Source organism: Halorussus halobius (assembly GCF_004765805.1).
GTDB lineage: Archaea > Halobacteriota > Halobacteria > Halobacteriales > Haladaptataceae > Halorussus > Halorussus halobius.
On the sequence record NZ_ML219773.1, the window covers coordinates 722,379 to 830,188 of the forward strand.

Consider the following 107,810-nt stretch of genomic DNA (forward strand, 5'->3'; position numbering starts at 1 on the left):
CGCGAGAGGTCGGGCGGACCGACGAGTTCGGTGTCGACCAGAAAGCCCTCCCACCCCGAGCCGAAGAACACCGCCTCGGTCCGCGAGAGCAGCGCGAGCAGGATGACCGCGAGCCAGAAGTTGGGCATCGCCCGCCAGACGATGCCCGCCATCGACGCGGCGTAGTCGCGGTTCGTGTTGGGGTGGAGGCCGGCGTACATCCCGAGCGGGACGCCCACGAACAGCGGAATCAGGACGGCCCACAGCCCGAGCCACACCGTCCTCGGGCCGTAGGCCGCCAGCAGCGCGGTCGTCTCCTGTCCCTGGTGGACCACCCACGACTGGCCGAGGTCGAGCGTGAGCAGGTCGACCATGTAATCGAGGTACTGCTCGTGGATGGGGTCGGTCAGTCCGAGCTGGGCCTCGATGCGTTCGAGCTGCTGGCGGGCCTGCGGGTCGTTGGTCGGGCCGACGATGGCAGCGGCCGGGTTGAGCGGGCCGAGCCGGATTATCAGGAACGTCGCGGTCGTCCCGAGCCACACGACCGGAATCGAGAGCACCAGCCGTCGAAGCAGGTATCGGATGCGGTTCACGGCGCGTGTCCCTCAGGTCGATGCGGAGTGCGGTGGCACTTAACGTATCCTGTCTTCGGCTCGAGCTGTCGGGCGGTCGATACCCGACCGGGCCGCTCCGGGTCGGCGAGCGCGTCGAGCGAGACGCCGTCGCCGGTCACAGCGACACGTCGTCGTACTTCAGGGTGTGGAACCCCGAGGGCTTGACCGGGACGTCGACGTCGTCGTACCAGTAGCGCTGGCCGCGCGGGTGGTAGTTCAGCAGGACGGGGACGTCCTCCCAGGCGGCCTCCTCCATCTCGACGTACGCCTCGTTGCGGGCCTGCTGGGCCTCCTCGGAGGGGCCGAGGTTGTCCTGGATGCGGTTCCACGCGTCGAGCGCGCGCTGGGCCGCCTCGGTGCCCTCCCACTGGCTGAAGTTGCCCGAACTGGGGTAGGCGTACTGGAGCACGTCCGCCGGCGCGGGGTACTCCAGCCCGTTCCCGAGGCTGAACATGTCGAGGCTGCCGTTGATGGCCTGGTCGATTATCGTCCCGAACGGAGCGCTCTCGACCGAGAGCTCGATGTGGACCGACGCGAACTTCGTCCGCAGGAGCTCGGCTATCTGGGAGTAGGCGTCGGGGTTGCGGTCGTTGTACACGGTCAGCGTGACCGAGGCGGGGTTCGAGTCGTCGTAGCCCGCCTCCTCCATCACCGACCGGGCCTCGTCGACGCGCGCCTCGTTGTACCCGTACGGGTAGTTCTCCTCGGCGTGGGCGTCGTAGGCCTCCTGTCCGCCGGGGTACACCGACGGCGGCGTGTAGTGGTACGCGGGCTCGCCCACGCCCTTGAACGCCTGCTCGACGAAGTTCTGCTGGTTGATGGCGTAGGCCATCGCGCGCCGGACGGGGCGGTCGACGCGCTGGCAGTTGAGGATGAAGTAGGCGATGTAGGCGTCGTCCCACGTCGAGTAGTTGACCGTCTCGCCGTTCGAGAGTTCGCCGTAGGTGCCGGCCTTCTGGCCCAGCGACCCCTCCTCCTCGATGGTGACCTTGTTCGGGTCGAACCGGGAGTTCGGCAGGGTGAACAGGTCGACGTTCCGATTTATCGCGCGCTGGTAGAGCGTGTCGGAGTTCTCGACGACCTGCATGTCGATGGCGTCGGGGCCCGGCTCGTCGCCGTGGTACTCGTCGAACGCGGTCAGCCGGACGCTCGACCCCGTGTTGACGTTGTCGATCTCGTAGGAGCCGGTGCCGACCGGCCGTTCGGCCGCGAACGTGGTGTACTCCATCTCGCCGTCGTACTCCTCGACGTCGCCGACGATTCCTTCCGGGATGGGCGACAGCGACCCGTAGGCGAACCAGAACAGCGCGTCGAAGAAGGGCTGTTCGAGCGTCACTTCGAGCGTGTAGTCGTCGACCGCCTCGACGCCGAGCGTACCGGGCTCGTACACCTCCTGGTCCTCGCCGTCGACCGTCTCGGTGGTGGTCTCGTGGGCGACGACGAACGGCTCGTCGAGGATGGAACCGCCCTCCTGGCTGTTCTCCGAGGCGGCCAGCCGCTCCCACGAGTAGACGACGTCGCCGGCGGTGAGCTCGGACCCGTCGTGGAACGTCACGCCCTGCTTCAGTTCGAGCGTGTAGGTCAGCCCGTCGTCGGAGACCTCGTAGCTGTCGACCAGATTCCCCTGCGGGTCGAGCCCGTCGTCCGGAAGCGTGAACAGCCGGTCGAACAGGTGGTTGGAGACGACCTGTGAGCCGTCGCCCTTGATCTGGACCGGGTCGAAGTTCGACGCTTCGGGAATCGACAGCGACAGCGTCCCGGACGCGTCGCCCCCCTCGTCGGTTCCCTCGGTTTCGGTTTCGCTGGCTTCGGTCTCGCCGGTCTCGGTCTCGCCGGCCTCGGTAGTGTCGGTTTCGCCGTCGTCGTCCTGGCCGCCGGTACAGCCCGCGACGAGCGCGGTGGCTACGGTGCCAGTTGCAGTCAGAAATTCGCGACGCGACCCCGCCGAATCAGCAGCCCTGTTGGGCATGTAGGGACGTATTTGCTTTCGTGTCTTAATAGGTCCGGATTGAGCAATACGCCATGGTACCACCGACTTTAACAGCCGTAGTCTGAGATTTATGGACGGATATAGAGTGCTATAGCGAACGGGGGAGCCGCCGGACGGCGGCCCGGTCGGGAGCGGTTCGGGGCTACCGGCCACCCGAGGACCCGGGCCGCGAGTCGTCTGGTACTGCCCGCCTGGACGGGATTCGCCAATCGTTAAGAGTCGCGCGCTCCTCGCCTCCGATAATGTTCGACGCCGACGACCTCGACGAGATACGTTCGGCCCGCGAGGAGTGGGACGAAGAGACGGTCGGCCCCACGGTCGAGCGGTTCGGCGAGCGCAAGGAGGAGTTCCGGACCGACACGGGCGGCCAGACGGTCGACCGGCTGTACACGCCCGAGGACGTCGCCGACCTCGACTACGACGAGGACCTCGGCTTTCCCGGCGAGGAGCCGTACACCCGAGGGCCGTACTCCACGATGCATCGCGGGCGGCTCTGGACCATGCGCCAGTACGCCGGGTTCGGCACGCCCGAGGAGACCAACGAGCGGTTCCACTACCTCATCGACAACGGCTCGTCGGGCCTCTCGATGGCGTTCGACCTGCCGACCCAGATGGGCTACGACTCGGACGCCGACATGGCGGCCGGCGAGGTCGGCAAGTCCGGGGTCGCCATCGACTCGCTGGCCGACATGGAGACCGTCTTCGACGGGATTCCGCTCGACGAGGTGAGCACGTCGATGACCATCAACGCGCCCGCGTCGGTGCTGCTGGCGATGTACATCGCGGTGGGCGACAAGCAGGGCGTCGACCGCGAGGAGTTGCGGGGCACCATCCAGAACGACCTCCTGAAGGAGTACGTCGCGCGCAACACCTACATCTACCCGCCCGAGCCCTCGATGCGCATCATCACCGACATCTTCGAGTTCTGCGCCGACCAGACCCCGAAGTTCAACACCATCTCCATCTCGGGCTACCACGTCCGGGAGGCCGGCGCGACCGCGGCCCAGGAACTCGCCTTCACCCTCGGCAACGGCATCGAGTACGTCGAGGCCGCGACCGACGCGGGACTGGACGTCGACGAGTTCGCGCCCCAGCTCTCGTTTTTCTTCAACGCGCACAACAACATCCTCGAAGAGGTCGCGAAGTTCCGCGCGGCCCGCCGGATGTGGGCGACGATCATGGACGAGCGGTTCGACGCCGAGAATCCCAAGTCCAAGCAGCTCAAGTTCCACACCCAGACCGCCGGGTCGACCCTGACCGCCCAGCAGGTCGACAACAACATCGTCCGCGTGGCGTACCAGGCGCTCGCGGCGGTGCTGGGCGGCACCCAGAGCCTCCACACCAACGGGAAAGACGAGGCGCTGGCGCTGCCGACCGAGGAGAGCGTCCGGACCGCCCTGCGGACCCAGCAGATTCTGGCCCACGAGTCGGGCGCGGCCGACACCATCGACCCGCTGGCCGGGAGCTACTACGTCGAGAGCCTGACCGACGACGTCGAGGACGAAGCGTTCGACATCCTCGACACCGTCGACGAGAAGGGCGGGATGCTCCGGGCCATCGAGGACCAGTGGGTCCAGCGCCAGATTCAGGACGTCGCCTACGAGCGCCAGCGCGAGGTCGAGGAGGGCGAGCGCGTCATCGTCGGCGTCAACGAGTTCGAGGTCGACGAGGAGCCCGAGGTCGACATCCAGGAGGTCACCGAGGAGGACGAGCGCCGCCAGATAGACCGGCTCGACTCGGTGAAAGACGACCGCGACGACGAGGCAGTCGAGGCCGCGCTCGCCGCACTCCGCGAGGCCGCCGAGGGCGAGGAGAACGTGATGCCGTACATCGTCGACGCCGTGAAGGCCTACGCGACCGTGGGCGAAATCTGTGGCGTGCTGCGCGAGACGTTCGGCGAGTACCAGCCCGGCGCGGCGGTGTAGACCGGCGAATCGTCGGACATTTTCCCGCTCGGGCACTCCGGGAGAAGCTTTATTTTACTCCCTTCAAATCATGGAATTGGAGGTGAGAAAATGTTCACGATCATCCCGCTGCACTACTGCGACGCGGACCCGCGCTGTTAGACCGTCGAGCGGTCGACGCTCCGGACCGAGAAGCGTAGTTCGTTCACCTGCGAACCCATATTATACTGCTCACTTCCCAGAAATTATTCTCCCGTTCGTTATCCCACGGATATTCCGGGGATGACAAAGATGAGCCGACTCCCGTTCGATTACATGTGTCCACCCCACTACGTGACCTGTCGAGGTCGCTTCGACGCCGCATCGCTCGCGAATCGCCCGACGGCCTTCGGCGGAACGACCGCATCGGCCGCGCTTTACACGAGGCCGCAGGTTCGATTCCCACCGTTTCCTGTGCGCCGAACGGACGACCTTACAGCCGCGCGACCAACTCGTCCACGTCGGCTTCGGTGTTGAAGACGTGGACCGACGCGCGGACCGCGTTCTCCGGGAACGGGAGCGACCGGATGCGGATGCCGTCCTCGGCCAGTTCCTCGACGAACGCCTCCGGGTCGGGGTCCTCGACCGCGAACGTGACGAGCCCGGACTCGTACTCGCGGGGGCTCAGCAGGCGGGCGGTCTCGGCGTCCGCGATGCCCGCCTTGAGTCGGTCGGTCAGCGCCTCGACGCGCGACTGAATGGCGTCGTAGCCCACGTCCTCGACGGTCCGGATGGCTTCGGCGAGGCCGGCGTACGGCGCGGGCGAGACGGTGCCGACTTCGAGCCGGTGTGCGCCGGGGTGGAAGGCGTACTCCTCGGCGTTGGGGTCCTCGACGCTCCGGTAGCCGACGTGGGCCGGGTCGAGGTGGGTCTCCGCGCCCGGCGCGACGTGGACGAAGCCGGCACCGAAGGGGCCCAGCAGCCACTTGTGGCCCGCCGCCGCCACGAAGTCCGCGCCCCACTCGCGCACGTCGACCGGCATCTGGCCCGGCGACTGCACGGCGTCGACCAGCACGAGCGCGCCGGCGTCGTGGGCCATCTCCACGACCGCTTCGACCGGCAGGCGAGTGCCGTGACTCCACGTCAGCGAACTCAGACAGACCAGCTTCGCGTCCCGGACCGCGTCGGCCATCGCGTCGCGGTCGATGCGGCCGTCCTCGCTGTCGATTACCTCGACCTCGACGCCGCGGCGACGCAGGTGCTTCCACGGCAGGATGCCCGCCGAGTGTTCGAGGTCGGTCCGGACCACGGTGTCGCCCGCCTCCCAGTCGAGCGCGGCCGCGACGCGGTTGATGCCGTCGGTCGTGCTCTGGGTCAGCGCGACCGCCGACTCGTCCGCGCCGAGGTGGTCGGCGACGACCGCGCGCGTCTCGTCGAACACGTCGAACGCGCAGGGATACATCCCCTCCTCGGCGGGCGACTCGTACTCGTGGCGCTCGACGCACGACTCGATGGCGTCGACGACGCGGGTGGGACTCGGCCCCGACGCGCCGGTGTTGAGATACGTCGTGTCGTCGAGCGCCGGCATGTCGGCTCGGAGGTCGGTCGGGTTCACGTCGGGAGATACGGTTATAAGCGTGATAAAGTCTGTCGAAGCGGCAGCGGTGCCGTCCGTCGCGCGCCCGGCGCGCACCGCCGAAATTATACTCGCCGGCCGACACCCTCACGTATGCACATCGACCACGTCGGAGTTGCGACCGAGGACGCGACCGCCCTCGCGGACCTGTACGCCGACCTGTTCGGCGCGCCCGTGGCCCACGAGGAGGCGTTCGACGGCCTGAACGTCGTCTTCCTCGACTTCGGCGGCAGCTACTTCGAGTTGCTCGAACCCATCGAAGACGGCACCGTCTCGCGCTACCTCGACCGAAACGGGCCGGGCATCCACCACGTCGCGCTCGCGACCGACGACGTCGAGGCGGCGCTCGACGACGCCCGCGACCGCGGCGTCGAACGCATCGACGACGAGCCACGGCCGGGCGCGTGGGGCCACGACGTCGCCTTCCTCCACCCGAAGTCGACCGGCGGCGTGCTGATAGAGTTCGTGGAACACTGACCGCGGTCCGCCGGGCTACTCGCGGGACCCGGCCCCGGCGTCCGGAGTCCACGTCTCGGCCCGGCGCTCGGCCGCGGGCAACAGTCGCTCTGGCGGGTCGGCGAACCACGCCGCGCCGTGGAGTTCGCCGGGCTGAATCGCGATGGAGCCACCCTCGTAGGTCGCGTCGAAGAAGGCGTACAGCAGGTGGACGGCGTCGGCCGACGCGTCCCCGACCCCCTCGTCCGGGACGGCCGTGACCCGCCGGAGCAAGAACGGTTCGCCAACCGAACAGTCGACGCCGGTCTCCTCGCGGACCTCCCGACGGGCGGCCGCCGCGAAGGTCTCGTCGTCCTCGCGCCCCCCGCCGGGAAGACTCCACCCCTCGTCCGCACGATTCCGTATCATGAGCGCGCGTCGCGCGTCCGGGTTCGCCTCCGCGGGCATCGTCTCGGTCAGCGGCGGGGCGTCCGCCGGTTCCCGAACTACCCACGCGTACGCGCCGCCGAGGTAGCCGTCGCGGGCCGAGTCGGCGAACCCCTCGAACTCCTCGTCCGACCCTACCCACGTCTGTTCCTCGACCGGGACGTCGCCGTGCTCGGCGAGCAGGCGGTCCAGCCGGCGCTCGACCTCCCGCTCGTTGATGTCCGGGGCCACGAGCGCAGACGTGACACTCGGTTGGGATAAGATTGTCGAACGAGGTCGCCGCACGCGAAGCCGATTACTCCGGCGCGGGACCGAAGCTCTCGGTCTTGGCGTCGCCGGCGTCGACCCCCGCCGCGTCGAGCGCCGCGGTCGCCCGGTCGAGGAAGTCCGCGAACCCGTAGACGAACAGTTGCCCCTGCGCGTCCGCGAGGACCTCCAGCACGTTCTCGTCGCTCACGTCGTCGGTGATCGCGACCGTCGCGCCGGCGTCCGCGAGCGCGGTCAACCGTTCCTCGTGGATGGGCGCGTCGTCCTCGTAGACGACCGTGGCCGATGCGTTCTCGTCTAGGGCGCGCTCGCCGATGCCGACCGCGGGGCCGACGCCCGGTCCGCCCGCGAGCACGACGACGCCGTCCTCGCCCTCGTAGTAGGCGTCGCCGAAGGGGCCGGCGACCGCGACGGTGTCGCCCGATTCGAGGTCGGCGAGGTAGGGACTGAGCGACCCCTCGGGGTCGACCTCGACCGTGACCTCGAACGTCTCCTCTGCATCGGGCGACGAGAGTGTGTAGTGGCGCGTGACCTGCTCGCCCCCGACCGTCGCGCCGACCTGCACGAACTGTCCGGGCCGGGCCTCGAAGGTCGCCGGGGCCTCCAGCACGAGCGCGACCGCGTCCGGGCCGACCGACTCGACCGCTCGAACCGCGACTTCGGTTCCGTCCATGCCCGTCAGTTGGCCCGGAGCGACCAAAGACTCTGCGACTGCGACACCGCGCGGTCGGACTCGCCCGGCCCATCTCGTCGCCCGACCTCCGGTTCCGGAACGGCTCGCCGCGAAGGCCGCTTCAGAAGGCTTTTGATTTGGCACGGGCTACCTCCCGCCTAGGAATGCCAGACGACCTGAACTGGGCCATCGGCGGCGAGGCCGGCGATGGCATCGACTCGACGGGAAAGATATTCGCGCAGGCGCTTTCCCGGGCCGGACGACACGTCTTCACCTCCAAGGACTTCGCGTCCCGAATCCGAGGTGGATACACGGCGTACAAGATACGGAGTTCGGTCGACCGCGTCGAGAGCGTGGTCGACCGCCTCGACATCCTCGTGGCGCTGACCGAGCGCACCATCCACGAGAACGAGGACGAACTCCACGACGGAAGCGTCATCATCTACGACGGCGAGCGGACCGAGATGGAGGACGTCGAGATTCCCGAGGGAATGATCGGGCTGTCGGTGCCGCTCCAGCGCCTCGCCGAGGAGGCCGGCGGTGCCATCATGCAGAACATCGTCGCGCTGGGCGCGGCCTGCGAGGTGACGAACTTCCCCATCGAGAACCTCGACTCGGCCCTGGAGAAGAAGTTCGGCGACAAGGGCGAGTCCATCGTCGAGAACAACAAGACGGCCGCCCGGAAGGGCCAGGAGTTCGTGGCCGAGGAGTACGACCACGAATTCGAGTACGACATCGCCACCACCGACAACGACTACGTCCTGCTCAACGGCGACCAGGCCATCGGCATGGGCGCAATCGCGGCCGGCTGTCGGTTCTACGCCGGCTACCCCATCACCCCGGCGACCGACGTGATGGAGTACCTCACCGGCCGCATCGAGCAGTACGGCGGCGAGGTCGTCCAGGCCGAGGACGAGCTGTCGGCCATCAACATGGCGCTGGGCGCGGCCCGCGCGGGAGCCCGGGCGATGACCGCGACCTCCGGTCCGGGCATCGACCTGATGACCGAGACGTTCGGGCTGGTCGCGACCAGCGAGACGCCGCTGGTCATCGCCGACGTGATGCGGTCGGGGCCCTCGACCGGGATGCCGACCAAGCAAGAACAGGGCGACCTCAACATGACCCTCTACGGCGGGCACGGCGAGGTGCCCCGGTTCGTGGTCGCCCCGACCAACGTCGCGGAGTGTTTCCACAAGACCGTCGAAGCGTTCAACCTGGCCGAGAAGTACCAGATTCCGGTGTTCCTGCTCGCTGACCTCGCGATGGCGGTGACCGAGCAGACGTTCGAGCCCGACGAGTTCGACATGGACGCCGTCGAGATCGACCGGGGCAAGATAGTCGACGACGACGAGGTCGAGGCCTGGACCGACGAGAAAGACCGGTTCCAGCCCCACTTCCCGACCGCCGACGGCGTGAGCCCCCGGGCGCTGCCCGGCACGACGAACGCCGCGCACATGTCGACCGGCCTCGAACACAACTCGCTGGGTCGCCGGACCGAGGACACCGACGTCCGGGTCGAGCAGGTCGACAAGCGCAACCGCAAGGTCGAGACCGCCCGCGAGAACGAGGGCTTCGACGTCCGGGAGTTCGGCGACCCCGACGCGGACAACCTCGTCATCTCGTGGGGGTCGAACGAGGGCGCGATGCGCGAGGCGCTCGACTACCTCGACGAGGAGGGCGTCGACGTGCGATTCCTCTCGGTGCCGTACATCTTCCCGCGACCCGACCTCACCGAGGACATCGAGGCGGCCGACGAGGTCGTGGTCGTCGAGTGCAACGAGACCGGGCAGTTCGCCGACCTGCTCGAACACGACGCGCTCGAACGGCTCAAGCGCGTGAACAAGTACAACGGCGTGCGGTTCAAGGCCGACGAACTGGCGGCCGACATCCAGGAGAAACTCGCCGCCGAGGAGGTTACAGCATGAGTTCCGACGTTCGATTCACCGACTTCAAGTCCGACAAGCAGCCGACGTGGTGCCCCGGATGCGGGGACTTCGGCACGATGAACGGCATGATGAAGGCGCTGGCCAACACCGGCAACGACCCCGACGACACCTTCGTCGTGGCGGGCATCGGCTGTTCGGGCAAGATAGGCACCTACATGCACAGCTACGCGCTCCACGGCGTCCACGGACGGGCGCTCCCCGTGGGCACGGGCGTCAAACTCGCCAACCCCGACCTCGAAGTGATGGTCGCGGGCGGCGACGGCGACGGCTACTCCATCGGCGCGGGTCACTTCGTCCACGCGGTCCGGCGGAACGTCGACATGACCTACGTCGTCATGGACAACCGCATCTACGGGCTGACCAAGGGCCAGGCCTCGCCGACCTCTCGGGAGGACTTCGAGACCTCGACGACGCCCGAGGGTCCGAAGCAGCCCCCGGTCAACCCCCTCGCGCTGGCGCTGTCGGCGGGCGGGAGCTTCATCGCCCAGTCGTTCTCGACGGACGCCCAGCGTCACGCCGAGATCGTCCAGGAGGCCATCGAGCACGACGGCTTCGGCTTCGTGAACGTCTTCAGCCCGTGCGTGACGTTCAACGACGTCGACACCTACGACTACTTCCGGGACGCCATCGTCGACCTCGACGACGAAGACCACGACGCGACCGACCGCGACGCGGCCAAGGAGAAGATACTCGACGCCGACAAGGAGTATCAGGGCATCCTCTACCAGAACGAGGAGAGCGTTCCCTACTCGGACCTCCACGGCCTCGACTCGAACATGGCCGAGATTCCCGACGGCGCGCCCGAGGACGCGACCGACCTCGTGCGCGAGTTCTACTGACCGCCGCGGTCCGTCGTCCGAATGTCTTTTTGCTGCCATAACGTCCAGTCGCGGGACTGTTCGTCGTTCGGTTACCACGCCGTAGACCGCCGAGTCCCGCCCGAACGCCGTCGGCCGACGACGTTCGACCGCGAACCGTCGACCGAGGCCGGTTCGCCGCCGACCTATATATTATTTATTGGATTAGAACATAAAATAATAAATCCACAGAAGGAATATTGTGGGGTGCATGTCGGACGACGACGCGACTGACACCGGTTCGAATCGACGTACCGTCCTCCAACTGGCCGCGCTGGCCGGTCTCCCGGTCGCCATGTCCGGGACGGCGTCGGCGTCGAGCGACCACGACCACATGGGCGAGACCTGGGGGTCGACCTCGGTGGGCCAGTCCGGTCTCAACATCGAGACGCTGTCGGGGATTCCGCTGGACGTCCACTCGGAGAAGAACTCGGCGCTGTCGGCGACCACCGACACCGGAGCCGCGGGCGTGCAGGCGATATCGCAGGCCGACAACGAAACCGCCTACGGCCTCTACGCGTACGCCGACAGCTCGAACTCGGACTCGTACGCCGTCTATTCGAACGGCGACCTGAAGGTGAACGGCGACCTGCAGGCCTCGGGCACCAAGAACTTCGTCCAGACGGTCGACACCGACGACGGGCCGAAGGAAGTGGCCTACACTGCAGTCGAGGGCGACCGCGCCCGGACCGAGACGGCCGGCGTGGCCGAACTCGACGACGGGCGGGCCGTAATCGACCTCCCCGAACACTTCGGGCTGGTCACGTCCGACCGGGAGGACCTCGTGGTCCAGCTCACGCCCTACGCGGTCGACGTCCCGGGACTGGCGGTCACCGAGCGCTCGACCGACCGCGTCGTGGTCGAGTCCATCGAGGGGTCGGGCGACTTCGAGTTCTCGTACACCGTCCGGGGCGTGCGCGACGGGTACGCGGACAGGGAGGTCGTGACTGACGGCGAGGAGACCCGGCCCGAAGGGCTGGCCGGGAGTAACAGCTGACTAACACTCGTCGCCTTTTGCCCGCTCGCCCCCGACAGAATACCCGACTGAGCGCGTTTGCGCCCATTTTTTAAGGAGTGGGTGATTACTCGCAGTAGAGATGACTGCGGACGAATACGACGCTCTCGGGGGTCCCTCGGGGACGCCCGTCGCCGCTCTCCACTCGCCTCGACGAGGGGGCGATAGCCCATGACCGACCGCTTCGACGCCGTCGTCGCCGGTGCCGGGCCCGCTGGCGCACAGTGTGCCCGCGACCTCGCGCGACGGGGCCACGACGTCGTCGTCTTCGAGACCGAACCCGAAGAGGAGTTCCCGCGCCAGAGCAACAAGTCGACGGCCGGTACCTTCCCGTCGATGCTGTCCTCGTTCGGCATCCCGGACGACGTGGTGATGAACTACACCGACGACGTGGTGCTCGAGTCCCCGAACGGCCACTTCGTCCGCGACCAGCCCGGCGCGGTGCTGGAGTTCGCCGACTTCAAGCGCTACCTCGTCCGGGACGGCCGCGAGCAGGGTGCCGAGTACCGGTTCGACTCGCGTGTCTCGAAACCCATCACCGAGAACGGCGAGGTGGTCGGGGTCAGGTACGACGGCGACCGCGAGGCGTACGCCGACGTCGTGGTCGACGCGACCGGCCCGGCCGCGCCGCTGGCGAAGGCGCTCGACGTGGTCGACCTCGAGCGCGAGAACCAGGCCATCGGCGTCGAGTACGAGATGGAGGGCGTCGACGTCGAGGCCGACGGCTACGCCGACCTCACCGACGCGATGATGCTCCGGCTCGACCACGAGTACGCCCCCGGCGGCTACTCGTGGATATTCCACACCGGCGGCGACACCGCGAAGGTCGGCCTCTGCTACCTCCAGAACGAGGCCCACCGCGAGTACGCCCGCGACGGGATGGGCATCGACGACTACCTCCAGCACTGGCTCGACACCGACCCCCGATTCGCCGACGCCGAGCGCATCGAGGGGGAGGTCCACCGGGGTTCGGCCCACGTCCAGTTGCCCGGCGAGATGAGCACGGACGGCTTCATGGCGGTCGGCGACACGGTGCCGACCGTCGACCCGCTCTGGGGCGAGGGCATCCACACCTGCATGAAGTCCGGGCGGGCGGCGGCCGCGACCGCCGACCGGTGCCTGATGCTCGAGGAGGTCGACACCTCGGCCGAGCGGCTGTCGGTGTACGACGACCTCTGGCACAGGGACGTCGCGCCCAGCGTGCGGACCCGACTGTTGATGACCAGGCTGCTGTACCTGGCGTCGAACGAGCGCTACGACGAACTGATGGCCGACCTGAGTCGACTCGACGGCGACACGCTGAGCGAGGCCAACGACGGGAACCCGCGCGCGATACTCCGACTGCTCCACCTCGGGGACCTGCCGCTGCTCGCGCGGTTCGCCCGCGAGCAGTTGGCTCGGTAACCCCCACAAGAGATACCCGTCGCTCGGGCGTACGGTGGCGCGTGAAGTCCGTCCCGACCGAAGAGAGCGGAGTCGCTGGTTTCGGGAGGTGGTAACGTGGCCGAACCGGAGTCCGACGGCCAAACCGACGCGCATCCCGACGGCGGGGTCGGCGCGGGCGGCTCGGAGTCGGCCGGCGCGCTGACGGGCGAACGGACGCCGACGACCGACGTCCTCGACAACCTCATCGAGACCGGGGTCCACGAGATCGAGCGCGAGCGACTGGGGCTGGTCCTGTCGGGGTTCTCGGCCGGGCTGGACATCGGGTTCGGGCCGCTGTTGATGGCGGTCCTGCTGACGCTCAGCGAGGGCGGCTTCGGCGACGTGGGGACCGAGCTGTTGATCGCGAGCGCCTACTCCGTGGGGTTCATCTTCGTCATCCTCGGGCGGTCGGAGCTGTTCACCGAGCACACCACCCTCGCGGTGATGCCGGTGCTCGACGGACAGGCGTCGCTCCGGGGACTGGGCAGGCTCTGGGCGCTGGTGTACGTCAGCAACATTCTCGGCGGACTGGTGTTCACGGCGTTCGTCGTCACGCTGATGCCCAACCTCGGGGTCGCCTCGCCCGAGGCGTTCGGCACCATCGCGCACAAGCTCGTCGACCACGACCTGACGTGGCTGTTCGTGGCGGGCATCCTCGCGGGGTGGCTGATGGGGCTGCTGGCGTGGCTCATCACCGCCGCCCAGGAGACTATCAGCCGGGTGGCGATAATCTGGCTGGTGACCGCCTCCATCGGCCTGCTCCACCTGCCACACTCCATCGCGGGCAACGTCGAGGTGCTGTTCGGCGTGTTCGTCTCGCCGGCGGTGTCCGTGCTGGACTACGCGAAGTTCCTCGCGCTGGCGACGGCCGGCAACGCGGTCGGCGGAGGCGTGTTCGTCGGCGTCCTGAAGTACGGTCACGTCGTCCGTGGCGGCGGCTGAGCGCCGACGGGGCCGGCGCGGCCCGACGCAAGTCCCGACCGGAGCCGTCCCCCGAGATCGCGACGGGCCGGCGTTCCCCGACTCGTCTCCACGCCGGAAAGTTGAATAGCCGTCAATTCAACCCACTGCGCATGAAAGTCGTGCTGGTAGGCGTCGGACAGGCCGGGGGCAAACTCGCCCAGCGACTGGCTCAGTACGACCAACGAATGGATTTCGGTGCGGTCCAGGGAGCGCTCGCGGTCAACTCGGCGAAAGCGGACCTCCGGGAGTTGGACCTGGACACGGTGCTGGTCGGACAGGACCGGGTGAAGGGCCACGGGGTCGGGGGCGACAACGAACTCGGGGCCGAGGTCATGCAGAGCGACGCGACCCAGGTGATGGACTCGCTCGACGGACGCATCACCGCCGACGCGGAGGCCATCTTCGTCGTCGCGGGGCTCGGCGGCGGCACCGGCTCGGGCGGCGCGCCGGTGCTCGCACACGAACTGAATCAGGTCTACGAGATGCCGGTGTACGGGCTCGGAATCCTGCCCGGCCGGGGCGAGGGCGCGATGTATCAGGCCAACGCCGGGCGCTCGCTCAAGACCCTCGTCCGGGAGGCCGACGCCACGCTGCTCATCGACAACGACGCGTGGCACACCTCCGGCGAGAGCGTCGGCGAAGCGTTCGAGACCATAAACCAGAACATCGCCCAGCGCGTCGGGCTGCTGTTCGCGTCGGGCGAGGCGGTCGAGGGGGTCGGCGAGAGCGTCGTCGACTCCAGCGAGGTCATCAACACCCTCCGGTCGGGCGGCATCGCCGCGCTCGGGTTCGCCAGCGCGGAGGCCGGCGAGGACGCCGAAGCGAACGTCAACACCGTGACCTCTATCACCCGCCGGGCGCTGTTGAGCAAGCTCAGCCTGCCCAACGCCATCGACGCCGACTCCGGGCTGCTGGTGGTGGCCGGACAGCCCGACTCCATCCCCCGGAAGGGCGTCGAGCGCGCCCGCAAGTGGCTCGAGGACGAGACCGGCAGCCTCCAGATTCGGGGCGGGGACTTCCCGCTGGACAGCGGTCGGCTCGCGGCGCTCGTCCTGCTCGGGGGCGTCGAGCGCTCCGAGCGCATCGAGGAGTTCATGCAGCGCGCCAAGGAGGCCGCCGAGCAGGCCGACCAGCCCGACGTCGACCCCGCCGAGCAGTTCCAGACCGACGAACTGGACGACCTGATTTAAATCGAGCCGTCGCCGGGAAGCCAGTTTTAACTCGCCGTCGTCCGTCGAGTGACGCATGCGCGTCGTCTCGTTGCTCCCGTCCGCGACCGAAATCGGGTACGCTCTCGGAATCGAACCGGTCGGGGTCTCCCATGAGTGTGACTATCCGCCCCGGGCGGCCGAACTGCCCGCGGCGAACCGGAGCCTCGTCGACCCGACCGCGAGCACCGCCGAGATAAACGAGCAGGTCGAGGCCGCGATGGACGACCACGACGGCGTCTACGACGTGCGCCGCGACGTCCTCCGGGAGCTCGACCCGGACCTGATACTCACGCAGGGCATCTGTGACGTCTGTGCCGTCGATAGCGTCCTGGTCGAGGACGCGCTCGCGGAGCTGGACCTCGACGCACGCGTCCTGACGACCGACCCTCACAGCCTCGAGGACGTGTTCGAGGACGTCCGGCTCATCGGCGAGGCGACCGGTCGAACCGAGCGCGCCGAGTCGCTGGTCGCGGACCTCCGCGAGCGGGTCCGCGCGGTCGAGCGGGCGGTCCCGTCCCGCGCGGCGACCCCGCGAGTCGCGGTCCTCGACTGGATGCAACCGCCGATGACCTCCGGCCACTGGATTCCGGGGATGGTCGAGCGAGCCGGCGGCGCCTACGGACTGGCCGAGCCCCGCGTCCCCTCGCGACCGATAGCGTGGGAAGACGTCCTCGAGTACGACCCGGAGGTCCTCGTCGTCGCGCCCTGCGGGTTCGACCTGGACACGACGCACGACCGCCTCGACGAACTCACCGGCCGCGACGGGTGGCAGGACCTCTCGGCGGTCCAGTCCGGGCGCGTGTACGCCATCGACGGCAACCACTACGTCAACCGACCGGGGCCGCGGCTGGTCGACACGCTGGAGTACTTCGCGGCGATACTTCACCCCGAGACGTTCGAGTCGCCCCCGTCCGACGCCGTCGAGCGGCTGGCCACGAAACCGGCGTCGCCGTCCGGCCGGTAGGTGGGGTCCCAGACGCCCGACACCGTTCGGAGGCGCGCGAACGACGCCAGTTGCGCCCGCTGAACCACTCCGCATCCTCGGCGGACTGAACGGGCGAGCGGGGTCGCGTTTATCGTGGTCGTCTCAGCGCGGCCACTATCTCGCGGGCGCAGAACTGCGCCCGCGAGATATCCCGTTGAGCGACCGTCGCGTGAGCGAAGCGAACGAAAGCCTCGAAAATCGCCGATTTCGGGCCGTAGCGAATCGTCGATTCGCAACACCTCGTCGGTCACAGCCCGCGTGGTTCGAAACTCGAAGAGTTTCGTCATCACGAGCGCGACGCGCTCGGACGACAGCCGGAAGCGAGCAGGACCGTCCGACGGCGGCGAGCGGGCCGAGGGCTCTCGAGGACGTGTTTGCGGTTCGAGTGCCCTCACAATGCGGGCCGAGGGCGTTCGACGACGTTGCGGTTCGAGATCGGAGTCGCCGGGTCGGCCCCGATTTTCAGACCAGGCTCCGACCGTCGAGTTCCGCTGCGTCGTAGTCCAGTTCCAGCAGGTCCAGAATCGTGGGCGCGATGTCGTAGAGGTTCACGTCCTCGACCGTCGCGTCGGGGTCGTCGACGAACAGCGAGGCGTTGTCGAAGCTGTGCATCCCGTTACGGGGACCGTGACCGAACACGTCGTCGTGACCCTTGAACCCGGCCTTGAGGTCGAAGCCGTAGTTGGGGACGGCCACGAGGTCGGGCGCGATGTCGTCGTGGTCGCCCTCGAACGCCGCCTCTTTCTCGACCACGCGGTCGACCACCTTCCGGCCGTCGGGGCCTTCGAGACCCTCAATCGCGGCCTTGAGCTGGTCGCGTTTCTCCTCGTACTCGCTCTCGGGGACGCTCCCACGTGGCTCGCGGCCCTCCAGATTGACGTAGAACCGACCGGGGATGAGCGAGTAGGCCTCGGTGTCGTCGCTGATGTCGCCCAGCTCCTCGTGGTCGTCGTCCTCGTAGGAGAGCCAGCCCTCCTGGCGGAGCCACTCGTTGAAGTGGACCTCGTAGTCGAGGCTGGTGAACCCGTGGTCGCTGGCGACGACCATCGTCACGTCCTCGGGGAGGTTCTGGCGGAGTTCGCCCAGATACGTGTCGAGGGTCCGGTAGAATTCGAGGAACTCCTCCTCGTACTCGCCGCCCTCCTCGTAGTGCTTGTAGAGGAAGTGGTTCACGCGGTCGGTGGTCATGAACACGCCGAACAGCAGGTCCCAGTCGTCCTGCTGGACGTAGTGCTTGAACGCCTCGAACCGGGATTCGAGCGTCTCGTGGGCGTTCTCGATGAACTCGGACTTGTCGTCTTTGTGCCCGAGCTTGGCGTTCGAGTCCATCTTCCAGTCCAGTCCGGAGAGGTACTCCCGGAGTTCGTCGGGGTACGCGCCCTTGTCGACGCCCGGCGAGAGGAAGCCCGAGACCATCCGCTGGACGTTGCGCTGGGGCGGGAAGGTGACGGGGACGTTGAGCACGGTCGCGTCCCGGCCCGCGTCGGCGACCCGGTCCCAGAGCCGGGTGGCCTGCACGTCCCGGCCCATCGGGACGTAGGTGTCGTAGCTCCCGACTTCGCGGTCCTGAAAGCCGTAGACACCCGTCTCGCCGGGATTGACGCCGGTGGTGAGGGAGGGCCAGCACGCCGACGACTCCGGGGGCACGATGCTGTCTATCGGTCCGGACGCGCCTTCGTCGGCGAGGGCGGCGAGATTCTCGAACTCGTCGAAGTGGTCTTCGAGGAAGCTGTACGGCACGCCGTCGATCCCGAAGAACGCGACGCGGGGGTCGTCGTCACCGCGAATCCTATCGAAGAGACCCATGCCCCCGGATAGGAGGACCGGATACAAGAAATTTCTTTTCGGCGGACGCGGAGCCGGCGCGAGCGAGGCCCCAGGGACAGACCCAGCGGGTCGCGAGCCGGGTCAGGAGGTCTCGAACGCCTCGAACAGCGACTTCCGGGTGCTGGCGTCGATGAGCATGTCGAGGGTCTGCTCGTGTTCGCCCCCGACCTGCGCGAACAGGCCCAGCGGCACGCGCGCCGTGGCCGAGTCGGTGTTCCCGCCGGTGGTCTCGCTGGCGTCGAACGCGGATTCGAGGACGTCGAGCGCGTTCGTCCGGACGTCCTCGGCCCGACACGAGACCACGATGGTCTCCTCGTGGATGCCGAACACGGCGGCGGTCGAGACGCCCTCCAGTCGGAGCATGGTGTCGGCGGCCTCGTCGAGCGCCGAGGCCGAGGGGACGCTGCCGACGTTGGTCACGGCGAAGCTGGCCTGTCGCTCGCGGTTGGCGATGGCGTCGCTGATGACGTCGAACGTGTCGCCGCTCATGCCGGGCGACCGGAGGTCCTCGATGCGGCCGAGGTCGGCGTAGGCGTGGAGGAACCCCGCCGCCTCGTAGTCGTGCCGGCCGTTGGCGCGCCGGAAGTCCCGGGTACCGGCCCGGATGCCGTGGAGCAACGCGGTAGCGACCCGCTGGTCGGGGACGACGCCCTCCTCGTCCAGCAGTCGCGTCACCGTGGTCGAGGTCGCGCCGTCGTCGGTCGGGGTCACGGTGAGGATGTTCTCCTCGGCGGTGGGTCGGTGGCGGACCAGCGCGACCACCGGCGGGTTGTTCGAGAGCCGCGGGACGCCACCGCCCCCGCCGACGGCGACCGCGGCCTCCGAGTCCGAGAGACCGTCGGCGTCCTCGCCGACGACCGACAGTTCCAGGTCGAAGATGTTCGAGAACGTCTTGCTGTCCTCGCCCGTGACCGGTCCCTCGGCGAACAGGCGGGCGGTGACGCCCCACTCGCTACAGAGCGCCTGCAGGCCGACTGCGGCCGCCAGCGCGTCGATGCTCGGCCCTTCCGGTACCACGAGCGCGACGCGGTCCTGTCCGGTGATCGCGTTCCTGAGGGCGTCGACCGGCTCCTCGCCGCCGCCGTCACGCCAGTCGTGGACCGACCGTGCGGCGTAGACGGCGAGCCCGCCCGCCACGAGAAGCGTCGCTGCGGCGGCCGCGTACTCGACGCCGCCGAACGGAGTCCCGAGAGCCATCGATTCGGCGTGTTCAGGCCAGCGTCAAATAGTTTCGGGGACGGGCGGCGCTCGGACCCGAGGAGAGGCGGGGCCGACGCGCGGCGGAGAGGCCGGAATTTCGAGGTCCGGTACGGGTGAGAACGGGGCGGAGGGGTCTGCCGGCGGGAACAGGTGGCTGCCCTCTCGTAGCGGATTAGGCGAACTCCTGCTCGTAGAGGTCCATCGCGTGTTCGATGGCGTCTTTCGCAGCCTGCTTGTCCTCCCAGCCCAGCGTCTCGACCTCCTTGCCCGGTTCGAGGTTCTTGTAGGTCTCGAAGAACTCCTCGATCTCGGCGGTCTGCTGGTCCGAGAGGTCCTCGATGTCCTGCACCTCGTCGTAGCGGGGGTCCTCGCTCGGGACCGCGATGACCTTGTCGTCTTGCTCGCCGTCGTCGTCCATCTTCATCAGCGCGACGGGCCGAGCCTCGATGACGCAGCCGGGGAAGGTCTTGTCCTCGACGAGGACGAGCACGTCGAAGGGGTCCTCGTCGTCGTAGTAGCTCTGCGGGATGAAGCCGTAGTCGCTGGGGTAGTGGACGTTCGAGTGGAGCACGCGGTCGAGGACGACGCCGGGAACGTCCTTGTCGTACTCGTACTTGTTGCGCTCGCCTTTGAGACATTCCACGACAGCGTATATCTCCTCGGGCGGGTTCGGTCCGGTCTCGAGGTCTTCCCAGAGGTTCGTCATGGTGCAGTCCGGAACTCGGTCCGAGGTCCGGAAAGTCCTTTCGGCATTCCGTGGGGAGGTGACTGCCCCGCCGGACGGTCGGCAGTCCGCTCGGGGTCCGGCGACGACCCCGGCAATTCGTGCCCCGAGCCGAACCAATTTTTTTACGAGTCCCGTTACGTACCGACCGTCTGGTGGGTCGACTCCCCGATACGGTCGAAAGCGTCAGCGGAGTTGGGAAAGATTAAATACCACCGTGACAAATCATCGGATGTCAGAGTCTATGTCAGAGGCACAGACACTCACAGAGACTAGTACCGCTCGCAACCTCACCGCGTTCCAGACGAACATCCTGACCATCCTCTCCGAGGAGCCGATGTACGGGCTCGCCATCAAGCGCGAGCTCGAGGATTACTACGGCGAGGAGGTCAACCACGGACGCCTCTACCCCAACCTCGACACGCTGGTCGAGAAGGGCTACGTCGAGAAGAGCGAACTCGACAAGCGCACCAACCAGTACGAGCTCACCGACGAGGGGCTGGCCGTCGTGGTCGACGGGCTCGAATGGACTCTCTCGAAGTTCGTGACCGACGACGAGCGCGCCGACCAGGTCCGCGACCTCGTCGCCAGCAGCGAGTAGACGCCGCCCCACGAATTCCGATCGGAGCGTCTCCGTTCCGCGGCTCCGGAGACCGGCCGGGACGGACGATTTCGCTACTTCTCGCTCGCGATCTCGAACACGTAGTCGAGCGACTCCTCGACGATTGCGCGCTGGTCGTCGCTCGGCCACGCGTTCCGGGGGAAGTACTCCGCGAGGAACTCCTCGACTTCGTCGTCGGTCGCGGACTCGACGGGGCGGGCGTAGTGGTTGCCCATGAAGTCCGCGAACGCCGCCGCGTTGTCGCCGTGGACGTCGCCGTGGTCCTCGCGGACCCGAGCCACGACCCGGCGGTTGTGTTCCTCGACCGCCACCCACTCTTCGGGTTCGCCCGGCCCGGACAGCGACACCTCGACCGCACGGGAGGTGTCCTCGACGCGCTCGGGGCGTATCATGTCGCCGTCCACCCAGTCGTCGGGATGGACGACGAGGGTCTCGCCGGCGTCGTCCGCTCGAACCCGCGCCGTGAAGTCGTGGTCGGCCAACAGGTCGGCCCGCTCCTCGCGGTAGGCCTCGGCTTCGGCGTCGTCGACCGCCTCGCGTGCGAGTCGGGTGAGCCGTTCGGCGCGCTCCACGACCGCTTCCGGGAGGTCGCCGTCCTCGGCGGACGCCTCCTCGTCGGACGCCTCGCGGGACGGGTCGGCGTCAGGCATCGTCGAGCGCCTCGTTGGCTAGCTCGTCGGCGCGCTCGTTTATCTCTCGCGGGACGTGCGCGAGGTCCCAGTCGTCGAAGTCGTCGAGCAGTTCCCGGACGGTCACCCGATACTCGCGCAGTTCGGGGTCGTTGGTGTTCCACGCGCCGGTGACCTGCTTGACTATCAACTCGGAGTCGCCCTTGAGTTCGACCGAGTCGAAGCCGTAGTCGCTGGCCGCCCGGAGTGCGCGGAGCAACGCTTCGTACTCGGCCTGATTGTTGGTCGCGCGCCCGACGGTTTCGCCGCCCTCGGCGGCGATGCCGTCGCTGGTGACGAGGACCCACCCGGCCGCTGCGGGGCCGGGATTGCCTCGGCTCGCGCCGTCGAAGTAGACGTAGGCGTGGCCGCCGCCGTCGCGCAGCACGGCTTCGACGTCCTGCGGATTCGCGCCCTGGACCACGACCTTGTCGTCGTAGGCGACCGCGACCGCGTCGCCGTAGGTCGCGCGCCAGCGCTCGTGGTCGTCGTTGCCCGCCGACACGTCCGCGCCCGCCTCGACCAATTTCTCGCGGGCGGCGGCCACGTCGCACTCGATGACCGGCATGGGCGTTGCTCGGCGGCACCGACGTAAACGATTTCCGGTGGCGGGTCGAACCGGTGATTCGCGTCGTGGGCCGAGTACGTCCGGGAACGCGCTCGAACCTCGACTTCCGTCCTCTCGGCAAGGACACGTTTCGGCCAAGGGTTTAAGTACTTCGGCGATACTACTATAAAAGTGCGATGACACGGTCCACTCGCCAGCGGGAGCGCCAAGCCGAGGCGGAGGAAACGGCGGAGGAGTCAGAGGGTGTACGGGAATGCCCGGAGTGTGGTTCTGACAACCTCGTCAAGAGTTCCGACAGGGCGGAGCTCGTGTGTGATGACTGCGGTCTGGTCGTGGAGGAAGAACAGATAGACCCCGGCCCCGAGTGGCGGGCGTTCAACCACCAGGAGCGCCAGGAGAAGTCCCGCGTGGGTGCCCCGACCACGCAGACGATGCACGACAAGGGGCTGACGACCACCATCGACTGGAAGGACAAGGACGCGTACGGCCGTTCGATTTCCTCGAAGAAGCGCTCGCAGATGCATCGGTTGCGCAAGTGGCAAGAGCGCATCCGGACGAAGGACGCGGGCGAGCGCAACCTCCAGTTCGCGCTGAGCGAGATCGACCGCATGGCGTCGGCGCTGGGCGTGCCCCGGTCGGTCCGCGAGGTGGCGTCGGTCATCTACCGGCGGGCGTTGAAGGAGGACCTCATCCGGGGCCGGTCCATCGAGGGGGTCGCCACCAGCGCGCTGTACGCCGCCTGCCGCAAGGAGGGCATCCCGCGAAGCCTCGAAGAGATCTCGGAGGTCTCGCGGGTCGAGCGTAAGGAAATCGGACGAACCTATCGGTACATCTCCCAGGAACTCGGCCTGGAGATGAAGCCCGTCGACCCGAAGAAGTACGTGCCCCGCTTTTGCTCGGAGCTCGAACTCAGCGAGGAGGTCCAGACCAAGGCCAACGAGATTATCGAGACCACCGCCGAGGAGGGCCTGCTGTCGGGCAAGTCGCCGACGGGGTACGCGGCCGCCGCCATCTACGCCGCCTCGCTCCTGTGCAACGAGAAAAAGACCCAGCGCGAGGTCGCCGACGTCGCCCAGGTCACCGAAGTCACCATCCGCAACCGCTACCAGGAACAGATCGAGGCGATGGGCATCCACAGCTGACGCCGGGGCGAATTTCGACGATTCCTCGCGGTTCGACACGTCCGCGCCGACCGGTCTCGACCGCTGCGTAGTTTCAAGGACGAGGACGGGACGAACAGTCCCCGTGACCTGAGACCTGACGCGGGGCGGCCGAGCGAAACCGGCGGTGCGACCGCTCCGCGACCGGACAGCACCACCTGCACGCTCCACTAACCTGCACGCCCCACTAACCTGCATGCCCCACTGATTCGTGCGGTCCCCGAGTAAGGTTCAAATCGTTCGGGACCCAAGCGGGGGCGAATGCGTCTCGACGAGTACATCGAGGACCTGGAGCCGGACGACGAGGACCGCAAGCGCCGGCTCGCCGAGGAGAAGTCCTACGAGATTCTCGACTACGTCGAGCAGGTCGAGGACCGCTTCTCCGAGGTGACGCAGGGCGACGCGATGGTCGGGAGCACGTCGCCTTCGGTGTTCGTCGGGCACTCGAACTACCCCAGCGTCTCGACGGGTATCCTCTCGCCGGTCGGCGCGGAGGAGCGCGCCGCGGAGTTCGCCACCAGCAGCGAGTGGTACCAGCGCGGTCTCGACATCGACAACGTGCTCCAGTACCGGACCGGCCTGCTCAACTCCAACCACTCGGCCGACGTGGGCAACGTCTCGGACGCGTGGGACGGCTTCCTCGGCACACAGCGCGAGGTCGCCATCGCCGACCGGCCCGTCGACGTCGAGATCGGCCTCTCGAACTCGCTGGACCTCGACCTCGACCTCGACGACGTGACCACGCCCACGGGTCCCTCGGCGCGTGCGACATCGGCCGACCTCACCGAGAACCCCCACGTTCCCCGGCCGGTGAAGAAGACCCTCGAAGACGACGACTGGCAGGCCCAGGGCGCGATGACCTACCTCTACCGACGGGGGTTCGACGTCTACGACATCAACGACGTCCTCTCGGCGGGCGCGCTCGGTCGGGGCGAGAACCGGCGGCTCGTGCCGACGCGATGGTCGATTACGGCGGTCGACGACACCATCGGGCAGTACCTCCGAGGCGGGATTCGAACCAATCCGAGCGTCGACGAGACGCAGGTCTGGGTCAACGAGTACGTTGGCAACCGCTACTGGGTCGTCCTGACGCCCGGCCAGTGGGAGTTCGAACTGGTCGAGATGAAGGCCCCCGGCAGCATCTGGAACCAGGACCCCACGGGCGAGACGTGGATGAGCAGCGCCCACGAGGGGTACGAGGGCCGGACCAGTTACGTCGACGAGACGGCGGGTGCGTACTACGCCTCCCGACTGGGCGTCCTCGAACACCTCGACTCGGTCGGTCGACAGGCGAAGTGTCTCGTCCTGCGGGAGGTCTCGGACGAGTACTGGGCACCGGTCGGCGTCTGGCAGATTCGCGAGAGCGTCCGGAACGCCTTCGACGGCGAGTACGGCGAGGCCGAGACGTTCCACGGCGCGGTCCGAGCACTGTCCGACCAGCTCCCCGTTTCGCTGCCCGCGCTCCGGCGGAAGTCAGAACTGCTGTCGGGCCTGCAGGCCAATCTGGCGGACTTCTCGTGACAAGGCTTATGTCCGGCGTCGAACCACGTCAGGTATGGTTCCCCTGTTCGGCCCGGTCCCCGGCGGAATGGAGATCGTCGTCATCCTCCTCATCGCAGTCGTGGTGTTCGGCCTCCCGCTGGTGTTGCTCGGCGGCGGATTCTTCCTCTACCGTGGCTCGAAGTCCGAGGACGAAGAACTCGCCGCGCTCCGCCGGGAAGTCGAGGCGCTCCGCGAGGAAATCGAGCAGTTGGACGACGAGGAGTAGCTACGCTGCGTCGAGGTTCGACCACGCTTCGTCGACCAGTTCACCGGTCTCGGCCACGATGTCGGCCCACTCGTCGTCGTCGGGAGCCAGCCCGACGAGTCGGGCGATTCGCATGATGCTGACGTGGTAGACCACCTGCCGGCCGGGTTCGTCCTGCCAGACGACCACGTTGCACGGGAACAGCCCGCCGATGCGATTGTCGCTGGCGTCGAGCGCGCGGTCGGCCATGCTCGGGTTGCACGCGCCGAGCACGTAGTAGGAGTCGTGGTCCGCGCCCTCGACCTTCTCGTTCAGGAGTTCGGAGGGCGAAAACTCCTCGGGAACGCCGAAGCCGGCCGCCACGAACGCTTCCCTGACGTGCTCGATGGCTTCCTCGTGGTCCATCTCCAGTACTGCTCGCTTCTCGCCGACGTCGCTGGCGTCGAGTGCCGTGGGGTCGATGGGGAGTGGCATGCGAGCCACTTCGCGCCCCGGAGATAAAAAGTGGCGCTCTTCGGGAACTCAGACCGGAATCGGAAGCCACGACAGCCAGCGAACCACCCGCTCGGTCGGGACGAGCGGTGGATGGAGCACCAGCCAGTCCAGCACCGCGAGCCCCGCCCCGTGGGCGACCACTGACGGCAGGATGGACTCGCTCTCGTAGTCGACCGCGCCGAACAGCACGTCGGTCGGCCCCGACAGCGCCAGTTCGATGGGCGGCTTGTACATGTGGTGGAAGGCGTACACAACCGGGCTGATGAACACGCTCTTGAACCCGAGTTCTCGCACGCCGACGCACAGCAACCCCCGGTAGTACGTCTCGGCGGCCAGCGCGATGACGAACTGCGCGACCGCGTGCGGGAGGAACTCCCGGAGCGCGGCGCTGGTCTCCCACATCGGATAGTAGGCGCGGACGGTCGGGAGCGAGGACCCGACCACGTAGAACGGGAGGACGAACAGCACGAGCAACACGGTGTTGCGGACCGCGGTCCGGTCGACGCGGAAGCCGATGTGGCGACCGTGCCGCGCCGCGAGCGCGAGCGGTGCGAGGACGTAGACGACGACGTCTCTGAGGAGTCGGTCGGTCAGTCCCGTCACGTCCCACGTCATCCAGACGGCGGTCAACACCGCTCCGGCGAGGAGTGCGCGCTGGACCCAGCTCAGCCGGGCGACGCGCCGGCGGACCGACCGAGCGACGGACACGCTACTCGCTCGCGGTCGGGACCGGACCGGTCCCCGCGACGGCTCGGACCGCCTCGAGGAACTCCTGACGGCTCTCGAAGTAGGTCGCGTCGACCTCGTCCAGCAGCGCCGCGACCTCGCGGGGCCCGTCGGGCGTCCGGACGGTCACGTCGCCCTCCTTCCGGCGGACCTCGCTGTGCTCGATGGGCCAGTGGAGTCGCGACGCCACGCGCGCCAGCGGCGCGCCCTCGACCGGTTCACCCTCGCCGAGTTCGACGGCAGGTTCCGCGTCCTCGTCGTTGTCGTCAGCCATGTCTCCGACTTCGGAAGCCCCAAGATTAGGGTTTTCGATACGACCCAATCGGTCGCCGCGCTCGCGGCCGCCCGGTCGGGACGCGCGGCGGCGTCCGGGACCAGCCGGGCGGCCGATTACGCCCGGACGACGACGTGGCCGTCGCTGTACACCGTGATATCGTAGTCGAGCAGCGAGAAGACCACGTGACCGCTCCCCCGGGGCATCCCGTTGTGTCGGTCGTCGAATAGGTTGTCGAGCGCGTCGGGGTCGATGCGGTCGTACAGCCGAGCCCCGAGTTCGGCGGGGTCGGCGTCGGCCGCGTCGGCGACCGCCTCTATGACTGCGGCGCTGAGCGGTTCGTTTCTGTCGTAGGTCGTGGTCTCGACGACGCCAGCGTCCTCGCTGAGGTCCTCGGTCATGTTCTCACTCATCCTCGTATCCCACCGTTCGGTCAGTGATATCGGAGTGTGGTCCACCTACGCATAAAAAATCACCGTATGACATTTGAAACGGTTGGGGGAGTGTCAATACAAACGGGTCGTGTTCGGTCCGGCTCAGGGCTCGTTCTCCGCGATTTCCCGGATTGCCCCCGCGAGCACGTCGATACCGATGGGGATGGTGTCCTCGTCCACGTCGAAGGTCGCGGTGTGGTGGCCGCCCGGGTGGTCGGTGCCGACGCCGACGTACGCCGCGAGTCCGCCGTTCTGCTGGACCGCTCGCATCAGGTAGGTCGCGTCCTCGCTCCCGCCGAGTTCGTCGCGCTCGAGAACGCTGTCGACGTCGTCGAGGCCGGTGGCGACGTCGCCGACGACGTCCACGAGTTCGCCGTCGCTCTCGGCGCTCGGTGCCTCGCCGTTGGTCTCGTACGCGACCGCGCAGCCGTGCATCTCGGCCGCCGCGTTCACGACGCGCTCGGCGCGCTCGGCCGTGTAGTCCTTGAGTTCGGTGGTCTCGCCTCGGACCTCCCCTTCGAGGGCCGCGCGCTCGGCGATGATGTTGGTCGCGGTGCCGCCCTCGACCGTGCCCGCGTTGACGCGGGTGGGGCCGTCCTCGTGGCGCGGGATGGCGTAGAGGTTCTGGATGGCGGTCGCGAGCGCCTGGATCGCGTTCTCGCCCTCGTTGGGCTGGCCGCCGGCGTGAGCCGGCTCGCCCTCGAACTCGGCCGCGAACTGGCTGACCGCGAGGAAGCCGTCCATGCCCGCGATTACCTCGCCGGTCGGGTGGTCGAGGCCGACGTGGACCGCGAGCAGGTAGTCGACGTCCGCGAGGTGGTCGCTCTCGGCCATCGCCTTCCCGCCGGCGATCATCTCCTCGCCAGGCTGGAAGAAGACCTTCAGCGTGCCGGGGAACTCGCCGTCCTTCACGGCCTCGACGACGCCCAGCCCGATGGTCGCGTGGGCGTCGTGACCGCAGGCGTGCATCGCGCCCTCGTGCTCCGAACGGAACCCCTCGGCGGCGGGAACGTGGTCGTCGTCGGTCGACTCTCCCCGAAGGAGGCCGTCGATGTCGACCCGGAGGCCCACGGTCGGTCCCTCGCGCTCGCCCTCGACGACCGCGACCGCGCCGGTGTAGCCGCCCTCAAGGCGTTCGAGGATTGCCTCGTCCGCGCCCGCCTCGCGGGCCTGCTCGTACCACTCGGCGAGTTCCTCGTCGTCGGGGACCGCCATGCGCTCGTCCTCGGCGATGGCGTCCGGGCCGACGTAGAGGTCGTCGACGCCGATGCGTTCGAGTTCCTCGACGATTCGTGCGGTGGTGTAGAACTCGCGCCACGCGGGCTCGGGGTGGCGGTGGAGGTCGCGGCGAATCTCGACCAGTCGGTCTCGCTCGACTCGTTGGCTCATGGGCGTTCGGAGGAACGTGGAGGCCTTAAGTGCTTGAGGCCCGGCAAACCGTGCTGGCGACGGGTTGGCCGACAACTCGACGGTTCCGCGTCGCGCGCCGGCCCGACGGGCAAATCGGCGCATGTTGGTCCTACAGACGAATCGGCGCATGCTGGTCCTACAGACGAATCGGCGCGTGCTGGCGGACCCTCGTGGTCCGCCAAGCCGCGCGAGGGCTGAGGACCGCAGCAACGCGAGGACCGCAAGCGGTTGGGGAGGCGTGAGGCTCGCAGTCGCGGTGCGGATGCGGTGCGGATGCGGTGCGGTCGCGGTGACTCATTGGCTCAAGCAGTAGCTCGTTCGCTTCGAACTCCACGAAAAACCACTCTCAACACCAGCAACCACTCTCAACACCAGCAACCACTCTCAACACTAGCAACCACTCCCAGCACCAGCAACCACTCCCGAACACCAACACGCGACGCCCACCAGCCATCGAGTACGAGCCACGAAAGCGGCGAAAAACAGCCCCGAACAGGAAGTAACCCCCGAACAGGGAACAAGCCTCGAACGAGAGAATCAGAGCCGAAATCGGAACGTCAGGCCATCTGCTCTATCTGTTCGAGTTCGACCTCGACGTGGACGCCGTCGGGGAAGTCGAACTCGGCGACCTGTCGGGCCAAGTCGTTGTGGCCCACGATCTCCATCTGGCGGCTGTACACCGTGTACTCCCACGACCGGAACTGGCGGGACTGGTCGCCGGACGTGGACTTGTACTGGGGGACCGTGATGCGGTCCGGCGGGGCCGAGTGGGGGCCGCGTAGCTCCGCGCCCTTTCGTTGTGCTGTCGAGCGAATCTCGTCGACGACGTGCTCCAGCGCGGGCCGATTCCCGCTCTGGAGTTGGATGCGAGTGACGAAGGTCATGGCTGGGAGTTCGGTGTCGCTGTGTTTCTGCACGGAGCTACGTAAATCGTCTGCTCTCGGTCGGAGTGTGGCGGTCGAAAAATCGACCCCGGGTCAGTCGTCGCGCTCGACGACCTCTATCTCGTGGCCGTCCGCGTCCTTCGTGAACGCGTACCGGTCGTCGCAGGACGCGGGGTCGCGGTAGTCCTCGGCGTCGCGGGCCAACAGCGTCTCCCAGTCGTCGTGCAGGTCGTCGGCCCGAATCGCGAGGTGGCCCCACGCGTCGCCCAGTTCGTACGAGCGACCGTCGTAGTTGTACGTCAGCTCGACCGCCATCGCCTCGTCGGCCGCGCCCTCGGGCTTCACGAAGTAGTTGGCGAAGGTGTCGGACTCCCAGCGGCCGGTGTGTTCGTACTCCAGCTTGCGGGTGTACCAGCCCAGCGACTCGTCGGCGTCCTCGACACGGATCATGGTGTGGTCGAGGCTCCACCGCGCGCCGTGGTCGCGCTCGACGATTTCGACCTCGTGACCGTCGGGGTCTTTGACGAACGCGTACGAGCCACCGCACGAGTCGGGGTCCCGATAGTCCTCGACGCCCTCGTCCATCAGTTGCTCGTAGGCGTCGTACACGTCCTCGACCCGCACCGCGATGTGGCCCCACGCGTCGCCCAGTTCGTAGGTGCGGTCGTCGTGGTTGTAGGTGATCTCCAGCAGCGCACCCTCCTCGTGGACGTCCTCGGGGCCGAGGTAGACGTTCGTGAAGGTGTCGGCCTCCCAGCGGCCCTTCTCCTCGTAATCGAGGTGGTCGCCGTACCAGTCGAGCGTCGCGTCGAGGTCCTCGACGCGCATCATCACGTGGTCGAGCGTCGCGTTCATGACGGTCGGACGTTGGCGTGCCGGAGCGAAAAGGCTACGGTTCGCGGAAGCGACGCGGGACGTCGCGACGGTATCGAAAACCGCTGGCGGACGAACAGCGCGGGCCCGAAGTCACCGAAACAAAGTCCCGAGACCGGACCCTTCGGTCCCGGCCCGCACGCTTAACCGAGACTCACACGAATCCCGACCCATGAGCGACCACGACCGCGACCTCGCCGAGCGACTCGGCGACCTCGACGTGGACGACCGCGTCCGAGTCACGACGACCGGCGACGCCGGCTTCGAGGGTCCCGCGAGCCCGATCGAGTACGTGCCCGAAGCGTCCCTTCGGGTCGAGGTTCGCCCGGAGAACAGCGACGAGCGCTACGAGATGCGGGCCGACTACGACGACGGGTGGAGCGACGTCACGGCTCGATCGGCCGACATGGCCGGCGAAGACACCGAGTGGCGGGACCTCGGCACGGTCGAGCGCGTGGAGGTCGGAAGCGAGGGCGACGCCGACGACTGGGAGTGGGGCGTCTCGTGACCCGCGGGGCGTCGGTCCGGAAACCCGAGTCACCGCGTACTCCGTAGAATCGCGGCAGGACGGCGCGACGGCGGGCGACGCGGCCACGTACGATTCGTTGCGTTTATATGGAGCGGCCGAATACGTAAGCGTGCATAGAAGCCTGTAGGGGCGTCGGGTCCCGAGTCCGAGAGGGCGACAGTGAGTGCAAGCGTGTCGAGGTAGCCTAGTCTGGCCCACGGCGCAGGGTTGCTAACTCTGTGGCGTCAAGCCTCGAGGGTTCGAATCCCTCCCTCGACGCTCTCAGTACCCAACCATGAGTACGGAAGAACAACAGGAGGAAGACGAGGACCTTCGCTACTTCGTCCGCGTCGGGCAGACGGACCTCGACGGGACGAAGTCGGTCGAACGGTCCTTGACCGAACTGAACGGAATCGGTCGACGAGCGGCGCGCATCGTCGCCGACGAGACCGACGTGGACCGGACGGCGACGTTCGGCCGGCTCGACGACGACCAGATCGACGAGGTCGTCGACGCGGTCCAGAGCTTCGCCGACACGGTCCCCGAATGGCTCGCTAACCACCGCAACGACTACTTCTCCGGCGAGACGACCCACGAGACGGGCAACGACCTCGACATGACCCGTCGACAGGACATCAACCGGATGAAGATGATAGACTCCTACAAGGGCGTGCGTCACAAGCGCGGCCAGAAGGTGCGCGGTCAGCGGACCCGGTCGACGGGCCGCACCGAGGGCACCATCGGCGTCAACGTCGAGGAGATCAAAGAGGAGCAGGCGGCCGAGGAGGCCGCCGAAGAGGAGGGCGGTGAGGAATAATGGCGCTCGGCGACAACACCAAAGGTTACGAGACGCCGAACCACCCCTTCCAGGGCGAACGCATCTCCGAGGAGTCGAGCCTCGTCGACCGCTACGGCCTCCAGAACAAGGAGGAGCTGTGGCGCGCCCAGAGCGAACTGCGGGGCTACCGCCGCGAGGCGCGTGACATCCTCGCCGAGCAGGCCCAGGGCACGGCCGCCGACGACGCGGTCGAGTCCGCGGAGTTCGTCGCCCACCTCCAGCGCATCGGCGTGCTGGACGAGGGCGACGAACTCGGCGACGTGCTGTTGCTCGACGTGACCGACGTGCTCGAGCGCCGTCTCCAGACGGTCGCCTACCGCAAGGGTCTGGCCAACACGCCCGACCAGGCGCGGCAGTTCGTCACCCACGGCCACGTCGTCGTGGACGGTCGCCGCGTGCAGGCGCCCTCGTACAAGGTCGAGGTGGCCGAGCAGAGCACGGTCCAGTTCGACGAGCACAGTCCCCTCGCGGACGAACTGCACCCCGAACGAGCGGAGGCTAACGAATGAGCGCAACCGACGACGACAAGTGGGGCGTCGCCCACGTACACGCATCGTTCAACAACACCATCATCACGGTCACCGACCTGACCGGTGCCGAAACCATCGCCAAGTCCTCGGGCGGGACCGTCGTCAAGCAGAACCGCGACGAGTCCTCGCCGTACGCCGCGATGCAGATGGCCGAGACGGTGGCCGAGGAGGTCAAGGCCGCCGGCATCGAGGGCGTCCACGTCAACGTTCGCGGTCCCGGCGGGAACCTCCAGCAGAACCCCGGTCCGGGCGCGCAGGCGACCATCCGGGCGCTGGCTCGCGCGGGACTCGAAATCGGTCGCATCGAGGACGTGACCCCGATTCCGCACGACGGCACCCGAGCCCCCAAGGGCAAGAGTGGATTCTAACCCATGACAGAACAGTACGAGGTCGAGTTCGTCGAGCGCGGTGACCGGGAGGCCCGGTTCCTCGTTCGCGGCGCGACGCCGGCGTTCGCCAACGGCATCCGTCGAGCCATCGTCGCCGACGTGCCGACGCTGTCCATCGACACGGTCCGGTTCGTGGAGAACTCGTCGGTGATGTTCGACGAGCAGCTCGCGCTGCGGCTCGGTCTCGTGCCGCTGTCGACGCCGCTCGGGGAGTTCGAGGAGGGCGACACCGTGACGCTCAGCCTCGACGTGTCGGGGCCGGCCACCGCCTACTCGGGCGACCTCGTGAGCGCCGACGAGATGGTCGAGCCCGCCGACGACAACGTCCCGATAATCGAACTCAAGGACGACCAGCGGCTCGAACTCGAAGCCGACGCCGTCCTCTCGACCGGGAAGGACCACGCCAAACATCAGGGCGGCGTGGCCGTCGGCTACCGGCACCTCCAGCGCGTGGAGGTCGTCGGCGACCGCGACGAGTACGGCGACGCCGAGGAGACCAACATCCTTCGTGGCGTGATCGAAGAAGACGGCGAGTTGGTCCCCACCGAGACGTTCGACCACGACCTCACCCAGCGCTACCCCGGCAAGGAGGTCGAGGTTCACGACGTGCCCAACGCCTTCGTGTTCCACGTCGAGACCGACGGGTCGCTGACCATCGACGAGATCGTGACGGCGGCGGCCGACACCATCGGCTCGCGGGCCGACGAACTCGAACAGGCAGTACAGTTGTAAACCATGCAGGGTCCCTCGAACCACACCTCGGTCGCGACGTCCGCCCCTCCCGTCGGGTCGCCCGACCCGACCGGGGCCGGCAGTTATACCGAAAGTGGTTTGAAGGGCCACCCGCTACACACTGTTGCCCGCGACGGGCTGCACGTGTGTTCTACGTGCAGGGATAGCCAAGTCAGGCCAACGGCGCAGCGTTCAGGGCGCTGTCTCGTAGGAGTCCGCAGGTTCAAATCCTGCTCCCTGCACTGCAATTCTCGTTCCAATCAGGAGGAAGTAGTATGAGCAAGACGAATCCGAGGCTCACCAGTCTCATCGCCGATCTCAAGTCGGTGTCCCGCGATTCGGACGCCGACGTGTGGAGTACTGTCGCGGACCGCCTCGAGAAGCCTCGCAGCACGCACGCGGAGGTCAACCTCGGCCGCATCGAGCGGTACGCCGAGGAGGACGAGACCGTCATCGTGCCGGGCAAGGTTCTCGGAAGCGGTGCCATACAGAAGACCGTCACGGTCGCCGCCGTGGACTTCTCGTCCACCGCGGAGACCAAGATCGAGCAGGCAGACGGTGAGGCTCTCGAACTCGAACAGGCACTCGAACGCAACCGAACCGGCTCGAACGTGCGGGTGATTCGATGAGTCTCGCCGAGTTCGACGCCGACGTCGTCGTCGACGCCCGCGACTGCATCCTCGGTCGCGTGGCGAGTCAGGTCGCCGAGCGCGCGCTCGACGGCGAGCGCGTCGCGGTGGTCAACGCCGAGCGGTCGGTCATCACCGGCGACGAAGACGACGTGATGGAGACCTACCGTAAGCGGGCCGACCTCGGTTCGGACCGGGGACCGTACTACCCCAAGCGCCCGGACATGATATTCAAGCGCTCGATTCGCGGCATGCTCCCGTACAAGCAGGACCGGGGCCGCGAGGCGTTCGAGAACGTCCGCGTGTACGTGGGCGACCCGTACGACGACGCCGAGGCGGAGGTCCTCGACGGCACGTCGCTGGACAGGCTCTCGAACATCCGCTTCGTCCAGCTGGGCGAAGTCAGCGAAAATCTGGGTGCTAACGTCACATGGTAACCAACACGAGCGGCAAGAAGAAGACGGCCATCGCCCGCGCCACCGTCACCGACGGCGAGGGCCGGGTCCGAATCAACTCCCAGCCGGTCGAGCTGGTCGAACCCGAGACGGCCCAGCTGAAGATGCTGGAGCCGTTCCGCATCGCGGGCGACGAGTACCGCGACGACGTCGACGTCGACATCGCGGTCGAGGGCGGCGGCATCAGCGGGCAGGCCGACGCGGTCCGCACCGCCATCGCTCGCGGGCTGGTCGAGTACACCAACGACGCCGAACTCCGCGACGCGTTCGTGGAGTTCGACCGCTCGCTGCTGGTCAACGACTCGCGGCGCTCCGAGCCCAAGAAGTGGGGCGGCCCCGGCGCTCGGGCGCGCTACCAGAAGTCCTATCGGTGATACAGATGACAGGAAACCCGCGGTCCCGAACGGAGGCCCGATAACCCATGATGGTACCAGTCAGGTGTTTCACCTGTGGCAAGGTCGTCGGGGAGTACTGGGAGGAGTACAAGGCGCGAGCCGCCAACGAGGAGGGCGACGAGGACCCCGAGAAGGTGCTCGACGAACTCGGCGTCGAGCGACAGTGCTGTCGCCGCATGCTCGTCTCGCACAAGGACCTCGTCGATGTCGTGGCACCCTACCAGTGATGTCCCAGAAACAGACCTACTCGCGGTACGAGAAGGCCCGCATCATCGGCGCGCGAGCGCTGCAGGTGTCGTACGGCGCGCCCGTGCTGACCGACACCGACGAGATAGAGCCCATCCTCATCGCGGCCGAGGAGTACGACGCCGGCGTGTTGCCGTTCACCGTGCGCCGGGGTGACCAGTAGGCATGACGCTCGTCAGCGAGGTCCGACTCCGGCAGGTGCTCGACTCCCGCGGCAACCGGACCGTCGAAGCGGACGTGCGGACCGAGAGCGGCGGGTTCGGCCGTGCGGCCGCGCCGAGCGGTGCCTCGACTGGCGAGTACGAGGCGGTCGAGCGCGACCCCAGCGAGGCCATCGCCGCCGCCCGCGAGCACGCCGTCCCCCGACTCGAAGGTCGGGTGTTCGTCGGCGACCAGCGGGACGTCGACCGGACGCTCCGGGCCGCCGACGGCACGGAGAACTTCTCGGAAATCGGCGCGAACAGCGCCGTCGCAATCAGCATGGCCGCCGCGAAGGCCGCCGCCGACGTCACCGGCGCGCCACTCTACCAGCATCTGGGGGGCGCGTTCCGGGGCGAACAGTTCCCGACGCCGCTGGGCAACGTGGTCGGCGGCGGCGAGCACGCCGCCGACGCGACCGCGATACAGGAGTTCCTCGCCGCGCCCGTGGGCGCGCCCGGCGTCCAGGACGCGGTGTTCGCCAACGCGGCGGTCCACCGCGAGGTGCGGGACCTGCTTGACGAGCGCGGAATCGCCGCCGGCAAGGGCGACGAGGGCGCGTGGGCACCGTCGATAGACGACGAGACGGCCTTCGAGGTCGTCGACGAGGCCACCGACGCGGTGGCCGACGAACTCGGCTTCGAGATACGGTTCGGCCTCGACGTCGCGGCCGCCGAACTGTACGACGAGGAGGCCGAGGCGTACGTCTACCGGGACGCGACCCGCGACACCGACGAGCAGATAGAGTACATCGCCGACCTGGTCGAGGAATACGACCTCGCGTACGTCGAGGACCCGCTCGACGAGGACGACTACGAGGGCTTCGCCGAACTCACCGAGCGGGTCGGCGACCGGACGCTGGTCTGTGGCGACGACCTGTTCGTCACCAACGTCGAGCGACTGGAGGCGGGCATCGAGCAGGGTGCCGCCAACAGCATCCTGGTCAAGCCCAACCAGATCGGCACGCTCTCGGACGCCGTCGACGCCGTGGAACTCGCGGTCGAGAACGGATACGACCCGGTCATCTCCCACCGAAGCGGGGAGACCGAGGACACCACTATCGCACACCTCGCCGTGGCGACCGCCGCCCCGTACATCAAGACGGGCGCGGTCGGCGGCGAGCGAACCGCGAAGCTGAACGAACTCATTCGCATCGAGCAGAACGTTTCCACACCATGAGCGAGAACGACAGCGAACAGGTAGAAGACGAAGGCCTCGAAGCCGCCGAATCGGAGACCGACCTCGACCCCGAGGACGAATCCGGTGCGGAGCCGTCGGTCGACACCGGCGACGACGTGGCGGCGCAGGCCGACGACGACGAAACGACCGCCGACGCGGCCGCCGCCGCCGAGGCAGCCGAAAACGCCGGACCGAGCCTCGACGAGGACGTGATGGACGACCAGGAGGAGGCCGACCTCCTCATCCCGGTCGAGGACTACCTCGGCGCTGGCGTCCACATCGGGACCCAGCAGAAGACCCAGGACATGGACCGGTTCATCCACCGCGTCCGGACCGACGGGCTGTACGTCCTCGACGTCTCGAAGACCGACGGACGCATCCGGACCGCCGCCGACTTCCTGTCGAACTACGCGCCCGAGCAGATACTCGTCACCTCCTCGCGCCAGTACGGCCGGTTCCCGGCCGAGAAGTTCGCGGACGCCGTGGGCGCGCGCGCCCGGACCGGCCGGTTCATCCCCGGAACGCTGACCAACCCCAAGTACGACGGCTACATCGAGCCGGACGTCCTCGTGGTGACCGACCCCATCGGCGACGCCCAGGCCGTCAAGGAGGCCATCACGGTGGGCATTCCGGTCATCGCGATGTGCGACTCCAACAACAACACCAGCAACGTCGACCTCGTGGTCCCGACGAACAACAAGGGCCGCAAGGCGCTGTCGGTCGTCTACTGGCTGCTGGCCAACGAGACGCTCGACCGGCGGGGTGCCGAACCCGCCTACGCGCTCGACGACTTCGAGAGCGACATCTGAACGGCGTTCGAGTTTTCGATTCGCGTTTCGAGTCCGGACAGCGGTTCGCTCGCACACATCGGCCGCGAGTCCGACGAGCAGCGACGTGGGGGAGTGACGACCGGGGCTCGCGGGCGGTTGGACGGGTGTGGAGTCGCCGTCGCAGGTGCGGACGCTGTGCGGTCGTGGTGTGGCGGGTATAGTGCGATGTGATGGTAGCGGCCGCGGTGCCGTGCGGTCTCTCGGTGGCCTCGGCAGTAGTTCGGTTCGACCGACCATCACCGCCGGTGTCGGACTCGGAGCACAGCTATCTCCGGGCCGAACGGCACCAGTCACTCCCGACAGCCCCGGCGCTCGCACGACCGGTCCGGCGAACCCGGAGTCACCCCGAGACGAGCATCTGCAATCCCACGCACGAGACGAGGAATCCGACGCCGACGACCGACAGGGCGATGCCGATGGCCCGCGTGAGCGCGACGTTCCAGCCCGCCGGCTCGACCCGGCCGCTGGGCTTTCGACCGATTGCGTCCCACATCTCCTGCCACCGCGCCAGCTTGTACGGCCACTTGGCCATCGGCGGTCCGAAGACCAGACCGAGGACGCCCCACGCGACGACTTCTCCGGAACACATTACTTCTCAGGAATAATTACTTCTTTTGCATAAATTTCCCCCTTCCGCACTCCCGAATCGCGGCGGGCTCACTCCTCCAGACACTCCGCCAGCGGTTCGATGACCTCGTCGGCCACCGAATAGGGGTCGGTCTCGCGCGCGACCACGTCCCCGACCAGTTCCTCCATCCCGCCGCGGCGCTCTATCTCGTCCTCCAGCAGCCGACCCACGTCGTCCCGGAGCAAATTGCGGATCTCCTCGGCGTAGCGCATCCGGGCCTTCTCGGCGAGTCGGCCCGTCGCCTCCAGGTGGGCCCGGTGGTTCGCGAGCGTCTCGACCAGTTCCGCGACACCGGTGCCGTCCTTGGCGACGGTCTCGACGATTTCGGGGTCCCAGTCGCCCGCGTCGTCGTTCCCGCCGGTCGCGTCGTCGCTCCCCTCGGACTCGGTCGCGACCGCGCTCGCGCCGTGGTGGCCCGTCGCCAGCGTCGCGGTGTTGTCCTCCTGCATGTGGACCATCTCGCGGAGCTCCTGGACGGTGCGGTCCGCGCCGTCGAGGTCGGCCTTGTTGACCACGAACACGTCGGCGATTTCGAGGATGCCCGCCTTGAGCATCTGGACGTCGTCGCCGCTGCCCGGCGGCACCAGCACCGCGACAGTGTCGGCCGACTTCACGACGTCGATCTCGTTCTGGCCCGCACCCACGGTCTCGATGAGTATCTTGTCCTTGCCGAACGCGTCGAGGGCCTTGACCGCGTCCGTGGTCGCAGTCGAGAGGCCGCCGAGGGTCCCGCGCGCCGACATCGACCGGAAGAACACGTCCATGTCGCCGACGTTGCTCGCCATCCGGATGCGGTCGCCCAGGACCGCGCCGCCGGTGAACGGCGAGGAGGGGTCGACCGCGATGACCCCGACCGTCTCGCCCTGCTCGCGGTAGTAGTTCGCGAGTTTGTCGACCAGCGTGGACTTGCCCGCGCCGGGGCTGCCCGTGATGCCGACCACTTCGGCGTCGCCGGTGTGACGGTGGAGGCGGGAGACGAGGTCCCGATAGCCCGGCGCGCGATTCTCGATGCGGGTGATGACCCGGGCGAGCGCGCGGTGCTTGCCCGCGAGTAGCTGCTCGACCAGTTCGGTCCCGTCGGTCTCGGCGTTCATCGCTGGGGCGCGTTCTCGCGGACGAATTCGATGGTCTCCTCTAACGGCGTGCCGGGTCCGAACACCTCAGCGACCCCCATCTCCTTGAGTTCGGCCTCGTCCTCGTCGGGCACCACGCCGCCCACGAGTATCAGCGTGTCCTCGAACGCGTCGTACTCTTTCAGTCCGTCGATAATCTTGGGGACGAGCGTGTTGTGCGCGCCCGAGAGGATGGAGATGCCGAGGACGTTCACGTCCTCCTGGACCGCCGCCTGCACGATTTCGTCGGGCGCGTTGTGCAGTCCGGAGTAGATGACCTCGAAGCCGGCGTCCCGGAACGCCCGCGCGATGACGTGTGCGCCTCGGTCGTGGCCGTCCAGCCCGACCTTGGCGACCAGACAGCGGATGGATTCGGACTCCTGTTCTGCGCTCATACGTACGTCTTCCGTCCATTCGGGTTTCACGTTTACGGAAATGCTGCTTAAAGTTCATTTGGTTTCGTGAAAGCGTGGTTGGTGTGGGTGCGGGCGAGCCGAGCGTTGGGCTCCGGTCCGCGGTGCGCGGTTCCCGGTCTCGGAACGGGCGGGGCCAGTCGGACGGTCGCTGTGGCGGTGAATCCGCCGGAACACGGGCGAGCGTGCGACAGCTACCGCTCGCCTCTCGAACGGGAGCAGCCGACGACCCATCGTGGGACCCGTTTCCGTGAGTGTGCGTGTCATCCCCGGAGAAGCTTCACACCAACTGCACGCATAGCGTGGATTCCCGATGTACGTCGCATCCCAGATTCGAACCGGTCGCACAGCCACGGACGTCAAGAACGGCCGCGTCAAGCGCAGGGACACGCAGTTCGCGTTCCTGTGAGCCGGCCAGCCCGCCTGCTTTTCGACGGCTTTCGCGTTCGGCCTGACGCCGCGGTGCTCGCTTCGACGACCGACGCTCGCACGCAGTTCTGACCGCCCGGGCCCCGGACAGGAACACACTTGGGCCGATAGTCCCAACGCCCGACCATGGCCACGACGACACCGAAGCGCCGAATCAAGGACAATCCACGCGCCGCGACGGCGGTCCTCTCGGTGCTGGGCTACGTGCTCGTGCTCGGGACGTTCGCCGGACTGTTTCCCTACCCCGAAATCGAACGCGCGACCGTGGACCTGCTGAGTCACGCCATCGCGGTCGTCAACACGGTCGCGCTCGCGGCGCTGTTGCTCGGGTGGCGCTGGATTCGCCGGGGCGAGGTCCGCAAGCACCGCGCGGCCATGCTGACCGCGTTCGCGCTCATCCTCGCTTTCCTCGCGCTCTACCTCGTGAAGGTCGGCGGCGGCGGCGAGAAGGCCATCGCAGCGTCCGGGGCGGTGTACTACGCCTACCTCGCGATGCTGGCGGTCCACATCGTCCTCTCGGTGGTCGCCGTCCCCGTGGTCCTCCACGCGGTCGTGCTCGGCCTCTCTCACACCCCGGCCGAACTCCGCGACACCGTCCACGCCCGCGTCGGACGCTGGGCGGCGGGCGCGTGGGCGCTCAGCCTCGCGCTCGGCATCGTGACCTACCTCATGCTCAATCACGTCTACGGCGTCGAGGAGTACATGGCGGCGTCGGCGGTGCTGCTGGTCGGCCGGCGGTAGGTGGGGGAGAACCGGCCCGGTTTCCCGGTGCAAGCAGTCGCTAGCCGGCGGTTGTTCGCGAGGGCCGGGACTGTATTCGGGCACGGAGCGGCTGTACCGAAGCTAACTATCGCCGAGACCCGTGAGAACCGCGTCCGCACGCCACCGCACAGCGACCGCACCGCGACGGCGGGTCTCGTCCCGCCCAGCCTCGCGGGACACGAGCGCGCCGGTTCGGGAGCGCGAAATCGGTCGAACTAAACCGAAAGATACGGACATTGAAACGATGGACGACTCGTGGTCGTTCCGGACCGAGCGCGGCCGGGCGTGGGTCGCCGACGGCTCCCTCCGGACCCGAGGGTCGGTCGTCGGCTTCGTTCGGTCGGTGTACCACGAGCGGTGGAAGCGCGCCGACGGCGCGCGGAAGGTGCTCTACCTGTTCTCGTTCGTGGGCACCGCGACGTGGCTCGGTAACGTGGTGCCCGCGCTCGAAGCGCTGGTCGGCCCGAGCGCCGCGGACGGGATACAGTGGTTCAAGGTCGCCGTGACCGCGCTCGCCGTCCTCGTCGTCGCGTGGCGGCTCGGACGGACCAACCGACTCTCGCTGGAGCGCGTCGAGACCGCCCGGCGCGAGGGCCGCACCCTCACCGTCGAATACGACGACTCCGACGGCGGGCGTTCGCGCTTCGACCTCGGCGCGCTCGTCGGGAGCGAGGACCACACCCTCAAAATCGAGGCGCTCACCGAGGAGGACGCCGACCGAGCCGTCGAGGCGCTTCGGCTGAAAGGCGTCGACGTCGAGGACCGGGGCAGGGAGCCGGACGACGAGGGCAGCGACAGCATCCGCGACGAGGAGGTCACCTACGACATCCTCGGCAGACGGGACTGAGTTCTCGCCGCCGAAGGACGCCGCCGCCCGACTCGCTCAGTCGGTCCGGGGAATCGTGACCGTCCCGGCCGCGAAGAAGGCGACCGCGAGCGCCGCCAACACGAGCAGGTCGTCGCCGAAGGGCGCGCCGGCGTAGGTCAGGTCCCGGACGCCGCGCGCGAAGTAGGTCAGCGGCGAGAGGTTCACGGCGGGCCGGAACCACGCCGGCAGCAGGTCGGGGGTCACGAACGTCTCCGAGAGGAACAGCAGCGGGAGCGCGATGGTGTTGCTCGCGGCGATGACGCCGTCCCGCGAGCCCGCGAGCCCGCCCAGCACCGCGCCGAACCCGCAAAACAGCGAGACCGCGACCGCGACGAAGGCGGCCGCCAACAGGAGATTCGTGGGGCCGAGCGCGAGGCTCGCGGTGCCGGTCACCAGCGCCATCAGCCCGAGGATGAGCAGGCTCGCGATGCCGATGATGGCGACGTTGACCAGCGTGTGGGCCAGCAGCCACTCGGCCCGCGTGAGCGGCGTGGTCGCCAGCTTCTCGAACCGGTTGCCCTCGCGGTACCGGGCGACCGTCGACCCGACCCGCGACAGCGGCGTGAACAGCACGACCACCGCCAGATAGCCGGGCAGGTAGTAGCCCGGCGGCTCGGCGAACAGCCCGCCGCCGGCCGGGTTGGTCCCGACCAGCACCGCGAAGATGAGGATGAGGATGACCGGGAAGAAGAACGTGAAGAACACCGCGGTCCGCCGTCGGACGAACGCGTGCCACGCCGCCGTCGCCTCCGCGCGGACGCGGCCGACGCTCGCGACGCTCATGGCTCGCCCTCCGCGACGGCGGCCCCGTCGCGGCCCCCGGCGGTCCCGGTCGCGACGCCCTCCCCGGCCGACTCCGACCGGCCGGCCACCGCGCGGCCGGTCACGCGGAGGAAGACGTCTTCGAGGTCGGGCTCGGCCCACGTCAGCGCGTCGTACTCGACGCCCCGGTCGTCGAGCGCGCCGACCACGCGCCCGATGTCCTCCGGAGCGACGTCGCGGACCACGAGTCCCTCGTCGGTCGTCTCGACCTCGAAGCCGACGTCCGCGAGCGCGTCCACGCCTGCGGACGCGCTCGCGGCGACTTCCGTCCCTTCGGCGGTCCCGACCACCAGTCGGGTCGGGCCGCCGTACTCGGCCACGAGGTCGGCGGGCGAGCCCACTGCCGCGAGCTCGCCGTCCGCGAGCAGCCCCACCCGGTCGGCGAGCCGCTCGGCCTCGGCCATGTAGTGGGTGGTCAGCACGACCGTCGTGCCCCGGTCGGCCAGACTTTCGACGAGCCGCCAAAGCGCGCGCCGGCCCGCCGGGTCGACGCCCGTGGTCGGCTCGTCCAGAAACAGGAGGTCGGGGTCGTTGACCAGCGCGGTCCCCACGCAGGTCCGACGCTGCTGGCCGCCCGAGAGGTTCTCGTAGTGCGTTCGGTCGTCGGGCGCGAGGCCCACCTCCGACAGAATCCCGTCGGGGTCCCGCGATTCGGCGTACAGCCCGGCGTAGTAGGCCACCAGTTCCCGGGGCGTCAGCCGGGCCGGCGGGGAAAACGACTGGGGGAGCAGGCCGAGCCGCTGTCGGTCGGCCGACTCGGGGTCGGTGCCGAACACCGACACCGACCCCGAGTCCGGTTCGGTCGTCCCCGTGAGCGCGCGGACCAGCGTGGTCTTGCCCGCGCCGTTCGGTCCCACGAGCGCGAACACCTCGCCGGCGTCGACCGACAGCGAGACGCCCGACAGCGCGGCGGTGTCGCCGTAGGTCTTCCGGAGGTTCTCGGCCACCAGCACGTCGGTCATGCTCGGGGGTTGTGGCGGTTCGGCCGTAAGGGGTTCGGTTCGGGTCTGGCGCGGTCGAACGGGGAACCGCACTCGACCGAGCAGCCCGAGAAACTGCCGCTCGTCGACGGGGAGACGGCCCGCGAGCGAGTGGGAACGCCTCTCCGGGCGGTAGCTATTTCCGTCGCAGGACCCACCCGCCGGGTATGGGTCAGGAGACCGACGACTTCCGTGCGGCGGTCGAGGCGGGGCTACAGGCCGAACTCGGCTGTTCGGAGCCCGAGGCCGAGCGCGTGGCCGAGACGGTCGCGAGCGCCCGCGCGGCCGGCGACGCCCCGGACTGGAGCCCGTCGTTTCTGGTCGCCAAGCTCGCCGACGCGCCCGACGAGTACAGCGTCCCCCAGAAGTGGAACTGGCTGCTGGACTACGTCGGCGGGGCGGCCGACCGCAGCGACTACCGGTTCGACGGGTAACCGGCTGCAGTTCACTCCTCGGAGTGCTCGTCGAGCAACGCCTCCTTCCGACGCTGGAACTCCTCCCCGTCGATGAGCCCCCGCGACTTCGCGTCGCCGAGCCGCTCCAGTCGCTCGCGCACGGTCTGGGGGCCGTCCGCGTCGGTATCGTCTTCGGGGCTCGCCTCGGGGGCGTCGCCGTCCGGACCGCCGGCGCGCCGGTCGGGACTCGCGCGCTTGCGCTGGAACGTCGCGTGTTCGACCGCGCGGGCCACGTCCTCGCGGCCGAACTCGCCGGGAATCCAGAGGTGGTAGGTCGCCGCGTCGACCCGGAGCTCGACCCGGTGGCGGTCCCCGCCGGGGTCGAACGTCGCCGCGTCGAGCGCGCCGTAGGGGACCGACCGCGTCTCGTCGCCGCTCGCGAGCCCCAACTGGACCAACACCCGGCGGTCGGTGAACACGAACGCGCCGCCGCGCTCGGGCGCGACCGGGGCGTCGGGGTCGCCGACCGAGACCCCGTCGTCGTGGCACGCGAAGCAGAACGCCGGTCGCTCGCCGTCCGCCAGGTGGGCGACGGGCGGGCGGTCGAGGTCGGCCACGCCCTCGGCGGTGCCCGCGAGCCGGTCGGTCGTCACCGTGTGGTGGTCGGCCCGCGAGGCCAGCATCGCCGCCAGTCGCCGCGCCGAGTCGTCGGCGGGGGGCATAGACGGTCGATTCGGGCCTCGCGTCCCGGGGAGTTATAGTTGTTCTCGATTATCGTCGAAAATAACGCACGAGGGCGGAACGGTCCTCGACGCCGTCCGGCGGTCCATCCGCCCACGGCGCGCTAATCGGCCGCGGGTCGGCCGCCGGCCGGCGATTCGTCGGCCGCCGCGGCTCACCGCCCGACGGTCGGCCGCCAGACGAGGAGCCCGACCGTGAGGACGAACACCGCGGTCGAGAGGGCGTAGGTCCACTCGGTCGCGGCGGTGGCGACGGCGGTGCCCGCGCCCGCAAAGCCCGTGAGCAGCGAGGCCAGCACGGGCCAGCTACAGCTCACGCACGAGAGCAGTCCCACGATTCCCGACAGCGCCGACCCGGCGGCGTCGAGGACGGTCGCGTACACGAGGTACGCCAGCGTGAGGTAGCCCACGACGTTGTACGGCAGCAGCGACAGCCGGAACAGGTCGCCGGCGTACACCAGTCCGGGTCCCCAGCCCGGCGGGAGCCACGAGACCCGCCACCCCGTCGCGTGGTGGCCGGCGGGCATGAGGAGACCGCCCGCGTACGCGAGCACGAGGAAGTAGCCGACCGCGACGCCAAGACCGAGGTAGCGGTCCCGGCCGCTCCGGGGCGTCGGGTCGGTGCGGGCCAGCGCCCAGACCGAGACGTTGAGCCAGACGAACGGGTAGACGAGGAACCGCCACTCCTGGACTCGCACGTCCGCGAGCAGGAGGTAGGCGAACGTCAGGAGTATCTCGGTGTTGACCAGCAGCCCGGCCCACAACAGCACGTCGCGGCTCGGGCGGAGTCGGGTCGGGTCGAAGTCGATGGTCCGTGGCATGGTCAGAGCGCGAGCGCGTCGACGACGACGGCGACCAACAGCGCGCCGAGGTAGGCGTTCGAGGCGTGGAACGCCCGGAACGCCGCCTGCTCGGTGCGCTCGCGGTGGAGTCGGACGACCGTCCAGAGGAACGCCGCGCCGAACGCCACGCTCGTCCCGGCGTAGAGCCACCCGAGCGTGGTGACCGCCGACAGCAGGGCGGCCGCCAGCAGGGTCGCCCCGAGATACAGCAGGACGTGCTTGCGCGTGACCGCCTCGCCCCGGACCACGGGCAGCATCGGGAAGCCGCCCCGGGCGTAGTCGTCCTTGTACGCCAGCGCGAGGTTGTAGAAGTGCGCGGGCGTCCACAGGAAGATGACGCCCGCCAGCACCACCGCCGGCAGGCCGATTTTCCCGGTCACGGCCGCCCCGCCGATGAGCGCGGGGAGCGCGCCGGCGAACCCGCCGACGACCGTGTTCTGGACCGTGTTGGGCTTGAGCAGCAGGGTGTAGACCACGCTGTAGAACACGATGGCGAACAGCCCCAGCACGGCGGCCAGGACGTTGACCGCGAGGAACGCAGCCAGCGAGAGCGCGACCAGCAGGAGGCCGAACGCGACCGCGTTGCGCACCGGAATCCGGTCGGTGGCGGCCGGGCGGTCGGCGGTCCGGGACATCTTCCGGTCGACGTCGCGCTCGAAGACGTGGTTGAAGGTGCCGGCCGCGCCGATGGAGAGGACGCCGCCGGTCAGGGTCAACACGACCGTTTCGATCCGGAGGGCGTCGGGGCCGGCCGCCAGCGCCATCGCGGCCGAGGCCACCAGACAGAGCAGCCACATCAGCCGGGGCTTCATCAGCCGGAAGTAGGCGAACCCCGTGCGCTTGGCGCGGGCCAGCAGGCCGTCGGGGGCGTCGAGTTCGGGCACGGGGCCGGCGGCGTCGGGCATCTCCTCGGGGTCGCGGGTCCCGGTCGGTTCGTCGAACGTCTCGGGTTCGAGCGTCCACGTCAGCGCGAGCACGACGCCGGCGAAGATGCCCATGCCCGCGAGGAGGTGGACCGACGACAGGAGCGCGGGCGTGCCGGTCGTCGCCGCGAACGCGCCGAGACCGACCTGCACGGGGTAGAGCATCGTCGCGCCCGCGAGCGCGGCCCGGACGCGCGGCCGGGCGTCCACGCGCCAGCCGAGTGCGGTCGTGACCACGAGCAGCGTACCGACCCCGAGCGCGGCGACCCGATGGCCCCACGCGACCGCGAGTCGCGGGTCGTCGAGGGGCACGAGCCACCGGCCGTCGCAGGCGGGCCACGTCTGACACGCCGCCGCCGCGTCGGTGAGCGCGGTGGTCGCGCCCACGATGACCAGCAGGTAGACGCCCATCGCGGTCGCCGCGAGCAGGGAGGTGAACCGTCGCGCTCGCGCGCGACGGATGGTGTGTTCGGTCACGCGAGTTTCCGTCCTGACACTCGGGACTCGCCGTATTTAGAAGGTGCGGAATCGCGGGACCCGAACACCGAAGACAGCAGGTATTTATGGGTGTCGGACCAAATCCGGGACAGCATGAAGCTCAAGCGGACGGCGGTCGTGACGCTGCTGGGGGTCGCGGGTCTCGCCCTGTTCGCGGACCCCGTACTCGCACAGGGGTACGACTCCACCACGGAGGAGCTGATACGCTCGCTCAACACCCAACTCCTCTACATGGCGATTCCCATCACCCTGCTGGTCGAGGGAATTCTCATCTACACCGTGTGGAAGTTCCGCAACAACGACGACCCCAAGCCGACCAAGGAGAACCGCCGGCTCGAGATCTCGTGGACCATCGCCACCGCGGTCGTCTTGCTGGTCGTCGGCTACGCCTCCTACGGCGTGATGGCCAACGAGTACGTCACCGGTTCCGAGAGCCAGGTCGACGACGCCGTGAACGACGACGCGGTCCACGTCGAGGTCGTCGGCGTGAAGTACCTCTGGGAGTTCAACTACGAGGGCGAGAACGTCTCGACCACGGGCACGCTCGTCCTGCCGAGCGACACGGACGTCTTCCTCAACGTGACCTCCGACGACTGGATTCACGCGCTCCACGTCCCGGAACTCGGGCTCAAACAGGACGCCATGCCCGGTCAGCACAACGTCATCAAGACCCAGATAACCGAGGAGGACACCTACCAGCTCTACTGCGCCGAGTACTGTGGCGTCGGCCACTCACAGATGCTCGGCGAGGTCGAAGTGGTCTCCCAGCAGGAGTATCAGGACTGGCTCGACGACCAGCGCAACAGCAGTTCGGCCTGACTCTCGATTTCTCTTCCTCTCGCGTTCACGCCTCGTCGTACGGCCAGTCGCCGACCAGCTTCATCCCCTCGGCCTCGTTCTGGGCCTCGAGGGCGTCGGCGATCGCGGCGGGCGGCCGGTGGGCCACCTCGAACTCGTCGCTGGCGAGCCGGACGGTCAGCTCGGTCAGCAGGACCGCCTGCTCGCGGAGGTCCCGGACCTCCAGTTTGTCGAGCGTGTCCGCGCGGGTGTGGCCCCACCCGCGGCCCTCGTCGCCGGTCTCGCTCATGACGTGGTAGCCCGGGACGCCCCACCGGACGTACGGCCAGTGGTCGCTGTGCGGGGCCACCTCCGGAATCGTCGTCACCGGATGGCCGAAGTCGCCCGCGACGTCCTCGGCGAGGTCGCCCAGCGCGTCGAACCCGTTGGTGTAGAAAGAGAGGGTGCGCCCCCGGGCCACGCCGTCGTTGTTCACGACGCCCTTTATCGAGTCGAACGTCGGCGAACGAGCCTCGCCGGCGTCGGTCCCGCGCACCTCGGCGTCGTAGCTCGACCCCACGAGACCGACCTCCTCGGCCCCGTAGGCCACGAACTCGACTCTCGTGTCGAGGTCGTCCTCGCGGGCCGCCAGCGCCCGGGCCAGCTCGATTACCGCGGCCGTCCCGGCCCCGTTGTCCATCGCGCCCTCGGCGACGTCGTGGGCGTCGACGTGGCTCGTGACCAGCACCGCCTCGTCGGTGTCGGGCCCGAGTTCGGCGTGGACGTTCTGGCTGGTGGCGTCGCCGATTTCGGCGTCGACCGACACCTCGACCGACTCGCCCTCGAACCGGCGGGCGAGTCGCGCTCCGACCTCCTTGCTGACGCCGACCGCCGGCACGCCGCCGATGGGGTCGGCGTCGGTCCCCACGCTCCCGGTGGGCGGCAGGCGGCCCTCGACGTGGTTGCGGAACACGAACGCGGCCGCGCCGGCCTCGACCGCGCGGTAGTACTTCTCCCGCCGGTGGACGAACCGGTCGTAGTAGTCGGGGACGTTCGTGGCGACCATCACCACCTTCCCGTCGAGGTCGGCGTCCTCGAAGTCCTCGGGCAGCCCGTAGCCGAGGTCCACGAGGTCGCCCGTGACCGACTCGTCGGGACTGCGGGGCAGCGCGATGCAGTCCTGTTCGGTCCCGCCCGCCCGAATCCGGCTGTCGCCCCGCGTCCAGCCCTGGAGTTCGAACGCCTCGACGCGGGCGTTCCGCGCGCCGACGCGGTCGAGCGCGTCGCGAGTCAGTTCGGCACCTCGCCGTTCGCCCTCGCTCCCGGCCATCCGGTTACCGAGGTCGACCAGGTCCTCGAGGTGTTTCCAGCCAGCGTCGCTCGTGAACGTCTCGCCGATCCACCGTGTCATACCACCGCATGAATCGAGAGGCGGCGTAAGCGTTTCGGAAGAAACGTCGATGATTCTTCGATTCGCCCCGGTCTCGCCCCGTCCATAATCAACCATCCTTACCTACCTTTTTAAGCCTAGCATCTATCTTCCACTAATTGAGCCACCCAGCGATGTTTTATTACGATGGGGTTCGTCTGACCGATAGACAGTCGGTGATCGACGATATGGCAATACAGGCTCCCGACGTGAACCGGGTCGTCTCCCCGGACGGAACCGTCGACGAACGCGCCGTCCCGAACCTCTCCCGAACGGAGGTCGAGGAACTGTACCGGCTCCAGGTGCTCGCACGGACGTTCGACGAGAAGGCGGTACGACTCCACCGACAGGGCCGCATCGGCACCTACGCGCCGCTTGCGGGCCAGGAGGCAGCGCAGGTCGGCGCGGCCTACGCGCTCGAGGCCGGCGACTACTGCTTCCCGACCTACCGCGACCACGGTATCTATCTCGCCCGCGGACTCGACCTGGAGGACGTGCTGTTGCACCTCCACGGCGAGGGCAACTACGTGGACCGCGAAGACCCGGCCACGCTCCGGACGTTCCCGCCGACCATCCCAATCGCGACCCAGCTTCCCCACGCGGTCGGCGTCGGCATGGCGTCCGACTACCGGGGCGACGACTGCGCGTCGCTGGTGAGCTTCGGGGACGGCGCGACCAGCGAGGGCGACTTCCACGAGGGCATGAACTTCGCCGGCGTGTTCGACGCCCCGACCGTCTTCTTCTGCCAGAACAACCACTGGGCGATCTCGGTGCCCCGCGAGCGCCAGACCGCCAGCGCCACCATCGCCCAGAAGGCCGACGCCTACGGCTTCGAGGGCGTCCGGGTCGACGGCAACGACGTGCTGGCGGTGTACGCGGCGGTCCGGGACGCCCTCGACGCCGCGAAGGCCGGCGAGGGGCCGCGACTCATCGAGGCGGTCACCTACCGGCAGGGCGCTCACACCACCACCGACGACCCCTCGAAGTACCGCGACGACGCCGAGGTTGAGGCGTGGCGCGAGCGCGACCCCGTCGAGCGCACCCGGGAGTACCTCGAAGACGCCCACGACTGGACCGACGACGAGGAGAACGAACTCCGCGAGTGGGCCGAACAACGTGTGGCCGAAGCCGTCGTCGGCGTCGAGGAGCGGACCGGCATGGACGTCGACGACATCTTCGAGCACGTCTACGCCGAGGCGACGCCGCGGCTCGGGCGACAGCGCGGCCGGGTCGTCGACGACCCCGAGGTCGACCGATAGCGTCCCGCCGGGTTACCGGTCTCGTTCGTCGGTCTCGACGGCGTCCGGGCGTTCGGATTGCCGAACGGCTTCGGCGGCCGGACGCCCGCAGACGGTCGCGTCCCGGCCCGGGTACGTACAGGTGGCTTTTTACTGTTCGACCCGCAAATCCCCCGTATGACAGTAGCGGACGATTCGGCGGAAGAGCACGGCCACCACCTCCCGGCCGTCGAGGACTGGCCACGGGGGTTCGGCGAGGCGAGCTGGTGGCCCTTCGTCACTGCACTGGGCGCGTCGGGCATCTACGTGGGGGCCGCCCTGTTCGTACTGGCGCAGGGCGAACAGGCACTGGTCGACGCCATCTACGGCCCCGTCGTGTTCGTGGGTGCGGTCGGGCTCTTCCTCGCCGGGCTGTACGGCTGGGTGTACCACGCCTTCGTGAAGGCGTTCTGGTCGGGCGGCGGCCACGGCGACGGCGTCGGACTCCGGTGGGGAATGGTGCTGTTCCTCGGTACGGAGATCGCCACCTTCGGCGCGGGGTTCGTGTACTACTTCTTCATCAGGGTCGGGTCGTGGTCGACCGAGGCGTTCCCCGACCTGGTGAGCTCGCTGGTACTCATCAACACCGCGATACTGGTGCTGTCGAGTTTCACCCTCCACTGGGGCCACGTCAAGCTCCGGCAGGGCGACCGCCGGAACTTCCTGGTGGGGATGGGTACTACGCTCCTGCTGGGGCTCGTGTTCATCGGCGGGCAGGTGTACGAGTACTACGAGTTCATCGTCCACGGCGGCTTCGATTTCACCACGGGCATCTTCGGCAGCGCGTTCTACGGGCTGACGGGCCTCCACGGCCTCCACGTCTCGATGGGCGCGGTCCTGCTGGGCATCGTGTTCGTCCGCGCGCTGTACGGCCAGTACACCGCCGACCGGCACGTCTCGGTCACCACGGTATCGATGTACTGGCACTTCGTGGACGCGGTGTGGCTGTTCCTCGTGGTCGTGCTGTACGTGGGTGCCGAGACGGCGCTCGTCTGAGCGCCCGACTCGCGACGGGGCGAGCCGGTTCGGATTCGACGGCTCGGTCGACTCCGTACCCTTTTCACGGATGGCGGTCCAAGGGACGACCGATGGATAGCGCGTTCGAGGAGGTCGGAGCCGCGTGACGGTCGGCGTCGTCGGCGACCGACCGCTCGCGGACCGGCTTCGAGACGTCGCCTCGAGTCGCGACGCCGAGTGCGTGGCCGGGTCGGCCGACGAGGTGGTCGCCGGCGACCCGGACGCGGTCGTCGCGGTCGGCGAGCCGTCCCTGCTCGCGGTAGTCCGCGCGGGCGTCTCCGCGCCGGTCCTCCCGATAGCGGCCGGCCCCGGCTACGGCAGCGTCGACGAGTCCGACGCGACGGCGGCGGTCGATGCGCTGTTCGCGGGCGAGTACGCCACCGAAGCCCGCGCAGTGCTCGCCGTCGCGGTCGGGGGCGAGCGCGTCGGCCGGGCGCTGGCGGACGTCATGCTCGTGACGGCCGAGCCCGCCCGCATCTCCGAGTACGCGGTCCGGTCGAGCGGCGAGCAGGTCGCCCGGGTCCGGGCCGACGGCGTGGTCGTCTCGACGCCCACGGGGAGCCACGGCTACGGCCGGAGCGTCGGGGGGCCGCTGCTCGAACCCGGCTCGGGCGTCGTGAGCGCGGTCGCGGTCGCGCCGTTCGCGGTGAACGTCGACCACTGGGTGCTGTCGTCGGCCGACCCGGTCGAACTGGCGGTCGAGCGCGACGAGGGCGAGGTGTCGCTGTTGCTCGACGACCGCACCAGCCGGTCGGTCCCGCCGGAGACGCCGGTCGAGGTGGTCGCCGACGGGGCGCTGGAACTGGCTCGCCCGTTCGAAGCCCGATTCTTCGAGCGGTAAGGGTGTGGTCGAAGCGGTCGCTGCGGCCGGGCGTTCTCCGCTGGCGCGGCGATTGGGAAGGATATAATACGTCGGCTTCCCGAATATCGGGTATGCAACCGCTGTCGATGTTCGGACCGGTCGACACCTACATCGGGCCCTACGTCGAGCACGTGGTGCTGGCGCTCGTGCTCGTCAACTTGGGGACGCGCTGGTGGGCGTACCGCGGCTACCGGCGGCAGGCCCGAAACGACGACCACGAGGACTCGCTCGACCGCAACTGGCTTCACGAGGCGTCGAACGTTGTGTTGGTGCTGGGGTCGTTCTACCTGATGACCCTCCACCATCACGCCGGGATGGTGCTGTCGATACTGGTGTTGGGGCTGTTCGTCACCGACTTCTTCGAGTTCGAGGCCAGGGAGGTCGAACTCCGCAGCGACGAGACGCTGTCGAGTCCAAAGGGCGCGCTGACGGCCTCGCTCTTCGTCACGCTCTACGCGGGCTACCTCAGCCTGTTCTTCGTCATCGAACCGTACTGGACCAGCATCGTCTGAGCGGTCCCGGCCTCGTCCGCCCGGCGTGAGGTCGGTGCCTCATCCCGGGCGGACGTTCCGCCCCGAACCGTTCCGCTTTTTCGTCCCGCTCTCCTCGGCGTCCGAGTCTGGACTACGTCCGTAGGCGGAACGTCCGACGCGGTTCGCTGGAACGCCGGGGCGACGAGGCTCTTGCCCCGGCGTCGACCCAGCCTCCCCGGCCGAACTGGTTTTCCGCGGTCGCGGACTCGACGACCACATCCCCAGTCGCCGACCATCCGTGGGTTGGAACTGCGGGTCGCCAGCGACGAGACGACCCGCGTCACAGCGAGAGTCGGGGCTGTCGCTGTCGGGAGTCGAGCCACCGGAAGGAATCGGCGTCTGTCGCCGGGTTACGACGCTTGGCGGAGCTGCTGGAACGCCGGAATGACCACCCAGAACGCCACCACGCCGAGGACGACGAACCAGAACAGCGCCTCCCGAAGCACGATGGCGGCCTGCCCGTACGTCCCGAGCTCCGTCGGGACCTCCGCGAGGAGCTGGGTGGACTCGAAGCCAGCCGTGGTGTACCAGCCCGACAACACCATCCATAGGAGCCCGCCACCGGTGAGGACGCCGAGGCCCTTGATGAATTCGTCAGCCATTGTCGGATTGTTCGTCGGAGTCGTCTTTAGGTTTTCCCATTCCTTCGGCCCGGAACCGGGTCGAGAAGGCGTACACGACAGCGCCAGCGGCGATCATCCCGACGCCGAGTATCGCCAGCGGCAGGTTCATCTCCGACAGCGACAGCTGTGCGCGCTGGGTCGCGCTGTCGAGCACGACGAAGCCGCCGACCACGAACGCCACGGCGAACATCGTCGAGAACACGGTCACGACCTTGTAGAGGTGTAGCGGTACCTCGATCTCCCGACCGCCGGGCCGGTCGTCGTCGGTTCGGTCGGTCGTCGCGCCGGGTGTGTCCCCAACAGACTCGGTCCGCTCGCTCGTGGCGTCGGTCCGGTCGTCGGACGGTGAATCCATGAGAAGAGGCTCCGTTAGGGCGTCACTTGGGCGGCCGGAGCCGGTAGTAGCGCCGATTGAGGTCGAACATGTATCCCTCGCGCATCGACTTCAGCACCGCGTAAGTGATGGTCCCGACCACGATTGGCAGGAGGAACGTCAGGTCGAACAGCAGGTGGGAGCCGATGGGAACGAGGTTCTTCGCGGAGTAGATGCTGATGGTCCACGCGAACGCGAACCCGCCCATCCCGACCGCCGCCCAGAACGGCTGTTCGACCGGCCGGCGCGCGCTCCCCTTGTTGAGGAACGGCACGATGGCGATGATGCCCACGACGACGATGTTCGCGACCACGCCGTACGTCCGGTCGGCCATCAGCTTCTCGCCGCCGAGGATGGCGAGTTCGGGGTTGAGCGGGCCGAGCTTCAGCAGGCCGAACGACCAGTAGAGGTACCAGTCGGGTAGGATGACCGTGGGCGTCGAACTCGGGTCGGCGGACGCGCCGAGGTGAGGCGGGAGCGTCGCCGACAGGAACAGTATCATCCCGACGAAGAAGCTCGCCAGCGAGAGGTTCCGTATCATCTCGTGGGGCCACGTCGGGAACGCCAGCACGTCGCGCTCGACGTAGCTCGACTCCTCCCGGAGGTCCTGGTCCTCGCGGCGGGACCGCTCGAAGTACTCGTAGGTCAGCCGCGAAAGCCCCTGTTTGCGCTGCTTGCGCTCGCTCCACGTCGGGGTCTCGTCGTCGGGCGGGACGATGCCGGTACCGCCGCCGTCGGCGCGCACCTCCCGACCGGCGTCGGCGTCACCGGGCTCCGAACCGCCGTCTGGCTGTACTCGTTCGCTGTCGTCGGTGTTCGGTTGGTCGTCTGTCATTGTCTTAGTGGGGTTCCGCGATGCCCTGAATCCACACGATGGCGATGTGGACGCCGATGAGGGTGGTCACGACGAACGGGAGCAAGAACACGTGGAAGATGTACATCCGCTGGAGCGTGGCCTGCCCGAGGCTGAATCCGCCGAACACCAGCTGGGCGACCCACTCGCCGGCCAGCGGAATCGACAGCGCCATCTCCACGCCGATCTGTCCGGCCCAGTAGGCCAGCTGGTCCCACGGGAGCAGGTAGCCGGTGTACCCGAACACCATCGTAAGGCTGATGAGGACGATGCCGAGTATCCAGTTGAGCTCGCGGGGCTCCTTGTACGCGCCGGTGAAGTACACCCGGAGCATGTGGAGGAACACGGCCGCGACCATCACCTGCGCCGACCACCGGTGGAGCGACCGGAGCATGAACCCGAAGTTGAGGTCGGTCATGATGAACGCCAGCTGGTTGTACGCCGACGACGGGTCGCCGGTCGTGGCCGGCGCGTAGTAGAATCCGAGCAGCGCGCCGCTGACCGCCGCGACGCCGTACGCGAGCGTCGAGAAGCTCCCGAGCGCGTACAGCGGATACCAGTACCAGAACTTGTTGTCGAGGTTGTACTGCTCGGTGTGGCTCTTGGGCATCTGGAGGTTGACCCGGTAGTAGAGGGTCTCCAGTATCTCGAGGTAGTCGACGATGCGGAAGCGCTTGTCGAACCAGATGAGCGTCGTCAGGAACGTGGTCTCGACCGGCGTCAGCTCCTTCTCTCGCATCCACTCGTCGTGGTCGTACTCGTCCTTGCGTTCGATGCTCATCAGTTGTCCTCCGGGCGCGGGAGCGCCGTGAACGACCGCTGGACGATGCTGAACGGGTCGTAGGCCGACTGGTGGCACTGGCAGTATATCTGGTCGGCCGCGCCGAAGCTCTCGGAGCCCTCCAGTCCCTTGAACGTCGGCACGCAACAGTAGTGCGTGCACTTGTTCAGGTTGGCGATGAAGCCCTCGTCGGTGCTGGCGGCGAGCCACTCGTCGTTCTCGGCCATCCGTTCGACGCGCTCGCTCCGGATTATCTGGACCGGCAGCGTCCCGCTCGGCGGGACGTCCTGCGAGCGCCACGTCGCCTGTGCGGGCTTGCCGAGGCCGTCCTGACCGATGCCGTTACCCCACGAGCCGTAGTCCTCGAAGTCGTCGACGTGGACCTGCTGGCCCTCGTCCGTCTCCTCGTTCTGCCAGTCGTACTTCGAGTTGGAGCTGTACCGGAAGTAGTTGTCCTGGTCGGCGTCTGGCGCGACGCCGGGGTAGGTCTGGACGCCACAGTACTGGAACCACTCGCTGGCGTAGGTGATGCCCCCGAGTTCGGTCCGGGCGACGGTTAACTCTTGACCCTGCTCCTCGACGGTCTGGACCTCGGGCCAGATGCCCTTGAGGTACCCCTCGGAGTCGACCTTGACGGGAATCTGGGGCATCCCGCGCGGGGCTGGACCGTCGGTGTTCTCGACCGCCATGTACTGGGTGATACCGCCGCCTTGCCCCGCCGCGGCGGTGGTCGACTCGATGCCCGCTGCGGCGGCGGTGCCGACTCCCGCGAGCGACGCGCTGCCGACGACGCCCTTGACGAAACGGCGGCGACCTGTGCTTGCCGGATACTTGTCGTCTTCTACTGGCATGGTTATCTCTTGTAGAACGGGTACACTGCGCGCTTGAACTGGTCCCACGCGTTGCCGAGCGAATCGACGCCGTGTTGCTGGCCTTCGCGGACGTAGAGGTCCTCCCACTTGCGCCGGCGTTTCTTGACTATCATCACGTCCGGGAGGAACTCCTTGCGGTACAACAGCAGGATGAAGGCGAGGTCGATGAAGATGACCGCGAGGACGCCCCCGAGGTACATGTTACCGATGGCGGTGTATCCCCAGCCGGTCACCAGTCCGTAGGTGAACAGGCCGACGAACGCGACCTCGACTATCGTCAGCAGGACGATGGCGATGGCCGCGGCCGTACTCTCGCGGGCCGGTTCGTAGCGGTGGATGTCGCCGTAGGTTGAGCCTGTCGATGACATGGTTATCGGTTACTCCCGCTGGTGTGTGGCGACTCGCCGTACTTCAGGACGAAGAAGGTGTAGACGACCGAGACGACTATCATCAGGATAGTCGCCAGCCCGACGAAGTGGGCCTGGAACGGGACGCCCATGTGCTCGGGGTCCTGCTCGGCGGTGCCGCCGCCGCCGCCACCGGCGTCGGCCGAAACGGTGATGGTGCCGGTCATGCCGGCCTGTCGGTGGGGCGTGCAGTAGTACTCGTAGTCGCCCTCGACCTCGAACGTGTGTTCGTACTCGTGGCCGGTGTTGTACGTCTCGCTGTCCCCGCCCTCCGTGCCGCTCCAGTCGGCGTCGTCGGGCTGGGCGCTCGGCACCACGTTGTGGTTGTCCGAGTCCCACGTCCACACTACCGTCGTTCCCGGCTGGATGGTCAGCGAATCCGGCTCGTACGCCAGACTACCACCCGGGCCGACTGTCACCTCCTCGGTCGGACCGCCGCCACCGCCCTCTGCGCCGCCGCTCGACGCGGTCGTCGCGGTTTCGTTGGCGGCAGTCGTGGTCTCGTCTCCGGAGGCAGTGGTACCGTTGGACGACGTGGTCGTCGTCTCCTGTGCCGCAGCGGCCGACGCTCCGGCCCCAGCGCCGCCAGCGACACCCGAAGCTGCCATCAGGAAGTCCCGCCTCTTCATACAGACGAATCTCAGGGCAGGAATTGCTTAAAGCCACCGATGCCGCCGTAAGGGAGTTTCGTCCGGCGACCGCTGGCGAACCGAACGCTCGGCGTCGACTGCTATCGCCGGAACTACTCGTTCCGGTCCCGCGGCGAGGGGACTCCTTCGTCAACCGACCCCTCGCCGGACGTCCCGACGCCGTCCTCGGCCGTGACGTCGTCTCCGGACGACTCCGCGCCGGGCTCGCCCTCACTGGGGAGGAACTCGGGGCGCTCGTCGCCGTCGAGGCCGACGGCCCGGAGCCGGTTGCGGTACTCCTCGGAGCGAAAGCGGTCCGAGAGCCGGGCGTTGGCCACCAGCAGGAAGACGAACCCGCCGAACAGCAGAAAGCCCAGCCCCGCCACGATGGCGATGACGACCGTCTGTCCGCTGATGTCGAAGAGGAACCACGACAGCAACAACACCACGCCCGCGAGGACGTGGACCGCTCCGATGACCTGTAACAGTCGATTGCCGAGTTCCCCCGACCCCTCGGGCACCTCGGCCGGGTCGGGGAGCACGTCGCCCTCGGGCGGGTCGGGCACCTCGTAGCTCTCCATCGACGCCAGCGCCACCGAGGGCTTCACGTCCCGGAGGACCGTCCCGCTCCCCTCGACGGTGCCGTCGGGCGACACCACGGCGTACCCCTCGTCGGAGTACGCCAGCAGGCGGCCCTCGCCGTCCCGTTCGACCCGTTCGAGGACGGCGAACACGTCCCGGTCGGCCACCCGATTCGCGAGGTCGGCCTCCACCCGGTCGAGGAGCCGGTCGCCGGTTATCCACGCGTCGTGGTCGAACGCGGCCTCCCACTCCTCGTAGCTCATCTCCGCCATGTCTCCGGGGCCGAAGTCCTCGAAGTCGTAGCGCTCTTCGACCTCCTCGGGGGTCGGTCGGTCGCGGTCCTCGCCGCCCGCGTCGGGGGCCTCCCCGCCGGCGTCGCGGTCCGCCGCGGGGGTCCGGGCGTTCGTCGCGACCGGCTCGTCCTCTCGGTCGGAGTCGTCCATCGCGCCGGAGTCGTCCGCAGAGCCGCCGGGTGATTCGCCCGTGCGGTCGTCCGAGGCGTCGGTCATCGTCCGGAACTCACGTCCGGAGCCGCATAAGCGCCCCGACACTCCGCCGGGACCGCGACCGGGCCCCAGTCGGCGCCGACGCGACGAGCGGCGCGGGCTTCGTCAGAACCCGACCCACTCCCGCGGGTGGTCGTCCAGCCCCCGGACGCGAAGCTCGGTCGTCCCGTCCTCGTCGCGGACGTCGACGCGGGCGTCGCAGAACTGCGCGATGGTGCTCACCACGCGCTCGTCCTGCGTCGCCGGGTCGATGAGGAACACGCCCAGCCCGTCGGCGGCGTCGATGCGGCCGCCGATGGTGTGGACGAACCGCGAGACGGTCCGGAACTCCGAGTACATCAGTAGAGTCGACAGCGAGTACAGCCCCGCGCGGACCCGCTCGCCACCGTTGCGGTGGACCGAGCCGTACAGCCCCGAGAACTCGATGCCGATGCCGGTCAGGTCGCTCGGACTCGACACGGTGGCGATGTTCTCGTCGTCCCCGTCGCGTCCGTGCTGGTTGCCCACGCAGTCGACGATGCCGAATCGGGAGCGGGACATGCCGCCGCACAGGTGGTCGCACTGGGCCAGCAGCTTCTCGCCGGTCTTGTTGGTCGTGACGAACATCATCCCCTCGCCCAGGTCGTTGCCGTCGGTGACGAGTCGGAGCGCGACCTCCCGCGCGCCACTCATCGCGGGGCCGGCGACCAGCAGATTCGTGCCGGGGTCCACGCCGTGCAGCGGCAGGTCGTCGCCGAACCGATACGGCTTCCTGGCGCGCTGGCTCACGACCCGTCGCCCCCCGTCCCGTGGTCGTCGGGTCCGGACGGCCGGCTCGACAGCCGGTGGCGGAGCTCTATCACGCTCATCGCGAGCTCCGCGAGCGTGTCGAGATACTCCCGGTCGTCGGTCGAGAAGGTCCGGGGCTCCTCGTCGTAGACGCACAGCGTACCGATACAGAGTCCGCCGTCGGTGACGAGGGTAGCGCCCGCGTACGAACGGATGCCGAGCTCGTCGAGGCTCTCGTTGTCCGCGAACCGGGGGTCGGCCTTCACGTCGCCGATGACCGTGATCTCGCCCGCGTCGAGTATCGTGTACGTGCAGATCGAGTCCTCGCGGGCTGTCGGGGTCCAATCGGCCCCGTGACACGCCAGGAACTCCTGGCTGTGCTCCTTGATGAGGTTCACCGACGCTTTCGGCGCGTCGAAGTACCGGGCCGCGAGGTCGGTTATCCGCTTGACGTCGGACCGCAGGGACTCCGAGTCGAGTTCGTAGGCGTCGAGGGCGTCGAGGCGGTCGGCCTCGTTCTGCGGGAGCGGGTACGCGCTCTGGGTCCGTGAGCCGAGAGTGAACTCCACCACCCGGCACAGTTCCTCGACCGCACCGGGGCCGCCCTTCGGGACGAACTCGGTGACGACGTCGGCGGCCCCGTCGGTGTCGATCGCCGCGCGGTCGGTCCCGGTGTAGAGGACGCAACCGGCGTCCGGAGCGACCGTCCGGACGTGTTCGGCGAGGTCCAGCCCGGTCCCGTCGGGGAGGTCGTACGCGGTCACCACGCAGTCGACCGGACGGTCCTGCAGGACCTCCTTCGCGTCGGCGAGCGACGTCGCGGCGACGAACGTCCCGTCCCGCGCCTGCCCGCGCAGGCGCTCCAGCGCGGTCGCGCTCGACGACTCCTCGCCGTCCACGTACAGCACGGTGTCGTTCGGCATCTGGGTCACTTACCACCACGTAGCGCCCGCCGGGGATTAAATTTGGCATGTCCCGACGGTCGACCGCGGCCGGTCGTGGGCCCGCCCACTCGGGGGATTTTCGCACACCTTAACCCGGCTCGCTCCCAACCGCCGCACATGGTCAGCGACGCCCTCGTCGCCACGGCGGTCGCGGTCGTCGTCACCGCGAGCCTCCCGTTCTACCTCTACGGCGCGTGGTACATCCTCGAACAGGCGGTGGTGACGTGGGACGTGCTGGTCCACCACCTCAAGTTCATCGCCGTGGGACTGGCCCTGACCACGATTCCGGTCGTGACCTGGATGGCCCCGCGCTTTCTCGACCAGATCGGCGGGCTCTCGGCCGTCCACGTCTTCCTCGGGCTGCAGGCGTACGCGATGCTGGCGGTCGCGCTCACCGGTATCGTCCGCATCTTCCAGGTCAAGCGCAGCCACGACCTCTACGAGAGGGGACCGGACGAGCGCGACGAGGACGTCGACATCGGCGACCTCCACGAGAACATGAGCGCGTGGCGGGCTCGGCTTCGGATGGGCGTCGCGGGCTACGTGCTGTTCTGGCTGCTGGCCTGGCTGGTCGGACTGCTCCGGTACGTCAACCGCTACCTGCTGTTCGGGTGACGCCCCGGGGGTCAGAGCGACCGCGACGCGGTGCTGGCGTCGGCGCGCACGACGGTCCCGCGCTCGACGTCGTCGGCGACCGTCGTTCCGGCCCCGACGACAGCGTTCTCCCCGACGGTGACGCCGGGTAAAACGACCGCCCCGGCACCGACGAACGCGCCGTCCTCGATTACCACCTCGCCGAAGGTGTCGTTCCTGAACTCCATCCCCGTCTCCGAGCGGTCGTGAGTGACGCCGACGACGGACGCGTTCGGGCCGACCTGTACGCGCTCGCCGAGCCGAGCGTTCTCGACGTAGCAGTTGGCGTTGACGTCGGCGGGTCCCGCCACGACCGACTTCTTTATCGACGTTCGTTCGTACACGCGGGAACCGGACCCGATTCTGGAGTCGTGGACGGTGACGTACTCGCGTATCTCCACGTCGCCGAGCGTCGAGTCGACGACCGATGCGGTCTCGTCGATGGCCATGCACTATCGGCGAGCCCACCGCCAATCAGTGTTCCGGAGCCGACAGGTCGGAGACGACGGTCCGGTTCGGCGCGGGTCAGCCCCACGCCTCGCCGCTGGCGAGGTCGACGTCGTGGTCGAGCTTCGAGGAGGGACAGCGGTCTTCGAGTACGCAGTCGGCACAATCGGGGTTGCGCGCGGTGCAGGTCGCCCGGCCGTGGCTTATCATGAGGTGGGTGTACTGCTGCCAGTCCTCCTCGGGCACCACGCCGAAGAGGTCCTGTTCGATGGCCTCGGGGCGTTTCTCCTCGGTGATTCCGAGCCGGCGCGAGAGCCGCTGGACGTGGGTGTCGACCACGATGCCCTCCACGACGTCGTGGCCGTGCTGGAGGACGACGTTGGCGGTCTTGCGCCCGACGCCCTTGAGTTCGGTCAGCTCGTCCATCGTGTCGGGGACCTCGCCGTCGTACTCGTCGAGCATGAGCTGTGCGGAGGTCTTGAGGTAGTCGGCCTTGCTGTTGTGGTAGGTGATGGAGTCGATGTCCTCGGACAGTTCGTCGACGTCGGCCTCGGCGTAGTCCTCGACCGACTGATACTTTTCGAACAGGTGTTCGGTCTCCTGGTTCACGCGCTCGTCGGTACACTGGGCCGAGAGGACGACCGCGACGAGGAGTTCGAGCCGGTTCGAGAAGTCGAGCGAGATGGTGGTGTCGGGGTACTCCTCGTAGAGGCGGTCGATGACTTCCTCGGCTTGCGCTTTGCGGGTGTCGCGGGGTTCTCCCATGTGTCGGTGGTCGGGTGGGCGCGCTTTGAATCTTGTTCGTCGTCGGGGGCGCGAGATTCGGTTGCGACGAGATGCGTCCGCGTGGAAAGGGGTCGGCGTCGAGTGGGTCCGCGTCGAGTGGGTCCGCGTCGAAACCGATGCAGGAGCGGCTCAACGGAAGCGAACGACGCCGACGAACCGAAGCTCGCTACTGCCGGGACCTATGAGTGACCGCACCCGTACCGCCACTGCACCGCACCCGCACCGCCACTGCACCGCACCCGCACAGCCCCGCCCCGCACCGCGACTGCACTCCAATCGCCACTGCACAGCACGGGCCTCACGCCTCCCCAGCCGATTGCGGTCCTCGGCCTCCGGCCCTGCGGTCCTCATCCCTCGCGCGCTATCGTCGGCCCACGAGGGGCCGACAGCGCACGCCAAAATCCAGTTTCGGCGTCGTGCAAGTCTCGCGTCGGACCCGGCGCGCGCTGGCGCGGTCCTCGTGACCGCGCCAACGCGTGCGAGGGAGGGGCGCTCTCGTGCGCCCCGAGGCTGGGGAGGGGTGAGGCTCGCTGTCGCGGTGCGGTGCGGGTGCGGTCACTCACTTGTCTCGGCAGTAGCTAGCTTCGTCGTCACAGAATCCTCCAACCAGCATCCACCAATCAGCAGCCACCAATCAGCATCCTCCGACCAACATCCTCCAACCAGCATCCTCCGACCAACATCCACCACTCAGAACCCGCCAACCAGCATCTCATCACGCAAAACCCGCCAACCGGAACCCCACCACGCAGCATCCACCGCGCCCGAACACACCAGACGCGCTCCCGAGTCCACGACCGAATCCCGTCCCCGAGCAACCCGCTCCGCGTTTCGAGAGTTTTAACCCCGCTACCCACGCGCGTCCATCCATGAAGGCGACCGCGACGGCCCACCCGATACAGGGGCTGGTCAAGTATCACGGGATGCGCGACGAGCAACTGCGACTCCCGTACCACGACTCCATCAGCGTCTGCACCGCGCCGAGCCACACCACGACCACCGTCGAGTTCGACCCCGACCTCGATTCGGACACCTTCGTCGTCGGCGGCGAGCAACTCGACGCCCACGAGGCCGACCGCGTGGCGAACGTCGTGGCGCGGGTTCGGGACCTCGCGGACGCCGACCACGCCGAGTACCCGGTCCGACTGGAGAGCGAGAACTCGTTCCCCTCGAACGTCGGTCTGGGCTCGTCGTCGTCGGGGTTCGCGGCGGCCGCGATGGCGCTCTCGGAGGCGGCCGACCTCGACCTCACTCGCCCCGAAATATCGACCATCGCGCGCCGCGGGTCGTCGTCGGCGGCCCGCGCGGTCACGGGCGGCTTCTCGGACCTCCACGCCGGACTCGACGACGAGGACTGTCGCTCCGAACGGCTCGACTCGCCGCTCGAAGACGACCTGCGAATCGTGGCGGGGCTCGTGCCGGCGTACAAGGAGACCGAACACGCCCACCGCGAGGCCGCCGACAGCCACATGTTCGAGGCGCGGCTCGCCCACATTCACGACCAGCTCGCGGAGGTGCGAAACGCGCTCCGCGAGGGCGACTTCCGCCGGGTGTTCGAGACCGCCGAACACGACTCGCTGTCGCTCGCGGCCACCACGATGACCGGTCCCGCCGGGTGGGTGTACTGGAAGCCCGACACCATCGAAATCTTCGACGCGGTCCGCGACCTCCGCGAGGCGGAGGACGTGCCCGTCTACTTCTCGACCGACACGGGCGCGAGCGTCTACGTCAACACCACCGCCGAGCACGTCGACCGCGTCGAGGAAGTCGTCGCCGACTGCGGCGTCGAGACGATGGTCTGGGAGGTCGGCGGCCCCGCAGAGGTCCGCCCGGAGAGCGACGCGCTGTTCTGAGCCCGCTCGCGCGGTCCGGTCCGTACTTCTAAGCCGCTCCGCTCCCAACACCCGACCGAATGCGAATAGCCGTCCTCGGCGCGGGCTACGCCGGACTCGCCCTCGCGCGAAAGCTGGAGCGCACCGTCCCCGACGACGTGGAGATACTGGTCGTCGAGCGGACCGGAACCCACCTCGTCCAGCACGAACTCCACCGGGTCGTCCGCCGGCCCTCGCTGGCCGACGACGTCGTGGTCGACCTCGACGACGTGTTAGCGCGCGCGACCGTCCGCGAGGCGGAAGTGGTCGACGTGGACCCCGACGCGGGAAGCCTCACGCTCTCTGGCGGCGAGACCATCGACTACGACTACGGCGCGGTGTGTCTCGGGGCCGAGACCGCCTTCTACGACCTGCCGGGGGTCGAAGACCACGCCACGCCGCTCAAGACCCTCGACCACGCCGCGGAGATTCGCGAGGAGTTCCTCGACGCGCTCGACGCCGCGAGCGGTGACGACTCGCCCGCCCGCGTCGTCGTCGGCGGCGCGGGGCTGTCGGGCGTGCAGGTCGCGGGCGAGTTGACCGCGCTGGCCGACGAGCGCGACGCCGGCGACGCGGTGACGGTCACGCTGCTCGAACGACTCGACAGCGTCGCGCCCGCCTTTCCAGAGAACTTCCAGCAGGCCGTCCGCGAGGAGTTGGCGGCCAGAGACGTCGCGGTCCGGACCGGCGCGGCCGTGGCGAGCGCGACCGACGAGGCGGTCGAACTCGACGGGGGCGAGCGACTCGACTACGACCAGTTCGTCTGGACCGGCGGCATCCGGGGGCCGGACGCGCTCGGCGGCGAGCGCCCGGCGGTCGAGAACACCTTACGGCTCGGCGACGGGACGTTCGTCGTCGGCGACGCGGCCCGCGTGGTGGACGCCGACGGCGAACCGGTGCCCGCGAGCGCACAGGCCGCCGTCCGGGAGGCGCGGGTCGTCGCCGAGAACGTCGCGAAACTGGTCGCCCACGACCGAGAGGGCGACGGGGTGTTCGAGCCGCGACTCGACCCCTTCGCCTTCGACTCGCCGGGGTGGCTGGTGTCGGTCGGCGACGGCGCGGTCGCGCAGGTCGGCCCGACCGTCCTCCGGGGCCGGGCCGCGAAGGCGCTGAAGACGACGGTCGGTGCGGGCTACCTCTCGTCGGTCGGCGCGGTGGGCAACGCGGTGGACCTCGTGAGCGAGGAACTGGGACGCGGGCGACCGTCGGACGACGCCACGGAACCGTCGGACGGGGCGGGATAACCGGGAGAACTCGTCCCTCAGAGTCCGGGGATGCCGATAGCGCTCGCCTCGATGAGCTCGAACGATTCGAGCACGACCAGGACCACCCAGACCGCGAGCCACGCCACCACGCCGATGCCGATGGCCTTGCCCCAGCCGCCGGGGTACCGAGCGTTGATGACGTACACCCACGCGAGGAGCGCGAGCAGCGACGCGAGTACCGACGCGAGGTCGCCGAGGAGGGGAATCCACGTCACCAGTCCGAACACCCCGGTTATCACCCACCAGACGAACGCGCCGACCAGCGCGGTCAGGACCGCGTACTCGTAGTCGTCGCGGTCGACGATGACGCGAGCGCCGACGTAGATGCCGAACGCGCCGATGAGGAGGCTCACGACGAATCCGATGAGCAGGTCGAGCAGTGCCATGTACTCGTAAATGAGCCGACCGGACTATTATATGTGCCGGGTGCGGTCCCGGAATCGCGCGGGCGAAGCGGGGAGCGCACGCCCGACGCGCACGACTACCGCTCGGTCGCGGGGTCCCGGTCGCGCGTCGCGTCGCGGTCGCCGGTCGGCGGCGCGTCGTCGTTGTCCCGAGGGTCGGTCCCGCCGGCGACGTGGTCGCGCGCGCCCTCCAGCGTCTCGGTTTCGAGCAGGCGCTCGACCTTGCGCTCGAACTCCTCGTCGCTCAACTCGCCGCTCGCGTACCGACTCCGGAGTTCGTCGAGCGCGTCGCGTTTCGCCCGGGGCGCGTCCGAGCCGAGACGGTCGCGCTGTTGCTCCCGCCGGGCGTCCGGCGTCGAATCGCCGCCGACGCCCAGTTGCTCGGCTGCGAGTTTCACCAGCGGGACGACCACCGCGAATCCGACCGCGAACACTATCCAGAACCAGCCGTAGCCGAGAAACAGCGAGACCAGTCCGACGCCGAGGACGAGCAGCGCGGTGAGTTGAACGAGCGGGTTCTCGTCCTCGGCGGGGTCGTCGACGTCCATGCGACCCAGTACCCCGGGCGGGGTCAAAAACGTGGACGTTCGAGCGACGGCGGCATTCTGTCGGACCGCCCGCGTCAGTGGCTTTAAGTCACTGGGTCGACCTTCGGGGCGCATGGCACGCGAGACTGCACTGCTGGACAAGGCACTCGCCGGGGCGGTCGGCGTCGCGGCGGGGGCGGCAATCGGCGCTCACGTCCTGCGCCACTACCGGCGCGAGGAGCGCACCCACGTCGTCTGCACCGAGTGCGGAGAGTCCCTGCCGGTCGAGGACGTCCTCGACCCGGCGGTCACCTGCGCCTGCGTCGCGCCACGCGACTCGCACGAGTTCCGATAGCCGTCCATTTACTCCGCCGGGTCGTAGGGGTCGCATGGACGACGCGGACCTGCGCGAGCGACTGGAGTCCCGACTGATGAGCCACGGCGTCTACGTGACCGACCTCGACGACGCGGGCGACCGCCTCCGCGTCGCCTACGAGACCGCGACGCCCGGCGACGGCGTGTCCCACCGCGAGGTCGGCCGCGTGCTGAACCGACTGCTGGAGGCCCAGGCCGACGGCTGGGAGCCGACCGACGTTGCGGGCGTCGTCTCGGGCGTGGAGGGCGACGACCGGGGGACGTGGCGGGCCGACCGCGAGTGGCTGGTCGCCCACGCCGAGGGCGACCTTTCGGACGTCGACCTCTCCCAGCGCGTGGTCGACACAATCGAGGAAGCCTGACGGACCGTCCCGCCACGGCGACGGACTCAGTTCTGTTGGCCGAACTCGAACTCCTCGGCGACCTCCTCGCGCTTCATCTCGTCGAACTTGCGGCGCACCTCGCTCACGTCGCGCTCGACGTCGACCAGCCGGTCGTCGAGCACCGACAGTATCTCGCTTTTGACCTTCTCGCTGTCGAAGCGCTCGCGCATCTGCTCCTCGACGGCGGCGGTGAACACCCAGACGAACGCCGCGACGCAGCCGACCGCCCAGAGGACCACTCCGAGCAGCGCGAGCGCGAGCCCCGGCGCGGCGGTCGTCAGCGCGGCCGAGAGGCTCGCGCCGTCCGCGAACTGGTCGTAGCCGGGCCCGAGTCCGACGGCCCAGCTCGCGCCCACCAGCGCGCCCCCGAGGAGGGTCGCGACGGCCGCGAGGGCGACGTAGTACACTGCCCATCGAAGCGCACGATTCGCGTCCATGGGTGGGTGAGGCGAACGCGGCACCATAAACCCACTCGTTTTCGTGTCTGTTCACGTATGTTTGCTGCCCTCGGGCGCGGCGGGGATTCAGCCGTCGACCGTTCGCCGGCCCCGCGCGACGCGGTCGACCCGTCCAAAATTGAACCCGATTCCGAGTTATTATCACGTCTTGCGCGGGTCGGAAGGTTCTTTATCGGCTCTCTCGTTCCACCTATCACGCACAATGGCTGTACTCTGGCTGGACGACATCACCGCGGACGACCTCGAACTGGTCGGCGGCAAGGGTGCGTCGCTGGGGGAACTCACCGGCGCGGGCCTGCCGGTCCCTCCGGGGTTCGTGGTCTCCGCGAGCACCTACCGCTCGTTCATCGAGGACACGGGCATCGACGAGGAACTGTTCGAGGCGGTAGACGTCGACGCCGACGACTCCGCCGCGCTCGCGGAGGCCCAGTCCCACGCCGAGGAACTCGTCCTCGACACCGAGATGCCCGACCATATCCGGCAGGAGATACTCGACGCCTACGACGACCTCGGCGACGGCGAGGCGTTCGTCGCGGTCCGGTCGTCGGCGACCGCCGAGGACCTGCCCGACGCCTCCTTTGCGGGCCAGCAGGAGACGTTCCTCAACGTCACCCGCGAGGACCTCGTCGACCGGGTCAAGGAGTGCTGGGCGTCGCTTTTCACCCAGCGCGCCATCTACTACCGCCAGGAGCAGGGGTTCGACCACGACGTGGTCGACATCGCGGTGGTCGTCCAGCGCATGGTCGACGCCGAGAAGTCCGGCGTGATGTTCACCAGCCACCCCTCGACGGGCGACCCCCGCATCATCATCGAGGCCGCGTGGGGACTCGGCGAGGCGGTGGTCTCGGGGTCGGTGTCGCCGGACAACTACGTGGTCGACCGCGAGACCGGGGCGGTCGAGGAGGTGACGGTCTCCGACAAGAAGACCATGATGGAGAAAGACGAGGCGACCGGCGAGACCGTCGAGCGCGAGGTCGCCGACGACCGCCGGAACGCGAAGGTGCTCGACGAGGCCGACGTCGAGCGGCTGGTGGAACTCGGCGAGCGCGTCGAGGACCACTACGGTACCCCGCAGGACGTCGAGTGGGCCATCGTCGACGGCGAGGTGTTCATGCTCCAGTCGCGGCCCATCACGACTATCGACGACGAGAGCGACGCGGCGGCCGGCGCGGACGCGGGCGGCGGGGCGGCCGACTCGCAGGGCATCGCGGACGGCAGCGGCGCGGTCGAAGCCGCCGCCAGCGGGGCCGGCGCGGACGGAGCGGGCGGGGATGAGGACGACGTGCTGGTCTCCGGGCTCGGCGCGAGCCCCGGCATCGCGGCCGGCGCGGCCCGCATCGTGGACAAGCTCGACCAGCTCGACAAGGTCGGCGAGGGCGACGTCATCGTGACCGGGATGACCACGCCCGACATGGTGCCCGCGATGAAGCGCGCCGCCGGCATCGTCACCGACGAGGGCGGCATGACCAGCCACGCCGCCATCGTCTCGCGCGAACTGGGCGTCCCGGCCGTGGTCGGCGCGGGCGACGCCACCGCCACGCTGTCCGACGACCGGCCGATCACCATCGACGGCGACAAGGGCACCGTCACCGAGGGGAGCAGGGACGCCGACGAGGAGCGCGAGCCGACCGAAGAGGTCCGGCCCACGACGCCGGTCAAGCCCATGACCGCGACCGAGGTGAAGGTGAACGTCTCCATCCCGGAGGCCGCCGAGCGGGCGGCCGCGACCGGCGCGGACGGGGTGGGCCTGCTCCGGATGGAGCACATGATACTCTCGACGAACAAGACGCCCGCGAAGTACCTCGACGACCACGGCGCGGACGCCTACGTCGACGAGATGGTCGAGGGGATTCGCGGGGTCGCCGACGAGTTCTACCCCCGACCCGTGCGCACGCGGACGCTCGACGCGCCGACCGACGAGTTCCGCCAGCTACAGGGCGGCGAGGACGAGCCCGACGAGCACAACCCGATGCTGGGCTACCGGGGCATCCGGCGGAGCCTCGACCGGCCCGACGTGTTCGCCCACGAACTCGAGGCGTTCCGGCGGCTCTACGAGATGGGGTACGACAACGTCGAGATCATGTTCCCGCTGGTCAACGACGCCGAGGACGTCGTCAAGGCGCGCAACCTACTGGAAGAAGCGGGCATCGACCCCGACAAGCGTCGGTGGGGCGTGATGATAGAGACCCCCGCCTCGGCGCTCGGCGTCGAGGAGATGGCCCAGCAGGGCATCGACTTCGCCTCGTTCGGCACGAACGACCTGACCCAGTACACGCTCGCGGTCGACCGCAACAACGAGAACGTCGCCGACCGGTTCGACGAACTCCACCCGTCGGTGCTCCGGCTCATCAGCGAGACCATCGAGACCTGCCGCGAGTACGACGTCGACACCTCCATCTGCGGACAGGCCGGCTCCAAGCCCCGGATGGTAAACCACCTCGTCGAGGAGGGCGTCTCCTCCATCTCGGCCAACATCGACGCGGTCCGTGACGTCCAACACGAGGTCAAGCGCGTCGAACAGCAGTTGCTGCTCGACTCGGTGCGGTGACCCTCCGGACGCCGTCCCGACGCTCGGGCCGTCACGTCCGCCGTTTTCGCGGCTCGGCTCGCCGAGTAAGCTCGGCTTAGGTCGCACAACGCGGGGCTAATCGGGCGAACGCCGCCGAAAGGTGCCCGGCGTTTATGGACGACGGCGTCGGACTGGCCGGGGATGGCCCCGCGACGCGTCGCGCTCCCGGTCGCCGCGCTCCTCGTGCTCGCCGGCTGCACCGGGACCGGACTCTCGCCGCCGGCCCGACAGACGAACGCGACCGAGACGACCGTTCCGGAGACGTCGTTCGAGCCGCCCGACGACCCCGTGACCTCGGGTGCGCCGGGCGAAACGACCGCAGGGGACGCGCCCGGCGACGCCACTGCGACGGACCCGCCCGGGGGGACGACCGCGGCCTCCAACGCGACGACGGCGTCCGACGCGAACACGCTCCCGCCGGGGACGAACGGCTCCGGCGTCGAGGACGCCGACGCGCTGGTGACCGCCCACCGGACGGCGCTGAACGACACCGGCTTCGCGTTCCGGTTCAGCGCGAACGTCTCGGTGGGACCGTCGGTCCAGTGGACCGTCCAGCGGGGCGGCGTCGAGCGCGGGCTCTCGCCGCTGGTGGTCCACTCCACGAGCCTCCGACGGCTCGACGACGACACCACGGAGGTCAGGACCGACCTCTGGGCCAACGCGACCGACGTGGCCGTCCGGTATCGCGGCGCGGACGAGGCCGACCGCCGGCGGTACAACCGGAGCGGCGAGGCGGTCGAGGCCTACGACGAGACGTGGGACCACCTGCCGCGGGCCGACCTCGACTCGCAGGTGACCCAGACGTGGCTCGTCGAACTCGCGCTGACCGTGGGCGACTTCCGGCTCGCGCGGACCGAGCGCCGCGACGGTCGGCTGTTCGCCACGCTCCGGGCCACCGAGTCGGTCGCGGCCGCCAACTACACCGACCTCAACGCCACCCTCACGGTCGACGGCCAGGGTCGGGTCCACGCCGCCGAACTCGCCGCCTCCGCCGAGGGCGGCGACGAGACACGCCTCCGGTACGAGTTCGAACTGACCGACGTCGGTGACGTGACCGTCGAACGCCCCGCGTGGGTCGAGGACGCGCCCCGGGCGAACGCGACCGCGACGGAAGCCAACGAGTCGTCGGCCGCGTCGGGCGACCCGACGACGACCGGCGGGTAGCGTCCGACCCGCCGACGACCGTCGAGTAGCGTCGGTCGTCGTCGGGCTCGCGGTTCGTGGCATCCGCCACGTTCAAGCCCTCCGGCCGCAAGCGTCCGACCATGACACGCTCCGTGTGGCTCAAGGCCGACGACGCGGTCGGCGACTGGGACGCCCGCCGGAAACGCATCACGGCGGGGCTGGAAGCCGGCGTCGACTGGGTGCTGGTCGACGCCGACGACGTTGGTCGAGTGCGCGAACTCGGCGACGTGAACGTCGCGGCGTTCGCCGACGGCGACGCCGAACTGATAGACGAGGCCGAGTCGGGGGTCGACCCCGACGCGGTGCTCGTGGGCAAGCGCGGCGAGGGCGACGGGACGGTCGACCTGCCCGCCGACCTCTCGGGGTCGGCGGACCTCTCGACGCTCCGGCGGGGCGACGGCCGGGCCGACGGCGCGTACGTCCGCATCTTCGACGAGGACTACGAGGCGTTCGCCGAGGCGGCGGCCGAGGCGGCCGCCTACACCGTGGTCGTCGGCGAGGACTGGACCATCATCCCGCTCGAAAACCTCATCGCGCGCATCGGCGAGGAGACCGAACTGGTCGCGGGCGTGACCACCGCCGAGGAGGCCCGGACCGCGTTCGAGACGCTCGAAATCGGCAGCGACGCGGTGTTGCTCGACAGCGACGACCCCGACGAGATTCGCGAGACCGTCGCGGTCCGCGACGAGGCCGACCGCGAGACGCTCGACCTCGACTCGGCGACCGTGACCGCGGTCGAGCGCGTCGGCAGCGCCGACCGGGTCTGCGTCGACACGGGCAACCTGCTCGACCACGACGAGGGGATGTTGGTCGGGTCGATGTCGCGGGGCCTGTTTTTCGTCCACGCCGAGACCGCCGAGTCGCCGTACGTCGCCTCCCGGCCGTTCCGGGTGAACGCGGGCGCGGTCCACGCCTACGTCCGGACGCCCGACGGCGACACCAAGTACCTCTCGGAACTGCAGTCCGGCGACGAGGTGCAGGTCGTGGACCTCGACGGCCGCACCCGCGAGGCGACCGTGGGCCGGGTGAAGATAGAGAAGCGTCCGATGTTCCGCGTGCAGGCGGAGTTCGACGACGGCGACAGGGTCGAGACGCTGCTCCAGAACGCCGAGACCGTCAAGGTCGCGACCGCCGCGGGCCGGAAGGCGGTGACGGACCTCGAAGCCGGCGACGAGGTCAGGGTGTATCGGGAGGGCGGCGCGCGCCACTTCGGCGAGGCGGTCGAGGAGAGCATCATCGAGAAGTAGTACCCGGTGACTGATTCACCGAGCGAGGGACTTTCCGGACGACTGAAACGGGAGTCCGGCGCGCGAGCAACGCGCGCGAGAGACGAGTGAGTGACCGACGGGAACGAACGAGGAGGTTGGGATGGAGGAGGTCGGGGTGGACGAGGTCGCAGTTCCCACCGGTCGAGGCCGAAGCTAGCTCGAACCGTTCGTACCAGACGACGTATCGTCGGCGGCTGACGGAATCGAGAAGCTAGCTACTCCCTCGACCGATGAGAAACCGCACGGCACCGCGACCGCCCCTCGTCCTCCCCACCCGCTTGCGTTGCTCGGTCGCTTCGCTCCACTGCGCTACTCAGCCATCGGAAGACGAACCGCGTCTTCCGAGCCTTGCTTCGCTTCGCTCAGCAAGACCTCGCGCGTTCTGGCGCGACACGAGGTCGCGCCGGCACGCGCCGACTGAACGGACAAATTCAGCGCACCCGACTCGAAACGACGGCCCCGGCACACCCGACTCGAAACGCTCGTTATCGCGACAGAGCGTTCCCTTCGGTCGGACCGTTCGGCTCGTCGCGCTCGGGCAGGGGCGTCGTACACCACTGGCAGAAGTCCAGGTCCGCGTCGACGGGCTTGCCGCAGGCCGGACAGCGCTCGCCGTCCTCGTCGTCGGGGTCGCGCTGGAGCGCCATCCAGTAGGCGTCGACCGCGCTGAACACGCGGACGACCCAGAGGGGCAACAGCGCCTCCAGCGGGACGTCGTTGGTCGCTTCTATCGCCGCGTCGACCGCCGCCCCGAGGCTCTCCGTGCCGGTGGCGGCCGCGTCGGGGAACTCCACGAACAGCAGGACCGCGCTCATCGCGAACGCGAACCACATCGCCGAGCGGAGCCACTCGCGCAGGTAGCCGTGCCCGAGCCCGGGCAGGAAGAACGACAGCAGCGCGCCCAGCCACGGGCGCTTGTCGGAGTTCCGGTCGATCACGAGTGCCGGATTGCCGACCTATCGTAATAAATGCTGTCCTCACGCGGCGCTTCCCGCCGGTTCCGGGCGGAGGCCTCACCTCGACTCCGAGTCAGCTCAGCTCGTCGACCAGTCGGGCGAGCGTGGCGAGGCCGTACTGGCCGGGCGCGGTCGCGTCCGCGGGGTCGACGGGCGCGTAGCCGATTCGCGAGCCGTAGAGGGGCGCGACGGCCCGGGAGTGGCGACCCGGCGCGCCCATCGCCATCGTGGCCACGCGCTCGCCCGCGGATGCGAACTCGCGGGTGACCGCCAGCAGGTCGAGCACGTCCGCGCGCTCGCCGGCCGTGACCGCGAGCTTGCCCACGTCCGCGCGGTCGGTCGCCTCGTCCAGCGTCTCGCGCAACGCCGCTCGGTCGGGCGTGCGCTCGAAGTCGTGCGTCGATGCGATTACCGCGGTCCCCGTTCGGCGGGCCGCCTCGGCGACGCGCCCGCCCTCGCCCTCGGCCAGCGACTTCAGTTCCACGTCGACCGCGCCGACGCAGGACAGTTCGGCGGCCGCCGCGAGGTCAGACAGTCGGGCCTCGTCGTCGACCGCCTCGCCGCCCTCCCACGCCGCGCGGTTGGTCGCGAGTATCGGCAGGTCGCCGTCGTAGTCGTCGAGCGCCGCCAGCGGGTCGTCGGCGAGGTCCATCCGGAACTCCGCGGCGTCGGCGTGCTCGCGGGCGCGGGGTTCCTCGGCGAGGTCCGCGAGGCTCGCCGCGAGGACGAACTCCTCGAAATCCATGTGGCGACGTGGGTCGGGCGAGAGCAAAAGCCTGTCCGTTGTTCGGCTCGCCGGCCGGCCCGCTTCTCGACGGCGTCCTCCGCTGGACGGGCGGACGTGTCAGGCTCCATCGAACGGCCGGTGGTCGACAACGTATCGGTCGCCCTCGCGCCGCCAGTCGGCCACGGTGTACAACCGCAGTTCCCGTTCCTGTCTGGTCTTCACGCGGAAGTCGTAGTGTTCGGCCTCGTAACCGAGGTCGGACTCGCCCGCGGCGAACTCCCGATGGTCCGCGAGCCGCGCCCGATTCCGGCGGTCGGCGAGCGACTCGACCCCGGCGAGGCGGTCGTCGAACACCTCGCGGAACTCCGGGTCGAGTTCGTACCCGACCGAGTTGCGCCCGGCGACCATCGCCGCGAGGCTGGTGGTGCCCGTACCCCAGAACGGGTCGAGCACCGTGTCGCCGTACACCGAGTACATGTTTATCAGGCGATAGGGGACCTCGACGGGGAACGCGCCCGAGCGCTCCCGGAGGTCGCCGTGGCCGAGCGCCTGCGTCTCGCCCTGTACGCCGGTCCAGAGGTCCGAGAACCAGCGGTTGCGCTCCTCCCAGAAGTAGGCCGCCTCGTACCGGCGGTCGGCCCCGGTCGCGAACTCGCGCGACTCGGGACCGTTCCGAAACAGGAGGACGTACTCGTGTTCGAGCGTGGGATAGGCGTTGGGCGGCACCATGCCCGAGCCCATGAACTTGGCGTGGCTGTTGACCGGCTTGCGCCAGAGCACGTCGGGCAGCAGGTCGAACCCGCGCTCGCGGAGCCGGTCGACGAGTTCGGCGTGGTTGGGGAACAGCCGGAAGCGGTCGCCGACGCTCCGGGTCGCGTCGCCCACGTTTATGGCGGCGATGCCGCCGTCGACGAGCACGCGCCCGAGTTCGTCCCACACCGGGGCGAGCGCGTCGTGCATCGCCTCGAAGGCGGCCTCGCCGTCGTCGCTCGCGAGCGCGTCCGCGACCTCGGAATCGAGGTCGGCGAACAGGTCGTCCCACATCTCTATCATGGGGTACGGCGGCGAGGTGACGACGAGTTCGGCCGCGCCGTCGTCGAGCGCGGCCATCTCGCGGGCGTCGGCGACGTGAATCCTGTGTTGGGTTTCCATCCGCGCTGTGGACTCTCGGCCGAGCGACAAAGTTCTTTTCCGTTAGCGTTCTTACTAGTAAAAGAACGTTCGGCTCAGGCCATCGCGGGGGCCTCTTCGGCTTCGAGGAGTTCGTGGTAGCGGTTGCGGATGGTGACCTCGCTGATGTCGGCGACCTCGCTGACCTCGGCCTGCGTGGTCTTCTCGTTCGTGAGCAGGGCGGCGGCGTAGACGGCGGCGGCCGCCAGCCCCACGGGCGACTTGCCCGAGTGGACGCCCTGCTCTTTGGCGGTCTGGAGCAGTTCGCGGGCGCGGTGTTCGGCCTCGTCCGAGAGGTCGAGTCCCGACGCGAACCGGGGGACGTAGCTCTCGGGGTCGGCCGGCCGGACCTCCAGATTCAGCTCGCGGACCACGTAGCGGTAGGTCCGGGCGACCTCGCTCTTCTCGACCCGGCTCACGTCGGCGATCTCGTCGAGGCTCCGGGGCACGCCCGCCTGTCGGGCGGCGGCGTAGACGCAGGCCGTCGAGACGCCCTCGATGGAGCGGCCGGGGAGGAGGTCCTCGTCGAGGGCGCGGCGGTAGATGACGCTGGCGGTCTCCCGAACGTTGTCGGGGAGGCCGAGCGCGGAGGCCATGCGGTCGATTTCGCCGAGCGCCTGCTTGAGGTTGCGCTCCTTGCTGTCGCGGGTCCTGAACCGCTCGTTCCACTTGCGCAGGCGCTGCATCTTCTCGCGCTGGCGCGCGCCCAGCGAGTTGCCGTACGCGTCCTTGTCGCGCCAGTCGATGTTGGTCGACAACCCCTTGTCGTGCATCGTGTTCGTGGTCGGCGCGCCCACCCGGCTCTTCTCGTTTTTCTCCTTGGAGTCGAACGCCCGCCACTCCGGGCCGCGGTCGACCTGGTCCTCGTCGACCACGAGGCCACACTCCGCACAGACCGTCTCGCCGTGTTCCGTGTCGGAGATGAGGTTCCCGCTGCACTCCGGACACGCGGTCAGTTCCTCGTCGTCCTCTCGTTCGACGCTCTCTTCCTCGGTTCGCTCCATCCTGGTGCGTACGTCTGACATGTTGGATTCCTCGTTGCCGCTGATGGCGAAGGCTACCGGGCAGGGAGAACCTGGAAAACCCGGACCTAAGTTCTTGAACATGTGTTCATCCGAAAGGTATTTAATAGTTTCGGAATTTACTTCGACTGGTCGCGTGAACGGGTGTCACGCACGGGCGAGACGCCGGCCCAACTTCGGGTGAGGGAAACACTTTAACCACGCGCGTTCGCGTTTCACGCGCCGAGCGGACGATTTAACTCGCCGGGGTGTGAACGCCCCGGCGATGGACGCCGACATCGAGCGCGTCGTCTCGCTCGCGCCGAGCGCGACCGAGGTTCTGCAGGCGCTCGGCGCGGAGGACCGACTCGTCGGCCGGACCCACCACTGCGAGGCCGACTGTCCGCCCGTCGGCGGGTGGCTCAACCCCGACTTCGAGGCGGTGGCCGACCGCGACCCGGACCTCGTGTTGACCGCCGACGACCTGCAGGCCGAGGTGGTCGAACAGCTCCGGGAACGCGGCCACGAGGTGGTCCACGCCGCCCCCGCGACCCTCGAGGAGGTCGTCGACTCGTTCGCCGAGGTCGGCGCGGCGGTCGGCCTCACCGAGACGGGCCGGGCGCTGGCCGACCGCGCGCGCAACCGCCTCGACAGGGTCGGCCGGCTCACGCCCGACGACGACCGGCCGGTCGTCTACTGCGAGGAGTGGTCGGACCCGCCGATGGCCGCCGGTAACTGGGTACCCGAGGCGGTCCGGGCCGCCGGCGGGCGCTACCCGCTGGTCGACCCGGGCGAGCGCTCGCGCGAGGTGTCGGTCGCGGAGGTCGAGGCGACCGCACCCGACCACGTCGTGCTCCACGTCTGCGGCCACGGCGCGGGGGCCGACCCGGACGTGCTCGACGAGCGCGACTGGTCGCTCCCGGCGATGGCCGAGGGGAACGTCCACGTCATCGACGACTCGCTGCTCAACCAGCCCAGTCCGAGGCTCGTGGACGGCATCGAGACGCTCGCCGCGCTGTTCCACCCCGAGGCGCTCGACGCGTACTCGCCCGACCGGGCGTTCGAGGACTCACGAATCGGCGAGCGCTGAACGCCCGGACTCGCCTCCACGACCGACGGACCCCCCCACGGCGACCGCGACCGGCCGGCGGCGTTCGGAACCCTACGTCTCCATCGACCGTCTCGGGCGTCCAAGAGCGTAACCGCCAAGTCCGCTCCGCGTCTCCACGCGCTCATGCGAGTCGGCGTCGGCAGTACGAATCCGGTCAAGCTGAGCGCGACCGAGTCGGCCCTCTCCGCGATAGCCGACGCTCCCGTCGTCGAGCCGGTCGCGGTCGACTCGGGCGTGAGCGAACAGCCGGTCGGCGAGCGCGAGACAGCCGCCGGGGCCGAGAACCGCGCCCGGAACGTCCTCGACGCGGGCGAATACGACCTCGGGGCCGGACTGGAGGGCGGCGTCGCCGAGGTCGAAGCGGCCGACGGGCTCTTCCTGACGATGTGGGCGGCCGTGACCGACGGCGACCGACTGGGCCGGGGCGCTGGCCCCCGACTCCGCCTGCCCGACGCCGTCGCCACCCGCGTCCGGGCCGGCGAGGAACTCGGCCCCGTGATGGACGACGTGCTGGGAATCGACGACGTGGCCGAGAAGCAGGGCGCTGCGGGCGCGCTCACCGGCGGCATCGTCGACCGCGAGCGCGCGCTCGCGCAGGCGGTCGCCGGAGCGCTCGGGCCGTTCGTCACCGACCGCTACGAGTGAGCGGCCGGTCGACCGCCGACCTCCGCGTCCGGACTGGGCTCGTCACTCCCTATCGTACTCGGCGTCTCGATTCGCCGGCGTCTCGGCGTCCGAGTTCGCGCCGGCATCGACCCCCGAGTCGACGTTCGGGGTCGCTCCCGCGTCGAAGACGGCGTCGGGGTCGACCTCGATTTCCTCGGTCGCGAGCAGCTTCTCGACCTGCCGTTCGAACTCCGCGTCGCCGATCTCGGCCCGGGCGTACCGGCTCCTGAGCTCGGCCAGCGGGTCGGCCGGCTCGGCGCTCGAATCGCCCCCGTCCGACGAGCCGCCGAGCGCGGGCAGGAGTTCCTCGCCGACGATGGGGACGAGCGGCGTGAGCAGGAACCATCCCACGACGAACACGACTATCGCCACTTCGACGCTCGCGAACAACAGCGCGAGCGTGCCGACCGGGAGGGTCGCGACCGCGACGACCGCCGTGAGCGCGCCGACGAGGTCGTCGGCCTCCGTCGACTCGTCTGCCATGCGAGTGGGTAGCAATAGTAGCCCAATAACCATTTCGCACTCGCCGGGCGACTCGGCCGGCGTCGGGACCCGGACGAGGGCTCAGTCGTCGGCCGCGGGGTCGGCCCCGGTCCGGGCCTCCGTGCTCTCCTCGACCGCCGTGGTGAGCGAGACGTTCAACAGGAGCATCGAGGCCACGCCGCCGACCAGCGTGACCACGTTCTTGACGGCGTGGTCGAGGATGGCCGCGCCGAGCGCGACCGTCCCGGAGATGGGCGTCAGCCCGATGACGAGGAGCGTGAACGCGCCCTCGTAGAGGCCGATGCCGCCTGGCGACAGCGGCAGGACCTTCGCGAGGTTGCCCACGCTGACCGCGAAGAAACACACGGCGACCAGCGTCGGGAGCGGGAGCGAGACCGTCGGGAACGCGGTCAGCACGAGCAGCGCGGTCACCACGTCGAGCGACCAGATGACCAGACTGGTCGCGCCGACCCTCGCAAACGCGGCCCGGTCGCTCGCGACCGTCTGGACGTCGCCGGTGAACCGCTCGATCACGCTCGCCACGTAGTCGGCGTACGAGTCGTTGCTGACCCGCGAGACGACCGCCCGGACGTAGTTGCGGTCCGAGCGCGCGCTCGCGACGATGACCGCCACGGCAAGGATGGCCGCCAGCCCCACGCCGCCCGCGACGTAGAGGGCGGTCTGTCCGCTGTCGCCCACCTGGCCGCCGGCCGGCGAGGAGCCGACCAGGACCGACTCCAGGCCGGCGGTCGCGCCCGTGAGCGCGAACCCCACGAGTACGACCCCGGCCAGCACCGTGATTGTCAGCAGGTCGAACACGCGCTCGACCGCCAGCGACGCGAACCCCGTCGGGTACGGAATCGCGCGGCGGGCCTTCACGACGTAGGCCCGGACCGCGTCGCCCGCGCGGGCCGGGAACACGAGGTTGCCGGTCTGGCTGATGAATATCGCGCCGGTCAGGAAGTTCGCGCTCTCGGTGTACTCCAGCTCTTCGAGGATGTCCCGGTAGCGCGCGCCCCGGAGGGGCCACGACAGCACGTAGACCACCGCGGCCGCCGCCACGAGGCCGGGGTCGGCCGCGCTCATCTGTTCGAGCACCTCGCCCAGCGGGAGGTACTGGCCCATCAGCGCGACCGCGACGACGGTGAGTACGATTCCGGCCAGGATGGACACCCGGCGGGTGATTCGGGGCTGAACCGAGAACTCCCACCAGCACCGGACTATCTGGCTCCCCATCCCGAACACGTCCCGCACGATGTCGACCTTCGAGTCGCCCTTGGGCGTCCAGTCGACCGCGAACTCCCTGACGTCGTACCCCCGGCGCTGGGCCCGGACCAGTACCTCGGTGTCCCAGAACCAGTGTTCGTCGCCCACGTCGTCGAGCACGTCGAACAGTGCGGTCCGGTCGAACGCTTTGAACCCGCACTGGTGGTCGCGCAGGTCCGACCCGAGGAAGAGTCTGGTCAGGCCGTTGAACCCCCGGCTCGCCAGGTCGCGCTTGGCCGGGCGGTCGGCCTCCTCGCCGGGCATCCACCGCGAGCCGGTCGCGAAGTCGTACTCGCCCGACCGGACGCTCTCGACCAGTTCGCTCAGATGCTTCATGTCGGTGGCGAGGTCGGTGTCGAAGTACACCAGCGTCTCGCCGTCGGCGGCCTCGAACGCCCGGTTCAGGGCCCCGCCGCGTCCGAGTCGCTCGTCGCTGTGGAAGTGCCGGACACGGTCGTCCTCGGCCGCCATCCGGTCGGCGATCTCGGGCGTGCGGTCGTCGCAACCGTCCTCGGCCACGATGACCTCGAACGCACCCGCCGGCAGGAACTCCCCTAACGTGTCGAGCGTCTTCGTCACGGTGTTCTCGATGGTCGCCTCCTCGTTGTACGCCGGGAGGACGACGCTCACCTCGACTGCGCGGCCGCTCATTGTCGAGTAGCTCAGTCCCGCCGCCTAAGTACCTTCTGCTCCGTTCCAGACGCTCCGTCCGGGTAGGTCGGGCTTTGGGCGGCGGTACGCTCCGTTTCGCGCGGGCCGGCTGCCCGCTCCGGTCGGACCCGGCGCGCCCCCGGGCCGAAACCCGTCGTGGACGCGAGTCGCGCGGTCGTTACGTCCGGTAACGAGCTGTTTCCCGGCGCGCAACCGGCCGCTCCGAACTCGGTCCGCGCTGCGTCGCACCCAGCGTCGCTCGCGGGCCGCCGGCTCGCGGACCGCTCTCGACGTCCGGAACCCAGCCCGAAACCTCCGATTAACCAGCCGTACCAACACCCCGGTCTGGGGTGGTTTAGTTCAACTAATTTCAATCTGAAAATGCACGAGTGCGTGGGGTTAGCCTCCCGTACCAAATCCACTAAGGAGGGCTCCGTTCTATCCGAAGGTACGTCATGAGCACGACCGCATCTGCCGGCACGGCCACGCTGACCGACAAGCAACAGCGCATCCTGCGGTACCTCCGCGAGCAGGGTCAGATGAAGACGTACTTCAAGTCCCGACTCATCGGCGACGAGCTCGGGATGACCGCCAAGGAGGTCGGCGCGAACATGACCGCCATCGCCGAGGGCGAGTTCGACGTGGACGTCGAGAAGTGGGGTTACTCGTCGTCGACGACGTGGAAGGTCACGGCCTGAACGCGCTCGACGTCATCGGCAATTACCGAGCCACAATCAGGCGACTACTGGCGCACACCGCGGTCGAGTCCGCCCACAGGCTCCCGTCGTTCGCCCTCCAATCTCCCCATTCTTTACGTACTCCCCGCCCGGAAACGGCTAACAGCATCATGCGGCGGCGATCAGTTCTTCGGCTAGCAGGGACAATCGGCGTTGTTGGCACTTCGGGCTGTACCCAATTCCCCTTTCGGGGCCAGCAGTACCGCCTCTGGTTCGTCCGCATCCACAACGGAAGCGGCAGCGAACAGCAGTTCGAGTTGCGCGTCCGCCGCGACGGCGACGCGGTGTTCGAGGGCGAGTACGCCATCCCCGGTTTTCGGGACGACGAAAACGAGGTGGCGTCGTACGCCGCCATGGACGCCGCCCGACTCGTGGAAGCCGAGTGGGACGTGCAAAGGGGCACCTACACGGTCGAGTACCGATTCGCCGACGAAGACTCGTTCGAGGAAGTCGAAGTCGGAGAAATCGACGAGTTCGAGGCCGAGGACGTCGGCGTCGAGATACAGCTCTACGGCGGTGGTCTCGCCCGGCGGTCGGTCGGACTGAAGGTCCTCGAATTCGATTCGGACGAGCAGGCTGGACGATTCCTCAGTACCGTAACGAACCAGACCGACGGCTGACGGAGCGGACAGTCACGGGTCGAACGAGATGAAGTCGTCGGCCTCGGCCGCGAACGTCGCCGCCCGCTCGCCCAGCGAGTCGGCGTATCGGACGACCAGCGTGATGACGGTCTCGGGCTTGCGGACCGCGTAGCCGTCCTCGCGGTCGAGCAGGCCCACCTCTTCGAGGTTGGCGGCGTACTTGCTCACGGTCGGTCGGGAGACGTCGAGCGCGTCCGCGAGGTCGCTGCCGGTGGCGTCGGGGTCCCGAAGCAACTCGACCAGCATCCCCCGTGGCGTGTCCCGGCGGAGGTAGCCCAGCGCGACCTGCTCGAACGCCGAGAACTGCTCGGCCGGGTAGAACCGGCGGTAGTCGCCGTCCCGGCGGCTCTCGACCACGTCGGCGTCGAGCAACTGGCGGAGGTGGTGCTGGGCCTCGCCGGTTCCGAGTTTGAGGTCGTCTCGGACCTTCGAGAAGTGTGCGCCCGGCGTGGTGGCGACGTAGCCCGCGATGGCGTCGCGGGCCTCGCTCTCGCCGCTCTCGGCGCTGGCTCCGAACGACGCCAGCGGCGTCGCGGCCCCGAGGACCGCGAACCGGCGGAGCGTCGTCCGCTTATTTTCATCCACGTCGGGGCGCTCAACCATCTACAGGATAAGGGTCGTGGTCGAACAATAAAACGTCTTCGGCTCGCGAGTCGGTCACGCGGCCGAGGAGTCGCGAACGGCCGGTAGCCCGGCCGTGGCGTCGGTCCCGCGCCGAACCGGCTCCTGTCGTTTCGAACGTCGGTCAGGAATCGCTGTCGGGAACCGCGCCGCTCGGAAGGCGCGACGACCTGGAGGAAAGGACGGGTGGCGACCGCGACTACTCGACTTCCGTCTCCAGTTCGGCGTCGACGTCGGTGTCGACGTCCTCGATGCTGTCCTCGTCCATCTCCTGGATGACCTCGTCGGGGCTCTTGATGTCGGCGGGGTCCTCGCCCTGCTTGATGGCTTCGGCCTCCTGCTCCATGGCCTCGACGTCCATCTCGGCCTCCTCGTCTATCTGGCCCAGAATCTCCTCGATGTTGTCCAGCCCGATGAGTTCCCGAGTCTCCTCGTCGAAGTCGAGGCTGTCGAGCTGGTCGCCGTCCGTCTGGACGTCGCTACCGGTGAGGTGCTTGCCGTATCGACCGACCAGCGAGGAGAGCTCCTGCGGGAGGACGAAGGTGGTGGACTCGCCCTGGCCGATGGATTCGAGCGTCTCCATTCCCTTGTCGATGACGGCGCGCTCGCCCATCGACTCGGCGGACTTCGCGCGCAGAACCGTGGAGACGGCGTCACCTTGGGCTTCCAGAATCTGGCTCTGTTTCTCGCCCTGCGCCCGGATGATGTTGGACTGCTTGTCACCTTCGGCCTGCTCGATCGCGCTCCGGCGCTCGCCCTGCGCCTCCAGAATCATGGCGCGGCGCTTGCGCTCCGCGGAGGTCTGTTGCTCCATCGCCTGCTGGACGTCCTTGCTCGGGTTGACCTCCCGGACCTCGACGCTCTCGACGCGGATGCCCCACTCGTCGGTGGGCTCGTCGAGTTCCTTCCGGATTTTGGCGTTTATCTGCTGGCGCTTGTTGAGCGTGTCGTCGAGTTCCATGTCTCCCAGCACGGCCCGGAGGGTGGTCTGGGCCAGGTTCGAGACGGCTCGCTTGTAGTCCTCGACCTCGAGGAACGCCTTCTTGGCGTCCATCACCTTGATGTAGACGACGGCGTCGGCGGTCACCGGGGAGTTGTCCCGGGTGATGGCCTCCTGCCGGGGGACGTCGAGGGTCTGGGTCCGCATGTCGAACCGATGGGTCGCGCTCACGAACGGCGGGACGAAGTTGATACCGGGTTCGAGCAGCTTTCGGTACTCGCCGAACACGGTGAGCGCGCGCTTCTCGGTCGCGTCGACGATCTCCACCGACTGCCAGATGGTGATGATCGCGAGTGCGAGGACCAGTAGCGCGACGGCGGTGAAGCCGCCGACTGTCGCCTGTAGTGGGACGAACATACGCGGGTGTTAGAAAGATGTAGTGTTAAGCGTTCCCCTCGCCGTCGCTCCGGGCGCGTCGAAAACTGCCGAGCGAGCGGCTGCTCGGGGTCGTGATGGGTCAGACGCCCTCGGTGTCGGTCTCGCGGTCGCGCTCCGAGTCGGGGTCGGCGGCTCGACCCTTCCGGAGTTCGCGGTCGATGGGGTCCTCGATGGCCTCCAGCGACTCGACCGTGACGACGTTGCCCCCGCCCGGGTCGACCACCATCACCTCGGTTCCCTCCGGAATCTCGTCGCGGACGCTCCGGGCGGCGTAGTGGGGGTTGAACCCGCCCTCGTGGAGCTTTATCTCGCCGTCCTGGGGCGTGACGCGCTCGGTGACGACGCCGGTCTTGCCCTTCAGCGAATCGGAGTCGCTGGTGCGCGCGACGCCTTTCCCGCCGTAGAGGTCGAGTTCGCGGTAGGCGTACAGCGAGGCGGCCCCGAAGATCAACACCAGCGCCGCAAGCAACAGCGGCGACGCCAGCGGCCCGAGCAACAGCCCGACCAGCCCCGCCAGCGTGAGCGCGACGCCGAGGACCACGAAGTGCGCGCCCGGGATCAGCGCCTCGGCGATGGACAGTCCGACCCCGGCGACGAGGAGCAGCATCGGGAGCGAGTCCAGCAGCGGTTCCATACCATCGTCTTGGGAGCCGCGCGGGTTAACGTTTTGCAGTCGGTCGAAGAGCAGCGTTCGGATACGTCAGTCGTCGTAGCGATACGGTCTCGAACGCCTTCGGCGCGCTCTCCGACGACGCTGGAACTGCAGACGTTTCCCCGAAAGCCCTCGGCGCGCTCGCGGTCGCTCAGCAACATATTCGACGGACGTGGTTGCGTCGAATAGTGGTCGCTGAGGCGACCACGGGCCTGCGGCCCGCGAGCGCGCCTCGCCCGTTCAGTCCACCAGGGACGTGGGTTGGTTCGCCGAGCGCACCCAGTGGTTGGTCGCGCTTATCCGAGTATCGCCCGGTCGTTGCCTCACGAAGCGTGACGCGACGATCACCGCAGTTCGTCGTACAGCTGTTCGGCCGCCGTGCGAACGGCCTCGGTACTCTCGCGCTCGGCCGACCAGCCCAGCCCAGCGGCCTTCTCGACCGACAGGGCCATCTTGGGTACGTCGCCGGTCCAGCCCCGGTCGCCACCCGTGTACTCGAAGGCGGGGTCACACCCCACCACGTCGCTGACGATCTCGGCGATGCGCGTGACCGAGACCGTGGTCCGCGTGCCCAGATTGTAGACGTTCGCGGGGTCGTCGGCGCGTTCGACCACGTGTTCCATCCCGGCCACGCAGTCCTCGACGTGGAGGTAGGACTTCTCCTGGCGGCCGTCGCCCAGGATGGTGAGTTCTGTGGGGTCGTCGAGCAACTTCTCGATGAAATCGGAGATGACGTTGTTGCGCTGGTGGGGACCGACAACGTTCGAGAACCGGAACAGCCACGCCGTGAAGTCGTGCGAGTGGGCGTACGTGGTGAACAGTCCCTCGGCGGCCAGCTTGCTCGCACCGTAGGTGCTGACGGGTTCGAGCGGTCCGAAGTCCTCGGGCGTGGGGCGAGGTGCCTCGCCGTAGACGGCCGACGAGGAGGCGAACGCCACTTTCGAGAGGCCCACCTCGTCCATGCGTTCGAGCAGGTTGTACGTCATCCGGTTGTTGGCCTCGAACACCCGGCGGTGGTCGCCCCGGTTGACGTCCGACAGCGCCGCGAGGTGGAAGACCAGGTCGAGGTCGCCGGTCACGACCTCGGCCACGTCGTCGGGGTCGGTGAGGTCGGCCTCGACGAACGTGGCCTCCTCGGGGACCCACTCGCGTCTGCCCTTCGAGCAGTCGTCGGCGACGAGCACGTCGTTGGCCCCGACCAGCGACTCGGTGAGGTGGGTGCCGATGAGCCCGGCACCCCCGGTGACCAGCACCGACTTCCCGGAGAGTTCCATGGGGGAGATAGCGGCCGATTTACGGATATATCTTTACGTTCGGGAGGGCGTTCGAATCGCTTCGCGGAGTGTTCGGCGACGACACCGACGGCGTGAGAGTGTTCGGCGCGGATAGCTATCGATTGAGCCGAGGGGACACCGCAACCGCACCGCAACCACGCCGTACCACAGCCGTAGGCCTCACACCTCCCCAACCTCCTGCGGTCCTCGCTTCGCTGTGGTCCTCGTCCCTCGCGCGCTTGGGCGCGCTCACGAGAGAGCGCGCCAGCGCGCGCCGTGGTGGTCACGTGAACGCCAGCGCGCGCCGGGGTCAGTCATGGTACTCGAATGCGTCGGGGGTCGGGACGGGCGACCGGGCTGCTCTCGCCCGCGTCACCGTTCCGACCGACGCCGCGTCCCCTTTTTCCGGAACCACTAAGCGCGGAGCGCCACTACGCCGGGCCATGAACCGCATCATCGGCGACCGCGACCTCTCGGAGACGCCGTTCTCGGCCGAACAGGCGCGGGCCACCTTCCGGGAACTGGTTCGGGCGCGGGCGTTCGACGACCGAGCGCTCGCGCTCCAGCGACGCGGCTGGATGAGCAGTTGGCCGCCCTACCGGGGCCAGGAGGGCTCGCAGGTCGGGGCCGCGCTGGCGATGGCCGACGACGACTGGCTGGTTCCGACCTACCGCTCGAACGCGATGCAGATAGCCCGCGGCGTCCCGATGAGCGACGTCCTGCTGTTCCGCCGGGGCCGCCCGGAGTTCCACTCGGGCCACGACGTGCCAGCCCTCCCGCAGGCGGTCCCCATCGCCACCCAGATTCCCCACGCGGCGGGCATCGGCATGGCGATGAACTACGAGCGACAGGTGAAAGGCGACGGTGAGAAAGCCAGCGACGGCGCGGACGCCCCGGACAACGCCGCCGCCCTCTGTTACTTCGGTGACGGCGCGACCAGCGAGGGCGACTTCCACGAGGGCATGAACTTCGCGGGCGTGTTCGACGCCCCGACCGTCTTCTTCTGCGAGAACAACGAGTGGGCCATCAGCCTGCCGCGCCACCGCCAGACCGCAAGCGACACCATCGCCCAGAAGGCCGACGCCTACGGCTTCGAGGGCGTGCAGGTCGACGGCAACGACCCGCTCGCGGTGCGGGAGACGGTCGCCGAAGCGCTCGACTCGGCCCGAGACGGCGACCCCGTGCTGGTCGAGAGCCTGACCTACCGACAGGGTGCCCACACGACCAGCGACGACCCGAGCCAGTACGAGGAGGTGCGCCGCGAGTTGCCCGACTGGCGGACCGCCGACCCGCTCGACCGGTACGAGGAGTATCTCCGCGAGCAGGACGTCCTCGACGACGAGTTCGTCGCGGAAGTCGAAGCGGAGGTCGAGACCCAACTCGACGAGGCGGTCGAGCGCGCCGAGTCGGTCGACCCGGGCGACCCCCACGACGTGTTCGACCGGGTCTACGCCGACCTGCCGCCGCGACTGCGCGACCAGAAGGCGTGGCTCGACTCGTTCCGAGCCGACCGCGAGGTACAGGAACTCGACCACTGACGCGCCGGGACGGTGTGCGCCCCGCCGCTCAGTCGATAGCCATGTACGTCTTGGTGTCGGCCACGCCGTCGAGCCCCGAGACGTCCGAGGAGGCGGCGTGCAGCACGTCGTACACCTCCTCGGCGTCGGCCTCGGCGACCACGTCGAACTCGCCCGCGACGACGTGGGCCTCCGTCACCCGGTCGAGGCTCCGGACCGCAGCCAGCACGTCGCCCGAGCGCCCGGCGGCGGTCTTCACCATGATGAACGCGTGGACCATCGCTGTGTGTGATTCCGTACCACGCGAGAAAAACCTTTGGGCGGGGTAACATTATTGAACGCGCCGCGCGTACGGTGGCGTATCCATGCGATTTGTTATCATTGGTGGGGGACGGGTCGGTCTGCGGACGGCCCGCGTGCTCCGCGAGGAGGGCCACGACGTGACGCTCGTGGAGGCCGACGCGGACAAGGCCGACCGGGCGCGCACCGACGACTTCGAGGTGGTCGAGGGGGACGGTTCGAGCGAGGCCGTCCTGGAAGCGGCCGACCTCCCAACTGCCGACGCCGTGGGCGCGCTCACGGGCGACCTCAACGTCAACTTCGCGGCGTGCATGGTCGGCAAGCACCACGGCGCGCGCACCGTCCTGCGCATCGACGAGGACTACCGCGAGGACATCTACCGGAAGTTCGCCAGCGACGTCGACGAGGTTGTCTACCCCGAGCGCCTCGGCGCAATCGGCGCGAAGAACGCGCTGCTCGGCGGGAACGTCCGCGCCATCGCCGACGTCGCCCAGAACCTGCAGGTGGTCGAGCTCACCATCACCGACGAGTCGCCGATGAACGGCTACTCCATCAGCGAACTCTCGTTGCCCGCCAACTCGCGCGTCCTCGCGTTCGGCAAGGAGGACGCGCCGATGGGTATCCCGCTCCCCGACGACTCGCTTGCGGCCGGCGACCGACTCGCCGTACTGGCCGACTTCGACGTGTTAGAGGACGTCCGACGGATTCTCGTGGGCGACGCCAGCAGGGCCACCGCCGACGCGATGCGGGGAGGGACGTAGATGGTCACCGCCTACGTCATGGTCAAGGTCAACACCGGCGAGGCCGACCGACTCAAGAACGCCATCCTCGACCTCGACGGCGTGGTCGACGCCCACATCGTCGCGGGCGACGTGGACATCGTGGCCAAACTCGACGTCGACTCGCCGGGCGACGTCAAGGCCATCGCCGCCGACGGCATCCAGGGGATAGGGGGCGTCGAGGGAACCCACACCTACGTCGCGATGGAGTAGCCGTGACTCACCGGGAGCCCCGCGACCCGCCCTCGTCGTAGTTCTGGGTCGCCCGTTCGCGGAAGCTCGCCGCCGGCTCCCGGTAGTCGTAGCCGGGGACCAGCCCCTGCACCCACGTCCCTTCGACGTACTCCACGACGGCTTTCGCGTCCTCGGCCGCCCGCTCGGGGTCGTCTCGCTCGAACGCCACCGTGACGACGACCGACTCGCCCTCGCGCTCGACGGTGGGGGCCGCCGCCACCTCGGCGTCGGCCACGGTGTGGGCGTCCGCGAGGCGACGGTCGAGGGTGTCGAACCAGCCGTCCTGCACGACCGGCGCGACCGTCTCGCCCTCGACCACGGCGTCGAGAGTCGGGACTCGAACGACGACGCGGTACTCCCGGCGGTCGGTGTCGCCGTCTCGACCCGGGTCGTTCTCGACGCTGACCCCGCCCTCGAACGGGGTGAAGCCGACCCCGAACTCGACTCGGTCGGTCGCGTCGGTTCCCCCGCTCGACTCGTCTCCCTCGCCCGATTCCTCGCGGTCGGCTCGCTCGAACGAGGGGTGTTCCCGGAAGGTGCGCTCGATTCGTTTGTCGGTCACGTCGCCCGGTAGGCGCGTCGTCGACAAGGGCATTGTGACTGGCCGCTCCGAACGCCATATCTACCGGGCTCCCGGGCGTAATATACAACGAAAACAGTTATTACGTAACGAATCGCAACCGCGAAAATACTATGGATGCGTCACCGCAGTCCGAACCGCCGAACGAGTACAGTTCCGACGCTCCACCTGCGGTCGCCGTCGACGGATTGGAAAAGCAGTACGGGAGCGGCGACGACGCGGTTCGGGCGGTCGACGGCGTCAGCTTCGAGGTCGACCCCGGTACCGCCGTCGGTCTACTCGGCCCCAACGGCGCGGGCAAGACGACCACCATCAAGTCGCTGCTCGCGCTCATCGTCCCCACGGCCGGCACCGTCCGAATCGACGGGGTCGACGTCCACGACCGCCCCGGCGACGCCTACGAGCGGATGGGCGCGATGCTGGAGGGCGCGCGCAACGTCTACTGGCGGCTCACGGTCCGCGAGAACGTCCGCTTCTTCTCGGCGCTGGCTGGCAACGAACCCAACGAGCGGGAGGCCCGCCACGACGAACTGCTGGCGCAGTTCGGGCTCGCAGACGAGGCCGACACCCCGGTCCGGGAACTGTCGCGCGGGCAGAAACAGAAGGTGTCGCTGGCGTGTACGATGGCGCGGGACGCCGACGTGGTCTTTCTCGACGAACCGACGCTCGGCCTCGACGTCGAGAGTTCGCTCGAACTCCGGCGGGAACTCCGGAGCCTCGTCGAGGACGACGGCGTCACCGTGTTGCTGTCGAGTCACGACATGGACGTCATCGAGGCGGTGTGTGACCGCGTCGTCATCATGAACGAGGGGCGCGTCGTGGCCGACGACACCGTCGACGACCTGCTCAACCTGTTCAACGCCCAGGTGTACGAGGTGACCGTCGCGGAGTCGCTCGGCGACGACGTCCGCGAGCAGCTCCGGTCGGCGTTCGGCGTCGAGTCGTTCGACGCCCGGGCGGACGGGACCCGGTTTCGCGTCCACGTCACGGGCGACGAGTTCTACGAGGTGGTCGAGACGCTCCGGTCGGCCGAGCTCTCGGTCCGGTCGTTCGACACCGTCGAGCCCGACCTCGAGGAGGTGTTCCTCCGGGTCACCGAGCGGTCGGACGAAGCCGACGCGAGCGGCGACGACGCCGATGCACCGCCCGTCAGCCGAGGTGTGAGCCGATGAGCAACGCCAGGGCGGACGCCTCGGACGACGGCCCCGTCGGCGTCTCAACGCTCCTGCGTCAACTGCTCGTCCAGAAGTTCCTGCTCATGGTTCGGTATCGGGTCGACTTCCTCGGGAGCATCGTGGGGGCGTACGTCTTCTTCGCCATCCTCTTTTTCGGCGGGCAGGCGGCAGTGTCCAGCGTGGGCGGCGGGGCCGGTGCCCTCGGGTCGACGCTGGACGGGTTCATCGTCGGGTGGTTCCTCTACACGATGGCGCAGGCGGCGTACTTCAGTCTCGCCAGCGGCGTCACCCAGGAGTCCGAGTGGGGCACCTTCGAGCAACTGTACATGTCGCCGTACGGCTTCGGGACGGTCATGACCTCGAAGGTGGTCGTCAACCTCGTCGAGAGCGTGTTCTTCGGCGGGGTCATGCTGGCGTTGATGCTCGTAACGACCGGCCGCACGCTCTCGGTCGACCTCGTGACCATCGCCCCGGTCACGCTGCTGGCGCTGCTGTCGGTCGTCGGGCTCGGGTTCGTGTTCGCGGGGCTGGCGCTCGTCTACAAGCGCATCGACAGCTTCTCCCAACTCATGCAGTTCGCCATCATCGGCCTCATCGCGGCACCCGCGGCGGGGCTCTCGCCGCTGCGATTCCTGCCACTTGTCCAGGGGTCGGCCATGCTCCAGGAGGCGATGCGGCAGGGCACCCGGCTCTGGGAGTTCTCGGGGCTCGAAATCGGCGTGCTGGTCGGGACTGCGGTCGTCTACTCGGTGGCGGGATACGCGGTGTTCCGTTACTGCTCGCGGGTCGCCCGCGAGCGTGGCGTGATGGGCCACTACTGAGCCTCGTTTTGACCGATTTCCACGACGCGCTGGTTGTGCGAGCGCACGGGACGCTCGCGGTGGCGCGCGTCGGGAGAATGCGAGGGATGGGATTCGAACCACGCCCAGACGTTCCTGCTCGGTCACGTCCGTTCCCTGCGCGGGCGTGCGACTGGTCTACTTCGAATCCCGCTCTGTTCGGTTTCCACGACGCGCTGGTTTTGCGAGCGCACGGGGCGCTCGCCGTGGCGCGCGTCGGGAGAATGCGAGGGATGGGATTCGAACCCATGGACTCCTACGAGAGCGGGTCTTAAGCCCGCCGCCGTTGGCCAGGCTGGGCAACCCTCGCGCGATTCAGGGTTGTCGGGTCGGCAGGAAGTGGGTTTCGGTCCGGTCGAAACCGGTCCCAGCGAGACCGGATTCGAACTCTCCGTTTGTCGAAAGTATTAATTCGAGGGTACCACACGGTACGGACGAAACACATGACCGGCGGACTCGCGAGGGGATTGTTCTGCAGCCCGCTCAAGCCGTCGTCGTTCGTCGCGGCGCGGACCGACACGGACGCGTCGGAACGACTGGTACAGCTCCGGCCGGCGCTCCTCGAGACGCATCTGACGCTGAAACCCACGCTCGTCTGGCTCGGGCTGACGGTAGCGACGGGACTGCTCGCGACGGTGGTCCTGCTTGCTAACCTCGACTTGCTCGGCTCGAACGGAACCGAGAGCGAATGATGCGGCGACGACAACTTCTCGCGGCTGGCGCAGTTCTCTCGACCGCTGGCTGTCTGCGGTCGGTCACCGAGGAGAACGCGACCGAAACCGGGGACGGTGCGGACGAAACGACCGAAGCGGGGTTTTCGGACGCGACGACGACCGCCGACGGAACCGAGACCGAAACCGAGACCCCCGAGTCGCCCGAGACGGTGACCGGCGACTGGTCGATGCCTCACGCGAGTCCCGGCAACCACCGGTACGCCGACGTCGACGGCGTGGAGGGCGACCTCGCGGCGGTGTGGACCTTCGACCCGGGCGATTCGCTCGCCCCGACCGAGCCGGTGTTTCACGACGGCACGGCTTACGTCGCATCGGACACCCAGAGTACCGTCTGGGCGCTCGACCCGACGACCGGGACTCCGGAGTGGTCGGCCGACGTCGACAGTCCGAACGGCCAAGCCGTCATCGACGGGACGCTCGTCGTGGCCGGTGACGCCGGGGTGCGCGGGTTCGACCCCGAGTCCGGCGACGAGCGGTGGACCGCGGACGTGGACGATCGCTACTACCAGTTCCCCTCGGGGAGCGACGGCACCGCCTACGTCGCGGACGGGACCTCGGTGTACGCTATCGACGTCGAGACCGGCGACCGCGCGTGGCGGTCCCCGGAGTTCGAGGAGCGCGTCTGGGGTCTCGCGGTCCGAAACGGAACGCTCTGTCTGACCCAAAGCAGCAACCAGAACCCCGGACAGGTCGTCGGACTCGACGCCGCCGACGGGACCGAGCTGTGGCGGAGTGGCGACATCACCGACGGTGGTACGTCGAGCGCCCCGTCGATGGCAGACGGCCGCGTGTACGCCGGCGACGTCGGCCAGATGGTCCACGCGTTCGGGGTCGACGACGGGTCGCGGGCGTGGGCGGCCCAGACGAGCGGGTCGACCCACATCACGCCGGCCGTCGGCGATTCGACGGTGTACGCCATGGGAGCCGGGTCGACCGTCTACGCGTTCGGTGCGGAGTACGGAACCCTGGAGTGGCAAGTCGACACCGGCACCGACGAGTACGGTTCACCCGCGGTGACCCGGGACACCGTCTACGTCGGGACCGACGCGGGCGTCCACGGCTTCGACCGCGAGTCCGGCGACGAGGTCGCACGATTCGAGGTCGACGAAATCGTCGAGTGGGTCGTTCCGGCGTCGGGGCTGCTCGTCGTCACGAGCGACGCCGCCGCGTACGGGCTCGTCGGCACCGGGTGAGCCTTGGGGGGCGAGTGAGCCGTCGAGCGCGAGCGAGCCGTCGGCACGAAACGAGAGGACGATTCTACGGCCGCGCTGTGAGTACGAAGTGTCTGGTTTCGGGTGATTAATGTGGACGTGGTTCGACACGCGACCGTGAAGCGACGTACACTCCTCGCCTCCCTCGCGGTCGCGTCGAGCGCGGGCTGCCTGCGGCTCCAGTCCACCGACGGCGGGACGCCGACCGAGGCGGGGGCGACTTCGGGCGAGCAGACCGCCGCGCCTCCCGACGCGACTGCGACCGACGCGACTGCGACCGACGCGCCAGCGACCGACGAACCGGCGACGACGGAAGCACCGACGGCCGCGGAGTCCGACCGGCTCGACCTCCGATGGCGGTCGGGTCTCCGAAGCGACGAGCTCGTTGTCGGGGGCGCGACCCTGTACGCGTTCCCCGGCGACAACGGGGTTCACGCCGTCGATCCGGAGACGGGGGCAACCCGGTGGTCGGCGGCGACCGACGCGACACTCCGCGGTGCCGCGGTCGGCGGCGACGCCGTGTTCGCGGCGGACCGCATGAGCGAGGGGTCGCTGTACGCGGTCGACGTCGACGAGCGGGCGACGCGGTGGTCCGCAGAGATAGGGGGAACGGCTCGTCCCCCGGCGCGTGCGTCCGAGGAGTTCGCGCTGGTCGCGGCGTGGAACGAGGACGAGGGGAGCCGTCTCACGGCGTTCGACCGCGAGACGGGCGAGGAACACTGGACGTGGGAACACGACCGGTCCATCGGCGAGCCCTCGCCGGTCGTGGACGACACGATTTACGTCACCACGACCGGGACGCCGACGATACACGCTATCGACGTGCAGACCGGACGCGAGCAGTGGGTCCTCGAGCAGAGTGCCGCGTTCCCGATCATCGTGACCGACGGCTCGCTCTACTGCGCGTGGACGTCCCGAATCGCCGAGGTCTCACTCCAGGACCGCTCGCAGAAGTGGCAGGTGCGGGTCGACGACACCATCCCGTACCCGCCGGTACTCGCCGACGGACGACTCTTCGCGGGCGTCGACGGTGGCGGGGTCGTCGCACTCGACGTCCGGCGTAGTGAGGAGGTGTGGCGGGCGGACGTCCCGTTCGACGAGGACTCGGCGCTGGCCGTCGGTCCGGACGCCGTCTGGGTCGCCACCGCGTCGGAACTCCACGCGGTCGACCGGGACTCGGCCGGCGCCGAACTCGTCGGGTCGCTCGGCACCTCCGGGACGCACCCGCGGACGAGCGAGGCGCTGTTCCACGACGGGACGCTGGTGCTGTGCCGAGGCGGAAGTCCGATGGAAGCGTACGATGTCGTGGGCTAGCGTCGATCCGACGTGGCGGAGAAGTGCCGTATCTCTTATTCGTTGATGTCGACCGACTCCAGCACGACCTCCTCCTGGGGCTGGTCGTTGGCGTCGGTCGGCACCGAGCCGATCTCCTCGACCACGTCCATGCCGTCGACGACCTTGCCGAACACCGCGTGGCGGTCGTCCAGGTGGGGCTGGGCGTCCAGCGTGATGAAAAACTGCGAGCCGTTGGTGTCGGGGCCGCTGTTTGCCATCGAGAGGACTCCGGCGTCGTCGTGGCGGAGCTCGTCGTGGAACTCGTCGTCGAACTCGTAGCCGGGGCCGCCGCGTCCGGTCTCGGTCGGGTCGCCGCCCTGAATCATGAAGTCCTCGATGACTCGATGGAAGGCGACGTCCTCGTAGAGCGCGTCGCCGCGCGTCTCGCCGCTCTGTGGGTCCTCCCACGTCGTGGTGTCGGGCGCGGGGTCGTCGTTCGCGGCGGGGTCGTGGTCCGCGAGGTTGACGAAGTTCTCGACGGTTCGGGGCGCGCGCTCGTCGTACAGTTCGACCTCGACGTCGCCGCGGTTCGTGTGGAGCGTGGCTGTCAGGTGGTCTGCCATGGGCGAAGAGAGGGCCGCCCGACTAAAAGACTTGCCGGAGACGTCTCCCCGGGACCCGACCGACGGAACGTCGCTGATTCGGCACTCGACCCGTCGGTAGCGCCTGGGACGGGCCGCTGGGGCGCGGCGACCAGCCATATCGCAAGAACCGTTGTCCCGTCCCCGACGGAGGTGTCCGAGCGCGCGGACGACGGGTCGAACGCGACGCGACGGTCCACTCAGAACAGCGGTTCGCCCATCGTCTCGCGCCCGAACGCCAGTACGACGACGCCGCCGAGCGCGAACACGACCGCGAGGGGCGCGAGCGCGGCGAGGTAGCCCGCCTCCACGAGCGCGCCGGCGAGGATGGGGCCCAGAACCGCGCCGACCTTGCCGACGCCCCCGGCGAACCCGTTGCCCGTCGCGCGGACCTCGGTCGGGAACAGTTCGGGCGTGTAGGCGTAGATGGCACCCCACGCGCCCATGGTGAAGAAACTGGCCGCGAGCAGGCCGGCGAGGAACGGCCAGAAGCCCGACAGCCCCGCGCCGAGCAGCGACACGCCGGGCATCGACGCCGCAAACAGGAACGTACAGACCCCCGACAGGACGAGGTAGCTGCCGAGCGTGGGCTTGCGACCGAGCTTCTCGACGAGGTAGGCCGCGCTGACGTAGCCGGGAAACTGGACGAGGCCGATGAGCAGGAAGTAGAGGTAGACGCTCTCTATCGTCGCCCCGGCCACGGTCACCGACCCGACCACGCCCGCCGCGCCAACCGTGTCCGGGAGCCAGATGAACACGCCGTAGTAGCCGAAGTTGACCGCGAACCACGCCGCCGAAATCATCGCGGTGCGGGTCCGGAGGTCGGCGTCGAACAGCCGCGCGTAGCCGGGCGAGGACTCGGTTTCGACCGACTCGGCGGTTATGGGGGTGAACTCCTCGCCGTTCTCCTCGGCGATGGCCGCGATGCGCTCGTTTGCGGCCTCGACGTCGCCCCGGCGCGCGAGGTAGTAGGGCGTCTCGCGCAACTGCCTCCGGATGACGAACACCAGCAGGGCGGGGAACGACGCGCTGGCGAACAGCAGTCGCCACCCAGCGACCTCGCCCACCACGGGGAGCGCGACGACGCCGCCGGTCGGGAGCGCCGAGAGGAACACCCACGCCAGCACCACCGCGAACACGTTGCCCAGCGGCCAGAACGCGTCGAGGTAGACGAGGTAGCGCCCGCGTCGGTCGGTGGGCAGATGCTCGGAGAGATACGAGGTGTCGACCGCCAGCGCGCCACCCAGCCCCACGCCGGTCAGGAATCGGAGCGCGAACCCCGAGTAGAAGCCGGTCGCCAGCGCGGTCAGCCCCGCGAACGCCGAGTACGACAGCACGGTCCACTGGAAGGCGTCCACGCGACCGTACTCGTCGGCGTACCAGCCCCACACCCAGTTGCCCGCTATCATGCCCATCAGGCTCGCGCTCCCCAGCAGGCCGGCCGCGAACCCGGACAGTTCCCACGCGCCGATGAGCACCGGCAGCGTGAAGCTGATGACGATGACCTCCATGCCGTCGAACGCCCACGCGCTCCCGCAGATGGCCAGCAATCGCCGGTGGAATCGCCCGACCGGGATGCGGTCCATCACCTGCGAGACGGTGACCCGTCCCGTCGTACTGTCGCCCATCGATTCGCTCCCTAGACGGGACAGGTCCGGGGTAGTTAAGCTGACGGATGCGGCGTCGATTCGCGGTGCGGTCGGGGCACGGGGTCGGTCGGGGGCAAAAGGCTGGATATAAGTACGCCGGTGCCCGAATTTCGGGGTATGAAAGACCAGGGTCGCTCCACGCGCAAGCGCACGGGCGGTCGACGCCGTCCCCAGCACAAGAAGAAGAAGCACGAACTGGGTCGCGAGCCCACCGAGACCACGGTCGGCGAACCCCGGATTCGTACCATCGACGCCCGAGGTAACACCGAGAAGGTCCGCGCGCTCTCGACGAACGTCGCCAACGTCGCGACCGGCGACGAGACCGTCGAGGCCGACATCGAGGACGTGGTCGAGAACGCGGCCAATCCGAACTACGTCCGGCGGAACATCGTCACCAAGGGCGCGGTCGTCGAGACCAGCGCGGGACGCGCTCGGGTCACCTCCCGGCCCGGCCAGACCGGCACCGTGAGCGCGGTGCTCGTCGACGAGGCGTAACGAACCGTCCCTTCTACGGCGCTCGACTCTCCGTCGCTTCGAGCCCCGCGTCCGTGATCTGGAACTGGGCGGTCTCGCCGGCCGCCTTCGCCCGGTGCTTTTCGAGGGTCGCCCGGCGGTTGCCCCCCCGGAACCGCTCGACGCGGACCACCGTGCCCGTCCAGTGTTCGAGGGTGTGCCCGCCCAGCGCCCGCGTGCGGTCGCTCTCGGGGTCGGCGTACACCTGGTTGGTCAACACGACCGCGAGGTCGTGCTTGCGGGCCAACGACAGCAGGTGGGTCACCTGGTCGGCGACCGCCCGGAGCGCCTCGCCGCCCTCCTCGTCCTCCGAGCGCCTGAGCCGGTAGAACCCCGTGGCGCTGTCGAGCACCACGAGGTCGGCCCGCTCGGCGAGGTCGGCAACGTCCCGGACCGCCTGCTCCTGCTCGTCGAAGTCCATCGCCTCCTTGACGACGATGTTCGAGGTCAACTCCGCCACGTCGGCCGGGCCGGACGCGGCGTCCGCGTCGGGTGCGGCGTCCACGCGGGCCGCCGCGAGCTGCTCGAACCGCGCCAGCGACAGCCCCTCGGTGTCGACGTACACCGCCGTCCCGCCCTCGGCGGCGACCTCGACGGCCGCCCCGAGCGCGAGGTTCGTCTTGCCGGCGGCGGGCGGGCCGTACACCTGCGTCACGGTGCCGCGCTCGAACCCGCCGCCCAGCAGGTCGTCGAGCGGCCCGCATCCGGTCCGGATTGCGTCTTCGGTCACGACCCTGGGTTGGTCCCACCCGGTCAAAAGGCTCCGGGTTCGGCTCGACTCCGTCACTCCTCGGGGTCGGGTTCTAGTGGCTCTCTATCGAGGGCAAGCAGGTCGTAGTCCTGTTCGCTGGAGAGGACGGTTTCGTTTCCGGTCGCAGCGACTCCGGCGTGGAGTGCGTCGAACGGCGTCATCTCGTATTCGTCGACAAACGTCGCTGCCGCGAGAACGGCTTCCTCGTGTGGGTCCGGGCTGACCGGGACCATCTCCAGTAGGTTGGCAACTGCCCGTGGGATGTCGATTTCGTACTCGGCCCGCTCGCGGTCGTAGAACAGCACCAGAACCTCAGCGTACGCCAAGATAGACGTGTGAACGTCTTCGCGCTCTTCGACGGCGCGGACCGCCGGTTCCCGAAGCCAGTCCTCGTCTTTCACTAGCGCTGTCAGGAAGTCGGTTTCGACGTACATCGGTCAGTTGGCGTCGTCCCGCGAACGACGTTCGGCCTCTTCCTGAACGGTCCGAGCGATAGACTCTCGGGCCCGCTGTTTCAACTCGTCGGCATCGTCCCCCTCGAACGCATCCCCAACCGCGTCTCGAAGTCCTTCCAGCGGGTCTTCGTCGACGGGGAACAGCGCGACGTGGCTGGGGAGTTCGACTATTCGGTATCGCTCGCCGAATCGATTGCGCACGTCCTTCGGGAGGTAGATTCTCCCCCGCTCGTCGGTCGACTTCGACATGGACGTTCGTTCGTACGGGAAGAATATAAATCGTTCCCGCCTCTCGGATATTTTCCTGCACAAACGAGGCCGCCGGAGTCAGGTTCGCCCCGAACTGACCCCTCGTGGACCGCCTCTCCCACTCGGAGGCAGACGACCTTTTCACCCCCGGCGACCAATCCCGACCAGTGACAGTCGTCGTCGCCACCGAGGACTTCGAGCTGTACCACGGCGCGGTCGACGAGTTGCGCGACCGGGGCGTGACCTTCACCACGATAGAGCCCGGCGACGACCTGCCCGACGCCACGACGGTCGTGATTCGCGCCGAGAGCGACGACCCCCTCGCCGAGGACGCCCGGACCGTGGTCGCCGACCCCGAGGACCCCCGGCGCGCGGTCGACGAGGCGCTCGCGGTCCTCCGGGGCGGCGAGGGCCGGACCGTGGTCGGGGTCGACCCCGGCACGCGGCCCGGCATCGCGGTCCTGTCGGGCGAAGTCGTGGTCGCGGCGTTCCACGTCCCGCTGGACGACGTGGCCGAGACGGTCCGCCGGGAGGTCGAAGACGCGGTCGACCCCGTGGTCCGCGTCGGGGACGGCGCTCGGTTGCAGGGCGCGCAACTCGTCCGCGAACTGGCGGACGTGCCGGTCGAGCTCGTCGACGAGACCGGCACGACGCCGTATCTGGGGACGGGAGCGCGGGGGATGGGCGACGTGCTGGCCGCGGTGAACATCGCGCGGCTCGACGGCGAGCGCGTCCAGAGTCGCGACGTCGAGCCGACCGCCGGCGAGCTACAGGTCATCAAGAATCGGTCGCGCGAGCGGGGCGAGGACGACCGCGAGATAGACGACCGACTCGCGCGCCGGGTCGCGGCGGGGGAGCTGACGCTGGCCGAGGCGCTGGACGAGCATCGGGACCGCGACGACGGGTCCTGAGCGTCGGGTTCGGCCGGCGTCGCCGACCGAATCCACGATTCCACGACGGAGCCCCGGCCCGACGTTCCGAATCCGAAATTGTGAGCTACATCCTCCGAGGTAGCCACAACATTCACCTGGCGGCCAAACGGCTTTGTAGCGCGACGCCGAAGCTAGCCCATCGCATGCGCCCCGCCGAGACGACGCCGTCGGCCTGCCGCGTGGACGACTCCCCCGGTAGCAAAGGACTTATCCTTCGCGGGCGCGGACCGACAAACAATCCCCGCATCACCGAATCATGAACGAAGTTCAACTAGAGGTGGCAAAGGCGTACCCGAACGACTCGGGCCGCGGCATCGCCCGTCTGGACCCGGACACGCTGTTGCATCTGAAGCTGAGTCCGGGCGACATCATCGAGATAGACGGCGGCGAAACCACCGCCGCGAAGGTGTGGCGGGCGGACCGGCAGGACTGGAACACCGACACCGTCCGCATCGACGGATTCACGCGACAGAACGCCGACGTGGGCATCGGCGAGCGCGTCGAAATCCGGAAGGCCGAGGCCGAGAAGGCCGACAAGCTGGTGCTCGCCCCGCCCGAGGAGGCCAGCGTCCAGTTCGGCTCCGACGCGGCCGGCATGGTCAAGCGCCAGATTCTCAAGCGGCCGGTGGTCGAGCGCGACATCGTCCCCGTGATGTCCTCGACCAACCACCCGTTCATGCGCTCGCCGGGCCAGGCCATCCCGCTCATCGCGGTCGAGACCGAGCCCGAGGGCGTCTGTCTCATCACCGAGGACACCGACGTCGAGCTTCGCGAGGAGCCCATCTCGGGCTTCGAGAAGACCGGCGGGGGAATCACCTACGAGGACATCGGCGGGCTCGAAAACGAGATACAGCGCGTCCGGGAGATGGTCGAGCTCCCGATGAAGCATCCCCAGATATTCAAGAAGCTGGGCATCGAGCCGCCGCAGGGCGTGCTGTTGCACGGTCCGCCCGGCACGGGCAAGACCCTGCTCGCGAAGGCGGTCGCCAACGAGACCTCCGCGAGTTTCTTCTCCATCGCGGGCCCGGAGATCATCTCGAAGTACTACGGGGAGTCCGAGCAACAGCTCCGGGAGATATTCGAGGACGCCACCGAGGAGTCGCCTTCCATCATCTTCATCGACGAACTCGACTCCATCGCGCCCAAGCGCGAGGACGTGACCGGCGAGGTCGAGCGCCGCGTGGTGGCCCAGTTGCTCACCATGATGGACGGCCTCGAGACGCGGGGACAGGTCGTCGTCATCGGCGCGACCAACCGCGTCGACTCGGTCGACCCCGCGCTCCGGCGGCCCGGCCGGTTCGACCGCGAGATCGAGATCGGCGTGCCCGACGAGACGGGCCGCGAGGAGATACTCCAGATTCACACGCGCGGGATGCCCCTCAGCGACGACGTGGACCTCGGCCGGCTCGCCAACGACACCCACGGGTTCGTGGGCGCGGACGTCGAGAGCCTGACAAAGGAGGCCGCGATGAAGGCGCTGCGGCGGTACCTCCCCGAAATCGACCTCGACGAGGAGGATATCCCGCCGAGCCTCATCGACCGGATGATAGTCAAGCGCCAGGACTTCAAGGGCGCGCTCAACGAGGTCGAGCCCTCGGCGATGCGGGAGGTGTTGGTCGAACTGCCGAAGGTGTCGTGGGACGACGTGGGCGGTCTGGAGACCGCCCAGCAGGAGGTCGAGGAGAGCGTCGAGTGGCCGCTGTCCTCGCCCGAGAAGTTCCACCGGATGGGCATCACCCCGCCCAGCGGCGTCCTGTTGTACGGCCCGCCCGGCACGGGCAAGACCCTGATGGCGAAGGCGGTCGCCAACGAGACCGACGCCAACTTCATCTCGGTCCGGGGCCCGCAACTCCTGTCGAAGTGGGTCGGCGAGTCCGAGAAGGCCATCCGCCAGACGTTCCGGAAGGCCCGGCAGGTCTCGCCCACCGTCATCTTCTTCGACGAACTCGACAGCCTCGCGCCCTCCCGCAGCCAGGAGATGGGGAGCAACGTCTCCGAGCGGGTGGTCAACCAGCTGCTCACCGAACTCGACGGGCTCGAAGAGCAGGGCGACGTGATGGTCATCGGCGCGACCAACCGCCCCGACATGATAGACCCCGCGCTCATCCGGTCGGGCCGGTTCGACCGGCTCGTGATGATCGGCCAGCCCGACGAGGAGGGCCGCGAGCAGATTCTGAAGATTCACACGGACGACACGCCGCTGTCGCCGGACGTGAGTCTGCGCGAGCTCGCCGAGATCACCGACGGCTACGTGGGGAGCGACCTCGAATCCATCGCGCGCGAGGCCGCCATCGAGGCGCTGCGCGAGGACGACGACGCCGAGAAAGTCGAGATGCGCCACTTCCGGCAGGCGATGGACAACGTCCGCCCGACCATCACCGACGACCTGCTCGACTACTACGAGCAGATGAAAGAGGAGTTCAAGGGCGGGTCGTCGAGTCCGACCCAGGGCCGGCGCGGCGGCCGCATCGGCTTCCAGTAGCCCGACGACCGGCCGGGCCGGCGTCACTTCGAGCCGGCACCGCTTGCGGGCTCACACGACCCGCGCGGGCGGCGCGCGAACGCGCCGCCAGCGCGGAACTGCGGCGGTCGCAGTCCCGAAGGTCCCTTCTCGTACATAACTGTTTGGGACGCTCGCTGGTCCTGCGTCCGCGTTCCCCGTTTTATGGGTAGTGGGCGAGTACCGCCACGTGCATGACGACAGATAGGACTCGACGGCGGTTCCTCGCGCTCGGCGGCACGGCGGCCCTGGCTGGGCTGGCGGGCTGTACCGGCGCGACGCCGTTCGTCGGCAAGCGAGTGGAGAACGCCGAGACGTACGACGCAGACGCCGTGGACGCGGTCGCCGTGGACGGACAGAACGGCGACGTGACGGTCAGACCCGCCGACGGCGAACAGGTCCGGGTCGAGACGGTCACGCAGTCCGGGTCGGTGTTCGGGGACCTCGACGACGTGAGCGTCGACGTCGCGACCGACGGCGGGGAGTTGCGCGTCGAGACGCGCCAGACCGGCGACGGCTCCTTTTTCGGGGGCGTCCCTTCGGTCGACGTGACGGTCGACCTCCCGATAGACGTCGACCTCGGGGAACTCCGGACGGAGAACGGGAGCGTCGACGTCCGGGGGGTCGCGACCGACGCGACGCTGGTCTCGGAGAACGGGAGTACGACCGCCCGGAACGTCGACGGGTTCGTCGCGGCCGAGACCGAGAACGGGAGCGCGACCGTCCGGGGCGTGTCGGGCGTCGACGGGGTAGCGACCGAGAACGGCTCGGTCGAGGTCGACGTGTCAGACGTCCGGGGCGAGACCGTCGTCGAGAGCGAGAACGGGAGCGTCACGGCGGCGGTCTCGCCCGACCTCGACGCGGACGTGGTCGCGCTCACCGACAACGGCTCGGTCGAGGTCGACCTGCCGGGCCTCGAGAGCTCGGTCCGGAGCGACACGCGGGTCGAGGGGCAACTTGGCGACGGCGGGCCGGAGCTCCGGTTCGTCACCGAGAACGGCGGCGTGACCGTCTCCGAACTGGCGTAGCTCTTTTCGGTCGCGAGCGGACGCGCTCGGGATTTCCGGGCGGAGGCGCTTCGGCGGGGCGGAGAACTGGCCCCGTAGGTCCACGCGGCGTCAGCGAGACTTCGGGCGACGAGTGGAGTGCCAAGTGGGCAACTCCGAAGTTCGGAACTCGGGGAGTCGGAACGGGAGGAACGATAGCGTCAGCGGCGGTCTCGGGCGACTGGAGGATTCGACGCGTCAGCGGCCTTCCTCGGGGCGACGGGAGGGACGGGCGCGTCAGTGGGGTCGTTCAGTTCCGGTCGGGCGCGGCGACCGCGCTCGCCTCCACGTCGTGTTCGCCCAGCAGGGTCTCGGCTATCTTGGCCGAGACGCGGGCGAGCGCGTTCAGCGCGTGGAGGGAGGCGAGCGCGAGCGCCAGTCCGGCCACGGCCGCGCCGACCGCCTCGGGGAAGGTGTCGACGACCAACCGGCCCGACTCGAACGGGCCGACCGAGACGGTCCCGACGTGCAGGCCGACCGTGTACGCCGACGAGTAGGTCAGCGGGGCGGCCAGCAGCGAGACCGACGCCGACAGCAGGCTGACCAGCGCCGTGAACGAGACGACGCCGAGCACGAACTTGACGCCGAGGTAGACGACGTCCAGCCACGTGCCCGGGTCGGTCACGAGTCGCTTCACGGCGTCGACGACGCCGCCGGACCCGAACGTCATCTCGGTCGGAATCTCGGTCCCCAGCAGGCGGTTGGCCAGTTCGGCTTCCACCCGGGCCAGCACGGTCGCGCCCGCGAGGGTCGCCAGCACCAGCGGGACGCCCAGCACCGTCAGCGCGAGGCCGACGCCGGCCGAGAACCCGACCGAGAGCGCGACGAAGTACGCCAGCCCGAGCGGGAACGACAGCAGCAGGTACAGCAGGTTCCGATACGTCTGTGTGCGTGCGGGGACGCCGACGACTGCGGCCGCGGCGTCCCGGAACGGAGTCGTGGTCACGAGTGTCACCTCGTTTTGTCGTCTCGGCCGACGGCCCGTAAACCGGGTCGGGGAGTCGCCGGGTCGGCGACCGAGGGAAACGTTTTTGTATCAGTTCCCTCGGAGCGACAGCAGGATGGCGACGAGGCCGGCGTTGTACGACGCGACCACCGCGAGCAACGTGAGTCCGTCAGACCACGCGAGCGCGGGACTGACGAGCGCGGTCACGACGAACGGAATCGCGGTGAAGCAGGCGATGCCGACCGCCAGCAGCCGCATGGTCTCGCTGCCGTGGCGGCGATAGCCCCGGTAGGCCTGATACGAGACGAACAGGCCGAGCGCGGCCGACAGCATCGACGTGAGCGTGACGAGGTCAGGGGTCATAGATGGCGTACAGGATGGCCGAAAGGCCGACCAGTTCGGACGCGGTCGTGACGAGCAGTCGCGCCGTGAGCGATACGGTCAGCGCGTTCGCGAACGCGAACCGGAGCAGGGTCGGACCGGTGACCAGCAACGCGATTCCGAGTCCGAGGACCAGCATCGGCCGGGTGCCGTTCCGGCGATAGCCCTCGACCAGCCGGTACACCACGACCACTGACAGCGCCGCGGCGACCAGCAGACCGACGATGGCGAGCGTGACGACCGCCGTGGACCCACCGACCGCCGTCTGGAGTGGCGTGACAGCCGTCATTTGAACCCCTCGTACAGTCTGGTGAATCGGTCGACGGCGTCCCCGTCGCGGTCCACGTCGACCTCGATGCCGTCCTCGGTCAGTTCGACGGTGACGCGCTGGAGGCTGGCGGCGTACACCTCGTGGTGGTGGCCGTCGGGGTCGATGCGCTGGTCGGCGTCGAGCAGCCGCTGGTCCTTGAGTCGCTCGACCCGGCGGTAGACCGTCGACTCCGAGGCGTCGCACGCCTCGGCCAGCGCCTCGGCCGACTTGGGCTCGCGGTAGGTCGCCGCGAGGATGGTGCGGGCGTACTCGTCGTCGAGCAGGTCGAACACCGCGTCTGGGTCGTCGACCGCCCCCGCGTCCGAGCCGCCGACCGCGTCGGAGCCGCTCATTCGGACGCCCTCCCGTGCGTCGACACAGCCGGCGCTCGGGCCGGGCGGGCGTCCCGGGTGCGAGCGCCGACTGGGCCGAGCGAGCATTCCATCGCCGTCCGCCGGTCGGTTCGAACGCGGCCCGTTAAAACACTGCGGACGGTCGCCGGGCGCGCGACCCTCCGAACGTTTTTTGCCGCGTAGGGTGCAACTCCCGCCAACTCCGATGGCTACCGACGACCGTCTCGCGGGGTCCGGCGGCGCGCTCCGCGCCGTGTTCGGCGTCCCCTTCCGGCTCCAGACCTATCGGAACCTGCTGTACCTGCTGCTGGCGTTCCCGCTCGGGCTGGCGTACTTCGTCTTCCTCTCGGTCGGCATCTCGCTGGGCGTCGGGCTCGCGTTCGTGGTCGTGGGAATCCCGATACTGCTGGCGGTGCTGGTGATCGCCACGGGTCTCGGGCGGGTCGAGCGCGAACTCGCCGCGCTCCTGCTGGGCGTCGAGTTCGAGTCGGCCGCGTCCTCGCCCGAGGGGTCGGTAGTCGAGTGGGTCAAGCACCTCGTGACCGACCGCGGGACGTGGACGGCGGTCGTCTACCTCGGGACGAAGCTGTTCGTCGGCGTCGTCTCCTTCTTCGTGGTCACGACGGTCCTCGTGACCGCGGTGAGCCTGCTGTTCGTCCCGTTCGTCTACGACCAGCCCGGCGTGTACGTCGGCATCGTGACCGACGCGCCGATCCAGCTCCACCCCTCGCTGTACGTGGCGTGGCAACACCTGCTGGTCGGCGTCGAGGCGGTCGTCGAGATCGGGTCGTGGCAGGTCCGGACCCTCGCGGAGGCGCTGGCCGTGGCGGGGGTCGGCGTCCTGCTCGCGGTCGCGGCGCTCCACCTGCTCAACGGGCTGGCGCGGTTCTCGGCGTGGTACGCCCGACTGATGCTCGGTCCGGGCGCGACCGAGTGACCGCGCGTCGAGCGGTCGTGGCCGGCTCGGTCGCCCGCGCTACTCGTCGGTACCGCAGAACGCCTCGACCGTCCGGTCGGTGACTCCGCCCCGCGAGAACAGCGTGACGATGTCGTCGGGCTCGATTCGGGTGTCCCCGTGGGGCGTCAGCACGGCGTCGTCGCGCTCGATGGCGACCACGAGCGTATCGTCGTCCAACACCCCGCTCCGAACCGCCTCCCCGAGCGTCGTCTCGGCGACGTCGGCGTCGTCGTCGACGGTCACCTCGGCCACCTCCGCGTCGCCCGACAGGCTGATGAAGTCCGTGAGTATCGCGTCCTGGGTCCCCTCGTCCGGCCCGAACGGGGCGTAGGTCCCGGTGGTTTCCTGCTGGACGATGACCTCGTCCTCGATGTCGACCCCCAGGTCCGAGAGCGCGCGGGCGATTCGGCGCAGGTCCTCGGTGTCCTCGCCCACCGCGAGCACGTGGAGGTTGCGCCGGCCAGTCATCAGCTCCCGGATGTTGATGACGCCGGGGATGATGCGGGCCCGGCGAGCTATCGACTCGCGCTCGGACACCGGCGCGTTGCACATGAACAGGTTGGTGAGCCGGCCGTCGGCCTGCTCGAAGTCCACGCTGGCGTGATAGCCCGTGATGACGTCCCGGTCCTCGAGCTGGGCGATGCGGTTCCGAATCGTGCCCGGCGAGACGTTCACCTCCTCGGCGATCGAGGGGGCCGAGACGTTCCTGGCGTCGCCCATCAGCGCGTGGATTATCCGCCGGTCGACCTCGTCCAGTCGGTGGTCCATCCTACGCGCCTCTTGTCCCTCGATGTAAAATAGTGCCTGGTTAGTGAATACGGAATTTCAACGGCCAAATAATCAGCAATCAGTAGTCCTATCGGTGTCTTTATGCTCTTGGCTCCGGAATCTCGGAAGTGATGACCAACTACGTTCGAGCGCGCGGCCGGGTCGATTCCCCGTTCTCGGGGTCGGTGTCCGGTCGCGCTCCGTCCACGGGAGGGAGCTGAGCCGTGACCGAGTCGCTGTTGAGGACGGTGCTCGTCCCCATCGCGAGCGAGGACGACGCCGCGGCCACCTGTCGGGCGCTCCTCCGGGAGGTCGGTGACGAGCGCCCCGCCGTCCACGTCGTCCACGTCATCGAGAAGGCCGGGGGCGCACCCGACAAGGCGGGCGTCGAGCAGCGCGAGGAGCGCGCCGAGCGCATCTTCGGGATAGTCGAGGCCACGCTCGCGGACGAACCGGTCACCGTCGAGACCGACGTCGTCTACGGGACCGACGTGGCCGACGCCATCATCGAGCGGGCGCGCGAGGTCGACGCGACCGCCATCGCGTTCACGCCCCGCGGGGCCAGCCGGTGGACGAAGCTGCTCACGGGCGACGTGGCGCTGAATCTCGTCACTCGCGCGGACCGCCCGGTGATAGTCCTGCCCGCCGACGGCGACGCCGACGCGAACGACGACACATGAGCGAGGAGGAACTCGCGAAGGACCTCGGGCTCCCGTCGGCGCTGGCCATCGGCATGGGGACGATGATCGGCGCGGGCATCTTCGTGCTCCCGGGCGTGGCCGCACAGGAGGCCGGTCCCGTGGTCGTGGCCTCGTTCGTGGTCGGCGGGCTCATCGCCATGGTGAACGCGCTCGCGGTCAGCGAACTCGGCACCGCGATGCCCAAAGCCGGCGGCGGCTACTACTACATCAACCGGGGGCTGGGCCCGCTGTTTGGCTCCATCTCCGGGATGGGCGACTGGATGGGGCTGGCGTTCGCGTCGGCGTTCTACTGCATCGGGTTCGGCGGCTACCTCACCGACCTGCTCGCGGGAACCGCGCTCGCGCTCCCGACGCTCGACCTCGGACTGCTGGTCCTCACGGACGTCCAGCTCGGTGCCGCGCTCGCGGGCGTGCTGTTCGTCGGTATCAACTACGCGGGGGCCAAGGAGACCGGAAACATCCAGACCGGAATCGTCGTCGTCCTGCTGGGGATACTCACGGTGTTCGCGGCGTCGGGCCTGTTCCACTTCGAGTGGGCGACCGTGACCGGCGAGGGCGGGGTCGCCCCGATGGGGATGGGCGCGATACTCCCCGGAACCGCGCTCGTGTTCGTCTCGTTTCTCGGCTACGCGAAGATAGCCACCGTCGCCGAGGAACTGAAGAACCCCGGCCGGAACCTCCCCATCGCGGTCATCGGGAGCGTCGGCGTCGTGACCGTCGTCTACGCGATTCTGGTCGGGATGATGGTCGGCATCGTGCCGTGGAACGGCCTCGACGACAACGTGCCCGTCTCGCAGGTCGCCGAAATCACGTTCGCGGGCGTCCCCGTCCTCGACGCGGTCGGCGTGACGCTCATCTCGCTGGCGGCGATGCTGGCGACCGCCTCCAGCGCGAACGCCTCCATCCTGTCGTCGGCCCGCATCAACTTCGCGATGGGCCGGGACCGCATCGTGACCGACTGGCTCAACGAGATTCACCCCACGTTCGCCACGCCCT

Annotated in this window: 123 protein-coding genes and 3 tRNA genes (2 of these 126 cut by a window edge); 62 read left to right on the forward strand and 64 right to left on the reverse strand. The window is 68.7% G+C overall.

Translation table 11 applies throughout. The features are described from left to right. Together EPL03_RS03610 and EPL03_RS03615 are read right to left on the reverse strand one after the other, a co-directional pair. A protein-coding gene (locus EPL03_RS03610; protein WP_135827964.1) for an ABC transporter permease crosses the window boundary here: on the reverse strand, positions 1–572 show its 5' portion. It extends 454 nt beyond the left edge of the window; only the first 572 of its 1,026 coding nucleotides appear in the window; the start codon lies at positions 570–572; its stop codon lies off the left edge, out of view. A 136-nt stretch (positions 573–708) separates the two neighbouring features. Next, positions 709–2,562 (reverse strand): ABC transporter substrate-binding protein, encoded by a 1,854-nt coding sequence (locus EPL03_RS03615; RefSeq protein ID WP_135827965.1) that lies wholly within the window; start codon positions 2,560–2,562, stop codon positions 709–711. Between the two features lie 263 nt (positions 2,563–2,825). On the opposite strand from EPL03_RS03615, the gene EPL03_RS03620 reads away from it, so the two are divergent. Next, a complete protein-coding gene (locus tag EPL03_RS03620) occupies positions 2,826–4,508 on the forward strand; it encodes an acyl-CoA mutase large subunit family protein (RefSeq protein WP_135827966.1) in 1,683 nt (560 codons plus the stop codon). 451 nt (positions 4,509–4,959) lie between these two features. On the opposite strand, the gene EPL03_RS03625 is transcribed toward EPL03_RS03620, so the two are convergent. Beyond that, a complete protein-coding gene (locus tag EPL03_RS03625; protein WP_135827967.1) occupies positions 4,960–6,081 on the reverse strand; it encodes an aminotransferase class V-fold PLP-dependent enzyme in 1,122 nt (373 codons plus the stop codon). A 114-nt stretch (positions 6,082–6,195) separates the two neighbouring features. Here EPL03_RS03625 and mce point away from each other — a divergent pair, with 114 nt between their 5' ends. After that, on the forward strand, positions 6,196–6,579 hold the full coding sequence (gene mce, locus EPL03_RS03630) for a methylmalonyl-CoA epimerase (RefSeq protein ID WP_135827968.1): 384 nt from the start codon (positions 6,196–6,198) through the stop codon (positions 6,577–6,579). A gap of 15 nt (positions 6,580–6,594) precedes the next feature. On the opposite strand, the gene EPL03_RS03635 is transcribed toward mce, so the two are convergent. Both EPL03_RS03635 and EPL03_RS03640 read right to left on the reverse strand, forming a co-directional pair. Further along, positions 6,595–7,215 (reverse strand): NUDIX hydrolase, encoded by a 621-nt coding sequence (locus EPL03_RS03635; protein WP_135827969.1) that lies wholly within the window; start codon positions 7,213–7,215, stop codon positions 6,595–6,597. 64 nt (positions 7,216–7,279) lie between these two features. Continuing rightward, positions 7,280–7,924, reverse strand: a complete 645-nt coding sequence (locus EPL03_RS03640) for a ferredoxin--NADP reductase (RefSeq protein ID WP_135827970.1) — start codon at positions 7,922–7,924, stop codon at positions 7,280–7,282. A 164-nt stretch (positions 7,925–8,088) separates the two neighbouring features. On the opposite strand from EPL03_RS03640, the gene EPL03_RS03645 reads away from it, so the two are divergent. The 7 genes from EPL03_RS03645 (at position 8,089) to EPL03_RS03675 (ending at position 16,305) form a co-directional block, all read left to right on the forward strand. Next, a complete protein-coding gene (locus EPL03_RS03645; protein WP_135827971.1) occupies positions 8,089–9,849 on the forward strand; it encodes a 2-oxoacid:acceptor oxidoreductase subunit alpha in 1,761 nt (586 codons plus the stop codon). Continuing rightward, positions 9,846–10,709 (forward strand): 2-oxoacid:ferredoxin oxidoreductase subunit beta, encoded by an 864-nt coding sequence (locus tag EPL03_RS03650; RefSeq protein WP_135827972.1) that lies wholly within the window; start codon positions 9,846–9,848, stop codon positions 10,707–10,709. Before EPL03_RS03645 ends, EPL03_RS03650 begins: the two co-directional genes overlap by 4 nt. Positions 10,710–10,938: 229 nt before the next feature. Further along, positions 10,939–11,724 carry a hypothetical protein gene (locus tag EPL03_RS03655; RefSeq protein ID WP_135827973.1) on the forward strand — a complete coding sequence of 262 codons (786 nt, stop codon included), beginning with the start codon at positions 10,939–10,941 and terminating at the stop codon, positions 11,722–11,724. Between the two features lie 189 nt (positions 11,725–11,913). After that, a complete protein-coding gene (locus EPL03_RS03660; protein WP_135827974.1) occupies positions 11,914–13,146 on the forward strand; it encodes a digeranylgeranylglycerophospholipid reductase in 1,233 nt (410 codons plus the stop codon). A 180-nt stretch (positions 13,147–13,326) separates the two neighbouring features. Beyond that, positions 13,327–14,109: a formate/nitrite transporter family protein gene (locus EPL03_RS03665; protein ID WP_368277066.1), complete on the forward strand. Its 783-nt coding sequence runs from the start codon at positions 13,327–13,329 to the stop codon at positions 14,107–14,109. Positions 14,110–14,240: 131 nt separating this feature from the next. Then, positions 14,241–15,320, forward strand: a complete 1,080-nt coding sequence (locus EPL03_RS03670) for a tubulin/FtsZ family protein (RefSeq protein WP_135827975.1) — start codon at positions 14,241–14,243, stop codon at positions 15,318–15,320. A 55-nt stretch (positions 15,321–15,375) separates the two neighbouring features. Then, on the forward strand, positions 15,376–16,305 hold the full coding sequence (locus EPL03_RS03675; protein WP_135827976.1) for a cobalamin-binding protein: 930 nt from the start codon (positions 15,376–15,378) through the stop codon (positions 16,303–16,305). A gap of 483 nt (positions 16,306–16,788) precedes the next feature. On the opposite strand, the gene EPL03_RS03680 is transcribed toward EPL03_RS03675, so the two are convergent. From EPL03_RS03680 to EPL03_RS03690, 3 genes are all read right to left on the reverse strand, one after another. Next, positions 16,789–18,132 carry an alkaline phosphatase family protein gene (locus EPL03_RS03680; RefSeq protein ID WP_135827977.1) on the reverse strand — a complete coding sequence of 448 codons (1,344 nt, stop codon included), beginning with the start codon at positions 18,130–18,132 and terminating at the stop codon, positions 16,789–16,791. 102 nt (positions 18,133–18,234) lie between these two features. Then, a complete protein-coding gene (locus EPL03_RS03685; RefSeq protein ID WP_135827978.1) occupies positions 18,235–19,350 on the reverse strand; it encodes a DHH family phosphoesterase in 1,116 nt (371 codons plus the stop codon). A gap of 175 nt (positions 19,351–19,525) precedes the next feature. Continuing rightward, positions 19,526–20,059, reverse strand: coding sequence for an inorganic diphosphatase (locus tag EPL03_RS03690; protein ID WP_135827979.1), 534 nt, complete (start codon positions 20,057–20,059; stop codon positions 19,526–19,528). Positions 20,060–20,321: 262 nt separating this feature from the next. Here EPL03_RS03690 and EPL03_RS03695 point away from each other — a divergent pair, with 262 nt between their 5' ends. Then, positions 20,322–20,678 carry a PadR family transcriptional regulator gene (locus EPL03_RS03695; RefSeq protein WP_135827980.1) on the forward strand — a complete coding sequence of 119 codons (357 nt, stop codon included), beginning with the start codon at positions 20,322–20,324 and terminating at the stop codon, positions 20,676–20,678. A 74-nt stretch (positions 20,679–20,752) separates the two neighbouring features. On the opposite strand, the gene EPL03_RS03700 is transcribed toward EPL03_RS03695, so the two are convergent. Both EPL03_RS03700 and rnhA read right to left on the reverse strand, forming a co-directional pair. Further along, a complete protein-coding gene (locus tag EPL03_RS03700; protein ID WP_135827981.1) occupies positions 20,753–21,349 on the reverse strand; it encodes a DUF7108 family protein in 597 nt (198 codons plus the stop codon). Beyond that, the gene (gene rnhA, locus EPL03_RS03705; RefSeq protein ID WP_135827982.1) at positions 21,342–21,935 is read right to left on the reverse strand and encodes a ribonuclease HI; all 594 of its coding nucleotides are present in this window, start codon (positions 21,933–21,935) and stop codon (positions 21,342–21,344) included. Before rnhA ends, EPL03_RS03700 begins: the two co-directional genes overlap by 8 nt. Positions 21,936–22,111: 176 nt before the next feature. Here rnhA and EPL03_RS03710 point away from each other — a divergent pair, with 176 nt between their 5' ends. The 3 genes from EPL03_RS03710 (at position 22,112) to EPL03_RS03720 (ending at position 24,863) form a co-directional block, all read left to right on the forward strand. Continuing rightward, positions 22,112–23,077, forward strand: a complete 966-nt coding sequence (locus tag EPL03_RS03710) for a transcription initiation factor IIB (protein WP_135827983.1) — start codon at positions 22,112–22,114, stop codon at positions 23,075–23,077. A gap of 279 nt (positions 23,078–23,356) precedes the next feature. Continuing rightward, complete coding sequence (gene nreA, locus EPL03_RS03715; RefSeq protein ID WP_135827984.1) at positions 23,357–24,616, forward strand: DNA repair protein NreA; 1,260 nt, start codon at positions 23,357–23,359, stop codon at positions 24,614–24,616. Between the two features lie 34 nt (positions 24,617–24,650). After that, the gene (locus EPL03_RS03720; protein WP_135827985.1) at positions 24,651–24,863 is read left to right on the forward strand and encodes a hypothetical protein; all 213 of its coding nucleotides are present in this window, start codon (positions 24,651–24,653) and stop codon (positions 24,861–24,863) included. Here EPL03_RS03720 and EPL03_RS03725 read toward each other — a convergent pair whose 3' ends face one another. The 7 genes from EPL03_RS03725 to EPL03_RS03755 all read right to left on the reverse strand — a co-directional run bounded on the left by EPL03_RS03725 (position 24,864) and on the right by EPL03_RS03755 (position 29,920). Continuing rightward, positions 24,864–25,316: a DUF302 domain-containing protein gene (locus EPL03_RS03725; protein ID WP_135827986.1), complete on the reverse strand. Its 453-nt coding sequence runs from the start codon at positions 25,314–25,316 to the stop codon at positions 24,864–24,866. It lies immediately after the preceding gene. Positions 25,317–25,364: 48 nt separating this feature from the next. Further along, on the reverse strand, positions 25,365–25,952 hold the full coding sequence (locus EPL03_RS03730; protein ID WP_135828577.1) for a CPBP family intramembrane glutamic endopeptidase: 588 nt from the start codon (positions 25,950–25,952) through the stop codon (positions 25,365–25,367). A 94-nt stretch (positions 25,953–26,046) separates the two neighbouring features. Beyond that, positions 26,047–26,337, reverse strand: coding sequence for a DUF5789 family protein (locus EPL03_RS03735; protein ID WP_135827987.1), 291 nt, complete (start codon positions 26,335–26,337; stop codon positions 26,047–26,049). 116 nt (positions 26,338–26,453) lie between these two features. Next, complete coding sequence (locus tag EPL03_RS03740) at positions 26,454–26,750, reverse strand: HalOD1 output domain-containing protein (RefSeq protein ID WP_135827988.1); 297 nt, start codon at positions 26,748–26,750, stop codon at positions 26,454–26,456. A gap of 123 nt (positions 26,751–26,873) precedes the next feature. Beyond that, the gene (locus EPL03_RS03745) at positions 26,874–28,160 is read right to left on the reverse strand and encodes an amidohydrolase (RefSeq protein ID WP_135827989.1); all 1,287 of its coding nucleotides are present in this window, start codon (positions 28,158–28,160) and stop codon (positions 26,874–26,876) included. A 578-nt stretch (positions 28,161–28,738) separates the two neighbouring features. Further along, positions 28,739–29,065, reverse strand: coding sequence for an uS10/mL48 family ribosomal protein (locus EPL03_RS03750; protein ID WP_135827990.1), 327 nt, complete (start codon positions 29,063–29,065; stop codon positions 28,739–28,741). Between the two features lie 93 nt (positions 29,066–29,158). Then, complete coding sequence (locus EPL03_RS03755) at positions 29,159–29,920, reverse strand: VOC family protein (RefSeq protein ID WP_135827991.1); 762 nt, start codon at positions 29,918–29,920, stop codon at positions 29,159–29,161. A 190-nt stretch (positions 29,921–30,110) separates the two neighbouring features. Between EPL03_RS03755 and EPL03_RS03760 the strand changes: the two genes are divergently transcribed. The 14 genes from EPL03_RS03760 to rpsB all read left to right on the forward strand — a co-directional run bounded on the left by EPL03_RS03760 (position 30,111) and on the right by rpsB (position 36,846). After that, positions 30,111–30,446 (forward strand): hypothetical protein, encoded by a 336-nt coding sequence (locus tag EPL03_RS03760; RefSeq protein WP_135827992.1) that lies wholly within the window; start codon positions 30,111–30,113, stop codon positions 30,444–30,446. 194 nt (positions 30,447–30,640) lie between these two features. Further along, positions 30,641–30,725: transfer RNA gene (locus tag EPL03_RS03765), tRNA-Ser, on the forward strand. A 16-nt stretch (positions 30,726–30,741) separates the two neighbouring features. Then, positions 30,742–31,263 carry a 30S ribosomal protein S13 gene (locus EPL03_RS03770; protein ID WP_135827993.1) on the forward strand — a complete coding sequence of 174 codons (522 nt, stop codon included), beginning with the start codon at positions 30,742–30,744 and terminating at the stop codon, positions 31,261–31,263. Continuing rightward, on the forward strand, positions 31,263–31,793 hold the full coding sequence (locus EPL03_RS03775; RefSeq protein ID WP_135827994.1) for a 30S ribosomal protein S4: 531 nt from the start codon (positions 31,263–31,265) through the stop codon (positions 31,791–31,793). The genes EPL03_RS03770 and EPL03_RS03775 overlap by 1 nt, the downstream gene beginning before the upstream one ends. Next, a complete protein-coding gene (locus tag EPL03_RS03780; protein WP_135827995.1) occupies positions 31,790–32,182 on the forward strand; it encodes a 30S ribosomal protein S11 in 393 nt (130 codons plus the stop codon). Before EPL03_RS03775 ends, EPL03_RS03780 begins: the two co-directional genes overlap by 4 nt. Positions 32,183–32,185: 3 nt before the next feature. After that, complete coding sequence (locus EPL03_RS03785) at positions 32,186–32,935, forward strand: DNA-directed RNA polymerase subunit D (RefSeq protein WP_135827996.1); 750 nt, start codon at positions 32,186–32,188, stop codon at positions 32,933–32,935. A gap of 157 nt (positions 32,936–33,092) precedes the next feature. Further along, positions 33,093–33,177 (forward strand) — tRNA-Leu (locus tag EPL03_RS03790). A 33-nt stretch (positions 33,178–33,210) separates the two neighbouring features. Continuing rightward, positions 33,211–33,564 carry a 50S ribosomal protein L18e gene (locus tag EPL03_RS03795; RefSeq protein ID WP_135827997.1) on the forward strand — a complete coding sequence of 118 codons (354 nt, stop codon included), beginning with the start codon at positions 33,211–33,213 and terminating at the stop codon, positions 33,562–33,564. Further along, positions 33,561–34,001: a 50S ribosomal protein L13 gene (locus EPL03_RS03800; protein WP_135827998.1), complete on the forward strand. Its 441-nt coding sequence runs from the start codon at positions 33,561–33,563 to the stop codon at positions 33,999–34,001. Before EPL03_RS03795 ends, EPL03_RS03800 begins: the two co-directional genes overlap by 4 nt. Further along, positions 33,995–34,393: a 30S ribosomal protein S9 gene (locus EPL03_RS03805; protein ID WP_135827999.1), complete on the forward strand. Its 399-nt coding sequence runs from the start codon at positions 33,995–33,997 to the stop codon at positions 34,391–34,393. The genes EPL03_RS03800 and EPL03_RS03805 overlap by 7 nt, the downstream gene beginning before the upstream one ends. 47 nt (positions 34,394–34,440) lie before the next feature. After that, a complete protein-coding gene (locus EPL03_RS03810; protein ID WP_135828000.1) occupies positions 34,441–34,641 on the forward strand; it encodes a DNA-directed RNA polymerase subunit N in 201 nt (66 codons plus the stop codon). Further along, positions 34,641–34,823, forward strand: coding sequence for a DNA-directed RNA polymerase subunit K (locus EPL03_RS03815; protein WP_135828001.1), 183 nt, complete (start codon positions 34,641–34,643; stop codon positions 34,821–34,823). Before EPL03_RS03810 ends, EPL03_RS03815 begins: the two co-directional genes overlap by 1 nt. A gap of 2 nt (positions 34,824–34,825) precedes the next feature. Then, positions 34,826–36,037 (forward strand): phosphopyruvate hydratase, encoded by a 1,212-nt coding sequence (gene eno, locus EPL03_RS03820; RefSeq protein ID WP_135828002.1) that lies wholly within the window; start codon positions 34,826–34,828, stop codon positions 36,035–36,037. After that, positions 36,034–36,846, forward strand: a complete 813-nt coding sequence (gene rpsB / locus EPL03_RS03825; protein WP_135828003.1) for a 30S ribosomal protein S2 — start codon at positions 36,034–36,036, stop codon at positions 36,844–36,846. The genes eno and rpsB overlap by 4 nt, the downstream gene beginning before the upstream one ends. Before the next feature lie 361 nt (positions 36,847–37,207). Here the strand turns inward: rpsB and EPL03_RS03830 are convergent, their stop codons facing one another. From EPL03_RS03830 to EPL03_RS03840, 3 genes are all read right to left on the reverse strand, one after another. After that, entirely contained in the window at positions 37,208–37,456 is a 249-nt protein-coding gene (locus tag EPL03_RS03830) for a hypothetical protein (protein WP_244605192.1), read from the reverse strand. Between the two features lie 68 nt (positions 37,457–37,524). Beyond that, positions 37,525–38,589 carry a methylmalonyl Co-A mutase-associated GTPase MeaB gene (gene meaB, locus EPL03_RS03835; RefSeq protein ID WP_135828004.1) on the reverse strand — a complete coding sequence of 355 codons (1,065 nt, stop codon included), beginning with the start codon at positions 38,587–38,589 and terminating at the stop codon, positions 37,525–37,527. After that, the gene (locus EPL03_RS03840; RefSeq protein ID WP_135828005.1) at positions 38,586–39,002 is read right to left on the reverse strand and encodes a cobalamin B12-binding domain-containing protein; all 417 of its coding nucleotides are present in this window, start codon (positions 39,000–39,002) and stop codon (positions 38,586–38,588) included. The genes meaB and EPL03_RS03840 overlap by 4 nt, the downstream gene beginning before the upstream one ends. A 573-nt stretch (positions 39,003–39,575) precedes the next feature. Here EPL03_RS03840 and EPL03_RS03845 point away from each other — a divergent pair. Then, entirely contained in the window at positions 39,576–40,190 is a 615-nt protein-coding gene (locus EPL03_RS03845; protein WP_135828006.1) for a DUF420 domain-containing protein, read from the forward strand. A gap of 265 nt (positions 40,191–40,455) precedes the next feature. Next, entirely contained in the window at positions 40,456–41,058 is a 603-nt protein-coding gene (locus tag EPL03_RS03850; protein ID WP_135828007.1) for a hypothetical protein, read from the forward strand. A 36-nt stretch (positions 41,059–41,094) separates the two neighbouring features. On the opposite strand, the gene EPL03_RS03855 is transcribed toward EPL03_RS03850, so the two are convergent. Both EPL03_RS03855 and EPL03_RS03860 read right to left on the reverse strand, forming a co-directional pair. Further along, on the reverse strand, positions 41,095–41,862 hold the full coding sequence (locus EPL03_RS03855) for an ABC transporter permease (protein ID WP_135828008.1): 768 nt from the start codon (positions 41,860–41,862) through the stop codon (positions 41,095–41,097). After that, the gene (locus tag EPL03_RS03860) at positions 41,859–42,863 is read right to left on the reverse strand and encodes an ABC transporter ATP-binding protein (RefSeq protein ID WP_135828009.1); all 1,005 of its coding nucleotides are present in this window, start codon (positions 42,861–42,863) and stop codon (positions 41,859–41,861) included. Before EPL03_RS03860 ends, EPL03_RS03855 begins: the two co-directional genes overlap by 4 nt. 185 nt (positions 42,864–43,048) lie before the next feature. Here EPL03_RS03860 and EPL03_RS03865 point away from each other — a divergent pair, with 185 nt between their 5' ends. Next, positions 43,049–43,315, forward strand: a complete 267-nt coding sequence (locus EPL03_RS03865; RefSeq protein ID WP_135828010.1) for a hypothetical protein — start codon at positions 43,049–43,051, stop codon at positions 43,313–43,315. 11 nt (positions 43,316–43,326) lie between these two features. Here the strand turns inward: EPL03_RS03865 and EPL03_RS03870 are convergent, their stop codons facing one another. The 3 genes from EPL03_RS03870 to cyoE all read right to left on the reverse strand — a co-directional run bounded on the left by EPL03_RS03870 (position 43,327) and on the right by cyoE (position 46,192). Then, positions 43,327–43,998, reverse strand: a complete 672-nt coding sequence (locus EPL03_RS03870; RefSeq protein ID WP_135828011.1) for an SHOCT domain-containing protein — start codon at positions 43,996–43,998, stop codon at positions 43,327–43,329. A gap of 173 nt (positions 43,999–44,171) precedes the next feature. Then, positions 44,172–44,837, reverse strand: coding sequence for a DUF7546 family protein (locus EPL03_RS03875; protein ID WP_135828012.1), 666 nt, complete (start codon positions 44,835–44,837; stop codon positions 44,172–44,174). Between the two features lie 2 nt (positions 44,838–44,839). Next, on the reverse strand, positions 44,840–46,192 hold the full coding sequence (cyoE, locus tag EPL03_RS03880; RefSeq protein WP_244605211.1) for a heme o synthase: 1,353 nt from the start codon (positions 46,190–46,192) through the stop codon (positions 44,840–44,842). 180 nt (positions 46,193–46,372) lie between these two features. Here cyoE and coxB point away from each other — a divergent pair, with 180 nt between their 5' ends. Next, the gene (coxB, locus tag EPL03_RS03885) at positions 46,373–47,098 is read left to right on the forward strand and encodes a cytochrome c oxidase subunit II (RefSeq protein ID WP_135828013.1); all 726 of its coding nucleotides are present in this window, start codon (positions 46,373–46,375) and stop codon (positions 47,096–47,098) included. A 25-nt stretch (positions 47,099–47,123) separates the two neighbouring features. Here coxB and EPL03_RS03890 read toward each other — a convergent pair whose 3' ends face one another. After that, the gene (locus EPL03_RS03890; protein WP_135828014.1) at positions 47,124–48,467 is read right to left on the reverse strand and encodes a M28 family peptidase; all 1,344 of its coding nucleotides are present in this window, start codon (positions 48,465–48,467) and stop codon (positions 47,124–47,126) included. 206 nt (positions 48,468–48,673) lie between these two features. On the opposite strand from EPL03_RS03890, the gene pdhA reads away from it, so the two are divergent. The 4 genes from pdhA to EPL03_RS03910 all read left to right on the forward strand — a co-directional run bounded on the left by pdhA (position 48,674) and on the right by EPL03_RS03910 (position 52,153). Further along, positions 48,674–49,744, forward strand: a complete 1,071-nt coding sequence (gene pdhA, locus EPL03_RS03895) for a pyruvate dehydrogenase (acetyl-transferring) E1 component subunit alpha (protein WP_210424891.1) — start codon at positions 48,674–48,676, stop codon at positions 49,742–49,744. Between the two features lie 156 nt (positions 49,745–49,900). After that, complete coding sequence (locus EPL03_RS03900; protein ID WP_135828015.1) at positions 49,901–50,758, forward strand: cytochrome c oxidase subunit 3; 858 nt, start codon at positions 49,901–49,903, stop codon at positions 50,756–50,758. Between the two features lie 124 nt (positions 50,759–50,882). Continuing rightward, complete coding sequence (locus EPL03_RS03905) at positions 50,883–51,620, forward strand: NAD(+)/NADH kinase (RefSeq protein WP_135828016.1); 738 nt, start codon at positions 50,883–50,885, stop codon at positions 51,618–51,620. 92 nt (positions 51,621–51,712) lie between these two features. Continuing rightward, positions 51,713–52,153 (forward strand): DUF7313 family protein, encoded by a 441-nt coding sequence (locus EPL03_RS03910; RefSeq protein WP_135828017.1) that lies wholly within the window; start codon positions 51,713–51,715, stop codon positions 52,151–52,153. Between the two features lie 371 nt (positions 52,154–52,524). Here EPL03_RS03910 and EPL03_RS03915 read toward each other — a convergent pair whose 3' ends face one another. From EPL03_RS03915 to EPL03_RS03960, 10 genes are all read right to left on the reverse strand, one after another. Further along, positions 52,525–52,776 (reverse strand): DUF7314 family protein, encoded by a 252-nt coding sequence (locus EPL03_RS03915; protein ID WP_135828018.1) that lies wholly within the window; start codon positions 52,774–52,776, stop codon positions 52,525–52,527. Beyond that, complete coding sequence (locus tag EPL03_RS20705) at positions 52,769–53,152, reverse strand: DUF7315 family membrane protein (protein WP_368277055.1); 384 nt, start codon at positions 53,150–53,152, stop codon at positions 52,769–52,771. The genes EPL03_RS03915 and EPL03_RS20705 overlap by 8 nt, the downstream gene beginning before the upstream one ends. Before the next feature lie 22 nt (positions 53,153–53,174). Beyond that, positions 53,175–54,005, reverse strand: a complete 831-nt coding sequence (locus EPL03_RS03925) for a cytochrome b family protein (RefSeq protein WP_135828019.1) — start codon at positions 54,003–54,005, stop codon at positions 53,175–53,177. A 4-nt stretch (positions 54,006–54,009) separates the two neighbouring features. Then, positions 54,010–54,804, reverse strand: coding sequence for a cytochrome b (locus tag EPL03_RS03930; RefSeq protein WP_135828020.1), 795 nt, complete (start codon positions 54,802–54,804; stop codon positions 54,010–54,012). Continuing rightward, a complete protein-coding gene (locus EPL03_RS03935; RefSeq protein WP_135828021.1) occupies positions 54,804–55,655 on the reverse strand; it encodes a Rieske 2Fe-2S domain-containing protein in 852 nt (283 codons plus the stop codon). Before EPL03_RS03935 ends, EPL03_RS03930 begins: the two co-directional genes overlap by 1 nt. A gap of 2 nt (positions 55,656–55,657) precedes the next feature. Continuing rightward, the gene (locus tag EPL03_RS03940; RefSeq protein WP_135828022.1) at positions 55,658–56,044 is read right to left on the reverse strand and encodes a DUF7318 family protein; all 387 of its coding nucleotides are present in this window, start codon (positions 56,042–56,044) and stop codon (positions 55,658–55,660) included. A gap of 2 nt (positions 56,045–56,046) precedes the next feature. After that, positions 56,047–56,712, reverse strand: a complete 666-nt coding sequence (locus EPL03_RS03945; protein ID WP_135828023.1) for a plastocyanin/azurin family copper-binding protein — start codon at positions 56,710–56,712, stop codon at positions 56,047–56,049. A 113-nt stretch (positions 56,713–56,825) separates the two neighbouring features. Next, positions 56,826–57,803 (reverse strand): DUF7319 domain-containing protein, encoded by a 978-nt coding sequence (locus tag EPL03_RS03950; RefSeq protein ID WP_210424892.1) that lies wholly within the window; start codon positions 57,801–57,803, stop codon positions 56,826–56,828. Positions 57,804–57,905: 102 nt separating this feature from the next. Beyond that, complete coding sequence (locus tag EPL03_RS03955; RefSeq protein WP_135828024.1) at positions 57,906–58,568, reverse strand: DUF7504 family protein; 663 nt, start codon at positions 58,566–58,568, stop codon at positions 57,906–57,908. Continuing rightward, positions 58,565–59,491 (reverse strand): GAF domain-containing protein, encoded by a 927-nt coding sequence (locus EPL03_RS03960; protein WP_168216175.1) that lies wholly within the window; start codon positions 59,489–59,491, stop codon positions 58,565–58,567. Before EPL03_RS03960 ends, EPL03_RS03955 begins: the two co-directional genes overlap by 4 nt. Positions 59,492–59,629: 138 nt before the next feature. Between EPL03_RS03960 and EPL03_RS03965 the strand changes: the two genes are divergently transcribed. Further along, entirely contained in the window at positions 59,630–60,127 is a 498-nt protein-coding gene (locus EPL03_RS03965) for a DUF7321 family protein (protein WP_135828026.1), read from the forward strand. Between the two features lie 11 nt (positions 60,128–60,138). Here EPL03_RS03965 and EPL03_RS03970 read toward each other — a convergent pair whose 3' ends face one another. Beyond that, positions 60,139–60,594 carry an acyltransferase gene (locus EPL03_RS03970; RefSeq protein ID WP_135828027.1) on the reverse strand — a complete coding sequence of 152 codons (456 nt, stop codon included), beginning with the start codon at positions 60,592–60,594 and terminating at the stop codon, positions 60,139–60,141. A gap of 76 nt (positions 60,595–60,670) precedes the next feature. Next, positions 60,671–61,357, reverse strand: coding sequence for an endonuclease III (gene nth / locus EPL03_RS03975; protein ID WP_135828028.1), 687 nt, complete (start codon positions 61,355–61,357; stop codon positions 60,671–60,673). Between the two features lie 890 nt (positions 61,358–62,247). Between nth and mvaD the strand changes: the two genes are divergently transcribed. Further along, positions 62,248–63,231 (forward strand): phosphomevalonate decarboxylase MvaD, encoded by a 984-nt coding sequence (gene mvaD, locus EPL03_RS03980; RefSeq protein WP_135828029.1) that lies wholly within the window; start codon positions 62,248–62,250, stop codon positions 63,229–63,231. 59 nt (positions 63,232–63,290) lie between these two features. Continuing rightward, positions 63,291–64,493, forward strand: a complete 1,203-nt coding sequence (locus EPL03_RS03985; protein WP_135828030.1) for an NAD(P)/FAD-dependent oxidoreductase — start codon at positions 63,291–63,293, stop codon at positions 64,491–64,493. 17 nt (positions 64,494–64,510) lie between these two features. Here the strand turns inward: EPL03_RS03985 and EPL03_RS03990 are convergent, their stop codons facing one another. Continuing rightward, entirely contained in the window at positions 64,511–64,894 is a 384-nt protein-coding gene (locus tag EPL03_RS03990; RefSeq protein ID WP_135828582.1) for a hypothetical protein, read from the reverse strand. Between the two features lie 101 nt (positions 64,895–64,995). Then, complete coding sequence (locus EPL03_RS03995) at positions 64,996–65,466, reverse strand: SHOCT domain-containing protein (RefSeq protein ID WP_135828031.1); 471 nt, start codon at positions 65,464–65,466, stop codon at positions 64,996–64,998. A gap of 112 nt (positions 65,467–65,578) precedes the next feature. Here EPL03_RS03995 and EPL03_RS04000 point away from each other — a divergent pair, with 112 nt between their 5' ends. Both EPL03_RS04000 and EPL03_RS04005 read left to right on the forward strand, forming a co-directional pair. After that, the gene (locus tag EPL03_RS04000) at positions 65,579–65,800 is read left to right on the forward strand and encodes a hypothetical protein (RefSeq protein WP_135828032.1); all 222 of its coding nucleotides are present in this window, start codon (positions 65,579–65,581) and stop codon (positions 65,798–65,800) included. 34 nt (positions 65,801–65,834) lie between these two features. Beyond that, on the forward strand, positions 65,835–66,182 hold the full coding sequence (locus EPL03_RS04005; protein ID WP_135828033.1) for a hypothetical protein: 348 nt from the start codon (positions 65,835–65,837) through the stop codon (positions 66,180–66,182). Between the two features lie 26 nt (positions 66,183–66,208). On the opposite strand, the gene EPL03_RS04010 is transcribed toward EPL03_RS04005, so the two are convergent. After that, complete coding sequence (locus tag EPL03_RS04010) at positions 66,209–66,640, reverse strand: hypothetical protein (RefSeq protein WP_135828034.1); 432 nt, start codon at positions 66,638–66,640, stop codon at positions 66,209–66,211. A 223-nt stretch (positions 66,641–66,863) separates the two neighbouring features. On the opposite strand from EPL03_RS04010, the gene ppsA reads away from it, so the two are divergent. The 3 genes from ppsA (at position 66,864) to EPL03_RS04025 (ending at position 71,662) form a co-directional block, all read left to right on the forward strand. Then, the gene (gene ppsA, locus EPL03_RS04015) at positions 66,864–69,209 is read left to right on the forward strand and encodes a phosphoenolpyruvate synthase (RefSeq protein WP_135828035.1); all 2,346 of its coding nucleotides are present in this window, start codon (positions 66,864–66,866) and stop codon (positions 69,207–69,209) included. A gap of 162 nt (positions 69,210–69,371) precedes the next feature. Continuing rightward, positions 69,372–70,394 carry a hypothetical protein gene (locus EPL03_RS04020; RefSeq protein WP_135828036.1) on the forward strand — a complete coding sequence of 341 codons (1,023 nt, stop codon included), beginning with the start codon at positions 69,372–69,374 and terminating at the stop codon, positions 70,392–70,394. Positions 70,395–70,495: 101 nt separating this feature from the next. Beyond that, on the forward strand, positions 70,496–71,662 hold the full coding sequence (locus EPL03_RS04025; protein ID WP_135828037.1) for a 3-dehydroquinate synthase II: 1,167 nt from the start codon (positions 70,496–70,498) through the stop codon (positions 71,660–71,662). A gap of 506 nt (positions 71,663–72,168) precedes the next feature. Here the strand turns inward: EPL03_RS04025 and EPL03_RS04030 are convergent. From EPL03_RS04030 to EPL03_RS04045, 4 genes are all read right to left on the reverse strand, one after another. Beyond that, complete coding sequence (locus EPL03_RS04030; RefSeq protein ID WP_244605193.1) at positions 72,169–72,621, reverse strand: zinc ribbon domain-containing protein; 453 nt, start codon at positions 72,619–72,621, stop codon at positions 72,169–72,171. 91 nt (positions 72,622–72,712) lie between these two features. Beyond that, the gene (locus EPL03_RS04035; protein WP_135828038.1) at positions 72,713–73,384 is read right to left on the reverse strand and encodes a type I 3-dehydroquinate dehydratase; all 672 of its coding nucleotides are present in this window, start codon (positions 73,382–73,384) and stop codon (positions 72,713–72,715) included. A 99-nt stretch (positions 73,385–73,483) separates the two neighbouring features. Further along, entirely contained in the window at positions 73,484–74,518 is a 1,035-nt protein-coding gene (locus EPL03_RS04040) for a DNA-methyltransferase (RefSeq protein WP_135828039.1), read from the reverse strand. Positions 74,519–74,592: 74 nt separating this feature from the next. After that, the gene (locus EPL03_RS04045) at positions 74,593–75,561 is read right to left on the reverse strand and encodes a transcription initiation factor IIB (protein WP_135828040.1); all 969 of its coding nucleotides are present in this window, start codon (positions 75,559–75,561) and stop codon (positions 74,593–74,595) included. Between the two features lie 262 nt (positions 75,562–75,823). On the opposite strand from EPL03_RS04045, the gene EPL03_RS04050 reads away from it, so the two are divergent. Further along, positions 75,824–76,627 carry a cobalamin-binding protein gene (locus EPL03_RS04050; RefSeq protein WP_135828041.1) on the forward strand — a complete coding sequence of 268 codons (804 nt, stop codon included), beginning with the start codon at positions 75,824–75,826 and terminating at the stop codon, positions 76,625–76,627. 144 nt (positions 76,628–76,771) lie between these two features. Continuing rightward, a complete protein-coding gene (yjjX, locus tag EPL03_RS04055) occupies positions 76,772–77,293 on the forward strand; it encodes an inosine/xanthosine triphosphatase (protein WP_135828042.1) in 522 nt (173 codons plus the stop codon). Between the two features lie 42 nt (positions 77,294–77,335). Here yjjX and EPL03_RS04060 read toward each other — a convergent pair whose 3' ends face one another. Further along, complete coding sequence (locus tag EPL03_RS04060) at positions 77,336–77,797, reverse strand: SHOCT domain-containing protein (protein WP_135828043.1); 462 nt, start codon at positions 77,795–77,797, stop codon at positions 77,336–77,338. An 81-nt stretch (positions 77,798–77,878) separates the two neighbouring features. Next, entirely contained in the window at positions 77,879–79,714 is a 1,836-nt protein-coding gene (locus EPL03_RS04065; protein ID WP_135828044.1) for a flippase-like domain-containing protein, read from the reverse strand. Between the two features lie 455 nt (positions 79,715–80,169). Between EPL03_RS04065 and EPL03_RS04070 the strand changes: the two genes are divergently transcribed. Together EPL03_RS04070 and EPL03_RS04075 are read left to right on the forward strand one after the other, a co-directional pair. Next, positions 80,170–80,412 (forward strand): DUF7123 family protein, encoded by a 243-nt coding sequence (locus EPL03_RS04070; protein ID WP_135828045.1) that lies wholly within the window; start codon positions 80,170–80,172, stop codon positions 80,410–80,412. A 149-nt stretch (positions 80,413–80,561) separates the two neighbouring features. Continuing rightward, positions 80,562–81,071 carry a hypothetical protein gene (locus EPL03_RS04075; protein WP_135828046.1) on the forward strand — a complete coding sequence of 170 codons (510 nt, stop codon included), beginning with the start codon at positions 80,562–80,564 and terminating at the stop codon, positions 81,069–81,071. A 12-nt stretch (positions 81,072–81,083) separates the two neighbouring features. Here the strand turns inward: EPL03_RS04075 and EPL03_RS04080 are convergent, their stop codons facing one another. The 4 genes from EPL03_RS04080 to EPL03_RS04095 form a co-directional block, all read right to left on the reverse strand. Beyond that, complete coding sequence (locus tag EPL03_RS04080; protein ID WP_135828047.1) at positions 81,084–81,695, reverse strand: winged helix-turn-helix transcriptional regulator; 612 nt, start codon at positions 81,693–81,695, stop codon at positions 81,084–81,086. Between the two features lie 217 nt (positions 81,696–81,912). Beyond that, a complete protein-coding gene (locus EPL03_RS04085) occupies positions 81,913–83,070 on the reverse strand; it encodes an SPFH domain-containing protein (protein WP_135828048.1) in 1,158 nt (385 codons plus the stop codon). Positions 83,071–83,170: 100 nt separating this feature from the next. Then, on the reverse strand, positions 83,171–83,725 hold the full coding sequence (locus tag EPL03_RS04090; RefSeq protein ID WP_135828049.1) for an NfeD family protein: 555 nt from the start codon (positions 83,723–83,725) through the stop codon (positions 83,171–83,173). 362 nt (positions 83,726–84,087) lie between these two features. Next, positions 84,088–85,017 (reverse strand): NAD-dependent epimerase/dehydratase family protein, encoded by a 930-nt coding sequence (locus EPL03_RS04095; RefSeq protein WP_135828050.1) that lies wholly within the window; start codon positions 85,015–85,017, stop codon positions 84,088–84,090. Positions 85,018–85,460: 443 nt separating this feature from the next. Here EPL03_RS04095 and EPL03_RS04100 point away from each other — a divergent pair, with 443 nt between their 5' ends. Further along, positions 85,461–86,555, forward strand: a complete 1,095-nt coding sequence (locus tag EPL03_RS04100; protein WP_135828051.1) for a thiamine pyrophosphate-dependent enzyme — start codon at positions 85,461–85,463, stop codon at positions 86,553–86,555. A gap of 28 nt (positions 86,556–86,583) precedes the next feature. On the opposite strand, the gene EPL03_RS04105 is transcribed toward EPL03_RS04100, so the two are convergent. Then, positions 86,584–86,814, reverse strand: a complete 231-nt coding sequence (locus EPL03_RS04105; RefSeq protein WP_135828052.1) for an Lrp/AsnC ligand binding domain-containing protein — start codon at positions 86,812–86,814, stop codon at positions 86,584–86,586. An 85-nt stretch (positions 86,815–86,899) separates the two neighbouring features. Between EPL03_RS04105 and EPL03_RS04110 the strand changes: the two genes are divergently transcribed. Both EPL03_RS04110 and EPL03_RS04115 read left to right on the forward strand, forming a co-directional pair. Then, entirely contained in the window at positions 86,900–87,595 is a 696-nt protein-coding gene (locus tag EPL03_RS04110; protein WP_135828053.1) for a potassium channel family protein, read from the forward strand. Then, positions 87,596–87,826, forward strand: coding sequence for an Lrp/AsnC family transcriptional regulator (locus EPL03_RS04115; protein ID WP_135828054.1), 231 nt, complete (start codon positions 87,596–87,598; stop codon positions 87,824–87,826). A gap of 7 nt (positions 87,827–87,833) precedes the next feature. Here the strand turns inward: EPL03_RS04115 and EPL03_RS04120 are convergent, their stop codons facing one another. Continuing rightward, positions 87,834–88,409 (reverse strand): DUF5813 family protein, encoded by a 576-nt coding sequence (locus EPL03_RS04120; RefSeq protein WP_135828055.1) that lies wholly within the window; start codon positions 88,407–88,409, stop codon positions 87,834–87,836. Between the two features lie 131 nt (positions 88,410–88,540). On the opposite strand from EPL03_RS04120, the gene EPL03_RS04125 reads away from it, so the two are divergent. Both EPL03_RS04125 and EPL03_RS04130 read left to right on the forward strand, forming a co-directional pair. After that, positions 88,541–89,599: an ABC transporter ATP-binding protein gene (locus EPL03_RS04125; protein WP_135828056.1), complete on the forward strand. Its 1,059-nt coding sequence runs from the start codon at positions 88,541–88,543 to the stop codon at positions 89,597–89,599. Beyond that, a complete protein-coding gene (locus tag EPL03_RS04130; protein ID WP_135828057.1) occupies positions 89,596–90,423 on the forward strand; it encodes an ABC transporter permease in 828 nt (275 codons plus the stop codon). The genes EPL03_RS04125 and EPL03_RS04130 overlap by 4 nt, the downstream gene beginning before the upstream one ends. Positions 90,424–90,666: 243 nt before the next feature. Here the strand turns inward: EPL03_RS04130 and EPL03_RS04135 are convergent. Beyond that, positions 90,667–90,751: transfer RNA gene (locus EPL03_RS04135), tRNA-Leu, on the reverse strand. A gap of 133 nt (positions 90,752–90,884) precedes the next feature. On the opposite strand from EPL03_RS04135, the gene EPL03_RS04140 reads away from it, so the two are divergent. The 3 genes from EPL03_RS04140 (at position 90,885) to EPL03_RS04150 (ending at position 93,700) form a co-directional block, all read left to right on the forward strand. Further along, positions 90,885–91,133, forward strand: a complete 249-nt coding sequence (locus EPL03_RS04140; RefSeq protein WP_135828058.1) for a hypothetical protein — start codon at positions 90,885–90,887, stop codon at positions 91,131–91,133. After that, positions 91,130–92,368, forward strand: a complete 1,239-nt coding sequence (locus tag EPL03_RS04145; RefSeq protein ID WP_135828059.1) for an outer membrane protein assembly factor BamB family protein — start codon at positions 91,130–91,132, stop codon at positions 92,366–92,368. The genes EPL03_RS04140 and EPL03_RS04145 overlap by 4 nt, the downstream gene beginning before the upstream one ends. Positions 92,369–92,503: 135 nt before the next feature. Beyond that, a complete protein-coding gene (locus tag EPL03_RS04150; RefSeq protein WP_135828060.1) occupies positions 92,504–93,700 on the forward strand; it encodes an outer membrane protein assembly factor BamB family protein in 1,197 nt (398 codons plus the stop codon). A gap of 35 nt (positions 93,701–93,735) precedes the next feature. On the opposite strand, the gene EPL03_RS04155 is transcribed toward EPL03_RS04150, so the two are convergent. After that, positions 93,736–94,284 carry a peptidylprolyl isomerase gene (locus EPL03_RS04155; protein WP_135828061.1) on the reverse strand — a complete coding sequence of 183 codons (549 nt, stop codon included), beginning with the start codon at positions 94,282–94,284 and terminating at the stop codon, positions 93,736–93,738. Positions 94,285–94,502: 218 nt separating this feature from the next. Continuing rightward, positions 94,503–95,930: an MFS transporter gene (locus EPL03_RS04160; protein WP_135828062.1), complete on the reverse strand. Its 1,428-nt coding sequence runs from the start codon at positions 95,928–95,930 to the stop codon at positions 94,503–94,505. 138 nt (positions 95,931–96,068) lie between these two features. Here EPL03_RS04160 and EPL03_RS04165 point away from each other — a divergent pair, with 138 nt between their 5' ends. Further along, the gene (locus EPL03_RS04165) at positions 96,069–96,446 is read left to right on the forward strand and encodes a 30S ribosomal protein S8e (protein ID WP_135828063.1); all 378 of its coding nucleotides are present in this window, start codon (positions 96,069–96,071) and stop codon (positions 96,444–96,446) included. A 13-nt stretch (positions 96,447–96,459) separates the two neighbouring features. Here EPL03_RS04165 and radB read toward each other — a convergent pair whose 3' ends face one another. The 3 genes from radB to EPL03_RS04180 are packed head-to-tail and all read right to left on the reverse strand — an operon-like array spanning position 96,460 to position 97,919. Next, the gene (gene radB / locus EPL03_RS04170) at positions 96,460–97,194 is read right to left on the reverse strand and encodes a DNA repair and recombination protein RadB (RefSeq protein ID WP_135828064.1); all 735 of its coding nucleotides are present in this window, start codon (positions 97,192–97,194) and stop codon (positions 96,460–96,462) included. A gap of 53 nt (positions 97,195–97,247) precedes the next feature. Continuing rightward, positions 97,248–97,649: a PIN domain-containing protein gene (locus tag EPL03_RS04175; protein ID WP_135828065.1), complete on the reverse strand. Its 402-nt coding sequence runs from the start codon at positions 97,647–97,649 to the stop codon at positions 97,248–97,250. Positions 97,650–97,652: 3 nt separating this feature from the next. Next, a complete protein-coding gene (locus tag EPL03_RS04180; RefSeq protein WP_135828066.1) occupies positions 97,653–97,919 on the reverse strand; it encodes an AbrB/MazE/SpoVT family DNA-binding domain-containing protein in 267 nt (88 codons plus the stop codon). 167 nt (positions 97,920–98,086) lie between these two features. Here EPL03_RS04180 and EPL03_RS04185 point away from each other — a divergent pair, with 167 nt between their 5' ends. From EPL03_RS04185 to EPL03_RS04195, 3 genes are all read left to right on the forward strand, one after another. Continuing rightward, positions 98,087–98,830 carry a hypothetical protein gene (locus EPL03_RS04185; protein ID WP_135828067.1) on the forward strand — a complete coding sequence of 248 codons (744 nt, stop codon included), beginning with the start codon at positions 98,087–98,089 and terminating at the stop codon, positions 98,828–98,830. Positions 98,831–99,107: 277 nt separating this feature from the next. Then, positions 99,108–101,333 carry a CDC48 family AAA ATPase gene (locus EPL03_RS04190; RefSeq protein ID WP_135828068.1) on the forward strand — a complete coding sequence of 742 codons (2,226 nt, stop codon included), beginning with the start codon at positions 99,108–99,110 and terminating at the stop codon, positions 101,331–101,333. A 212-nt stretch (positions 101,334–101,545) separates the two neighbouring features. Continuing rightward, positions 101,546–102,379 carry a DUF4097 domain-containing protein gene (locus EPL03_RS04195; protein WP_135828069.1) on the forward strand — a complete coding sequence of 278 codons (834 nt, stop codon included), beginning with the start codon at positions 101,546–101,548 and terminating at the stop codon, positions 102,377–102,379. A 268-nt stretch (positions 102,380–102,647) separates the two neighbouring features. Here the strand turns inward: EPL03_RS04195 and EPL03_RS04200 are convergent, their stop codons facing one another. The 4 genes from EPL03_RS04200 to EPL03_RS04215 form a co-directional block, all read right to left on the reverse strand. Beyond that, on the reverse strand, positions 102,648–103,343 hold the full coding sequence (locus EPL03_RS04200; RefSeq protein ID WP_244605194.1) for a sensor domain-containing protein: 696 nt from the start codon (positions 103,341–103,343) through the stop codon (positions 102,648–102,650). A gap of 90 nt (positions 103,344–103,433) precedes the next feature. Further along, entirely contained in the window at positions 103,434–103,706 is a 273-nt protein-coding gene (locus tag EPL03_RS04205) for a DUF7521 family protein (RefSeq protein WP_135828071.1), read from the reverse strand. Further along, on the reverse strand, positions 103,696–104,013 hold the full coding sequence (locus EPL03_RS04210) for a hypothetical protein (RefSeq protein WP_135828072.1): 318 nt from the start codon (positions 104,011–104,013) through the stop codon (positions 103,696–103,698). Before EPL03_RS04210 ends, EPL03_RS04205 begins: the two co-directional genes overlap by 11 nt. After that, positions 104,010–104,387, reverse strand: coding sequence for an ArsR/SmtB family transcription factor (locus EPL03_RS04215; protein ID WP_135828073.1), 378 nt, complete (start codon positions 104,385–104,387; stop codon positions 104,010–104,012). The genes EPL03_RS04210 and EPL03_RS04215 overlap by 4 nt, the downstream gene beginning before the upstream one ends. Positions 104,388–104,592: 205 nt before the next feature. Here EPL03_RS04215 and EPL03_RS04220 point away from each other — a divergent pair, with 205 nt between their 5' ends. Continuing rightward, positions 104,593–105,324 (forward strand): sensor domain-containing protein, encoded by a 732-nt coding sequence (locus EPL03_RS04220; RefSeq protein ID WP_135828074.1) that lies wholly within the window; start codon positions 104,593–104,595, stop codon positions 105,322–105,324. Between the two features lie 39 nt (positions 105,325–105,363). Here the strand turns inward: EPL03_RS04220 and EPL03_RS04225 are convergent, their stop codons facing one another. Beyond that, on the reverse strand, positions 105,364–106,113 hold the full coding sequence (locus EPL03_RS04225) for an Lrp/AsnC family transcriptional regulator (protein ID WP_135828075.1): 750 nt from the start codon (positions 106,111–106,113) through the stop codon (positions 105,364–105,366). Positions 106,114–106,337: 224 nt separating this feature from the next. Between EPL03_RS04225 and EPL03_RS04230 the strand changes: the two genes are divergently transcribed. Next, complete coding sequence (locus EPL03_RS04230) at positions 106,338–106,793, forward strand: universal stress protein (protein WP_135828076.1); 456 nt, start codon at positions 106,338–106,340, stop codon at positions 106,791–106,793. Beyond that, a protein-coding gene (locus tag EPL03_RS04235) for an amino acid permease (protein WP_135828077.1) crosses the window boundary here: on the forward strand, positions 106,790–107,810 show its beginning. It continues 1,253 nt past the right edge of the window; only the first 1,021 of its 2,274 coding nucleotides appear in the window; the start codon lies at positions 106,790–106,792; its stop codon lies beyond the right edge, outside the window. Before EPL03_RS04230 ends, EPL03_RS04235 begins: the two co-directional genes overlap by 4 nt.

Excerpts from the sequence above, each read along its gene's own strand:
- EPL03_RS03615 (WP_135827965.1), bottom strand. The coding sequence starts at position 2,562 with ATGCCCAACAGGGCTGCTGATTCGGCGGGGTCGCGTCGCGAATTTCTG.
- EPL03_RS03620 (WP_135827966.1), top strand. The coding sequence starts at position 2,826 with ATGTTCGACGCCGACGACCTCGACGAGATACGTTCGGCCCGCGAGGAG.
- mce (WP_135827968.1), top strand. The coding sequence starts at position 6,196 with ATGCACATCGACCACGTCGGAGTTGCGACCGAGGACGCGACCGCCCTC.
- EPL03_RS03640 (WP_135827970.1), bottom strand. The coding sequence starts at position 7,924 with ATGGACGGAACCGAAGTCGCGGTTCGAGCGGTCGAGTCGGTCGGCCCG.
- EPL03_RS03645 (WP_135827971.1), top strand. The coding sequence starts at position 8,089 with ATGCCAGACGACCTGAACTGGGCCATCGGCGGCGAGGCCGGCGATGGC.
- EPL03_RS03650 (WP_135827972.1), top strand. The coding sequence starts at position 9,846 with ATGAGTTCCGACGTTCGATTCACCGACTTCAAGTCCGACAAGCAGCCG.
- EPL03_RS03655 (WP_135827973.1), top strand. The coding sequence starts at position 10,939 with ATGTCGGACGACGACGCGACTGACACCGGTTCGAATCGACGTACCGTC.
- EPL03_RS03660 (WP_135827974.1), top strand. The coding sequence starts at position 11,914 with ATGACCGACCGCTTCGACGCCGTCGTCGCCGGTGCCGGGCCCGCTGGC.
- EPL03_RS03670 (WP_135827975.1), top strand. The coding sequence starts at position 14,241 with ATGAAAGTCGTGCTGGTAGGCGTCGGACAGGCCGGGGGCAAACTCGCC.
- EPL03_RS03675 (WP_135827976.1), top strand. The coding sequence starts at position 15,376 with ATGCGCGTCGTCTCGTTGCTCCCGTCCGCGACCGAAATCGGGTACGCT.
- EPL03_RS03680 (WP_135827977.1), bottom strand. The coding sequence starts at position 18,132 with ATGGGTCTCTTCGATAGGATTCGCGGTGACGACGACCCCCGCGTCGCG.
- EPL03_RS03685 (WP_135827978.1), bottom strand. The coding sequence starts at position 19,350 with ATGGCTCTCGGGACTCCGTTCGGCGGCGTCGAGTACGCGGCCGCCGCA.
- EPL03_RS03690 (WP_135827979.1), bottom strand. The coding sequence starts at position 20,059 with ATGACGAACCTCTGGGAAGACCTCGAGACCGGACCGAACCCGCCCGAG.
- EPL03_RS03695 (WP_135827980.1), top strand. The coding sequence starts at position 20,322 with ATGTCAGAGGCACAGACACTCACAGAGACTAGTACCGCTCGCAACCTC.
- EPL03_RS03700 (WP_135827981.1), bottom strand. The coding sequence starts at position 21,349 with ATGCCTGACGCCGACCCGTCCCGCGAGGCGTCCGACGAGGAGGCGTCC.
- rnhA (WP_135827982.1), bottom strand. The coding sequence starts at position 21,935 with ATGCCGGTCATCGAGTGCGACGTGGCCGCCGCCCGCGAGAAATTGGTC.
- EPL03_RS03710 (WP_135827983.1), top strand. The coding sequence starts at position 22,112 with ATGACACGGTCCACTCGCCAGCGGGAGCGCCAAGCCGAGGCGGAGGAA.
- nreA (WP_135827984.1), top strand. The coding sequence starts at position 23,357 with ATGCGTCTCGACGAGTACATCGAGGACCTGGAGCCGGACGACGAGGAC.
- EPL03_RS03720 (WP_135827985.1), top strand. The coding sequence starts at position 24,651 with ATGGTTCCCCTGTTCGGCCCGGTCCCCGGCGGAATGGAGATCGTCGTC.
- EPL03_RS03725 (WP_135827986.1), bottom strand. The coding sequence starts at position 25,316 with ATGCCACTCCCCATCGACCCCACGGCACTCGACGCCAGCGACGTCGGC.
- EPL03_RS03730 (WP_135828577.1), bottom strand. The coding sequence starts at position 25,952 with ATGACGTGGGACGTGACGGGACTGACCGACCGACTCCTCAGAGACGTC.
- EPL03_RS03735 (WP_135827987.1), bottom strand. The coding sequence starts at position 26,337 with ATGGCTGACGACAACGACGAGGACGCGGAACCTGCCGTCGAACTCGGC.
- EPL03_RS03740 (WP_135827988.1), bottom strand. The coding sequence starts at position 26,750 with ATGAGTGAGAACATGACCGAGGACCTCAGCGAGGACGCTGGCGTCGTC.
- EPL03_RS03745 (WP_135827989.1), bottom strand. The coding sequence starts at position 28,160 with ATGAGCCAACGAGTCGAGCGAGACCGACTGGTCGAGATTCGCCGCGAC.
- EPL03_RS03750 (WP_135827990.1), bottom strand. The coding sequence starts at position 29,065 with ATGACCTTCGTCACTCGCATCCAACTCCAGAGCGGGAATCGGCCCGCG.
- EPL03_RS03755 (WP_135827991.1), bottom strand. The coding sequence starts at position 29,920 with ATGAACGCGACGCTCGACCACGTGATGATGCGCGTCGAGGACCTCGAC.
- EPL03_RS03760 (WP_135827992.1), top strand. The coding sequence starts at position 30,111 with ATGAGCGACCACGACCGCGACCTCGCCGAGCGACTCGGCGACCTCGAC.
- EPL03_RS03770 (WP_135827993.1), top strand. The coding sequence starts at position 30,742 with ATGAGTACGGAAGAACAACAGGAGGAAGACGAGGACCTTCGCTACTTC.
- EPL03_RS03775 (WP_135827994.1), top strand. The coding sequence starts at position 31,263 with ATGGCGCTCGGCGACAACACCAAAGGTTACGAGACGCCGAACCACCCC.
- EPL03_RS03780 (WP_135827995.1), top strand. The coding sequence starts at position 31,790 with ATGAGCGCAACCGACGACGACAAGTGGGGCGTCGCCCACGTACACGCA.
- EPL03_RS03785 (WP_135827996.1), top strand. The coding sequence starts at position 32,186 with ATGACAGAACAGTACGAGGTCGAGTTCGTCGAGCGCGGTGACCGGGAG.
- EPL03_RS03795 (WP_135827997.1), top strand. The coding sequence starts at position 33,211 with ATGAGCAAGACGAATCCGAGGCTCACCAGTCTCATCGCCGATCTCAAG.
- EPL03_RS03800 (WP_135827998.1), top strand. The coding sequence starts at position 33,561 with ATGAGTCTCGCCGAGTTCGACGCCGACGTCGTCGTCGACGCCCGCGAC.
- EPL03_RS03805 (WP_135827999.1), top strand. The coding sequence starts at position 33,995 with ATGGTAACCAACACGAGCGGCAAGAAGAAGACGGCCATCGCCCGCGCC.
- EPL03_RS03810 (WP_135828000.1), top strand. The coding sequence starts at position 34,441 with ATGATGGTACCAGTCAGGTGTTTCACCTGTGGCAAGGTCGTCGGGGAG.
- EPL03_RS03815 (WP_135828001.1), top strand. The coding sequence starts at position 34,641 with ATGTCCCAGAAACAGACCTACTCGCGGTACGAGAAGGCCCGCATCATC.
- eno (WP_135828002.1), top strand. The coding sequence starts at position 34,826 with ATGACGCTCGTCAGCGAGGTCCGACTCCGGCAGGTGCTCGACTCCCGC.
- rpsB (WP_135828003.1), top strand. The coding sequence starts at position 36,034 with ATGAGCGAGAACGACAGCGAACAGGTAGAAGACGAAGGCCTCGAAGCC.
- EPL03_RS03830 (WP_244605192.1), bottom strand. The coding sequence starts at position 37,456 with ATGTGTTCCGGAGAAGTCGTCGCGTGGGGCGTCCTCGGTCTGGTCTTC.
- meaB (WP_135828004.1), bottom strand. The coding sequence starts at position 38,589 with ATGAACGCCGAGACCGACGGGACCGAACTGGTCGAGCAGCTACTCGCG.
- EPL03_RS03840 (WP_135828005.1), bottom strand. The coding sequence starts at position 39,002 with ATGAGCGCAGAACAGGAGTCCGAATCCATCCGCTGTCTGGTCGCCAAG.
- EPL03_RS03845 (WP_135828006.1), top strand. The coding sequence starts at position 39,576 with ATGGCCACGACGACACCGAAGCGCCGAATCAAGGACAATCCACGCGCC.
- EPL03_RS03850 (WP_135828007.1), top strand. The coding sequence starts at position 40,456 with ATGGACGACTCGTGGTCGTTCCGGACCGAGCGCGGCCGGGCGTGGGTC.
- EPL03_RS03855 (WP_135828008.1), bottom strand. The coding sequence starts at position 41,862 with ATGAGCGTCGCGAGCGTCGGCCGCGTCCGCGCGGAGGCGACGGCGGCG.
- EPL03_RS03860 (WP_135828009.1), bottom strand. The coding sequence starts at position 42,863 with ATGACCGACGTGCTGGTGGCCGAGAACCTCCGGAAGACCTACGGCGAC.
- EPL03_RS03865 (WP_135828010.1), top strand. The coding sequence starts at position 43,049 with ATGGGTCAGGAGACCGACGACTTCCGTGCGGCGGTCGAGGCGGGGCTA.
- EPL03_RS03870 (WP_135828011.1), bottom strand. The coding sequence starts at position 43,998 with ATGCCCCCCGCCGACGACTCGGCGCGGCGACTGGCGGCGATGCTGGCC.
- EPL03_RS03875 (WP_135828012.1), bottom strand. The coding sequence starts at position 44,837 with ATGCCACGGACCATCGACTTCGACCCGACCCGACTCCGCCCGAGCCGC.
- cyoE (WP_244605211.1), bottom strand. The coding sequence starts at position 46,192 with ATGGGCGTCTACCTGCTGGTCATCGTGGGCGCGACCACCGCGCTCACC.
- coxB (WP_135828013.1), top strand. The coding sequence starts at position 46,373 with ATGAAGCTCAAGCGGACGGCGGTCGTGACGCTGCTGGGGGTCGCGGGT.
- EPL03_RS03890 (WP_135828014.1), bottom strand. The coding sequence starts at position 48,467 with ATGACACGGTGGATCGGCGAGACGTTCACGAGCGACGCTGGCTGGAAA.
- pdhA (WP_210424891.1), top strand. The coding sequence starts at position 48,674 with ATGGCAATACAGGCTCCCGACGTGAACCGGGTCGTCTCCCCGGACGGA.
- EPL03_RS03900 (WP_135828015.1), top strand. The coding sequence starts at position 49,901 with ATGACAGTAGCGGACGATTCGGCGGAAGAGCACGGCCACCACCTCCCG.
- EPL03_RS03910 (WP_135828017.1), top strand. The coding sequence starts at position 51,713 with ATGCAACCGCTGTCGATGTTCGGACCGGTCGACACCTACATCGGGCCC.
- EPL03_RS03915 (WP_135828018.1), bottom strand. The coding sequence starts at position 52,776 with ATGGCTGACGAATTCATCAAGGGCCTCGGCGTCCTCACCGGTGGCGGG.
- EPL03_RS20705 (WP_368277055.1), bottom strand. The coding sequence starts at position 53,152 with ATGGATTCACCGTCCGACGACCGGACCGACGCCACGAGCGAGCGGACC.
- EPL03_RS03925 (WP_135828019.1), bottom strand. The coding sequence starts at position 54,005 with ATGACAGACGACCAACCGAACACCGACGACAGCGAACGAGTACAGCCA.
- EPL03_RS03930 (WP_135828020.1), bottom strand. The coding sequence starts at position 54,804 with ATGAGCATCGAACGCAAGGACGAGTACGACCACGACGAGTGGATGCGA.
- EPL03_RS03935 (WP_135828021.1), bottom strand. The coding sequence starts at position 55,655 with ATGCCAGTAGAAGACGACAAGTATCCGGCAAGCACAGGTCGCCGCCGT.
- EPL03_RS03940 (WP_135828022.1), bottom strand. The coding sequence starts at position 56,044 with ATGTCATCGACAGGCTCAACCTACGGCGACATCCACCGCTACGAACCG.
- EPL03_RS03945 (WP_135828023.1), bottom strand. The coding sequence starts at position 56,712 with ATGAAGAGGCGGGACTTCCTGATGGCAGCTTCGGGTGTCGCTGGCGGC.
- EPL03_RS03950 (WP_210424892.1), bottom strand. The coding sequence starts at position 57,803 with ATGACCGACGCCTCGGACGACCGCACGGGCGAATCACCCGGCGGCTCT.
- EPL03_RS03960 (WP_168216175.1), bottom strand. The coding sequence starts at position 59,491 with ATGCCGAACGACACCGTGCTGTACGTGGACGGCGAGGAGTCGTCGAGC.
- EPL03_RS03965 (WP_135828026.1), top strand. The coding sequence starts at position 59,630 with ATGGTCAGCGACGCCCTCGTCGCCACGGCGGTCGCGGTCGTCGTCACC.
- EPL03_RS03970 (WP_135828027.1), bottom strand. The coding sequence starts at position 60,594 with ATGGCCATCGACGAGACCGCATCGGTCGTCGACTCGACGCTCGGCGAC.
- nth (WP_135828028.1), bottom strand. The coding sequence starts at position 61,357 with ATGGGAGAACCCCGCGACACCCGCAAAGCGCAAGCCGAGGAAGTCATC.
- mvaD (WP_135828029.1), top strand. The coding sequence starts at position 62,248 with ATGAAGGCGACCGCGACGGCCCACCCGATACAGGGGCTGGTCAAGTAT.
- EPL03_RS03985 (WP_135828030.1), top strand. The coding sequence starts at position 63,291 with ATGCGAATAGCCGTCCTCGGCGCGGGCTACGCCGGACTCGCCCTCGCG.
- EPL03_RS03995 (WP_135828031.1), bottom strand. The coding sequence starts at position 65,466 with ATGGACGTCGACGACCCCGCCGAGGACGAGAACCCGCTCGTTCAACTC.
- EPL03_RS04000 (WP_135828032.1), top strand. The coding sequence starts at position 65,579 with ATGGCACGCGAGACTGCACTGCTGGACAAGGCACTCGCCGGGGCGGTC.
- EPL03_RS04005 (WP_135828033.1), top strand. The coding sequence starts at position 65,835 with ATGGACGACGCGGACCTGCGCGAGCGACTGGAGTCCCGACTGATGAGC.
- EPL03_RS04010 (WP_135828034.1), bottom strand. The coding sequence starts at position 66,640 with ATGGACGCGAATCGTGCGCTTCGATGGGCAGTGTACTACGTCGCCCTC.
- ppsA (WP_135828035.1), top strand. The coding sequence starts at position 66,864 with ATGGCTGTACTCTGGCTGGACGACATCACCGCGGACGACCTCGAACTG.
- EPL03_RS04020 (WP_135828036.1), top strand. The coding sequence starts at position 69,372 with ATGGCCCCGCGACGCGTCGCGCTCCCGGTCGCCGCGCTCCTCGTGCTC.
- EPL03_RS04025 (WP_135828037.1), top strand. The coding sequence starts at position 70,496 with ATGACACGCTCCGTGTGGCTCAAGGCCGACGACGCGGTCGGCGACTGG.
- EPL03_RS04035 (WP_135828038.1), bottom strand. The coding sequence starts at position 73,384 with ATGGATTTCGAGGAGTTCGTCCTCGCGGCGAGCCTCGCGGACCTCGCC.
- EPL03_RS04040 (WP_135828039.1), bottom strand. The coding sequence starts at position 74,518 with ATGGAAACCCAACACAGGATTCACGTCGCCGACGCCCGCGAGATGGCC.
- EPL03_RS04045 (WP_135828040.1), bottom strand. The coding sequence starts at position 75,561 with ATGTCAGACGTACGCACCAGGATGGAGCGAACCGAGGAAGAGAGCGTC.
- EPL03_RS04050 (WP_135828041.1), top strand. The coding sequence starts at position 75,824 with ATGGACGCCGACATCGAGCGCGTCGTCTCGCTCGCGCCGAGCGCGACC.
- yjjX (WP_135828042.1), top strand. The coding sequence starts at position 76,772 with ATGCGAGTCGGCGTCGGCAGTACGAATCCGGTCAAGCTGAGCGCGACC.
- EPL03_RS04060 (WP_135828043.1), bottom strand. The coding sequence starts at position 77,797 with ATGGCAGACGAGTCGACGGAGGCCGACGACCTCGTCGGCGCGCTCACG.
- EPL03_RS04065 (WP_135828044.1), bottom strand. The coding sequence starts at position 79,714 with ATGAGCGGCCGCGCAGTCGAGGTGAGCGTCGTCCTCCCGGCGTACAAC.
- EPL03_RS04070 (WP_135828045.1), top strand. The coding sequence starts at position 80,170 with ATGAGCACGACCGCATCTGCCGGCACGGCCACGCTGACCGACAAGCAA.
- EPL03_RS04075 (WP_135828046.1), top strand. The coding sequence starts at position 80,562 with ATGCGGCGGCGATCAGTTCTTCGGCTAGCAGGGACAATCGGCGTTGTT.
- EPL03_RS04080 (WP_135828047.1), bottom strand. The coding sequence starts at position 81,695 with ATGGTTGAGCGCCCCGACGTGGATGAAAATAAGCGGACGACGCTCCGC.
- EPL03_RS04085 (WP_135828048.1), bottom strand. The coding sequence starts at position 83,070 with ATGTTCGTCCCACTACAGGCGACAGTCGGCGGCTTCACCGCCGTCGCG.
- EPL03_RS04090 (WP_135828049.1), bottom strand. The coding sequence starts at position 83,725 with ATGGAACCGCTGCTGGACTCGCTCCCGATGCTGCTCCTCGTCGCCGGG.
- EPL03_RS04095 (WP_135828050.1), bottom strand. The coding sequence starts at position 85,017 with ATGGAACTCTCCGGGAAGTCGGTGCTGGTCACCGGGGGTGCCGGGCTC.
- EPL03_RS04100 (WP_135828051.1), top strand. The coding sequence starts at position 85,461 with ATGAACCGCATCATCGGCGACCGCGACCTCTCGGAGACGCCGTTCTCG.
- EPL03_RS04105 (WP_135828052.1), bottom strand. The coding sequence starts at position 86,814 with ATGGTCCACGCGTTCATCATGGTGAAGACCGCCGCCGGGCGCTCGGGC.
- EPL03_RS04110 (WP_135828053.1), top strand. The coding sequence starts at position 86,900 with ATGCGATTTGTTATCATTGGTGGGGGACGGGTCGGTCTGCGGACGGCC.
- EPL03_RS04115 (WP_135828054.1), top strand. The coding sequence starts at position 87,596 with ATGGTCACCGCCTACGTCATGGTCAAGGTCAACACCGGCGAGGCCGAC.
- EPL03_RS04125 (WP_135828056.1), top strand. The coding sequence starts at position 88,541 with ATGGATGCGTCACCGCAGTCCGAACCGCCGAACGAGTACAGTTCCGAC.
- EPL03_RS04130 (WP_135828057.1), top strand. The coding sequence starts at position 89,596 with ATGAGCAACGCCAGGGCGGACGCCTCGGACGACGGCCCCGTCGGCGTC.
- EPL03_RS04140 (WP_135828058.1), top strand. The coding sequence starts at position 90,885 with ATGACCGGCGGACTCGCGAGGGGATTGTTCTGCAGCCCGCTCAAGCCG.
- EPL03_RS04145 (WP_135828059.1), top strand. The coding sequence starts at position 91,130 with ATGATGCGGCGACGACAACTTCTCGCGGCTGGCGCAGTTCTCTCGACC.
- EPL03_RS04155 (WP_135828061.1), bottom strand. The coding sequence starts at position 94,284 with ATGGCAGACCACCTGACAGCCACGCTCCACACGAACCGCGGCGACGTC.
- EPL03_RS04160 (WP_135828062.1), bottom strand. The coding sequence starts at position 95,930 with ATGGGCGACAGTACGACGGGACGGGTCACCGTCTCGCAGGTGATGGAC.
- EPL03_RS04165 (WP_135828063.1), top strand. The coding sequence starts at position 96,069 with ATGAAAGACCAGGGTCGCTCCACGCGCAAGCGCACGGGCGGTCGACGC.
- EPL03_RS04175 (WP_135828065.1), bottom strand. The coding sequence starts at position 97,649 with ATGTACGTCGAAACCGACTTCCTGACAGCGCTAGTGAAAGACGAGGAC.
- EPL03_RS04180 (WP_135828066.1), bottom strand. The coding sequence starts at position 97,919 with ATGTCGAAGTCGACCGACGAGCGGGGGAGAATCTACCTCCCGAAGGAC.
- EPL03_RS04190 (WP_135828068.1), top strand. The coding sequence starts at position 99,108 with ATGAACGAAGTTCAACTAGAGGTGGCAAAGGCGTACCCGAACGACTCG.
- EPL03_RS04195 (WP_135828069.1), top strand. The coding sequence starts at position 101,546 with ATGACGACAGATAGGACTCGACGGCGGTTCCTCGCGCTCGGCGGCACG.
- EPL03_RS04205 (WP_135828071.1), bottom strand. The coding sequence starts at position 103,706 with ATGACCCCTGACCTCGTCACGCTCACGTCGATGCTGTCGGCCGCGCTC.
- EPL03_RS04210 (WP_135828072.1), bottom strand. The coding sequence starts at position 104,013 with ATGACGGCTGTCACGCCACTCCAGACGGCGGTCGGTGGGTCCACGGCG.
- EPL03_RS04215 (WP_135828073.1), bottom strand. The coding sequence starts at position 104,387 with ATGAGCGGCTCCGACGCGGTCGGCGGCTCGGACGCGGGGGCGGTCGAC.
- EPL03_RS04220 (WP_135828074.1), top strand. The coding sequence starts at position 104,593 with ATGGCTACCGACGACCGTCTCGCGGGGTCCGGCGGCGCGCTCCGCGCC.
- EPL03_RS04225 (WP_135828075.1), bottom strand. The coding sequence starts at position 106,113 with ATGGACCACCGACTGGACGAGGTCGACCGGCGGATAATCCACGCGCTG.